95 protein-coding genes, 1 tRNA gene and 2 pseudogenes (1 of these 98 only partly in view) are annotated in these 100,811 nt (G+C 64.1%); 39 read left to right on the forward strand and 59 right to left on the reverse strand.

Going from position 1 to position 100,811, the window contains the following annotated elements:
* On the reverse strand, positions 1–131 hold the beginning of the coding sequence (locus ACR0R4_RS05945; RefSeq protein WP_433646436.1) for a TerC family protein. It extends 814 nt beyond the left edge of the window; 131 of the gene's 945 nt are visible here — the first part of the coding sequence; it begins with the start codon at positions 129–131; its stop codon lies beyond the left edge, outside the window.
* Between the two features lie 349 nt (positions 132–480).
* On the opposite strand from ACR0R4_RS05945, the gene ACR0R4_RS05950 reads away from it, so the two are divergent.
* The 4 genes from ACR0R4_RS05950 (at position 481) to ACR0R4_RS05965 (ending at position 3,908) form a co-directional block, all read left to right on the forward strand.
* Positions 481–1,917, forward strand: coding sequence for an MBL fold metallo-hydrolase (locus ACR0R4_RS05950; protein ID WP_433646437.1), 1,437 nt, complete (start codon positions 481–483; stop codon positions 1,915–1,917).
* A gap of 63 nt (positions 1,918–1,980) precedes the next feature.
* A complete protein-coding gene (locus ACR0R4_RS05955) occupies positions 1,981–2,772 on the forward strand; it encodes a sulfite exporter TauE/SafE family protein (protein WP_433646438.1) in 792 nt (263 codons plus the stop codon).
* Positions 2,773–2,836: 64 nt separating this feature from the next.
* A complete protein-coding gene (locus tag ACR0R4_RS05960; RefSeq protein ID WP_433646439.1) occupies positions 2,837–3,382 on the forward strand; it encodes a DUF4395 domain-containing protein in 546 nt (181 codons plus the stop codon).
* 160 nt (positions 3,383–3,542) lie between these two features.
* Positions 3,543–3,908, forward strand: coding sequence for a rhodanese-like domain-containing protein (locus tag ACR0R4_RS05965; protein ID WP_433646440.1), 366 nt, complete (start codon positions 3,543–3,545; stop codon positions 3,906–3,908).
* 100 nt (positions 3,909–4,008) lie between these two features.
* On the opposite strand, the gene ACR0R4_RS05970 is transcribed toward ACR0R4_RS05965, so the two are convergent.
* The 11 genes from ACR0R4_RS05970 to efp all read right to left on the reverse strand — a co-directional run bounded on the left by ACR0R4_RS05970 (position 4,009) and on the right by efp (position 15,989).
* The gene (locus ACR0R4_RS05970) at positions 4,009–4,968 is read right to left on the reverse strand and encodes a DMT family protein (RefSeq protein ID WP_433646522.1); all 960 of its coding nucleotides are present in this window, start codon (positions 4,966–4,968) and stop codon (positions 4,009–4,011) included.
* A 67-nt stretch (positions 4,969–5,035) separates the two neighbouring features.
* Entirely contained in the window at positions 5,036–5,950 is a 915-nt protein-coding gene (gene gmk, locus ACR0R4_RS05975; RefSeq protein ID WP_433646441.1) for a guanylate kinase, read from the reverse strand.
* A gap of 35 nt (positions 5,951–5,985) precedes the next feature.
* Positions 5,986–6,864, reverse strand: coding sequence for an orotidine-5'-phosphate decarboxylase (gene pyrF / locus ACR0R4_RS05980; RefSeq protein ID WP_433646442.1), 879 nt, complete (start codon positions 6,862–6,864; stop codon positions 5,986–5,988).
* Positions 6,861–10,157: a carbamoyl-phosphate synthase large subunit gene (carB, locus tag ACR0R4_RS05985; RefSeq protein ID WP_433646443.1), complete on the reverse strand. Its 3,297-nt coding sequence runs from the start codon at positions 10,155–10,157 to the stop codon at positions 6,861–6,863. Before carB ends, pyrF begins: the two co-directional genes overlap by 4 nt.
* Complete coding sequence (gene carA / locus ACR0R4_RS05990; protein WP_433646444.1) at positions 10,150–11,367, reverse strand: glutamine-hydrolyzing carbamoyl-phosphate synthase small subunit; 1,218 nt, start codon at positions 11,365–11,367, stop codon at positions 10,150–10,152. Before carA ends, carB begins: the two co-directional genes overlap by 8 nt.
* Positions 11,364–11,894 carry a PH-like domain-containing protein gene (locus tag ACR0R4_RS05995; RefSeq protein ID WP_433646445.1) on the reverse strand — a complete coding sequence of 177 codons (531 nt, stop codon included), beginning with the start codon at positions 11,892–11,894 and terminating at the stop codon, positions 11,364–11,366. Before ACR0R4_RS05995 ends, carA begins: the two co-directional genes overlap by 4 nt.
* Positions 11,891–13,306 (reverse strand): dihydroorotase, encoded by a 1,416-nt coding sequence (locus ACR0R4_RS06000; RefSeq protein ID WP_433646446.1) that lies wholly within the window; start codon positions 13,304–13,306, stop codon positions 11,891–11,893. The genes ACR0R4_RS05995 and ACR0R4_RS06000 overlap by 4 nt, the downstream gene beginning before the upstream one ends.
* Positions 13,303–14,262 (reverse strand): aspartate carbamoyltransferase catalytic subunit, encoded by a 960-nt coding sequence (locus tag ACR0R4_RS06005; protein WP_433646447.1) that lies wholly within the window; start codon positions 14,260–14,262, stop codon positions 13,303–13,305. The genes ACR0R4_RS06000 and ACR0R4_RS06005 overlap by 4 nt, the downstream gene beginning before the upstream one ends.
* A complete protein-coding gene (gene pyrR / locus ACR0R4_RS06010; protein ID WP_433646448.1) occupies positions 14,259–14,804 on the reverse strand; it encodes a bifunctional pyr operon transcriptional regulator/uracil phosphoribosyltransferase PyrR in 546 nt (181 codons plus the stop codon). Before pyrR ends, ACR0R4_RS06005 begins: the two co-directional genes overlap by 4 nt.
* A 199-nt stretch (positions 14,805–15,003) precedes the next feature.
* On the reverse strand, positions 15,004–15,417 hold the full coding sequence (gene nusB / locus ACR0R4_RS06015) for a transcription antitermination factor NusB (RefSeq protein ID WP_433646449.1): 414 nt from the start codon (positions 15,415–15,417) through the stop codon (positions 15,004–15,006).
* Positions 15,418–15,425: 8 nt separating this feature from the next.
* The gene (gene efp / locus ACR0R4_RS06020) at positions 15,426–15,989 is read right to left on the reverse strand and encodes an elongation factor P (protein WP_433646450.1); all 564 of its coding nucleotides are present in this window, start codon (positions 15,987–15,989) and stop codon (positions 15,426–15,428) included.
* An 80-nt stretch (positions 15,990–16,069) separates the two neighbouring features.
* On the opposite strand from efp, the gene ACR0R4_RS06025 reads away from it, so the two are divergent.
* Entirely contained in the window at positions 16,070–16,633 is a 564-nt protein-coding gene (locus ACR0R4_RS06025; RefSeq protein WP_433646523.1) for a thioesterase family protein, read from the forward strand.
* A 15-nt stretch (positions 16,634–16,648) separates the two neighbouring features.
* Here ACR0R4_RS06025 and ACR0R4_RS06030 read toward each other — a convergent pair whose 3' ends face one another.
* The 6 genes from ACR0R4_RS06030 to ACR0R4_RS06055 all read right to left on the reverse strand — a co-directional run bounded on the left by ACR0R4_RS06030 (position 16,649) and on the right by ACR0R4_RS06055 (position 23,487).
* The gene (locus tag ACR0R4_RS06030; protein WP_433646451.1) at positions 16,649–18,130 is read right to left on the reverse strand and encodes an RsmB/NOP family class I SAM-dependent RNA methyltransferase; all 1,482 of its coding nucleotides are present in this window, start codon (positions 18,128–18,130) and stop codon (positions 16,649–16,651) included.
* Positions 18,127–19,068: a methionyl-tRNA formyltransferase gene (gene fmt / locus ACR0R4_RS06035; protein ID WP_433646452.1), complete on the reverse strand. Its 942-nt coding sequence runs from the start codon at positions 19,066–19,068 to the stop codon at positions 18,127–18,129. Before fmt ends, ACR0R4_RS06030 begins: the two co-directional genes overlap by 4 nt.
* A gap of 20 nt (positions 19,069–19,088) precedes the next feature.
* Positions 19,089–21,083 (reverse strand): primosomal protein N' family DNA-binding protein, encoded by a 1,995-nt coding sequence (locus ACR0R4_RS06040; protein ID WP_433646453.1) that lies wholly within the window; start codon positions 21,081–21,083, stop codon positions 19,089–19,091.
* Between the two features lie 87 nt (positions 21,084–21,170).
* Positions 21,171–22,361, reverse strand: a complete 1,191-nt coding sequence (metK, locus tag ACR0R4_RS06045) for a methionine adenosyltransferase (RefSeq protein ID WP_433646454.1) — start codon at positions 22,359–22,361, stop codon at positions 21,171–21,173.
* A gap of 91 nt (positions 22,362–22,452) precedes the next feature.
* On the reverse strand, positions 22,453–22,767 hold the full coding sequence (rpoZ, locus tag ACR0R4_RS06050; RefSeq protein ID WP_433646455.1) for a DNA-directed RNA polymerase subunit omega: 315 nt from the start codon (positions 22,765–22,767) through the stop codon (positions 22,453–22,455).
* Positions 22,768–22,827: 60 nt separating this feature from the next.
* Positions 22,828–23,487, reverse strand: a complete 660-nt coding sequence (locus ACR0R4_RS06055) for a DUF8185 domain-containing protein (protein WP_433646457.1) — start codon at positions 23,485–23,487, stop codon at positions 22,828–22,830.
* A gap of 89 nt (positions 23,488–23,576) precedes the next feature.
* Here ACR0R4_RS06055 and ACR0R4_RS06060 point away from each other — a divergent pair, with 89 nt between their 5' ends.
* Positions 23,577–24,455: an acyl-CoA thioesterase gene (locus ACR0R4_RS06060; protein WP_433646458.1), complete on the forward strand. Its 879-nt coding sequence runs from the start codon at positions 23,577–23,579 to the stop codon at positions 24,453–24,455.
* Here the strand turns inward: ACR0R4_RS06060 and holA are convergent, their stop codons facing one another.
* The 5 genes from holA to ACR0R4_RS06085 form a co-directional block, all read right to left on the reverse strand.
* A complete protein-coding gene (holA, locus tag ACR0R4_RS06065) occupies positions 24,456–25,475 on the reverse strand; it encodes a DNA polymerase III subunit delta (protein WP_433646459.1) in 1,020 nt (339 codons plus the stop codon). It lies immediately after the preceding gene.
* A gap of 9 nt (positions 25,476–25,484) precedes the next feature.
* Positions 25,485–28,037, reverse strand: coding sequence for a ComEC/Rec2 family competence protein (locus ACR0R4_RS06070; protein ID WP_433646460.1), 2,553 nt, complete (start codon positions 28,035–28,037; stop codon positions 25,485–25,487).
* Positions 28,034–28,861: a ComEA family DNA-binding protein gene (locus ACR0R4_RS06075; protein WP_433646461.1), complete on the reverse strand. Its 828-nt coding sequence runs from the start codon at positions 28,859–28,861 to the stop codon at positions 28,034–28,036. The genes ACR0R4_RS06070 and ACR0R4_RS06075 overlap by 4 nt, the downstream gene beginning before the upstream one ends.
* A 131-nt stretch (positions 28,862–28,992) precedes the next feature.
* Entirely contained in the window at positions 28,993–31,500 is a 2,508-nt protein-coding gene (leuS, locus tag ACR0R4_RS06080; RefSeq protein WP_433646462.1) for a leucine--tRNA ligase, read from the reverse strand.
* Between the two features lie 70 nt (positions 31,501–31,570).
* On the reverse strand, positions 31,571–32,965 hold the full coding sequence (locus ACR0R4_RS06085) for an anthranilate synthase component I family protein (RefSeq protein WP_433646524.1): 1,395 nt from the start codon (positions 32,963–32,965) through the stop codon (positions 31,571–31,573).
* 49 nt (positions 32,966–33,014) lie between these two features.
* Here ACR0R4_RS06085 and ACR0R4_RS06090 point away from each other — a divergent pair, with 49 nt between their 5' ends.
* Positions 33,015–33,773 (forward strand): aminotransferase class IV, encoded by a 759-nt coding sequence (locus ACR0R4_RS06090; protein WP_433646463.1) that lies wholly within the window; start codon positions 33,015–33,017, stop codon positions 33,771–33,773.
* Between the two features lie 197 nt (positions 33,774–33,970).
* Here the strand turns inward: ACR0R4_RS06090 and cydC are convergent, their stop codons facing one another.
* Genes cydC through ACR0R4_RS06110 form a run of 4 tightly spaced genes read right to left on the reverse strand, consistent with a single transcriptional unit; the run spans position 33,971 to position 39,886 of the window.
* Entirely contained in the window at positions 33,971–35,698 is a 1,728-nt protein-coding gene (gene cydC, locus ACR0R4_RS06095; protein ID WP_433646464.1) for a thiol reductant ABC exporter subunit CydC, read from the reverse strand.
* Positions 35,695–37,323, reverse strand: a complete 1,629-nt coding sequence (cydD, locus tag ACR0R4_RS06100) for a thiol reductant ABC exporter subunit CydD (RefSeq protein ID WP_433646465.1) — start codon at positions 37,321–37,323, stop codon at positions 35,695–35,697. Before cydD ends, cydC begins: the two co-directional genes overlap by 4 nt.
* Positions 37,324–37,375: 52 nt before the next feature.
* Positions 37,376–38,416 (reverse strand): cytochrome d ubiquinol oxidase subunit II, encoded by a 1,041-nt coding sequence (gene cydB, locus ACR0R4_RS06105; RefSeq protein WP_433646466.1) that lies wholly within the window; start codon positions 38,414–38,416, stop codon positions 37,376–37,378.
* Between the two features lie 12 nt (positions 38,417–38,428).
* Positions 38,429–39,886 (reverse strand): cytochrome ubiquinol oxidase subunit I, encoded by a 1,458-nt coding sequence (locus ACR0R4_RS06110; protein ID WP_433646467.1) that lies wholly within the window; start codon positions 39,884–39,886, stop codon positions 38,429–38,431.
* A 220-nt stretch (positions 39,887–40,106) separates the two neighbouring features.
* Between ACR0R4_RS06110 and ACR0R4_RS06115 the strand changes: the two genes are divergently transcribed.
* Positions 40,107–41,153 (forward strand): App1 family protein phosphatidate phosphatase, encoded by a 1,047-nt coding sequence (locus tag ACR0R4_RS06115; protein WP_433646468.1) that lies wholly within the window; start codon positions 40,107–40,109, stop codon positions 41,151–41,153.
* Positions 41,150–42,235 carry an FUSC family protein gene (locus ACR0R4_RS06120; RefSeq protein WP_433646469.1) on the forward strand — a complete coding sequence of 362 codons (1,086 nt, stop codon included), beginning with the start codon at positions 41,150–41,152 and terminating at the stop codon, positions 42,233–42,235. The genes ACR0R4_RS06115 and ACR0R4_RS06120 overlap by 4 nt, the downstream gene beginning before the upstream one ends.
* An 80-nt stretch (positions 42,236–42,315) precedes the next feature.
* Here the strand turns inward: ACR0R4_RS06120 and ACR0R4_RS06125 are convergent, their stop codons facing one another.
* The 6 genes from ACR0R4_RS06125 to ACR0R4_RS06150 form a co-directional block, all read right to left on the reverse strand.
* The gene (locus ACR0R4_RS06125; protein WP_433646470.1) at positions 42,316–42,873 is read right to left on the reverse strand and encodes a YceI family protein; all 558 of its coding nucleotides are present in this window, start codon (positions 42,871–42,873) and stop codon (positions 42,316–42,318) included.
* A 121-nt stretch (positions 42,874–42,994) separates the two neighbouring features.
* On the reverse strand, positions 42,995–43,720 hold the full coding sequence (locus tag ACR0R4_RS06130; RefSeq protein ID WP_433646525.1) for a type 1 glutamine amidotransferase: 726 nt from the start codon (positions 43,718–43,720) through the stop codon (positions 42,995–42,997).
* A gap of 23 nt (positions 43,721–43,743) precedes the next feature.
* Complete coding sequence (locus tag ACR0R4_RS06135; protein WP_433646471.1) at positions 43,744–45,066, reverse strand: MurT ligase domain-containing protein; 1,323 nt, start codon at positions 45,064–45,066, stop codon at positions 43,744–43,746.
* Between the two features lie 17 nt (positions 45,067–45,083).
* Positions 45,084–46,112: an Fpg/Nei family DNA glycosylase gene (locus tag ACR0R4_RS06140; protein WP_433646472.1), complete on the reverse strand. Its 1,029-nt coding sequence runs from the start codon at positions 46,110–46,112 to the stop codon at positions 45,084–45,086.
* 21 nt (positions 46,113–46,133) lie between these two features.
* The gene (locus ACR0R4_RS06145) at positions 46,134–46,625 is read right to left on the reverse strand and encodes a ribose-5-phosphate isomerase (RefSeq protein ID WP_433646473.1); all 492 of its coding nucleotides are present in this window, start codon (positions 46,623–46,625) and stop codon (positions 46,134–46,136) included.
* Between the two features lie 30 nt (positions 46,626–46,655).
* Positions 46,656–47,267 (reverse strand): mycothiol-dependent nitroreductase Rv2466c family protein, encoded by a 612-nt coding sequence (locus ACR0R4_RS06150; RefSeq protein WP_433646474.1) that lies wholly within the window; start codon positions 47,265–47,267, stop codon positions 46,656–46,658.
* Between the two features lie 89 nt (positions 47,268–47,356).
* Here ACR0R4_RS06150 and pepN point away from each other — a divergent pair, with 89 nt between their 5' ends.
* The 3 genes from pepN to ACR0R4_RS06165 are packed head-to-tail and all read left to right on the forward strand — an operon-like array spanning position 47,357 to position 51,265.
* The gene (pepN, locus tag ACR0R4_RS06155; protein WP_433646475.1) at positions 47,357–49,930 is read left to right on the forward strand and encodes an aminopeptidase N; all 2,574 of its coding nucleotides are present in this window, start codon (positions 47,357–47,359) and stop codon (positions 49,928–49,930) included.
* Positions 49,923–50,816 (forward strand): mechanosensitive ion channel family protein, encoded by an 894-nt coding sequence (locus ACR0R4_RS06160; RefSeq protein ID WP_433646476.1) that lies wholly within the window; start codon positions 49,923–49,925, stop codon positions 50,814–50,816. Before pepN ends, ACR0R4_RS06160 begins: the two co-directional genes overlap by 8 nt.
* Positions 50,813–51,265 (forward strand): globin, encoded by a 453-nt coding sequence (locus tag ACR0R4_RS06165; RefSeq protein ID WP_433646477.1) that lies wholly within the window; start codon positions 50,813–50,815, stop codon positions 51,263–51,265. The genes ACR0R4_RS06160 and ACR0R4_RS06165 overlap by 4 nt, the downstream gene beginning before the upstream one ends.
* 19 nt (positions 51,266–51,284) lie before the next feature.
* Here the strand turns inward: ACR0R4_RS06165 and ACR0R4_RS06170 are convergent, their stop codons facing one another.
* From ACR0R4_RS06170 to ACR0R4_RS06180, 3 genes are read right to left on the reverse strand one after another with little or no spacing between them, the layout of a single operon-like run.
* A complete protein-coding gene (locus tag ACR0R4_RS06170) occupies positions 51,285–51,710 on the reverse strand; it encodes a hypothetical protein (protein ID WP_433646478.1) in 426 nt (141 codons plus the stop codon).
* 13 nt (positions 51,711–51,723) lie between these two features.
* Positions 51,724–52,881: a TFIIB-type zinc ribbon-containing protein gene (locus ACR0R4_RS06175; protein ID WP_433646479.1), complete on the reverse strand. Its 1,158-nt coding sequence runs from the start codon at positions 52,879–52,881 to the stop codon at positions 51,724–51,726.
* Between the two features lie 7 nt (positions 52,882–52,888).
* Positions 52,889–54,091, reverse strand: a complete 1,203-nt coding sequence (locus ACR0R4_RS06180) for an SHOCT domain-containing protein (protein ID WP_433646480.1) — start codon at positions 54,089–54,091, stop codon at positions 52,889–52,891.
* A 154-nt stretch (positions 54,092–54,245) separates the two neighbouring features.
* On the opposite strand from ACR0R4_RS06180, the gene ACR0R4_RS06185 reads away from it, so the two are divergent.
* The 3 genes from ACR0R4_RS06185 (at position 54,246) to ACR0R4_RS06195 (ending at position 56,884) form a co-directional block, all read left to right on the forward strand.
* Positions 54,246–54,318: transfer RNA gene (locus ACR0R4_RS06185), tRNA-Arg, on the forward strand.
* Positions 54,319–54,554: 236 nt separating this feature from the next.
* Positions 54,555–55,619, forward strand: a complete 1,065-nt coding sequence (locus tag ACR0R4_RS06190) for a zinc-dependent alcohol dehydrogenase family protein (protein WP_433646481.1) — start codon at positions 54,555–54,557, stop codon at positions 55,617–55,619.
* A gap of 53 nt (positions 55,620–55,672) precedes the next feature.
* Positions 55,673–56,884 carry an MFS transporter gene (locus ACR0R4_RS06195; RefSeq protein WP_433646482.1) on the forward strand — a complete coding sequence of 404 codons (1,212 nt, stop codon included), beginning with the start codon at positions 55,673–55,675 and terminating at the stop codon, positions 56,882–56,884.
* Here ACR0R4_RS06195 and def read toward each other — a convergent pair.
* Both def and ACR0R4_RS06205 read right to left on the reverse strand, forming a co-directional pair.
* Positions 56,881–57,444 carry a peptide deformylase gene (gene def, locus ACR0R4_RS06200; protein WP_433646483.1) on the reverse strand — a complete coding sequence of 188 codons (564 nt, stop codon included), beginning with the start codon at positions 57,442–57,444 and terminating at the stop codon, positions 56,881–56,883. The genes ACR0R4_RS06195 and def overlap by 4 nt on opposite strands.
* A 30-nt stretch (positions 57,445–57,474) precedes the next feature.
* The gene (locus tag ACR0R4_RS06205) at positions 57,475–58,044 is read right to left on the reverse strand and encodes a TetR/AcrR family transcriptional regulator (RefSeq protein WP_433646484.1); all 570 of its coding nucleotides are present in this window, start codon (positions 58,042–58,044) and stop codon (positions 57,475–57,477) included.
* Between the two features lie 58 nt (positions 58,045–58,102).
* On the opposite strand from ACR0R4_RS06205, the gene ACR0R4_RS06210 reads away from it, so the two are divergent.
* The 5 genes from ACR0R4_RS06210 to orn are packed head-to-tail and all read left to right on the forward strand — an operon-like array spanning position 58,103 to position 63,826.
* Complete coding sequence (locus tag ACR0R4_RS06210) at positions 58,103–59,755, forward strand: ABC transporter substrate-binding protein (protein ID WP_433646485.1); 1,653 nt, start codon at positions 58,103–58,105, stop codon at positions 59,753–59,755.
* 8 nt (positions 59,756–59,763) lie between these two features.
* Positions 59,764–60,729 carry an ABC transporter permease gene (locus ACR0R4_RS06215; RefSeq protein ID WP_433646487.1) on the forward strand — a complete coding sequence of 322 codons (966 nt, stop codon included), beginning with the start codon at positions 59,764–59,766 and terminating at the stop codon, positions 60,727–60,729.
* The gene (locus ACR0R4_RS06220) at positions 60,722–61,591 is read left to right on the forward strand and encodes an ABC transporter permease (RefSeq protein WP_433646488.1); all 870 of its coding nucleotides are present in this window, start codon (positions 60,722–60,724) and stop codon (positions 61,589–61,591) included. Before ACR0R4_RS06215 ends, ACR0R4_RS06220 begins: the two co-directional genes overlap by 8 nt.
* Complete coding sequence (locus ACR0R4_RS06225; protein ID WP_433646489.1) at positions 61,588–63,159, forward strand: ATP-binding cassette domain-containing protein; 1,572 nt, start codon at positions 61,588–61,590, stop codon at positions 63,157–63,159. The genes ACR0R4_RS06220 and ACR0R4_RS06225 overlap by 4 nt, the downstream gene beginning before the upstream one ends.
* Positions 63,160–63,190: 31 nt before the next feature.
* Positions 63,191–63,826, forward strand: coding sequence for an oligoribonuclease (gene orn / locus ACR0R4_RS06230; protein WP_433646490.1), 636 nt, complete (start codon positions 63,191–63,193; stop codon positions 63,824–63,826).
* A gap of 34 nt (positions 63,827–63,860) precedes the next feature.
* Here the strand turns inward: orn and ACR0R4_RS06235 are convergent, their stop codons facing one another.
* On the reverse strand, positions 63,861–64,283 hold the full coding sequence (locus ACR0R4_RS06235; protein WP_433646491.1) for a DUF1801 domain-containing protein: 423 nt from the start codon (positions 64,281–64,283) through the stop codon (positions 63,861–63,863).
* A 129-nt stretch (positions 64,284–64,412) separates the two neighbouring features.
* On the opposite strand from ACR0R4_RS06235, the gene ACR0R4_RS06240 reads away from it, so the two are divergent.
* The 4 genes from ACR0R4_RS06240 to ACR0R4_RS06255 all read left to right on the forward strand — a co-directional run bounded on the left by ACR0R4_RS06240 (position 64,413) and on the right by ACR0R4_RS06255 (position 68,558).
* On the forward strand, positions 64,413–65,207 hold the full coding sequence (locus ACR0R4_RS06240; RefSeq protein WP_433646492.1) for a Pr6Pr family membrane protein: 795 nt from the start codon (positions 64,413–64,415) through the stop codon (positions 65,205–65,207).
* 41 nt (positions 65,208–65,248) lie between these two features.
* Positions 65,249–65,875, forward strand: a complete 627-nt coding sequence (locus ACR0R4_RS06245; protein ID WP_433646493.1) for an LON peptidase substrate-binding domain-containing protein — start codon at positions 65,249–65,251, stop codon at positions 65,873–65,875.
* Between the two features lie 209 nt (positions 65,876–66,084).
* Positions 66,085–66,858 carry a cyclase family protein gene (locus ACR0R4_RS06250; protein WP_433646494.1) on the forward strand — a complete coding sequence of 258 codons (774 nt, stop codon included), beginning with the start codon at positions 66,085–66,087 and terminating at the stop codon, positions 66,856–66,858.
* 5 nt (positions 66,859–66,863) lie between these two features.
* Positions 66,864–68,558: a thiamine pyrophosphate-binding protein gene (locus ACR0R4_RS06255; protein ID WP_433646495.1), complete on the forward strand. Its 1,695-nt coding sequence runs from the start codon at positions 66,864–66,866 to the stop codon at positions 68,556–68,558.
* Positions 68,559–68,707: 149 nt separating this feature from the next.
* On the opposite strand, the gene ACR0R4_RS06260 is transcribed toward ACR0R4_RS06255, so the two are convergent.
* The gene (locus ACR0R4_RS06260) at positions 68,708–69,004 is read right to left on the reverse strand and encodes a metal-sensitive transcriptional regulator (RefSeq protein ID WP_433646496.1); all 297 of its coding nucleotides are present in this window, start codon (positions 69,002–69,004) and stop codon (positions 68,708–68,710) included.
* A 124-nt stretch (positions 69,005–69,128) separates the two neighbouring features.
* Between ACR0R4_RS06260 and ACR0R4_RS06265 the strand changes: the two genes are divergently transcribed.
* The 3 genes and pseudogenes from ACR0R4_RS06265 to ACR0R4_RS06275 all read left to right on the forward strand — a co-directional run bounded on the left by ACR0R4_RS06265 (position 69,129) and on the right by ACR0R4_RS06275 (position 71,051).
* Complete coding sequence (locus ACR0R4_RS06265; RefSeq protein WP_433646497.1) at positions 69,129–69,314, forward strand: DUF8730 family Cys-rich protein; 186 nt, start codon at positions 69,129–69,131, stop codon at positions 69,312–69,314.
* 36 nt (positions 69,315–69,350) lie between these two features.
* Positions 69,351–70,739, forward strand: a pseudogene (locus tag ACR0R4_RS06270) (MBL fold metallo-hydrolase); the annotation flags it as partial.
* A gap of 3 nt (positions 70,740–70,742) precedes the next feature.
* The gene (locus ACR0R4_RS06275; protein ID WP_433646526.1) at positions 70,743–71,051 is read left to right on the forward strand and encodes a rhodanese-like domain-containing protein; all 309 of its coding nucleotides are present in this window, start codon (positions 70,743–70,745) and stop codon (positions 71,049–71,051) included.
* Positions 71,052–71,155: 104 nt separating this feature from the next.
* Here ACR0R4_RS06275 and ACR0R4_RS06280 read toward each other — a convergent pair whose 3' ends face one another.
* The 3 genes from ACR0R4_RS06280 to ACR0R4_RS06290 are packed head-to-tail and all read right to left on the reverse strand — an operon-like array spanning position 71,156 to position 71,856.
* The gene (locus ACR0R4_RS06280; protein ID WP_433646498.1) at positions 71,156–71,284 is read right to left on the reverse strand and encodes a hypothetical protein; all 129 of its coding nucleotides are present in this window, start codon (positions 71,282–71,284) and stop codon (positions 71,156–71,158) included.
* 25 nt (positions 71,285–71,309) lie between these two features.
* Positions 71,310–71,720, reverse strand: a complete 411-nt coding sequence (locus ACR0R4_RS06285; protein ID WP_433646499.1) for a DUF5655 domain-containing protein — start codon at positions 71,718–71,720, stop codon at positions 71,310–71,312.
* Positions 71,653–71,856: an antitoxin VbhA family protein gene (locus tag ACR0R4_RS06290; protein WP_433646500.1), complete on the reverse strand. Its 204-nt coding sequence runs from the start codon at positions 71,854–71,856 to the stop codon at positions 71,653–71,655. The genes ACR0R4_RS06285 and ACR0R4_RS06290 overlap by 68 nt, the downstream gene beginning before the upstream one ends.
* Before the next feature lie 163 nt (positions 71,857–72,019).
* Here ACR0R4_RS06290 and ACR0R4_RS06295 point away from each other — a divergent pair, with 163 nt between their 5' ends.
* Together ACR0R4_RS06295 and ACR0R4_RS06300 are read left to right on the forward strand one after the other, a co-directional pair.
* Positions 72,020–72,718, forward strand: coding sequence for an SOS response-associated peptidase (locus ACR0R4_RS06295; protein ID WP_433646501.1), 699 nt, complete (start codon positions 72,020–72,022; stop codon positions 72,716–72,718).
* A gap of 173 nt (positions 72,719–72,891) precedes the next feature.
* A complete protein-coding gene (locus tag ACR0R4_RS06300; RefSeq protein ID WP_433646502.1) occupies positions 72,892–73,380 on the forward strand; it encodes a hypothetical protein in 489 nt (162 codons plus the stop codon).
* A 150-nt stretch (positions 73,381–73,530) separates the two neighbouring features.
* Here the strand turns inward: ACR0R4_RS06300 and ACR0R4_RS06305 are convergent, their stop codons facing one another.
* A complete protein-coding gene (locus ACR0R4_RS06305; protein WP_433646527.1) occupies positions 73,531–74,211 on the reverse strand; it encodes an ADP-ribosylglycohydrolase family protein in 681 nt (226 codons plus the stop codon).
* A gap of 189 nt (positions 74,212–74,400) precedes the next feature.
* Here ACR0R4_RS06305 and ACR0R4_RS06310 point away from each other — a divergent pair.
* Positions 74,401–75,123, forward strand: a pseudogene (locus ACR0R4_RS06310) (P-type ATPase actuator domain-containing protein); the annotation flags it as partial.
* 217 nt (positions 75,124–75,340) lie between these two features.
* Here ACR0R4_RS06310 and ACR0R4_RS06315 read toward each other — a convergent pair.
* The 9 genes from ACR0R4_RS06315 to ACR0R4_RS06355 all read right to left on the reverse strand — a co-directional run bounded on the left by ACR0R4_RS06315 (position 75,341) and on the right by ACR0R4_RS06355 (position 85,581).
* Positions 75,341–77,719, reverse strand: coding sequence for an MMPL family transporter (locus ACR0R4_RS06315; RefSeq protein ID WP_433646503.1), 2,379 nt, complete (start codon positions 77,717–77,719; stop codon positions 75,341–75,343).
* A gap of 65 nt (positions 77,720–77,784) precedes the next feature.
* Entirely contained in the window at positions 77,785–78,357 is a 573-nt protein-coding gene (locus ACR0R4_RS06320) for a TetR/AcrR family transcriptional regulator (RefSeq protein ID WP_130108807.1), read from the reverse strand.
* Between the two features lie 153 nt (positions 78,358–78,510).
* Complete coding sequence (locus ACR0R4_RS06325; RefSeq protein WP_433646505.1) at positions 78,511–80,418, reverse strand: heavy metal translocating P-type ATPase; 1,908 nt, start codon at positions 80,416–80,418, stop codon at positions 78,511–78,513.
* 10 nt (positions 80,419–80,428) lie between these two features.
* Positions 80,429–81,157 carry a Crp/Fnr family transcriptional regulator gene (locus ACR0R4_RS06330; protein ID WP_433646506.1) on the reverse strand — a complete coding sequence of 243 codons (729 nt, stop codon included), beginning with the start codon at positions 81,155–81,157 and terminating at the stop codon, positions 80,429–80,431.
* A 43-nt stretch (positions 81,158–81,200) separates the two neighbouring features.
* On the reverse strand, positions 81,201–81,806 hold the full coding sequence (locus tag ACR0R4_RS06335) for a class I SAM-dependent DNA methyltransferase (protein ID WP_433646507.1): 606 nt from the start codon (positions 81,804–81,806) through the stop codon (positions 81,201–81,203).
* A gap of 59 nt (positions 81,807–81,865) precedes the next feature.
* Positions 81,866–82,771, reverse strand: coding sequence for an NADP-dependent oxidoreductase (locus tag ACR0R4_RS06340; RefSeq protein ID WP_044492660.1), 906 nt, complete (start codon positions 82,769–82,771; stop codon positions 81,866–81,868).
* Positions 82,772–82,806: 35 nt separating this feature from the next.
* Entirely contained in the window at positions 82,807–83,238 is a 432-nt protein-coding gene (locus ACR0R4_RS06345; protein ID WP_017791817.1) for a cupin domain-containing protein, read from the reverse strand.
* A gap of 15 nt (positions 83,239–83,253) precedes the next feature.
* Positions 83,254–85,293, reverse strand: a complete 2,040-nt coding sequence (locus tag ACR0R4_RS06350; protein ID WP_188700521.1) for a heavy metal translocating P-type ATPase — start codon at positions 85,291–85,293, stop codon at positions 83,254–83,256.
* Positions 85,294–85,344: 51 nt separating this feature from the next.
* The gene (locus tag ACR0R4_RS06355; RefSeq protein ID WP_017791819.1) at positions 85,345–85,581 is read right to left on the reverse strand and encodes a heavy-metal-associated domain-containing protein; all 237 of its coding nucleotides are present in this window, start codon (positions 85,579–85,581) and stop codon (positions 85,345–85,347) included.
* Positions 85,582–86,018: 437 nt separating this feature from the next.
* Here ACR0R4_RS06355 and ACR0R4_RS06360 point away from each other — a divergent pair, with 437 nt between their 5' ends.
* Positions 86,019–87,017, forward strand: a complete 999-nt coding sequence (locus ACR0R4_RS06360; RefSeq protein WP_433646508.1) for a hypothetical protein — start codon at positions 86,019–86,021, stop codon at positions 87,015–87,017.
* Here ACR0R4_RS06360 and ACR0R4_RS06365 read toward each other — a convergent pair.
* On the reverse strand, positions 87,014–87,940 hold the full coding sequence (locus ACR0R4_RS06365) for a hypothetical protein (protein ID WP_433646509.1): 927 nt from the start codon (positions 87,938–87,940) through the stop codon (positions 87,014–87,016). The genes ACR0R4_RS06360 and ACR0R4_RS06365 overlap by 4 nt on opposite strands.
* Positions 87,941–87,957: 17 nt before the next feature.
* Positions 87,958–89,043, reverse strand: a complete 1,086-nt coding sequence (locus ACR0R4_RS06370) for a DUF262 domain-containing protein (protein WP_433646510.1) — start codon at positions 89,041–89,043, stop codon at positions 87,958–87,960.
* Between the two features lie 512 nt (positions 89,044–89,555).
* On the opposite strand from ACR0R4_RS06370, the gene ACR0R4_RS06375 reads away from it, so the two are divergent.
* Together ACR0R4_RS06375 and ACR0R4_RS06380 are read left to right on the forward strand one after the other, a co-directional pair.
* On the forward strand, positions 89,556–89,906 hold the full coding sequence (locus ACR0R4_RS06375) for a sulfate permease (protein ID WP_433646511.1): 351 nt from the start codon (positions 89,556–89,558) through the stop codon (positions 89,904–89,906).
* A gap of 60 nt (positions 89,907–89,966) precedes the next feature.
* Positions 89,967–90,959 (forward strand): DNA-processing protein DprA, encoded by a 993-nt coding sequence (locus tag ACR0R4_RS06380; protein WP_433646512.1) that lies wholly within the window; start codon positions 89,967–89,969, stop codon positions 90,957–90,959.
* Between the two features lie 53 nt (positions 90,960–91,012).
* Here ACR0R4_RS06380 and ACR0R4_RS06385 read toward each other — a convergent pair whose 3' ends face one another.
* Together ACR0R4_RS06385 and ACR0R4_RS06390 are read right to left on the reverse strand one after the other, a co-directional pair.
* Complete coding sequence (locus ACR0R4_RS06385) at positions 91,013–92,326, reverse strand: Y-family DNA polymerase (RefSeq protein WP_433646513.1); 1,314 nt, start codon at positions 92,324–92,326, stop codon at positions 91,013–91,015.
* 814 nt (positions 92,327–93,140) lie between these two features.
* The gene (locus ACR0R4_RS06390; protein WP_433646514.1) at positions 93,141–93,734 is read right to left on the reverse strand and encodes a hypothetical protein; all 594 of its coding nucleotides are present in this window, start codon (positions 93,732–93,734) and stop codon (positions 93,141–93,143) included.
* A gap of 468 nt (positions 93,735–94,202) precedes the next feature.
* Here ACR0R4_RS06390 and ACR0R4_RS06395 point away from each other — a divergent pair, with 468 nt between their 5' ends.
* Entirely contained in the window at positions 94,203–94,901 is a 699-nt protein-coding gene (locus ACR0R4_RS06395) for an SOS response-associated peptidase (RefSeq protein ID WP_433646515.1), read from the forward strand.
* Between the two features lie 352 nt (positions 94,902–95,253).
* Here ACR0R4_RS06395 and ACR0R4_RS06400 read toward each other — a convergent pair whose 3' ends face one another.
* A complete protein-coding gene (locus tag ACR0R4_RS06400) occupies positions 95,254–95,874 on the reverse strand; it encodes a hypothetical protein (RefSeq protein WP_433646516.1) in 621 nt (206 codons plus the stop codon).
* Positions 95,875–95,929: 55 nt separating this feature from the next.
* On the reverse strand, positions 95,930–96,061 hold the full coding sequence (locus ACR0R4_RS06405; protein WP_433646517.1) for a hypothetical protein: 132 nt from the start codon (positions 96,059–96,061) through the stop codon (positions 95,930–95,932).
* 131 nt (positions 96,062–96,192) lie between these two features.
* Between ACR0R4_RS06405 and ACR0R4_RS06410 the strand changes: the two genes are divergently transcribed.
* The 5 genes from ACR0R4_RS06410 to ACR0R4_RS06430 all read left to right on the forward strand — a co-directional run bounded on the left by ACR0R4_RS06410 (position 96,193) and on the right by ACR0R4_RS06430 (position 100,745).
* Positions 96,193–96,573, forward strand: coding sequence for a hypothetical protein (locus tag ACR0R4_RS06410; protein WP_433646518.1), 381 nt, complete (start codon positions 96,193–96,195; stop codon positions 96,571–96,573).
* Positions 96,574–96,713: 140 nt separating this feature from the next.
* Positions 96,714–97,742: a hypothetical protein gene (locus ACR0R4_RS06415; protein ID WP_433646519.1), complete on the forward strand. Its 1,029-nt coding sequence runs from the start codon at positions 96,714–96,716 to the stop codon at positions 97,740–97,742.
* Positions 97,743–97,789: 47 nt separating this feature from the next.
* Positions 97,790–98,782 (forward strand): tyrosine-type recombinase/integrase, encoded by a 993-nt coding sequence (locus ACR0R4_RS06420; protein ID WP_433646520.1) that lies wholly within the window; start codon positions 97,790–97,792, stop codon positions 98,780–98,782.
* Positions 98,779–99,738 carry a tyrosine-type recombinase/integrase gene (locus tag ACR0R4_RS06425; protein WP_433646243.1) on the forward strand — a complete coding sequence of 320 codons (960 nt, stop codon included), beginning with the start codon at positions 98,779–98,781 and terminating at the stop codon, positions 99,736–99,738. The genes ACR0R4_RS06420 and ACR0R4_RS06425 overlap by 4 nt, the downstream gene beginning before the upstream one ends.
* Positions 99,735–100,745: a tyrosine-type recombinase/integrase gene (locus tag ACR0R4_RS06430; RefSeq protein ID WP_433646244.1), complete on the forward strand. Its 1,011-nt coding sequence runs from the start codon at positions 99,735–99,737 to the stop codon at positions 100,743–100,745. The genes ACR0R4_RS06425 and ACR0R4_RS06430 overlap by 4 nt, the downstream gene beginning before the upstream one ends.
* Positions 100,746–100,811: the final 66 nt, after the last annotated feature.

The following is a 100,811-nucleotide window of genomic DNA, read 5'->3' on the forward strand; positions in this document are numbered from 1 at the left end:
CACACGAACGACCACGCAGCCGCCTCCCGCACGCGAATGATGTGTGCTCCGCGGTGCGCGACGAGATCAACCGCGAGCATGACCAAGATGGCTCCGATGACCGCGAACCAAGCCCATAGGGGCACAGACATCGACATATTTCTTACCTCCACTCAATAGTGAAGGTCTCGTCGACGATGCATCCTGCCATTCGCCCAACGCACCGGATCCCGCGCGGGAACGTATTGACGATGCGTTGCGAGGAGTACTCCCCTTCTGCAGTTAAGTGAAGCAGTACCACTGCGTTCGGGTCAACGGGTCAAGCCTGAAAGAACACTCTGAACTCTCGGGCTTGGCGGCTGCCCGTGCGATGTGTTGGGGCATCCCTGCGGAACGAAAAAACTGTGATCCACTTGACACGGGATATACCCCGGGGGGTATAGTTGAAGCATCGATACCCACCAGGGTATTTCCCCACGAACCGTGACGAGAGGACTCACTATGTTGCTGGAGCGCATCTACGACGAAGACCTGGCTCAGGCGAGCTACTTTATCGGCTGCCAAGCCAAGGGCGAGGCGATTGTGGTTGATCCACGTCGCGACATCGATGAGTATCTGGCAATCGCCGCGAAGAACGGCATGAAGATCGTCGCGGTCACCGAGACGCACATTCACGCCGACTATCTCTCGGGCACCCGCGAACTCGCCTCCCGCACCGGTGCCGCGACCTACGTCTCTGACGAGGGCGGCCCTGACTGGACCTACGGCCCTGCCTTCGACGATGCTGTGCGCATGAAAGATGGTCACGAGATCACGCTCGGCAACATCACCGTGAAGGGTGTACACACCCCCGGCCACACCCCCGAGCACTTCTCCTTCCTCGTCACCGACGGGGCGCAATCCCCCGAACCCGGGTTCATGCTGACCGGCGACTTCGTCTTCGTGGGCGACCTGGGTAGGCCCGATCTGCTCGACGAGGCGGCCGGTGGCATCGACACACGCTTCGGGGGCGCAAAAGACCTCTTCGCGAGCCTCCGCGATCGCTTCCTCACGCTCCCCGACTACGTTCAGGTGCTTCCGGCCCACGGCTCGGGCAGCGCGTGCGGCAAGGCCCTGGGCGCGATCGCCATGACGACTGTCGGCTACGAGCGCAATTTCTCGTGGTGGGCCCCGTACCTCCGCAATAACGACGAGCAGGGATTCATCGACGAGCTGCTGAGCGGCCAGCCCGACGCGCATGCCTACTTTGGCCGCATGAAGGTGCAGAACAAAGTCGGCCCGGCCCTCATCGGCGACGCGTCAGACCTCACTGAGTTCACCACCGAGCAGCTCACTCAGGAACTGGCTAACGACTCGGTCATCTTCGTTGATACCCGCGGCAACCGAGAGGTGCACGAGGGCACAGTGGCACGCTCGCTCAACATCCCCGGTGTCGCCAAGGCCGCAAGCTATGGGGCCTGGGTCTATAACCCTGAGGTAGAGACCCGCCCGCTCGTGCTCCTGGCCGAGGACGCCGACATGGCCGCCGACCTGCGCGATCACCTGGTGCGCGTGGGCATTGATTCCGTCGTGGGCTACGTGGCCTCGCTGGATGGGCTTGACCTGGTCACGCCGAAGCTGGTGCGCCCGGAGGATCTCGACGGGTTTGCCCACGTCATGCTTCTCGATGTGCGAAACAAGACCGAGTTTGCTGACGGTCACCTGCCCGGAGCCGAACAGCTGTCGGGGGGTCGTGTGCTCTGGCATCAGGACCGTCTCCCCCAGGACGGCACCATCGTGACGTACTGCCAGAGTGGCGTGCGCAACAGCGTTGCCGCCTCTGCGCTTCGCCGCGCCGGTTACGATGTGGCCGAGCTGGAGGGCAGCTACCTCGGCTGGCTCGCTGTCCCGGGGAACCAGCCGGTGACCAGCGCATCGCTGGCAGCAGTCGCAGCCTAACCCAGCCACACGGTGGGCGGGCACCGCCCGCCCACCGCTCAACACCTTGACACGGGAGACATCTTGGACACCGGGACACTCATCGCTCTGCTCCTCGCCGTGGTCGTCGGAGTGTCGCTCGGCCTCCTGGGCGGCGGCGGTTCGATCCTCACGGTTCCGATCCTCACCTATCTCGCGGGCATGCCGCCGCAGGAAGCGATCGCTGCCTCCCTGTTCATCGTCGGTGTCACGAGCGCCGTGAGCGTGTTTTCACACGCGCGTGCGGGTCGTGTGCGGTGGAAGATTGGGGTGATTTTCGGCGCAGCGGGCATGGCGGGAGCGTTCGCCGGCGGGATCCTCGGCGGATTCATTCCAGGCGTTGTCCTGATGATCCTGTTTGCCCTCATGATGGTGGCCACCGCCACCGCAATGATCCGCGGTCGAAAAAAGACCGCCGGCGCGAACGAGAGCGGTGGGGAAAAGGCGCTGCCGCTCGCTCGGGTTCTGCTCGACGGCTTCGTCGTCGGGCTTGCCACCGGGCTGGTCGGAGCCGGAGGCGGGTTCTTAATCGTTCCCGCCCTCAACCTGCTCGGTGGTCTCCCGATTGCGGTGGCGGTCGGCACCTCGCTGCTCGTCATCGCGATGAAGTCAACGGCAGGCCTCTCCGGCTACCTCTTCACAGTGCAACTCGACTGGCCGCTCGTGCTCTCGTTTACCGGCATCGCGATCGTGGGCTCACTGATTGGCGCGAAGCTCGCGGGCCGGATTCCGGAGCAGGCACTTCGTAAGGGATTCGGCTACTTCGTGCTGGTTGTCGGAGTGTTTGTGCTCGTCAAGGAGATTCCGCCGCTCATTACCGGCACTCCGCTGTTCTAGCTGTACTTCAGCATTTCCTGCGTCATTTCAGATATTGCCACACCACCCCAGAACCGGAGTCACTGTGCCAGAGATACAGTTCACAGCGTCAGCGCCTACGACGGAACAGCCGAGACTCGGACGCCGAGTTCCCGGTTACGACATTCCCGTGATCAACGAGCGTGCGGTGCGGGCCGCAGCGGGCCTCCTCTTCCTCGGCGGCGCCATCGCTTTCGGGTTCGCCGTCGCCACCGGGTCGCAGCAGCCACTTCAGCCCTTTGGTATGTTCTTCATGCTCGACATGCTGCTCCGAGTCACCGCCGGTGATCGTTGGTCGCCGACACTGGCCCTGGGTCGCCTCATCGTGTCACGGCAGAACCCGGAGTGGGTGGGCGCCCCCCAGAAGGCCTTCGCCTGGTGGCTGGGTTTCGGGCTCGCGTTCGTATCCTGCGTGGGCATGGGCTGGTTAGGGCTTCCGCTCTCGGCCACGCTCGCGCTGTGCAGCGTATGCCTGACCCTGCTGTTCGTCGAGACCGCGTTCGGCATCTGCGTGGGGTGCAAGCTGCAACAACTCTTCAGCAGAACCACACCTCAGTACTGCCCCGGCGGCACCTGTGAGACTCGCGGCTAGTTCCCACGCACAGCGGGGGCTGACTCCGTACCGAGGCTCCCAGGGACCCTGGAACCCTGGGCCCCTGGGCCCCTGGATCACAGGAACCCCGGTTCCCCGGTACTACATTTCATTTCGTCACGACACCCATCCCCCACCCAGTTTCCACCCAAGGAGAATCATGATCCGCACCATCGTCGCCGCAATCGGAAGCCTCGCCCTCATCGGCTCGCTCGCCGCGTGCTCCAGTAGCGCCTCTGAACCAGTCGAGATCGGCGCGAACACCGTCGTGCTCGATGTCCGTTCGCCCGACGAGACAGCCTCGGGCTACCTTGAGGGAGCACAGATGCTTGACTTCAACAGCGGGGAATTCGCTGCCAAATTGCCGACCCTCGACCCCGATGCCGAGTACCTGGTCTACTGCCGGTCGGGCAACCGCGCAGGTCAGGCCATCGCCATGATGGAGCAGAACGGCTTTGAGAATGTCACGAACCTCGGCTCGCTTGAGCAGGCCGCAAGTGCGACCGGGCTTCCGATCGTCCGCTAACACCGAGGTGAACGGGGTGACGCGGGGGGCATCGCCTCGTGTCACCTCTGCGGAGTGACGATCGCGCAGTGTTCGCGCGCTGTGAACCCTGCGCGATCGTCTACCCGGAGCGATTCTCGAGGGCCGAATGGCCAGACTGCGGGTGGAACTTCGCGAGCCCGAGTACGCCCACGAGCGCAACTGCCCCCGTGAAGACAAATACCGCGACCGCCCAAATCGGGGCTCCGGCTGCCTCGTTCAACACAATGATGCCAATGAGCACGGCAACTAGCGGATCAATCACGGTCAGCCCGGCGATCACGAGATCCGGTGGGCCAGAGGAATAGGCGTTCTGCACGAACACCATTCCCAGGAGCGCGCCCACGAGGAGCGCCGCCACACAGATCCAGGTCAGCCAGTCGAATTGATCCTGCTGCAGGCGGCCGATCACGGTCTTGGCGAATGTGGCAACGAATCCGTACAGCACGCCAGCGCCGACTATGTACACGAGCGCGACCGAGTGATGCCGCAGCAAGACAAACGCCACCAAGGCGACGGCGAGAACCACCGCGAAAATAATCAGGATGGTGACAAGCTTCTGACTGGTCACCGGACGATCTGATGCCGTGAACGCCGCGACGAACACGAACAGCATGATGCCGCCGACGCACATCGCAATGGATGCCTTGACCCGCTTGCCCAGCCGAACCCCGCTAAATCGGGTGTTGAGCACCGCGGTGATCACGAGCGCAAATACCCCGACGGGCTGCACCACAATCAGCGGGGCAAGCGAAAGCGATCCAATCTGAAACAGCACGGCGAGGCCAAGCAGCACGGTTCCCACGAGCCAAGACGGCCTCTGGATCAAGCTCAGCACGTGTCGGAAGGAAAGTCCGGAACCCGCGCTCAGGCCCACGATCCGCTCTACCTTGTTCAGGCCTCGTGACTGGTACTGTGCACCGAACGACAGGAGTGCCGCACCCACCAGGGCGAGCGGGATGCCCCAGAACTGGATCGGGTTCAGCGAAACGGCCTCGGCCAGTTCGTTGGTCAAGCCGCCCTCATCGAGCAACAGTGTCAGAGTCACTCCCACACGCTACCGCCCCTCACGCACGCTGGCGACTAGCCTCGGGGAGTGTCGGCTCCCCCTAGTCACGCTCGAGCATTAGGTTGATGAGGTGGAGGGCCGCGAGATCAACCTCGTCGTTCACAATCACTTCGTCAAATTCGCTCGCCGCAGCCAACTCGACCCTCGCGGTCTCGAGCCGCCGTTCGCGCTCCTCCGGGCCCTCGGTACCGCGGCCGACGAGCCGATGCACGAGTTCTTCCCAGCTGGGCGGCGCGAGAAACACGAGCCGCGCACCAGGCATGCTCGCACGAACCTGCCTCGCACCCTGAAGATCGATCTCAAGCAGCATCGGCTCACCCTGAATGGCTGCCTCCAGCACCGGTCCGCGCGGGGTGCCGTAGCGGTACCGGTTGTGCACCGTCGCCCACTCGAGAAGATCGCTCGCAGCCAGCATCCGGTCGAACTCTTCGTCGGTGATGAAGAAGTAGTGCACGCCATGGCGCTCGCCTGGCCTCGGCGGTCGTGTGGTGACAGATACCGAGTGACGCACCTCCGGATAGTGCTCACGCACGTACGCAGCAACAGTTCCCTTGCCCACTGCGGTCGGGCCAGCGAGCACCGTGAGCGGCGGACGGCCAGGGGTCTCGTCTAGCCCCGATCGCACGCGAACGAACTCCTCAAGCCGCTGCCGCTGCTGTCTGCCCAGCCCGCCGAGTCGCTTCCGCGGTGAAATTCCGAGCTCGTCGAGCGCCCGCAGTGTCTTCGTCTCCCCCACCGCAGGAAAGGTCTGTAGGTACTCGGAGACGCGGAGAGTCGCCTCTGGAAGTTCGGGATTCGCGGAGTCGTTCAGCGCCTTCAGCGGGGAAAGCTCGCCGCTGCGCAGGCGATGCTTGAGATCTGCCCGCGCCCGCCTCGCCGCCACCGCTGCCCGGTTCGCCGCAAGCCGATCGACCTCCGGCATCGCTGGCCGCTCCGCAGGTGTGTATTCACTCATCGTGTCTCCCTTGTGGATCGGTGGCCTCCGATCCCCTAGTCCGATTGTGCCAGTGCAGCGCCGATTGCCTCGGCCCGCGCACGGACCCGGGCGGCGAGGCCGGAAGCGCCGCCGCTCAGAATGCTGCGCGACTCGTTCGCGAGAAGCGCGCCGCCGAGTGCGCCGAAGATCTCTCCGGCGTCCTCGATCCGAGCACCCTGATGGCCGAAACCGGGTGCGAGCACCGGGAGCTTGGGGTTCGAGGCCCGCGCTTCCGCTTGCCGCTCCCCCGCATCGATCCCGAAATCTGCGAGGTTCAGGGTCGCGCCGAGCACCACGCCGATCGAACCGACGACGTCTTCTGTGTACACCTGACGGTTGAGTGCGTCAGCATCGGCGACCATTGCCGCGGCGACCGACTGACCGTCTGCACGCACCGCGCGCTGTACAACACGGGCTTCCAGGTTTGAGGTGGCCGCGAGCACAAACAGGCCCTTGCCGTGTTCGCGCACGTATCTCAGGGCGCCGTCGAGCGTACCGAACCCCTGGTAGGCGGTGACGGTCATTGCATCCGCCTCCAGCGGCGAGCCGGGGGCAAGCCAGGCATCAGCGTACGCAGCGAAGCTTGAGCCGATGTCACCGCGTTTGACGTCGGCTACCACGAGCAGCCCGGCAGCCCTGGCATCATCGAGCACCCGTTCGAGGGCCACGAACCCGGCGCTGCCAAATCGCTCAAAGAACGCGACTTGTGGCTTCACACAGGCGGCAACACCGACCGAAGCCGCGACCACCTCGCGGCCCATGCGCTCGGCACCAGCCGCGTCGTCAGCGAGTCCCCAGTCGTCGAGCAGTGGCGCGTGCGGGTCAATTCCGGCGCACAGGTGTCGGCTCGCCGCAAACTCCGCGGCCAGCCGACTCCCGAACGATGAGATCACTGCGCGGCTGCCGATCGAGCGGCATCACGATCGATTTGGTACTCCTGCAGCGACTTCACGTCGAAGGTGCCCACCTGAGCGGAGATGGCACCCACCGCGGCCGAGACCTCAGAGATCGTGGTGAAGATCGGCTTGTCTGCAGCCACTGCGGCCGCACGAATCTCATACCCGTCGGCGCGCGCGGAGCTGCCCGACGGCGTGTTCACGATCATGTCGATCTCGCCGCGATTGATGAGATCCACAATTGTTACGCCCGACTCGTGTTGGGAGTGCTTCAGCACGGTCTCGCTTGTGATGCCGTTACGCGCGAGCACCACCTGCGTGCCCTGAGTCGCGACGAGACGGTAGCCCAGCTCTTGCAGACGGAGTGCGGGAAGCACCACGGCGCGCTTGTCGCGATCCGCGACCGAGATGAACACCGTGCCCGAGGTCGGAAGCGGGCTGCCGGCGGCCGCCTGGCTCTTCGCAAAGGCGCGCGGGAAATCGCGATCCATGCCCATGACCTCGCCCGTGGAACGCATCTCGGGCCCGAGCAGCGAGTCGACGACAAGCCCCTCGTGGGTGCGGAAGCGCTTGAAAGGAAGCACCGCTTCCTTGACCGCGATCGGCGCGTCGATCGGCGCACGTGAGCCATCACGCTCGGGCAGCAGGCCCGCATCGATGAGTTGCTGAATGGTCTCGCCTGCCATCACGCGTGAGGCCGCCTTCGCCAACGGGATCCCCAACGCCTTTGACACGAACGGAACGGTACGCGAGGCCCGAGGGTTTGCCTCGAGCACGTACAGAACTCCCTGTCCGATAGCGAACTGCACGTTCAGCAGGCCACGCACGCCCAGCCCCTCGGCGATCCCGAGCGTCGCGTCGCGCACCTTCGAAATCTGATCGTGTCCGAGGGTGATTGGTGGCAGGGTGCAGCTGGAATCTCCGGAGTGCACGCCGGCCTCCTCGATGTGTTCCATCACACCGCCGACATAGAGTTGCTCGCCGTCGTAAATCGCGTCGACGTCGATCTCGATGGCATCATCGAGGAAGCGATCAACCAGAAGTGGGTGACCGGGTCCGACGAGGGCGTGGCCCTCGATCCGCGCGAAGTATCCACGAAGCGACTCGCTGTCGTAGACGATCTCCATGCCACGGCCGCCGAGCACGAACGAGGGGCGCACGAGCACCGGGTAGCCAATTTCCTCGGCGATGCGGATTGCGCCCTCCTCGTCGGTCGCAGTGCCGTTGCGCGGTGCGAGTAGGCCGGCACGATCGAGAATCTCCGAGAACGCGCCGCGTTCCTCGGCGAGGTCGATCGCCTCGGGCGTGGTGCCGAGGATCGGAATGCCGGCATCCTTCAGGGGCTGCGCGAGCCCGAGAGCCGTCTGCCCGCCGAGCTGCACGACGACACCGACGAGTTCGCCACTCGCTTGCTCGGCATGGATGATCTCGAGCACGTCTTCGAGCGTGAGCGGCTCGAAATAGAGTCGATCTGAGGTGTCGTAGTCGGTCGACACGGTCTCGGGGTTGCAGTTGACCATGATGGTCTCGTACCCGGCCTCGGACAGCGCGAACGAGGCGTGAACGCACGAGTAATCAAACTCAATGCCCTGCCCGATGCGGTTCGGGCCCGAGCCGAGGATCACGATCTTCTTCCGATCCGACGGCGCGACCTCGGTCTCGAAGTCGTAGGAGGAGTAGTGGTACGGCGTGAGGGCAGGGAACTCGCCAGCACAGGTATCGACCGTCTTGAAGACCGGGCGCAGACCGAGTCCGTGGCGGTGGCCCCGCACCTCTGACTCCGAGATTCCGCGGATCGCGGCAATCTGCGCATCGGAGAAGCCGTGCTCCTTCGCTTCGCGCAGCACCTCAACGGTGAGCTGCGGTGCGGTACGCAGCTGCTCGGCGACCTCGTTGATGAGCACGATCTGGTCAAGGAACCATGGGTCGATCGCGGTAGAAGCAAACACCTGCTCGATGGTCGCGCCAAGACGCAACGCCTGCTGCACATCGACGATGCGGCCATCGGTGGGCCGCTTCATCGTCTCGAGCAGATCCTCGACCGATCGCGGCTGCTCGTCCCAGTGGAAGGAGCTGCCGCGCTTCTCGAGCGAGCGCAGGGACTTCTGCAGGGCAGTGGTGAAGTTGCGCCCAATCGCCATCGCCTCGCCCACCGACTTCATGGTGGTCGTGAGGGTGTCGTCGGCAGCGGGGAACTTCTCGAACGCGAAACGAGGAGCCTTCACCACGACATAGTCGATGCTCGGCTCGAAGCTCGCGGGCGTCACCTGCGTGATGTCGTTCTGGATCTCGTCGAGGCGGTACCCCAGTGCCAGCTTCGCGGCGATCTTCGCAATCGGGAAGCCGGTGGCCTTGGAGGCAAGCGCCGACGAACGCGACACCCGCGGGTTCATTTCGATGACGATGATGCGACCGGTCGCGGGGTCCACCGCGTATTGGATGTTACAACCGCCCGTGTCGACGCCCACCCGGCGAATGATGTCGATGCCGATGTCGCGCAGCTTCTGGTACTCGCGATCGGTGAGGGTCAGTGCGGGTGCCACGGTGATCGAGTCACCCGTGTGCACGCCGACCGGATCCACATTTTCGATCGAACACACGACCACCGTATTGTCGGCCTGGTCGCGCATGAGCTCGAGCTCGTATTCCTTCCACCCGAGAATCGATTCCTCGAGCAGCACCTCGGTCGTGGGGCTGTAGTGCAGGCCATCGCCAGCAATGCGGACCAGGTCTTCCTCGGTGTAGGCAAAGCCCGATCCCAGGCCACCCATCGTGAACGACGGGCGCACCACGAGCGGGTACCCAAGGTCTTTCGCGAACTCCTTAGCCTCGTCGAGCGTGTGCGCGATGTACGACTTCGCGACCTCCGCGCCCGATTCGATGACCAGATCCTTGAAAATCTGGCGATCCTCACCGCGCTTGATCGCCTCGACCTTCGCTCCGATGAGTTCGACGCCGTACTTCTCGAGAATGCCCTGTTCGTGCAGCGCGATGGCGGCGTTCAGCGCGGTCTGGCCACCGAGCGTCGGGAGGATCGCGTCGGGCTTCTCCTTCTGAATGATGCTCTCGATCACCTCGGGGGTGATGGGCTCGACGTAGGTCGCATCGGCGAAATCGGGGTCGGTCATGATGGTCGCCGGGTTCGAGTTCACCAGGATGACGCGCACGCCCTCCTCGCGGAGCACGCGGCACGCCTGGGTGCCCGAGTAGTCGAACTCGCAGGCCTGGCCGATCACGATCGGACCCGAGCCGATGACGAGTACGGAGTTGATGTCTGAACGCTTAGGCATGTGCGGGGGCTCCCTGGGTCGAGGTGCCGGTCGCGCGCTCCAGAACGAGCTCGCGGAATCGGTTGAAGAGGTAGAAGGCATCGTGCGGGCCGGCGGCGGCCTCGGGGTGGTATTGCACCGAGAAGGCGGGGATGTCGAGGCACTCGAGCCCCTCGACCACCTGATCGTTCAGGCTGATGTGGCTGACCCGCACCCGGCCGAAGCCGGCGGGCGAATCGCTCTCAGCATCGACCGGCGCATCGACCGCGAACCCGTGGTTCTGGGCGGTAATTTCCACTTTTCCGGTGGCACGATCGAGCACGGGCTGGTTGATTCCGCGGTGCCCGAACGGCAGCTTGTAGGTGTCGTAGCCGAGCGCCCGACCGAGGAGCTGATTGCCGAAACAGATGCCAAAGTATGGGATCCCGTCGCGCAGCAGTTCGCGCAAAAGTTCGACCTGGCGATCGCTCGCGGCCGGGTCTCCCGGGCCGTTGGAGTAGAAGATGGCATCGGGAGCAATCGCCCGGATCTCCTCAAGCGTGGTTGACGCGGGCACCACGGCCACATCAAAGCCGTGCTCGGAAAGGTACGTGACGGTCGCTCGTTTCACGCCGAGGTCGAGCACCACGATGGTGCCGACGCGTTCGACGGCCGTGTCAGCTGCCAGGTCGTAGCGCTTCGGGGTGGTGACCTGCTCCGACAGGTTCTTGCCCGCCATACTCGGTTGTTCGCGAACACGCGTGAGTTGCTCATCGGCCGAGAGCGCGTGCGCCTCCCCCGAGAACACCCCAGCCCGCATGGCACCCGCCGAGCGGATGTGACGGGTGATAGCCCGGGTGTCGACACCGGAGATCCCGACCACACCATCGTTCACGAGTTCTTCGTCGAGCGACCGCTGTGCACGGAAGTTCGACACGCGTCGGGCGGGATCGCGCACGATGAACCCGGATACCCAGATCTTGCGCGACTCCATGTCGGTGTCATTCACCCCGGTGTTGCCAATGTGGGGTGCGGTCATCAGCACAATCTGCCCCGCGTATGACGGGTCGGTGAGGGTTTCCTGGTACCCGGTCATACCGGTGGAGAACACGGCCTCACCGAGCGTCTGTCCGGTCGCACCGTATGCGCGACCCTCAAAGCGTGTGCCATCCTCCAGCACGAGAACGGCGGGCCCATCGGGAATGGCGCTCGCCGGCGGCGCTGTGATCGCGGGATTCGCGGTGGTGGTCATCGAGCATCCTCCTGAGTGATGTGAGTGAAGTCTGTGTGAGGTTCGCCGCTCGAGAGTGCGTCGATCGCCTCGGTGAATTGGCGCTGTTCGGCAGCGTGGTCGAAACGAAAGCTGGATTCAAGTTCACGACCGTCTGCCTCCCAGCGGAGCAGGGCAAGTCCTCCTCGTTCGACGGCCTTGCCGACGCGAACACCAGCGGATCCGCTCCCGCGCAGCTGAGAGAGTGGAATGTGCACCGGGATCTCACCGGTGACCTCGATCGTGACGCCACCCTCGAAGACCGATACCTCGGCCCGGCCGCGATAGCGCAGGCCGGGTGCCGACACCCGCACGAGGGGCTCACCCGCTGGCGTGGTCGAAACGTAGGTCACCAGGGTGAAGACCGCGAGACGGGCGCCGCCGGGTGCCACCTGGGCGCCCACGACCCCCGCGTCACGCTTCGCGCGCGCGCGCCATCCCCACCACATGAGGGCGAATGCGAGAACAACGATGAGGGCGAAAATCAGAGCAAACAGCGGGCGATTCATCGCGTGCCTCCGTCTACGGATGCAGGCACCGCACCCTGCACGGCGTTCGCGGCACGTGCCGCAGCGGCGACGACCTCGACGTCGACGACAACGCCCGAGTCGAGCGTGAGGTACCCGCGGCGCACCGTGGTGTGCACGAGGCCCGGCAGCTCCATGCCGAGATATGGCGAGTTCATGCTGCGTCCCTGGAGTCGCTGGGTATCAAAGACGCTGGTGCCGCTCGGATCGACGAGCACCAGGTCGGCCGGCTGATCCACTGACAGCGATGACGGATGGCCCAGGAGCCCACCGATCTGTGCCGGTGTCTGCGACAGCAGGCCTTCAACCTCGGCGAAGCTTGCATAGCCGCCCTGTACGAGGGTCTGCAGTGCGATCGGAAAGGCCGACTCGAGCCCCACCATGCCAAACGCGGCAGCATCCCACTCGCATTCCTTCGCCTCGGTCGGGTGCGGAGCGTGATCGGTCGCCACAATATCGATCACGCCGTCGGCAACCGCTTGACGCAGTGCCTGCACGTCAGCGTCGCGACGCAGCGGTGGGTTGACCTTGTAGCGCGGGTCAAAGCTGCGTACCAGTTCTTCGGTGAGCAGCAGGTGGTGAGGCGTCACCTCGGCCGTGACCTGCACGCCGCGGGCCTTCGCCCAACGCACCACCTCAACGGATCCCGCTGTCGAGAGGTGGCAAATATGCAGCCGTGAGCCGATGTGCTCGGCGAGCAAAACGTCGCGGGCGATGATCGACTCTTCCGCGACCGCGGGCCAGCCCTTCAGCCCGAGTTCGCTCGAGAGTGCGCCCTCATTCATCTGGGCAGCCTCGGTGAGTCGCGGATCCTGCGCATGCTGGGCGATCACGCCATCAAACGTCTTCACGTATTCGAGCGCACGGCGCATCAGCAGTGAATCGTGCACGCACTTGCCGTCGTCAGAGAACACACGCACCGCGGCGCGCGACTGCGCCATCGCACCGATCTCGCTGAGTCGCTCCCCCGCCAGGTCTTCAGTGACCGCGCCGATCGGGCGCACGGTCGCGTAGCCGGCGGCATCGCCCAGCGCCTGCACCTGCTCAACCACACCGGCGGTGTCGGCAACCGGCAGCGTGTTGGCCATCGCGAAGACGCTCGTGAAGCCGCCAGCCGCGGCCGCCCGGGTGCCGGTCAACACCGTCTCGCTCTGTTCGAAACCGGGCTCACGCAGATGCGTATGGAGGTCGACGAAGCCGGTAAAGGCGACGAGGCCCGCAGCGTCGATGACACGCTCGCCCTCACGTGCCTGTAACCCGGCACCGCGCTCGACAATGCGCCCGTCGGCGATGCGCAGATCCACCGCATCAGCGGCCGAAATATCGGCGCCGCGTTCGGTGAGGTCGGCAGCGAGCCGCGCCCCTCGGATCAGAAGGCCTGGATTCTGGGTCATGCGTGCTCCGTTCGCTCGCCGGAAAGTAGAAGATACAGGGCCGCCATGCGCACCGAGACACCGTTCGCGACCTGCTCAAGCACTGTCGAACGGTCGCTATCGGCCGCGGCCGAGGAGATCTCGAGGCCCCGATTCATCGGTCCCGGATGCATCACCAACGCACGCTCAGGCAATTGCGCAAGCCGCGCGTCGTCGAGGCCCCAGTTTCGAGCGTACTCGCGCTCGTTGGGAAAAAATGCAGCGTGCATTCGCTCACTCTGAATACGCAGCATCATGATCACATCGGGCCGGTCTTCGCGGATCGCCTCGTCGAGCGAGTGCCGGACCGTTACCGGCCAATCTCGAGCGCCGTAGGGCTGCAGCGTCTCGGGCGCGACGAACGTGACGTTCGCGCGCAGTGTGTTGAGGAGCCACAGGTTGCTGCGCGCCACCCGCGAGTGCGCGAGGTCGCCGACGATCACCACCGACATGCCGTCGAGATCGCGGCCACGACTGGCTGCCTCGCCGAACAGGCGCCTGCGCATGGTGAAAGCATCGAGAAGCGCCTGCGTGGGGTGTTCGTGCGTGCCGTCGCCAGCATTCAAGACGCCCGCCTCGATCCACCCGCTGCGGGCGAGTCTCTCGGGTGCCCCGCTCGCTGGGTGGCGGATCACGACACCGTCTGCGCCGATGGCCTGAAGGGTCTGTGCGGTGTCTTTCAACGACTCGCCCTTGCTCACCGATGAGCCCTTGGCGCTGAAATTGATCACGTCGGCGCTCAGTCGCTTTGCTGCCGCCTCGAATGAGATGCGCGTGCGCGTGCTGTCTTCATAGAACAGGTTCACCACCGTCTTGCCGCGAAGGGTGGGAAGCTTCCGCACCTCGCGCTGCTGAGTGGCAGCCATATCCTCGGCCGTGTCAAGAATTCGCAGCGCGTCTTCCCGCGCGAGTGTGCGCGTGTCGAGGAGATGCCTCATCGTTCTTCACGCTCACCCTCGGCAGAGATAGTGACCTCGTCTGCATCATCTTGTTCGACAAGTCGCACCGAGATGCGCTCGTTCTTTGCGCTCGGAAGGTTCTTTCCAATGTAATCGGCGCGAATCGGCAGTTCCCGATGACCCCGATCAATCAACGCGGCAAGACGCACCGCCCTGGGCCGACCGTGATCGTTCAGCGCGTCAAGCGCCGCGCGAACGGTGCGGCCGGAAAAGAGCACGTCGTCAACCAGCACCACGGTTGCACCATCGATGCCATCCGGCGGCATGACCGTCGGTTGGGGCACGCGCGTGGGATGTTTCGCAAGGTCGTCGCGATACATCGTGACATCAAGGGTGAAGGCAGGCACCTCGGTGCCCTCAATCCGAGAAATATTCTCGGCGATGCGACGGGCGAGAATCGCCCCGCGGGTGGGGATACCGACAATGACCAGACCACCGGAACCTTTGTTCGCCTCAATGATCTCGTGGGAGATCCGGATCAACGCCCGAGAGATCTCCGAGGCCTGCAGCAGAGTGCGCACGATGAAGTGACTCCTTCCCCGCCTCACTGGACGGCATTAAAGGATTTCTATATGACTCCAGGTTAGCAGGTCACGCCTGCGACTCGGTCGAGACCGTGGATTCTGCGGTGCAGTCAGCCGCGAAGGCATCTGACTCACGCACGGCCGACGCTCAATTCGTTGCGCTCCGATGTTCTGGGGGCCGGAGCATCTCTGAAGATTACCCTCGGTGCTGGGCGATGCGACCAAGCACGCCGTTCACAAAACGGCCGGAATCTTCGGTGGAGTATTCCTTTGCCAGTTCGACGGCCTCATCGATCGCCACGGCAGTGGGCACCTCGTCGTTATGGAGAATCTCCCACGACGAGAGTCGGAGCAGCGCACGATCTACGTGCGGCATTCGATCGATGGTCCAGCCCTGCGCGTAGCTCGCGATGAGCTCATCGATCTCCTCGCGGTGGTCTTCCACCCCGTCGACGATCTCGCGTGCATACAGCCACGATTCCATGCGATCGGGTTCGCTCGCGGCCCGCTTCGCCTCAGCGGCCACGATCTGCGACAGGGATTCCCCGCGCACGTCCGCCTGGAACAGCATGTCGAGGGCGCGCTTGCGAGCCTTTGTTCGTGCACTCACGCCGGCGACTAGTCGTTCACGCGGCCAAGGTAGTCACCCGTGCGGGTGTCCACCTTCACCCGGGTGCCTACCTCAAGAAACAGCGGCACCTGAATTTCGGCGCCGGTCTCGACGGTTGCGGGCTTGGTGCCGCCGGTCGAGCGGTCGCCCTGCAGTCCGGGCTCAGTGTAGGTGATCTCGAGCACGACGGAAGCTGGAAGCTCGATGTACAGCGGCTCGCCCTCGTGCAGCGCGATCTGCACCTGCTGGCTCTCCAGCATGAAATTCTTCGCGTCACCGACGACGGCACCAGAGACGGTCACCTGGTCGTAGTCCTGCTGATCCATGAAGACGAAATCGGTGCCATCTTGGTAGAGGTACTGGAAGTCGCGGCGATCCACCATTGCGGTCTCGATCTTGGCACCCGCGTTGTAGGTCTTGTCAATGATCTTGCCCGACACCACGTTCTTCTGCTTGGTGCGCACGAACGCGCCGCCCTTGCCCGGCTTGACGTGCTGGAACTCGATGACGCTCCACAGGTTGCCGCCTTCTTTGATGACGGTACCGTTCTTGATGTCGTTCGAGGTTGCCATGTGCTCGCTTTCGCATTGGGTGCAGAGTAACCCAAGCAGTCTACACGTCGAGATCGCGGCGAGGATGTATGGTGCATGACATGCACATGCTCCCCCGCACCCTCCTGCACTATTTCTTTCACGGGCGTCGGTCACCTCGAATCCCGGTCGATGGGGTGTCGGTCTCGTCCTTTCGCGTCTGGCCCACCGACCTCGACATTCTGCGTCACATGAACAACGGTAAATACCTCTCGATTATGGACATCGGGCGGTTCACGCTGATGCAGGCCGCCGGGCTCGTCGATATGTTTCGGCAAGAGGGCTGGTACCCGGTGGTGGTCGGACAAACCATCTCGTATCGAAAATCTCTGAACCCGTGGATGAAGTTCGAGGTGGAGTCACGCATTCTCGGTTTCGACGATCAGGCGGTGTATATCGAGCAGCGATTCGTGCGCCCCGACGGACAGGGCGTGCCCGAGGTCTACTCCCGGGCGATCGTGCGGGGACGGATCCTGAAACGGTCGGGCGGGGTCGTTCCGGTGGCAGAGCTCATCGAGAAGACGGGTGCAGGATCCGCCGAATTCACTGTTCCCGAAGACGTGCTCGCATGGGGCCAGTCGACTCGGCTCCCGTCGACACGGGCCCACGCGCCGAGCATCTGGTAACCGCCCAGCTGGTGACTACGCCGGTCGCTCGACCAGCGCGATGAACATCGCGTCGGTGCCGTGTCGGTGTGGCCACAGCTGCGCACTGAGCGATTCCCCCGCCAAGTCAAGTGGATCACGCGCCGCCGCGTTCACCGCGGCCCGTGCGTCTATTTCTCGCACCTCGGGGTGTCGCTTCAGTGCCGAGTCAAGGGCGACCCGGGTCTCTGCCAGGTGCGGGGAGCAGGTGACGTAGGCCAGCAGACCGCCGGGTGCCAGGTGCTCGATGGCCGCATCGAGGAGCTGCCCCTGCAAAGTGGTGAGACCAGGCAGATCGCTCGGCTGCTTCCGCCAGCGCGCCTCGGGCCTCCGTCGCAGGGCACCCAGCCCCGAACAGGGGGCATCGACCAGGATACGATCGAACAGATCGGAACCGTCGGCCGTGTGGAAAGCAGCATCGTCGCGCCCGTCGTGAGACACCACCTGAACCGTGTCGGTCGACGCTTCGATCGAGCGGCGCACGAGCTCCGCGCGGTGCTCGGACACCTCGTTCGCCCGCACCGTCGCACCGACCAGCTGAGCCTCGGCGCCGAGAACGGCGGTCTTTCCTCCGGGCCCCGCGCACAGATCGAGCCAGAGTTCGCCGGGTGTCGCCTCCCGCGCGCGCGACAGCGCGAGTGCGGCGAGTTGGGAACCCTGATCTTGCACGCGCGCATACCCAGCGGGCAGATCGAGCGCGGCGATCGCGTGCATCGGGTCGCCCCCGTCGAGTTCCAGACCCAGGGGCGACGGCCCGGCAGCGTTGACCCCGTATTCACCGCCGAGCGCCTCAGCGGTATCGTCATCGATGCCGGAGCCAGGGAGCATAGCCAGACTCACCCGGGGCGGCTGGTTATCGGCCTCCAGCAGCTCTTCGAGCTCTTGTTCCCGACCCTCGGCACGCAGCGCGTCGCGAAACGCGCGGAGCACCCAGGCCGGGTGTGACGTGCGGGTAGCGAGTGCGTCGTCAGCATTCTTCGCGGATTCAGTGATGCGCGCCTCCCACTCTTCGGGGGTCGCGCGGCCCACGCTGCGGAGCACACCGTTCACAAAGCCGGCGGCGCTCACGTTGCCCACGCGCCGCTGCAGTTCGACGCTCTCGTTCACCGCGGCGTGCGCGGCGGTACGCATGCTCAGTAGCTGATGCACCCCGAGACGCAGCACGTTGCGTGTTCGCGCATCAACCTGGTCAATGGCACGCCCCGAGGCAAGCTCGATGATGCGGTCATATCGACCCTGTCCGCGCAGGGTGCCGGCGACGAGCTCGGTGGCGAGTCCCGCATCTCGCGGATCAAGCCTCGCCTCACGGATCCGGGCCGGAAGTGCCAGATTCGCGTAGGAGTCCCGCTCTTCCACGTCGCGGAGCACGTCGTAGGCAACCAGTCGCGCGGCTGAGATGTTCGCGCGTTGTGGACGGGTGTCGCGGCGCGGCCGCTGCCCTCCCGAACGCTCCGGCAGCCTGTTGCGAGATTCGCTCATGAGAGCACCGCCTCTCCGCCGCGGCCACGTAACCAGTCGGCACCCGTCATCGCAGGCTTCCCGGCGGGTTGCACACGGGCGAGTTCGAGGGTGCCCCCTGGGAGCGTGAGCACCGCCACGCCGGAAACCAGCCGAACCGTTGCAGGAGCGATCTCGGAAGCTGGATGGGCATCGGGCGGGGCAGCCTCGGAGTCGACGGGCAGCAGTTCGATCACCTTCAGGGTCGCTCCGTCGAAACTCACGTACGCTCCCGGTTCGGGAGTCATGCCTGCCCAGTGAGCGAGCACCTGCGCCGCGGGCAGAGTGAGATCAAGCGCGCCGTCTTCGCGGCGGAGTTTCTGCGCGTATGTCGCCTCGCCCGTTTGTGGTTCGCCGGCGGCCTCGTCGCTCTGCAGCAGGTCGATCGCTTCGAGCAGCGCTCGGGTTCCAAAATCTGCAAGTTCGGTCAGCGCCTGCCCCGCGGAGGTGCCGGGCGGGAATTCCCGTGAGTCACGCGTCAGAATATCGCCCGCGTCAAGTGCCTCGACGAGCCGAAAGACGCTCACCCCGAGCCGTTGCTCGCCAGCCTGCAGGGCGCGCTGCACGGGCGCTGCACCGCGCCAGCGTGGAAGCTCACTGAAGTGCAGGTTGATCCACCCGAGAACGGGCAGCGAGAGGAGCGGCTCGCGGACAAGCCCGCCGTAGGCGACGATCACCCCCAGGTCTGGAGTGAGTGCGCGCACCCAGGCGGTCGCCTCGTCGGAAAGCGTGTTGGCCCGAAATACCGGGATGCCGAGTTCTTTGGCAGCCACCGCCACCGGCGACGGGGTGAGGACGCGCTTGCGCCCGAGGGGCGCGTCTTCGCGGGTGAGCACACCGACGATCTCGTGCCCCGACGCGACGAGCGCTCTGAGGCTCGGAACGGCAAACTCAGGGGTACCGGCAAACACAATGCGCATGCGTCTATTCTCGCAGCCGCTCACGAGTCGAATACGCCACGGTCGTCGAAGCGGATCCGCAGCGCCTCGGGACGCGCCCGCCCGGGGCGGCGACCGGCCACCCGAGACGACGCGCCCGCTGCATCTGCCACGAGCGCGCCGCGCAGGCGCTTTGCCACCTCGGCCCCGTGACCGTAGTCGAAGCGCACGATGGCGCGCACCAACCCGTCGCCCGCGGGGGTGGGCCCGAGCACGTCGACACCACCCAGCTCGCCCAGTGCCTTGAGGGCCCGATCCACCTCGTTCGGCCCCCCCGTCACGCTCGCGACGCGCACCGCGGGCGGGTAGCGCAGCGCTCTCCGATCGCGCAGCTCGGACCGAAGCCAATCCTCCGTGCGGCCGGTCACCAAGGCCCGCACGACCGGGCCTCCCCCCGAGGCGACCACGCACCGGGCGTCGGGTGCGGCCAGAGCCGCCGCGTTCAGCCACCAGCGCAGACAGTCTTCACCGGCACGAAGCGACTCGATCCCAAGCAGTCGTTCGACATCGAGCAGCACCACCGCGCGGTATCCCCCCGCCGCGATCGGCTCGGCACCCCGGGTGGCCACCACGATCGCGGGCCTGGAATCCACGCGCTCGTGCGGGTGGTCGCCGTCACTGAGGATGACGCGCACACCCTCGAACTGGCGTTCGAACTGTTCGGCGGTGCGCGCCGAACCCGCGCCACGCATCTCGAAGCGCGAACCTGTGCAGCTCCGGCAGCGCCAGCCGACGGCCTGCTCGCCGCACCACCGGCACGCCCCGCGGCTTGAGCCGTCGCGAAACCCGATGGGCCCGGCGCACTTCAGGCAGCGGGCGAGGTCGCCGCAGTCGGCGCACACCGCAATGGGCGCGTACCCGGGGGTGGCGACCTGCACGAGCACCGGCCCCAGTTTCAGCCCCTCCCGCAACTCTTTTGCGGCAAACTCGGGCACCCTGCCGGGAAAGTTCTCGGGGGATCTCAGTTGATCGGCGGCGACCACGCGGGTGCGCAGGGGGGGCAGGTTTTCGGCCTGAAGATAACCGATCTCGACGAGCCGCTGCACTTCGGCGCTGCGGGAATGACTCGCGAAATACAACCCCGCCCCGCTCTGCTCGGCGCGCAGAAGCGCCGCGTCGCGGGCATGCACGTACGGCGTCAGGTGCTCGGCGAGAACCGGGTCTCCGTCGTCCCATATCAGCAGCGCGCCGAGCTGATAGGCGGGGGCATACACCGCCGACCGGTTGCCGAGGATGATTCGCGGCACCGGATCGAGCGCTCGGAGAAACCCGGCGTATCTCTCGCTGCCCGACTGCCTGGAGTCGACGCGCACGACACCTCGATGCCCGAACGACTCCAGGGCGTCACGCACCTGATCCACGTCTCGATAGTCAGGAGCCACGACGATCGCGCTGCGCCCACTCGCGTGCACGGCAAGGGCGGCCCTCGCCACGGTGACCGCCCAACCACCGACCCATTCGCCCGTGCCCAGGCGCGCGGGTCCGTGCGAGGGTGTCACGGCAACCCGTCCGCCCTCGCCCAGGAGCTGGGCCAGCTCTTCCTCCTCCGGGTGAGGATCAAACGGCAGACTGTCGTTCCCCGGATCTGGCGCGGTACCCGCAAGGTGTTGCTTCTCTGCCCGCACCATGCGCGGGGGAATCGCGAGCCGAATGATGTCGCCGGCGCTGCCCCCGGCCCGATCCGCCACCGCTCGCGCGAGCCGATACAGCTCGGGCGTGAGCACGGGAACCGGGCCCACGATCTCGGCGATCGGCTGCAGTTCACCGCCGAACTCGCTGTGTTCGGCGAACGCGACAATGTAGCCGTGGCTGCGCCGGCTCTGCGAGCGGAAGGGCACACGCACACGCTGCCCCACGCGCAGGTGAGCCACCAACTCCTCGGGCACCGCGTAGTCGAACAGGTGGTCGAGCTGCGGCAGGGCGGAGTCGAGGAGCACGAACGCCACCCGACGTTCGAGGGGCGCCTCGGCCTCGAAGGTCACCGCATGCTCGGTCACGCTCGATTCCCGCTCACGTCGATGGCCCGGTCACGGCCGGCACCGGACAACGTCGACACCTCGGCTCTGATCGACGACCCGCGCGGGCTAGAGCCCGGCTGCCGCGCGCAACTCGGCGACACGCGGAGTCTTTTCCCACGTGAACTCAGGCAGGTCGCGCCCAAAGTGCCCGTATGCGCTGGTCTGCGCGTAGATGGGGCGCAGGAGGTCAAGATCGCGAATAATCGCCAGAGGCCGCAGGTCAAAGACCTCGCGCACGGCGCGTTCGATGCGATCCAGGGGCACCGCCTCGGTGCCGAAGGTCTCGACGTACAGCCCGACCGGATGCGCACGGCCGATGGCGTACGCCACCTGCAGTTCGGCGCGCCGGGCGAGCCCTGCCGCGACCACGTGCTTTGCCACCCAGCGCATCGCGTAGGCCGCCGAGCGGTCCACCTTCGAGGGGTCTTTCCCGCTGAATGCCCCGCCGCCGTGCCGGCTCGCGCCACCATAGGTATCGATGATGATCTTGCGGCCGGTCAGACCGGCATCTCCCATGGGCCCGCCAATGACGAAGGGGCCGGCGGGGTTGATGAACAACTGCGCCTCATCGCTTGCCAATTCCACACGCCCCAATACCGGGCGAATCACCTCTCGCTCGATGTCAGCGCGCAGGTCGGCCTGACTGATCTCGACCGAGTGCTGCGTCGAGAGCACGACCGCTTCGATGGTGGCCGGCCCGTCTCCGTCGTACCCGATCGTCACCTGGGTCTTGCCGTCAGGCCGAAGATACGGGAGCACGCCGGTCTTGCGCACCTCGGTAAGGCGCTCCGCGAGGCGGTGCGACAACCAGCTCGGCAGGGGGTGCAATTCGGGTGTTTCGTCGGTGGCGTAGCCGAACATGATGCCCTGGTCGCCCGCGCCCTGCAGGCTCAGCGGATCCACCTCTTCGCCCTCGCGCACCTCGAGCGAGGCATCAACACCGCTCGCGATGTCTGGCGACTGCTGCCCGATGGAGATCGACACCCCGCACGAGTTCGCGTCAAACCCCATGTCGCTGCTGGTGTACCCCACTTCGCGAATCGCCGCGCGCACAATCTGCGGAATCTCGACGTAGCCGGAGGTGGTCACCTCGCCGGCGACGTGCACGAGCCCCGTCGTGACGAGTGTCTCGACCGCGACGCGAGCGTCTGGATCTTGCTCAAGCATGGCATCAAGAATCGAGTCGGAAATGCGGTCGCAGATTTTGTCTGGATGACCCTCGGTGACCGATTCGGAAGTGAACTGGCGAAGTGACACGGGTTGCCTTTCGAACGAGCGAGAAAACGACAATGGCGCCGGATCTGAGATAAACCCAGCCTATCCGGCGCCACTGACAAGGATGCGGGTGTTACTCCGCGCTCGCAGCCTCAGCTTCATCGAGCGCCGCGGCGAGCGTCAACTCTGCCGACTCGGGCTTCTTCGGGGTCATGACCAGCTTGCCCTCGACGATCTCGTGCAGAGCCGTCGACAGCGGCTTGTCGTCAACCGACGCGTCGACGAGTGGGCCGACGTTGTCGAACAGATTTCCGTCGTGCAGATCGGTGTAGTAATCGTTGATCTGACGGGCGCGCTTCGAGGCGAAAACCACCAGGGCGTACTTCGAATCCACCTTCTCGAGCAGGTCGTCGATGGGGGGATCGATAATGCCGTTCACCTGTGCCATTGGCGTTTCTCCTTCGCTTGAACCTCATCATCCTACCCCACCCGCACGTGCGGCCACCTGTTAACCAAGGAAGTTGCGCACCAGCACGTGACCGCGCGAGGTACTCAGCCGCGTCCAGGTCAGGGTGCGGGCGACGGTCGCCGTCGCCTCGCCGGGCAGAAACCCCAGCACCTCGGCCGCGAAGGCCGCCGACGCGGGAACCCCCGGCGCGATCTCGACCCCCCACACCGAGCGTCGCACCTGACGCACGAGCGGATCGCCAGCATCGGCCGGGAGCGCCTCGGCCACCCTGGCGATGCCCTGCTGTGCGACCGTGATGAGCGAAGGCCCGTCAATCACCCCATCGGGCTTCCATCCGCTCGTGGGCGGCAGAATTCCCGCCCACGCCGCGGCGACCGTCATCTCCGGCAGTTCAAGGCGGAGTCCGACCAGCCCCATCCGTGCCATGCGATCGAGCAACGCCCTCCCCGACACCGTGATGTCGATTTCGACGGCGTTTCCCTCGTCACGCTTGGGCCGGAGCGCGAAGGCCCGCATACCGAGCACCACCGGCACCGAGTCCAGTAGCCCGACCGGTGCCTGAACACATCCGTAGACCGCCAGGGCATTGCCCCGCGTGTGTATCCGCACTTCCGGCTCACCCGCGCGCTGCAGTCGCTCAAGAAAGACCCGAAGGTCGTCTCTGGTCTGATGGTCGGCGAGCTCAAGCTGCGTGGTCACCCCACCACACTAGCGGCGGGCGATCCACCCATAGACTGAAGTGGATCGGCCGCTTCGCGGCCCCACCCGCTCGACGTTCAGGAGGCGCAATGACCGGCGTACCAGACCTCACCGCGATGCTTTCCGTGCTCGACAGCGGCGCGCGCACCCACGAAGATATCTTTACGGGGCCGGCCCTCCCCACCCCGCATGGTCGCTCGTTCGGCGGCCAGGTCTTGGGTCAGGCGCTGGCAGCAGCGGGCGAAACTGCGCCCGACGGGCGCGGGCTGCACTCCATGCACGGCTATTTCCTGCGGCCGGGGGTGGCAGACGAGCGCATGACCTTCGAGGTCGCCAGGCTCTACGACGGTCGGTCGTTTTCGACACGACGTGTGCAGGCCTACCAAGACGGCACGGTGCTCATGTCGCTGATCGCGTCGTTTCAAGAGGAGGCCGAGGGGCTGGAACACCAGGAGCCTTATGATCTTTCGGGGCTGCCGGCACCTGACGACCTTCCGAGCGTGTGGGAGCGTTTCGGGCACCTCGCGAACGAGGGCCGGGCGTCGTGGATCCTGAATCGACCGTTTGATTTTCGGTACATCGATCCCGACATCACGTTTGAGGTCGAACATCGCACCCACACGCAGCGGGTCTGGATGCGCAGCCGCGACCAACTCGGCGACTCGCAGCTGTTGCACTCGGCAGCGCTTGCCTTCGCGAGTGACTACATGCTGGTAGAGCCGGTTGCGCGTCAGCACGGGCTCCCCTGGGCAACTCCGGGGCTGCGCATGGCAAGCCTCGACCACGCCATGTGGTTTCACCGGCCGTTCCGCGTCGACGAGTGGTTGCTCTACGTGCTTGAGTCGCCAACGTCGCAGGGTGGTCGGGGCCTCACGCATGGACGCTTCTACGACCGCGCCGGCGTGCTGGTCGCCAGCGTGTCGCAGGAGAGCATGATCCGATTCCCCGGGATGGGGAACGAGAGCTAGCTACCGCTCTCGCCCTTTCCGCGCCACGAACAGCACATAGCGCTCGAGCGCATAGTTCGGGTCGCGGGTGCCACCCTTCAGCAGCCACTCAGTCTCGGCGGCAAGATCGATGCACCGTGCGAGATCGCTCTCGCGCCAGCCACGCGTTTCTTTCAGCGCGCGCTCGACCTGCCAGGGTGCCATGCCGAGATCTTTGGCGAGCTGACCACTGCTGCCGACCGCGCCGTAGACGCGCGCCATCCCGCGCACCTTCATATTGAGTGCCGCGAGCATCGGAATGGGATCGGTGCCGGTCGACAGCGCGTGCCGCAACAGCACCAGGGCATCCGCCGCGCGGCCAGCTGTCGCCGCGTCGGCAACCTTGAAGGCGCCGGCCTCGACGCGACCCTCGGTCACGCGCTCGATATCGCTCTCGTTCAGCCGCAGACCCACGTCGGTGACCAGCTGCTCGATGGCCCCGGCGAGCTCGCCGAGCGACCCACCGTAGGCGGCGACCAGCGCCCGCACGGCTCCCGGGCTCACCTGCGCGCCGAGTCGGCGAAACTCGCCCTGCGCGAACCCGAGGCGTTCGGCATCCTTCTTCAGCTCCGCGCAGACCACCTCGGTGGCGCCTGCGGCCTGCCCCGGGGCCCCGCGCACAGCATCGAGGAGAGACTTCCCGCGCTGCCCGCCGGCGTGCCGGAGCACGAGGGTGGCCCCGTCGGCTGGCTCGGACAGGTACCGCTTCGCGTCTTCGATGAACGCATCGCTCGCCTTCTCGACCCCCTCCACGCGAATGATTCGTGGGTCGGCAAAGAGCGAGGGGCTGGCAACGGTGAAGAGCTCACCGCTGCCGTAGCTGGTCGCGTCGATATCGTGCACCTCGAGGGCTGGGTCTACACGGTGCAGGGCCTCGCGGATCGCCCGGCTTGCGCGGTCGGCGAGAAACTGCTCGGGCCCACTGATCAGTACGACGGGCGAGGGTCTCGCCTCGTCGAACGTCAGCTGCACAATCTTCGTCTTACCGCCTGCTGCTGCCACGCATCCAGCTTAGGGGTGGGGCCCGACATCGGGTGTCGCCTGGCGCTCCACCCAGGGTCGAGGTGAACCGCCATCTGGCGAGAGCGCAATCGATCCGGAGGTGTCGGTGCGGAGCGTGCGCGTGCCCGAGCGCGCCAACGCGGCGAGTGTCTCTCCCGAGGGATGTCCGTAGCCATTGCCCGCACCGACGGAAACCAGTGCCCAGTCCGCGCCCACGCGAGCGGGCAAGCCCTGGTCTTGGTCTCGCGAACCGTGGTGAGACACCTTGATGACATCTGCCTGGAGGTGGTCGTAGCGCGACAGGAGCTCCTGCTGCTCTGCGAGGCCAGTATCGCCGAGGAGCAGCAGCCGCGCGTCGCCTGCATCGACCATGAGTACGACGCTCGCCGAATTCGTATCTGCAGGAGTAACCTCCGCCCGCGGAGCCAACACCTCCCACCTCAGGCCAGCAGGCACAGGTTCTAACCCAGCCACTGGATCACGAATCTGGTCAGCTGCCGCATCGGCCTCGCCCGCGCGACCTCCCGCGGCGAGCCCCGCCACGCCGATGGTGGTGGGCACCCGCGCAACGCGCAGCTGTCGCACCACCTCTCGCTCCTCACCTCCCTGCTCGAGCGACGCCGGGGAGATGAGCGCCGCGTCGATCCGGGCGATGATCGCGGGGAGCGCCCCGACGTGATCGCGATCGTCGTGGCTGAGCACGAGCAGGGCGATGCGATCCACACCGAAGCGATCGAGGCAGGCCGCGAGCTTTTCTTCATCGTCGCCCGTATCGACGAGCATCACCTCGTCAGGCATCGCCGGATCGCGCACCAGCACAGCATCGCCCTGCCCGACATCGCAGGCTACGATCGCCCAATCTGCCGGAGTGGCTAGGCGATCACCCACCGGGGTGATCACGGTGACCGCGACGAAGACGCCCAGCGAGGCGGACGCGACCACCCAGATGGTGATGCGCAATGAGTGTGCCGGTGGCTCGATTCTCGCCCAGGGCCTGCGTCGCGGGGCCCGCACTCCGCCCGGCAGCCCCAGATGCCCCCGATGTAGAGCCCAGGCTGCGAGCAGGCCGAGTTGGCACCCGGCTAAGAGCAGTGCCCCGGCCCAGCCCTCGGGCCAAAACCAGCGCGCGAGAGGCAGTTCTGAGGCGACCTCCGCGGTCGCGGCCACCCAACGGGCAGGAACACTCGCGCAGAGGAGGGCCGCGTGTGCGAGCGGTGGGCTGAGCGGCAGGAGCAGCATCGCCACGAGGCCGAGACCGGTACCAAGCGGCGCGGCGGGCGCGGCAAGCACGTTGGCGAGCACCCCCACCGCGGGAATTCCGGATTGTAGGAGAAGCAGGAACGGCCCGCACGCGACTTGCGCGGCCAGCGCCACACCGATCGGAAGGGCAAGCAGCTGCGGTAGCCGCACGCGCCTGCGCAGCCAGAACGCGATCGGTGTCGCCAGCAGCAGGATTCCTCCGGTTGCCACGACAGACAGGGCAAAACCTGCCTGGAGCGTCTGCCACGGGTCGATGAGGAGGAGCACCGCGATCGCCGCTCCGAGCGCAGGCAGCGACGAGGCACGCTTCCCGCCGAATCCCGACACCAGCAGGACCGTGGCCATGACTGCGGCACGCTGCACGCTGGAGTCGGGACCCACGATCGTGACAAAGCCGGCTAGCGCCCCCGCAGCTGCAGCGATGCGCACCCGACGCCCGGCACCCATACGCGCGAGCAGCCACATGATGGCCCCCGTGACGAGGGCGCAGTTCGCCCCGGACACCGCGGTGAGGTGTGTGAGTGAGCTCTCAAGCATTGCCGCGTCAAGATCGTCGGAAACGAGCGAGGTGTCTCCGACGGCGAAACCGGGCACGAGTTCAGCCCCGTCTATTTGTGCCGCCGCTGTGCTCAGCCCGATTCTGAGGCCAGCAGCAACCTCCCCGCTTCTCAGCGCCCAGCGCTCTTGGGGTCCTGCACCGGCCGCTGAGGCCATCGCGAACTCGGTCACTCGCATCGTGTAGGCGGCCGTGTCTCCATTCGATGTTCGAGTCAGCACGCCGGTGACGCTGATCCGGGTTCCCGGGGCCCAGTTCGCCTCCGGTGTTCCGTCGAGAAACAAGAGGAGGGGCACGCTTCCCCTGGCACCCGGCGCTTGAGCACGCACCCAGCTTCGCTGCGCGCCGAATTCCTCCGCTGTACTCTCGGGGAAGCTCACGAGATCCACCTCGAGCGTGATGCGCTCGGAGGCCGCCGCCGCCTGCACGAATGCCGGGTCGTGCCTCCCATGCTCTACCGCGGCGACCCGCCCGCCCAGCAGCACCAGTAGCGCGCAGCCGATCGCCAAAATGAGCCATGTGGATCGCCATCGACCGCCGAACCAAAGCGCCAGAATCAGGAGGGCAGTGCCGGCCGTCGCCACCAGACACATCACCCAGATGGCCACACCGGGGGTGGCGATCATCCAAGCACACACCCCCCAACTCGCAAGCGCCGGCGCGAGCAGCCGCCATCGCCCGGGAGGCGACCCGTCGACGCTTGAGGAATCGCCAGTAGCGATGGTGCGAAGATCGGGGCTCGTCACACGGTCACACGATCTCGAAACCCCTCGAGCGTCTTCACGCCGATACCGGATACTTCGAGAAGTTGTTCGACGGTTCCAAACTGACCGTTCGTGGATCGCCAATCGAGAATGCGCTGCGCGAGGGCTGGCCCGACCCCCGGCAGGGATTCGAGTGCCGCCAAGTCTGCGCTGTTGAGGTTGATGACCGAACCGATCGCGGTGCCGCCCGCTGGTGGAGTGGATCCGCTTGGCCCAGTTGCGGTTACGGACGCGTTCGGCACAATAATCTGCTCACCGTCTTGCACGACTCGCGCCAGGTTCACCCCGGAAAGCACCGCGTCGGGGGTGGCCCCGCCGGCGAGCTCGATGGCGGCCTCCACCCGAGATCCGACAGGAAGCTCCACCACGCCGGGCGCATGCACCTCCCCCACCACGTGCACAAAGATCGGGACACCGGCAGTGAGACCGCCGAGTGACCCCGGACCGTTCGCGGTCGGCGAGTTCGATGACTCAAGGCTCGAGGCCGCGTCCCCCGGCCCCGCAGGCTCGCCAGTGGCCTCCGCAGTCGCAGGGTTGGCCTCGGCAACGTCTTCAGCAACCGGAAGATTCGGGCGCACGAAGACCGAGACGATGGCCACGACGACCGCGAGCGAAAACACCGCGGCGCCGAGCAGCACCGGTACCGACACCGCGCGAAAGATGCGCTCGCGCAACGTCGGGGGTGGGCGCCAATCGATGGGCTCGGGTGGGTCACTCGGGCCCTGGGCGTCGAGGCCGGGGAGACTGAGACCCCATCTCGGGCGGCCCGGCGGAGGCTCGGGTTGCGGGAGGTGATGGACAGCCATGCCCACACGCTAAACGTGGGCTGGCCCCTCCAGCGCCTGGTCACCACGAGCTCTGGAGAACTTCAGGATTTCACACCGATTCACCGAGGTGTGAGCGAGAAGTCACACCCGCGGGGTACCCGCGAGCGCGGCTACCCCGCGGGCTTGGTCGCGATGCTCACGATCTTCGGCACGCGCACGACGACGTTGACGATCTGCCGATCGCCGATCGCTCGCAGCACCGATTCGGAGGCACGTGCCGCGGCTTCCGCATCCGCCTCGCTCACCGATGCGGGCAGCGTGAGCCGATCGCGCACCTTGCCGTCGACCTGCACCACGAGAGTGATCTCGTCCTCGACGAGCAGTGCCGGGTCGGCATTCGGCCACACCTGCAGGGCGACCGTCGGCTGATGCCCGAGCAGCGCCCACATGTCTTCTGCCGCATATGGGGCAAAGAGGGAGAGGATGATCGAGACGGCCTCGGCGGACTCGCGCACGGCCGGGTCGGCGGCGCCAGCCCCCGAGTCGATCGCCTTGCGCGTGACGTTGACCTGATCCATCAGGCGAGCGACCAGCACGTTGAACTTGTAGTGTTCCACGAGCCCGGGCGCGTCCGCCAGCAATCGGTGCGTGTGGCGCCGAAGGGCCAGGTCGCCGGTCGAGACGTCGACACCCAGCTCGGATGTCACGTCGTTGGCGACGCGCCACGCACGAGCGAGGAACTTCGCCGACCCCTGCACCGACACGTCGGCCCAGTCGATGTCGTCTTCCGGCGGGCCGGCGAACGCGAGGGTCACCCGCAGCGCGTCGGCTCCGTGCGCGCTGAGTTCGGAGGCGAACTCGACGAGGTTGCCCTTCGACTTTGACATCTTGGCACCGTCTTGCAGCACCATGCCCTGGTTGAGCAGCGAGGTGAAGGGCTCCTCAAAATCGAGGTACCCCAGATCGAACAGCACCTTGGTGATAAACCGCGAATAGAGCAGATGCAGGATCGCGTGCTCGACACCGCCCGCGTACTGGTCGATCGGGCCCCAGCGCTTCGCCTCGGCCGGGTCAAACGCCTGGGTATTGTCTTGCGCCGAGAGGAACCGGAGGTAGTACCAGGAGCTGTCCACGAACGTGTCCATCGTGTCGGGATCGCGGGTCCAGGTCTCGCCCGTGTCCGGATCCACCACGGTGCCCCACTCGGTTGCCGCACCGAGCGGCGAGCTTCCCTTGGGCTTGAGATCGAGGCCCTCGCTCGAGGGCAGCCGCACCGGCAGCTCGCTCTCGGAAACGGGGCGCATCTCGCCATCAGCCCCGTGCAGGATCGGGATGGGGGTGCCCCAGTAGCGTTGCCGCGAGATCAGCCAGTCGCGCAGTCGGTAGGTCTTCGCGGCACGCCCGGTGCCACGGCGTTCGAGAAGCTCGATCGCTCGCTGAATGGCCTCGGTCTTCGCGAGCCCGTCGAGCTCACCCGAGTTGACGAGGGTGCCGTTGCCCGCGGTCGCGACCCCGCTCTGCGCGGGATCGGGAAGCGACTCTCCGTCTTCGCCACGAACGTCGACGACCACCCGCACCGGCAGGTCGAACCGCAGGGCAAAGTCGAGGTCGCGCTGGTCGTGCGCTGGCACAGCCATGATCGCGCCGTGACCGTAATCGGCCAGGACGTAATCGGATGCCCAGACCGGAATGCGCTCACCCGTGAGTGGGTTCGTCGCGAAGTGGTCGAGGAAGACGCCGGTCTTCTCGCGATCGGCGTTCTGTCGATCGATCTCGGTCTGCTTCTGCGCCTCGGTGAGATATGCCTGAAACTGCATGCGCACCTCGGGGGATGCGCTCGCGGCGAGCTCGGCCGCGAGATCGGAGTCAGGGGCGACGACCATGAAGGTGGCACCGTACAGGGTGTCGGGGCGCGTCGTGAAGACGGGAACCTTCGCCTCGCGGCCCTCGATCTCGAACTCGACCTCCGCACCGATGGAGCGGCCGATCCAGTTGCGCTGCATGTTGAGCACCTTGGTTGGCCACTGGCCCTCAAGCGCATCGAGGTCGTCGAGGAGGCGATCCGCGTAGTCGGTGATGCGGAAGTACCACTGCGTGAGCTTCTTCTTGACGACCTGCGCACCCGATCGCTCGGACGTGCCGTCTGCGAGCACCTGCTCGTTTGCGAGCACCGTCTGGTCTACCGGGTCCCAGTTGACCCAGCTCGCCTTGCGGTACGCGAGCCCCTTTTCGTAGAGCTTCAGGAAGAGCCACTGATTCCACTTGTAGTACTCGGGGTCGCTGGTATGCAGCACCCGGCTCCAGTCGAACGACGGCGCGTAGACGCGAAACGAGGCCTTTTGCTGCGCGATGTTCGCGTAGGTCCACTCGCGCGGATCGACGCCACGCTTGATTGCCGCGTTCTCGGCGGGCAGCCCAAACGAATCCCAGCCGATGGGGTGCAGCACATCGTAGCCGCGCCCCCGCCAGTAGCGCGCCATCACGTCGCCGAAGCAGAACGCCTCGGCGTGACCCATGTGCAGGTCGCCGGACGGGTACGGGAACATGTCGAGCACGTACTTCTTCGGGCGGTCGCTCTCGCCGGCGCTCACCACGAAGGGTTGCATTTCTTCCCACACGGGAAGCCAACGATCCTGGATCGCTTGGAAGTCGTAACCCTCGACTGGCTGCTCGCTCACACACACCTCTGGTTTAGCTCGAAAGAGTGCCTACGATGCGTAGGCAGACATCACTCAAGAATACCGGTGTTTACCGGGCGAGCTTTTCCAGCAGCGGGGCGGCCTTCAGGCGCCGCTCGCGTTCTTCGCTCGCGGGATCGGAATCCGCGGTGATCCCGCCCCCCGCGCCCACGAACGCGGTGACCGAACTCGTACCGAGTCCCCGCAGCTCGATGCTGCGGATCGTCATCGCGAGTTCCGCCTCGCCCCCGGCGATCCACCCGAAGCACCCCGAGTACAGACCCCGCGGCTCGCCTTCGATTTCCGCGAGGAGTTCCACGGCGCGGCGCTTGGGTGCCCCCGTCATCGATCCCCCGGGGAAGCAAGCCGCGATCGCGTCGATCGCGTCAAGCCCCGAACGCAGCCTGCCCGACACAGTGCTCACCAACTGATGCACGTGTGGGTGCGTCTCGACGCGCAAGAAACCGCTGGTGGCCACCGTGTTCGGGTCGCAGATTCGGCTGAGGTCGTTCCGCATGAGATCGACGATCATGAGGTTTTCCGCGCGTTCCTTGGGGTCGGCGGCGAGCTCCGTCGCGAGCGCCGCGTCAGCACGCGCATTCGCGCCCCGGGGCCTCGTGCCCTTGATCGGGTGGGTCGTCACTCTCCCCGCAGACACCGCGAGGAAGCGCTCCGGACTCGCGCTCACGAGCGCGCGCTCCCCCGCGACGATGACCCCGCCGCGCGAACTCGCCCCGCTCAGGCGTAGCTTCAGATAGAGCGACAGTGGATCCTGCCTGCCGTGGACAGTGGCTCGATCGGTGAGGCACAGCACATAGGCGTCGCCGTCGACGATCGCAGCCCGGCACGCCGCGACCTGGTCTCGATACTCGTGCTCGGTTCGCCGCCAGGTCTGTGCTCGGGCTTCCGTGGTCGCAGCAGAACCCGGTGACTCAGTGTGGATCGCGGAACCGGCCGGGCCCGGGAAACTATCGGGCGCATCGGTGTGAGCGGTATCCATCTGTTTTGCCCCAAGCGACGCTCCGTGGCGGTCCAGCCACGACTCCAGTGCGGCCTCGCTCTCACCCGAGAGCTCGGCACGCCCAGTACCGTGATCCAGGATCAGCACCGTGGAGACGGCGAGCGCGAAGCCCGGAACCACATCATCGGGCTGCGGAGTGAGGCCCAGCAGCGCCACCCCGAACTCGTAGCTCAGTGCGGTCACCCATCCGAGGAACTCCGGTGATCGCTCGCCCCGGCCCACTGTCTGCTCGCCGCGCAACATGCGGAGAAACTCGTGCTCTCTTCCTCGCTCCGCACGGCGCACGTCGCTTGCCGAGCCCAGATAGCTTCTGCCAGCGGCCTCGCCGGGTACCTGGGCCTCGCCATCGAGCCAAAACCAGGCGCCGTCGCGGGCGAGGCTGCGCGCAACCAGCGCCACCTCTCTCGGCCACGGCACCTGCCGAGATGTCGCACCTCGCTGCATCACCCCTCCAGCGTAGTGTTGTTCCCGCACCCAACCCGCGGAGGAAATGATGACGGATCAGGATCGATCGGGCCAGTTACTGGCCGCCGATTCATTCCGCGTGCGCGGAATCGGCGCGCGCGCGGAGGTACGCGGCTGGGGTCTGCACGCGGAACGCTTCACACGCACCGCGGCCGACTGCCTGAGCGACTCCACCGAACGCGCCTGGCTCACGGAATCCCTGCCGGGCTTTCTTGCGCAGGCACGCGCCGACATTGCCGCGTTTGGCGAGGGCTTCCCCCGGCTCGAACTCTGGCGACTGCCCAACGGTGTGCTCACCCTCAATACTGCCGTGCGCCCCCTGCCACGACTCACGACCCACCTGAGTTATCGCACCGCGCGCGGCTTCACGCTCACTCACCCGAGGCGAAAAGGTCCGAACATCGAGCGCCTGATGGATCTGAACAAGGAGCTTGGTGCCGAGGCGTTGTTGCTCGATGCGCACGGCAATGTTTGCGAGGGCGCCACCACGAGCATCCTGTGGTGGGAGGGCGACACCCTGTGCCGCGTGGCGGATCAGGAGCGTGTGTGGTCAGTCACCGAGCGACTCGTGACCGAGATCGCGCTGGGCACGGGCACGGAGGTCGCATCACGCGACCTCCCGGCCACCGAGCTTCGCCTGCACGAGGTTTGGGCGGTGAACGCGCTGCACGGTGTTCGGCCAGTGCTCGTGGTCGACGACGTGCCGCTGCCTCAGCCGAACGCGGAGCGGCTTCTGGCCTACCGCCGTGCCCTCGATCTGCGCTGGTCCCCAATCACTGCGGCGTAGGACGCATCAGCTCTCCGCCGTGATGCCTGCGTCACGCAAGCGAACCGCCTGCGTTACGCCAGCGACCCGCTACCGAGGAGTCGCAATTCCACCAGCAGTCTCTCCGGGGTCGTGGAATTGCGACCTCTCGATGGGATCCTCCACCAGCAAGTGCTGCGCGTGACCCAGGGCACTGCGCCCAGGCACCCAGGCAAACCCTACGCAAGAGAGAGCCGAGTGGCCCGAATCTCGGGCGGCACCTCGGTGTGGGTGATGAGAATCACTGCTCGATTGTCTGGCACCGCGCCCAGTAGGTCAAGCAGCAGCCGATCGGCACGCTCGCGGTCGACGCCCGCGGTCGGCTCATCGAGGATCACCACGGGGAAGTCGGCGAGGATCGCGCGGGCCAGGGCGATGCGCTGGGCCTGCCCCCCCGAGACGAGTGCACCTCGCTCGCCCACCGGGGCTCCGAGCCCCCCGCGCTCACTCGCCCATTCGGCGAGGCCGACCTGCGCCAGGGCACCCATGAGTTCCTCGTCGGTCGCCGTATCTTTCGCGAAGAGGAGATTTTGCCGCAGATCGGCATCAAACAGGTGCGGGGATTGCTCACACAGGCCCACAACTCCTCGGATCTCGGCTCCCCGCAGGCGTCTCGCCTCGAGACCCGCCACCCGGTAACTCCCTCGGTACTCGAGCAGGCGCACGAGCGCGAGCGCGAGTGAGCTCTTGCCGGCTCCGCTCGGGCCGGTGACGATCAAGGTCTCACCGGCGCGCAGGTCAAAGGAGACATCACGCACCGCCGGGCTGACTGCCCCGGGATGACCCACCTCAAGGTCGCGAACTTCAAGCAGGGGGCGCGTCACCACCGCGACTGTCGCCTGGCTAGCACCAGTCGAGGGGGCGGAAGGTGCCGACAGCGCTGCGGGGAGAGCTTCCCCTAACAGCGACAGCGGATCTGGCGGATCGATTGGCAACTCAGCCGGCAGGGCCGCTTCGGTAAGCTGCGCCACTCGTGCCGCGCTCGAAGCAACGGTGCGCCGTGCGACGAGCGCCTGGGGCACCTGGGCGAAGACCTCAAAGACCGCCGCCGGAACAATCACCGCGGCGGCGAACAGCGGCGCAGAGAGGCCCTCGCCCAGGCTCGGGGCGAGCGCGAGCAGGATCATCAGAGTGGCGGCGCCCGAGGCAAGCGCCAGCAACGCGCCGGTGACCCCCGCCGCACGGGAGCGACCGAGCTGGATCCGAGCCAGCCGGCGCTCCGTACTCGCGATCCGCTCACGCTGCGTCGACAGCGCACCGTAGGCCACAAGTTCGGACGCCGATTCGAACCGCTCAAGCAGGGCGTCGGTGAGCGCTGCCCGTGCCTCCGAGAGCTCCCGATCACTCGCACCGGCGATGCGGCGAGCGAGCCACGCGGCGAGCACGCCGGAGACGAGGAGCGACACAGCGAGAACGAGCGAGGCGGGTGGCGTTACCAGTGCGAGCACGGCGAGGCTGAGTGTCAGGATGATGCCACTGACGATGAGCGGCTGCCTGACGCGGAGCGGGTGATCCTGCAGCTGATCCACATCATCGACGAACGCGGCGAGCACCTCGCCGCGACGGTGTGACTCGATGGCACCGGGCACGCGAGGAATCAGCGCCCCGAAGGTGTCACTGCGCAGCTCAGAAAGTTGGGCCAGTGCGGCATCGTGGCTCGCGAGACGCTCCGCGTAGCGAAACGCCGCGCGGCCGATGGCGAAGGCGCGTACCCCCACAATGGCGAACGTGAGGAAGAGGATCGGCGGCTGCTCCCCCGCCCGAACGATCAGCCACATGCTCAGCGCGAGCAGGCCCACGACGCTCGCATCGGCGAGCGCGCCGAACACGATTCCCGCGATCGACCGACGCCAGGGTGGTGTCGCCAGGCGCAGCACCCGGGCGACGTTGGCTGGCTCTGTGATCATGCCGGTACCCCCACGCGAACCACCCGATCCGCGGCCTCGATGAGTGCCGGGCGATGGCTCACGACGAGCACGGCCCGACCGGCACGCGCCTCAGCCTGCAGCGCCGCACACACGAGCGTCTCGCTGGCCGCGTCGAGCGCCGAGCTTGGCTCGTCCAGCACGATCGCCCCGGCGTCGGTCGTCCACGCGCGGTACAGAGCGCGCGCGATGGCTACGCGCTGCGCCTGCCCCCATGAAAGCCCGGCGCCCTTCGCACCCAGGACCTGTGACGGGTCGATGTCGCCGAGGCCCACCGTTTCGAGCGCTCGCGTGACGAGGGGCGGATCCGCTTTCTGCGCGCCGAGGGCCACGTTCTCGGCGACCGTGCCCTGCAGGAGGCCCGGTCGTTGCCCCGACCATGCCACCGTGTTGGGTCGAGTGATCGTGCCGACCGCGGGAGACACGAAGCCCAAGAGCGCCGACACGAGCGTCGACTTGCCCGCTCCGGATGGCCCGGCGAGCGCCACCATTTCCCCCGGGTCGACCGAAAAGCTCACCGGGCCAGCCACCTCACGCTCGTCGCGGCGAACGGAGACCGAGTCGAAGCGGATGCCCTGGGCCGCGCCGGGCATTGGTACTGCTTCCGCCGGTGCTTCGATGATGTCGAACACCGCCTGGGCCGCCGCGAGGCCCTCGGTTGACGAGTGAAAGGCGGCGCCGACCTGCCGAATCGGGATGAACACCTCGGGCAAGAGCAGGAGCACGAAGAGCCCCAGCGCGAGCGGGAATTCGCCCGTCACGAGCCGCGTGCCGACCGTCACCGCCACCAGTGCGATCGAGAAGGTGCCCGCGAGATCGAGCACGAACCCCGACAGGAAGGTCACCCGCAGCACCTGCATCGTGCGGGTGCGGTACTCCCCCGTTTCGCGGGCGATCCGCTCAAATTGCCGCTGCTCGCGCCGGAAGATCTTCAGCGTCGAGAGACCCTCGACGACATCAAGGAAAGAACGTGACAGGTGCTCGAGCTGCTGCCATTGCCGCTCCTGCACCGCGCGCGTCGCCAGGCCGATGAGGATCATGAAGAGCGGGATCACGGGGAACACGATCAGGACCGTGACACCGCTCAGGGGGTCTGCGAGCAGCACCGCGAGCACGAGAAACGGGGTCGCGCACGCGGTGAGAATCAGCTGCGGGAGATACGCGGAGAAGTATCCATCGAGCGCGTCGAGGCCGCGCCCCAGCGCGGTTGCCGGGCCCACATCGGCCCTGCTGCCAAGCCACTCAGGCGAGCGCCGATCGATCGCATCGAGGGCGGCTGCGCGCAGCTGCGACTTGGCGCGCACGGCCCCGCGCGCGGCCACGACCTCCATGCCCCACGTGGCGAGTGACCGCGCGACGAGTGCGACCGCCGCTCCCGCCAGGAGTAGGGGAAGCGACTCGGGCCCGAGCGCGCCCTCTGCCACGCGGCCGGAGGCCCCGCCCGCGCCGCCGAGAACCGGGAGCACGAGCGTGGCGATGGCGTTCGCGAGCAACCAGCACCAGGCAATCACCGCGGCGGTGCGCACCACACCGAGGAGCCCCCCGATACCGAGAACTGTGCGCGCAGCTCGTGCGTAGCGCAGCAGTCTCGGGTCGAGGGGCTTCACGGTGTAACTGTATCGATGTGGAAGGTGCGCGCTGGCTGAGAGCCCGGGGCGCTCAGTGCGCGCCGACGAGCTCGTCGCTGGGAATGTGGGTGCGCGAGATCCGCTTCCGGAATACCCAGTACGTCCACGCCTGATAGGCGAGCACCAACGGGAGCGTGAACACGGCCACCCAGGTCATGAGTTCGAGCGTCATCTGCGAACTCGCGGCGCCCTCAATGGTCATCGAGTACGCGGGGTCGGTGCTCGAGATCATGACGTACGGGAACAGCGCCATGAAGATGGCCAGCAGCGCGAACGCGATCGTGAGGGTATTGAACGTAAACGCCCAGCCCTCGCGCGCCCGCAGATTGAGGAGGATTCCGGCAACCAGCGAGACCGCGGCGAGCCCCGCGAGCACGATCACAAGCAGCGCGTTCTCGTCTCCCAGATGCTGCACGACGGTCCACGCGACGAACGCCGCAGCCACCACGAGCGTGACCAGCCCGACCTTGGTGGCAAGCGACCGCGCGCGCACCCGAATGTCGCCCTCGGTCTTCAGCGCGATGAAAACCAGCCCGTGCGTAAAGCACAGGAGCAGCAGAGTGAGGCCGCCGAGGAGCCCGTAGGGGTTCAGCAACGTGAGCAGCGTCCCCGTGAAGATCCACCCACCGCCCTCGAGCGGCTCGATCGGCACGCCCTGAATAAGGTTGGCGAAGGCGGTACCCCAGAGCAGCGGCGGCAGGAGCGAGCCCCAGAAGATGAACTGGTCGAACCAGCGAGTCCACTGTGTGCCCTTGCCCTGGTGCCGGAATTCGAACGACACCCCCCGCAGAATGAGGGCAACGAGGATGAGGAGCAGCGCGAGGTAGAAGCCGGAGAACATCGTCGCGTACCACTCGGGAAACGCCGCGAAGAGGCAGGCGCCCGCGACGATCAGCCAGGTCTCGTTGAGATCCCACACCGGGCCGATCGTGTTGATGATGACGCGGCGATCGACGTTGTCTTTCCCGAGAAATGGCAGCGCCATGCCGACGCCGAAATCGAAGCCGTCGAGAATGAAGTAGCCGACGAGGAGGACCCCGACGATCAAAAACCAGACTGTGGTGAGTTCCATGTTTTCAGCCTCCTAGTAGACCGTCGCGAGCTGCGTGTGGTCGACGTCGCCGCCGCCCTCGCCAGCTCTGTCGGTCGTGTCGATTTCGGGCGGGCCTGCTTGCGCGGCCTTCACGATGAGCTTGAATTCCACGACCGCGAGCGCGCCATACACGACGGTAAACACGATGAGCGAGACGAGCACCGCCCACCCGGGCACCCCGGGCGACACCGCCGACTCGGTCGTCATCACCCCGAACACGATCCACGGCTGGCGACCCATTTCGGTGAAGATCCACCCCACGAGCGAGGCCAGCATCGGAATGGGCGCGGTCCACACGGCCACCCTCCACGCCCACTGGGGCACGCTGCGGTTCTTGCGCGTGATCCACAGCCCCACCACCGAGACGAGGGTGGCGAGGGCCCCGAGGCCGATCATCCAGCGGAACGCCCAGTACGTCACCCAAATGATCGGGGTGAACGAACCATCGCTCGGGCAGGTGAGGGCGGTCCCGGCGGCGCCACAGTACAGCTCGGTGTACTCGGCCTGCAGGTTATTGATGCCCTCGACCGTGCCGTTGAACGTGTTGGTCGAGAGAAACGAGAGAAGGTACGGGATCCGCACCGAGAAGATCTCGTGCAGTCCGTCCGGGGTGCCGAGGCTGAAGATCGAGAACGAGGCATCGGCCCCGGTCGCGTTCTCGTACAGGGCCTCCGCAGCGGCCATCTTCATCGGCTGCGTCTCGGTCATGACGAGACCCAGCGAGTGGCCGGAGAGCGAGACACCGGCGAAACCAACGATGTTGGCCCACATGCCGAAGCGCAGGCTGGTGCGCATCTCGTCGACGAACTGGTTACGCGAGAGGTGCCAGGCGGCGACCGCGACCATCACGGTGGCCGCGAACATGAGCGAGGCGAAGAGCGTGTGTGGGAACTGGGTGAGTGCGACCGGGTTCATGAGCACCGCACCGATGTCGGTGAGCTCGGCCCGTCCGCGTTCCTCGTTCAGCTGGTAGCCCACCGGGTTCTGCATGAAGGCGTTCGCGGCGAGAATGAAGTAGGCGGAGGCGGCGGAGCCGATCCACACGAACCAGATCGTGAGGAGGTGAATCTTCTTCGGCAGCCTGTCCCATCCGAAGATCCACAACCCGATGAAGGTGGCTTCGAAGAAGAACGCGATGAGACCCTCCATCGCGAGCGGGGCACCGAAGATGTCTCCCACGAAGCGGGAGTAGTTCGACCAGTTCATGCCGAACTGGAACTCCTGCACGATGCCGGTGACCACACCCATCGCGAAGTTGATCAGAAAGATCTTGCCGTAGAGCTTGGTGAGGCGAAGGTATTTCACCTTCCCCGTGCGCACCCATGCGGTCTGCAAGATGGCCACGAGCAGTGCCAGGCCGATGGTGAGTGGAACAAACAGGAAGTGATACAGCGTCGTGAGCCCGAACTGCCAGCGAGCGAGCGTCAACGCATCCAAGAATTCGTTCACGAGTTCTCCAGAATGCCGAGCGCGCCCACTGCGGGTCGCACTCCCGTAGTGAGTTCCGTCAAAGGATGGTGATGCCTCCCGGACCTACCGGCCAATGGCCAGTCAACCTCAACTCTAGCGATTCTGTGAATCTCCTGCGAATTCATCTTGATGTCGAGCGATAAATCTCTCGACATGAAGCGAAACTTGGGTGGCAGGCTGCCCCACCTAGACTGGTGGGGTGACGGAACTCAGGCGACCCGACAGCAGACCCAGATTTGCGGCAAGGGTCGACGACTGGATCCACCGGCGACGCGAGAAACGAGCGCTCGCGAGCGGCAAGACCCCGGGAATCATTCCGTACATCAGCTACGGCTCGACGACCTGGGTGCGCGTCATCGGGCGGGTACTCTACCTCGCTCCCGAACCGAAGAAGACCGGCCGTGGGTCGCGGGTGGCCGAGGTGCAGCGGGTGCGCGGATGGCGCAGCTTCGCGAGCCTGCACGTGCCGTTCACACCGGTGCAGGTGCACATCGACGGCAAGCCGGTTGCCGAGATCGTGTCCGATCGCGGGGGTGTGCTCGATTCGATCGTGCAGGTCACGCTGTCGCCCGGCTGGCACACCATCAGCCTGCGCACCGAGCATGGTGAGCCTGCCAATGCTCCCGTCTACATCGTGGATCCCCAGGCGCGTTTTGGAATCATCAGCGATGTGGATGACACGATCCTCAACACAGCCCTCCCCAAGCCCTTTGTCGCGGCGTGGAACAGTTTCGTGCTTGACGAACAAGCTCGCACCTCGACTCCCGGTATGCCGGTGCTCTACGACCACCTCATCGCCCAGCATCCCGGCTCCCCCGTGCTCTACCTCTCGACCGGAGCCTGGAACGTGGCTCCCGCACTCAGCCGCTTCCTTGAGCGCAACCTCTACCCCATGGGGCCGCTCCTCTTGACCGACTGGGGCCCCACCCACGACCGGTGGTTTCGCAGCGGAAAAGAGCACAAGCAGCGCGAGCTCATCCGGTTGGCCAGCGACTTCCCAGAGATTAAATGGGTGCTCTTTGGCGATGACGGTCAGCACGACGAGTCGCTCTACCACGAGTTCTCCTCGGCACACCCGGATCACGTTGCCGCGGTGGCGATCCGCCAGCTTTCGACCGGCCAAGCCGTGCTCGCCGGCGGTCGCTCGAAGGCGCGCCTGCACCGAAGCGTGAGTGGAGTTCCCTGGGTGTACGGCCCCGACGGCGCGACCCTGCGCGAGGAGCTGATTCGACTGGGCCTGTTGTGACCGCACCCATCACCAGGCCGTGGCGGCGGTTCGAGCGGCGAATGACCGGTCGATTCACCGTGTCGCGCCGGGCGCCGCTGCTGCAGGTGGGCAAGGCCGCGGCCGCGGCGATCCTCACCTGGTTCGTGTGCCTCTGGGTGTTTCCCGAGCAGCTACCCATTTTCGGCGCAATCGCCGCGCTGCTTTCGGTGCAAGAGAGTGTGGATCAATCGCTCACGCGAGGCATCGAGCGCGTCGTCGGCGTGTTGCTCGGGGTGAGCGTCGCTTTGGGCGCAGGTGCGCTCTTCGGGCCGCAGACGTGGCTGTTCCTCGCCGCGATCATCGTGTCGATGGCGCTCGGGTGGCTCTTGCGCATGACGAATTCCTCGACGAATCAGATCGCCATTTCTGCGCTCCTCATGATCGCGCTCGGCGGTCTGTCGCTCGGGTACGGGTTCGAACGGCTCGTCGAGACCGCGATCGGGGCGGGGATCGGCATCACCATCAACGCCCTCGTGGTGGCCCCGGTGCGCACGACCCCCGTGCACGTCGCGATCGGCGACCTCACCCGGCACGCCGCGCAGGCGCTTAGGCGCCTCTCCGAGGCGTTGGAAGAACCCCGCGAGCGCGAGTGGATCGACCGCATGATGCGAGATGCTCGGCGCTTACAGGGCGAGCGCGATGACGTGCACCAGCTTCTCCGAAGCGCCCGGGAAAGCCTCCGGCTGAACCCCCGCGGGCCGAGATACCGGGCCATTCTCGGCGAGGACGACGAGATGTTCGACCGGCTTCAGCCAATAGTGACGCAGGTCGTGGGGATGACCCGCGCACTCTCAGACAACTACGGGAAGGCACTCGTCGACGTGCCACAGGTGCGCGGCCTAGCGGTGGAGCTGCGCCGCGCCGCGCACGACCTGGAGCGGCTCGTTCGGCCGGGCATCGAGCAGCAGGTGGGCACGGAGCCGCAAGTGGGGACGGAACCGCCAGCGCTCACCGCGCCCTATGTCATCGCGCAGCCCCACCCGGTGTACTGGCAGTTGATTGGTTCACTCATGGAGGATCTGCGGCGCGTGCGTGGGCGCATCACCGGCGATATCGACTAGCTTCTCTCGTTCGGATCATCGAACCGGGAACATGAAAGCGGGGAAAGGCAACTGCCCTTCCCCGCTTTCAGTGCGCCTGACTACTGCTGAAGCACAGCCTGCACGTCAAGGGTGATGGTGACATCGCTGCCGAGCAGGAGCCCGCCGGTCTCCAGCGGAGCGTTCCACTGAATGCCGAAGTCTTCGCGCTTGACCTTCGTCGTGGCGGTGAAGCCGGCCTTGTAGTTGCCGTACCCATCCTGACCGAAGCCGCCGAATTCAAAGTCAAAGGTGACCGGCTTGGTCACGCCGCGGAGGGTAAGGTCGCCGTCGACGAGGAAGTTGCCACCCTCTTCGCGGATCCCGGTGCTCGCGAAGGTGAACTGGGGGAACTCTTCTGCGGCGAAGAAGTCGCCCGTACGCAGGTGGCCATCGCGATCCGCCTGGTTGGTGTTGATCGAGGCGACCTCCACGGTGGCCTCAACCTTCGAGTCGAGGGGGTTTTCGGCGGTCACAAACGTGCCCGCGAACTGCTCGAACTTGCCCTTGACCTTGCTGATTGCGAGATGACGAACCGAGAAGCCGACCTCAGTGTGCGTGGGGTCGATGACCCAGGTGCCGACGCGGTAGCCAGGGATCTGATCTGCGGTTATGGTCATGGGGTGTCCTCCAGGTCTCAAGATATTGAATTATTGACGTTTCAACTAAAAAGAGAGTAACAAGAAGCGCACGACCAGGTCAAGTATTCACTTGAATATTTATTTCGAGTTCGTCGCTCGTCTACCTGGGGCGTCGTTTTGCGGCTTCCCGGGCCTGCTGGGCGGTGGAGTCATCAATCATTTGCGGTTCGAAACCGCCATACCGCGCTCGTGCAGCTGTGGCGATGAGGAAGTCCGAGATCGCGGGGTTCTTGGGCAACAGCGAGCCGTGCAGGTAGCTGCCGATGACGTTGTGTGAGCGCGCGCCCTCGACCCCGTCGCGGGGGTTATTCCCGGCCCCGCGCGTCACGCGGCCGAGCGGACGCGATCCTGGCCCGAGCACCGTGTCGCCACTGTGATTCTCGTAGCCGATGACCTCACCGAACTCGTCACTTTCGACCACAATGTTGCCGATCATCCGGGTATCACCGCCGCGCGTCTCAACGTCAAGCACCCCGATGCCCGTCAGCTCCTCGCCGGTGTGAGTGACGAACCGGTGACCGAAGAGCTGGTACAGCCCGCAGATCATGAGCATGGGCACGCCGTCCGACGCCAAGTGGCGCAGCTCCTCCCCCTTCGACACGAGGTCGAGCGCGACCCGGCCCTGGCCGGAATCCTGGCCGCCACCGCCCACCACGATGTCGACTTGCGACGGCAAGGGATCGCCGGGGTTCACGTCAACCACGAGGGGAAAGAATCCGTGCGCACGGGCGCGCCGGGTGAGCGCGAGAACGTTGCCGCGATCCCCGTAAATATTCATATCGCGCGGGTACAGCGACACAATGACGAGCTCTCGCTCACCGGGCATTTCGGCCGCCCTCTCGTCAAGCGTCACCAGATCTCCTCCACCTTCGTCAGGGTAGCGAGCTCCTTCCGGAGCGCGAGCATGGCGGTGTACGTGCAGTAGATGCGCCGAGGCTGGCCCATGGTGCGCCGCCGAAACCCGGCGAGCGCTCGCTGCGGATCCTCCTCCACCTGCCCGACGTTCACATCGTCGTGTTCAAGCCGGAGCGCCATATCCCAAGCACGTGTGCCGGAGACTGTGTCGACCCCGGTCTCCGCCAGCGTGCCAAAGTCGACATCCCACAGCCACGACATGTCACGGCCATCCGCATACTGGTCGTTAATGGCGATCATCGAGGCGACTCCCGCAGCGGGAAACGAGGCCAGTGCGAGCCGAAATCCCGCGGGATTCTTCACGAGCACCAGCTCGAGGGTGTGGCCGTCGAGTTCCAGCTGCTCCCCACGGCCAAAGGCCGGGCGAACGTTTGCGAGCGAGGCGAGCAGTTCTCCCGTGCTCGCGTGTACCTCCAGCGCGTCAGACTGCTGCTTGACTCCCCCGGCCAGCACGAGCCGCACCGTGGCGAGGGCCGCCGCCGCGTTAAACGTGTTGTAGAGCCCCTCAAGCTTCAACCCGGTGTGATGATCCACACCGTCGATGCGGAAGGTCGCCTCGTGATCGCCCACCCGGGTGAGTGTGACATCCGCGTCGGACCTTGCGGCCTCGTCGACGCGCACGGGGGCCGCCGTGCCGCGATGAAAGTCGTCGTCGCTCGGGAACATCGCCCTGAGGTCGCTGGAAAGCCCGAACGAGCGCACCTCGAGTCGATCAGCCTGACTCGCTCCCGTCTGCTCGAGCAACGGATCTTCGCGGTTAACCACCAACCCGTCGGTCGTGGCTTCGGCAATGCGCTGCAGCAACTTGGCGGTCGCATCGATCTCGCCGAATCGGTCGAGTTGATCGCGCAGCACGTTGAGCAGCAGCGTGAAGCGCGGTTTCACCCGGGCAATGAAGTGGATCGCGTGCGCCTCGTCGAGCTCGAGCACGGCGATGTCAGCGTCGAGCCGACCCGCGAGGGAGCACTCCTGCACCGCCGCGGCGATCACCCCGCGCGAGAAGTTTGAGCCGGTCTTGTTGGTGAAGACGCGAAGCCCCTGCGATTCGAGGATCTCGACGATCATCTTGGTGGTCGTCGTCTTCCCGTTCGTGCCGCTCACTGCCACCACCCCGTAGGGCAAACGACCGAGCACACGAGCGAGGAAGCCCGGGTCGAACTTTTCGATCACGAGACCGGGGAGCGCCGATCCACCGCCGCGCAGACGCGCGACCTGTCGCACCGACTTGCCGATCACAGCCGAAAGCACATCACGCATGAGACCAGCGTAGTGAACTAGTGCGCACGCTGGCAGCCTGCACACCAGTAGAGCTTGCGGTTCGCCATGTCTTCGAGGGTGATCGATGCCCCGCATCGCTTGCACGGGGTTCCCTCCAGCTTGTACACCCAGTGCCGCTCGTCGCGATCGTGCAGCGCGCGCTGGTAGGCCTCGCCCTCGAGCCCGTCGATGGTGATCATTTGACCGACCGTGATGCCGATCTCGAGCAGGTGCGCCCAGTCGTCCCACAGCTCGCCGAGCACGCGCTCGCTCAGCGATGACGCAGGGGTATGTGGGTCCAGCTCGGCTCGGAAGAGAAGCTCCGCGCGGTACACATTCCCGATGCCCGCGATCACCGACTGATCCATGAGCACAAGGCCGATCGGGGTGCGCCGCTTGCGGGCCCGCGCGATAAACCGGGCGCGCTCGGCGGCGGTGTTCGCGTTCGCGGGGTCGGGGCCGAGGCGGTCGAGCACCGCGGCGACGCCTTCGGGCGGCAGAACTTCGCATGCCGTGGGGCCCCGCAGATCGGCGCAGACCCGTTCATTCAGCAGTCGCACGCGCACCTGCCCCACCGGTTCAGGCGGAAACGACTCCGCCGCTCGGCCCGCGCGATCGTGCTCGGCCATGCGCACGCGGGTGCGGCGCGGTGCCCCAATCGAGGTCACCGAGTCCTCACCCTCGGCATCGACCGGCACGCTGGCAGCGGCTCCAGGCTGGCCCGGCGCGGATCCGGCCATGCCCGTCTGGCCAAGCTTCGTGCGCCCGGACGGACGGGCGTGCAGTTGGATGCGCGGATCCACCGCCACCTCGCCCGCGAAATCCCAGGCGCCGTAGATCCCGAGGTGCACGCGCAACCAGTCGCGCTCCTCAAACTCGAGAAACATCTGCTTACCCACCGCGCGCGCGTCGGTCATTTCGCGACCGCTCAGGAGCGCCGCTCCCAGCGAGAACCGACCCTGCGGGCTCGACACCTCGGGGGCAGTGCCGACGAAGTTCACGCCGAACTGCCGCGCGATGCGGTGGACGGAGTGTCCCTCAGGCACACCGACCTCCCTGAGCGCACATTACAGTGAATCCACCTGCTTGCCCGCGATCGCTCCCGTGCGCTCGTACTCTGCGAGCTGGGCGATGCGGCGCACGTGACGCTCGTCACCCGAGAATGGCGTCGAGACAAAGGTTTCGATGAAGCGGATCGCGTCCTCGACCGGGTGCTGACGAGCGCCGATCGAGATCACGTTCGCATTGTTGTGCTCACGAGCGAGGGCCGCGGTGGACTCATTCCACACCAGTGCCGCGCGGATCCCGGCGACCTTGTTCGCCGCCATCTGCTCACCGTTGCCCGAGCCGCCAAAGACCACGCCGAGCGCCTCGACGCCCGCGCGTTCGTCTCGCGCGACGCCCAGGGCCGCGTTGATGCAAAACGAGGGATAGTCGTCGAGCGCGTCATAGTGTGTCGGCCCGTGATCGATGACCTCGTGGCCAAGCCCGCGCAGGTGATCTTGCAGGTGCTGGCTGAATTCAAGCCCAGCGTGGTCGGTGGCAATGTGGATGCGCATGCGTGCTGCCCTCTCGTGCGGTCGTACTGATCAGTTGAACTGCGGGCCGACCTCGCGGCCACGCTTCAGCTCGAAAAACCCGGGAATGCTTGCCGCAGCGCGCACGCCGTCCCAGAGCGTCAGCGCATCCTCGCCGTGCGGCGCCGGGCTGATCACGGGGCCGAAAAACGCGATGCCGTCGATCGCGATGATCGGGATGCCCACGCCGGGGCCCACCAGCTCAATGCCCCGCCTCGTGCTCGCAACCAGCTCCGCTTCGTGCTCGCCAGAATCAGCAGCGACCGAAAGCTCTGCTGGCAGACCAGCCTCGGCGAGCGACTCAGCGATCACCGCATCCACGTCCGTGCGTTCCGCCGGATGCAAGCGGTTCCCAAGCGCCGTGTACAGGTCGGCGATGGCCCGCCCCCCGTGAGAGGCGCGCGCCGCGGTAAGCACCTGGCCCATGCGGTGCCCCTGACGCTGTCCCTCGGCATGATCACCCGCATCGCTTCCTTCGTTCAACACCGCGAGGCTGAACGGGTTCCACTCCACCTCGAATCCGCGAAGTTCGGCGACTTCGCTGACCCAGCGACTCGTGATCCAGGTCCACGGGCAAATCGGATCGAACCAGAATTGGACTGCGGGAGTGGCGCGTTCGGTCATACCTCAAGTGTAGTCAGCTTGCGGGAATAGGCTGGGTGGTGACGGTGTCCGCGCAGCGGACTGATCCACCAGAAAATGCGAGGAGCATCGTGCCCGGAGAAAACCTCACCCGCGCTGAAGCGATCGAACGCGCAAGCGTCGTGACCACCCACAGCTATGAGATCGACCTCGACCTCACCACCGGCGCTGAACACTTCCGTGTGGTCACCACGGTGAAGTTCTCGGCGACACCCGGGGCGAGCACGTTCATCGACCTCATCGCGGCGAAGGTTCTCAGCATCACGCTGAACGGCGAGGAGCTCGATCCCGAGTCGAGCTACGCCGAATCGCGGATCGCGCTTCCCGCCCTCGCTGCCGAAAACACCCTGCGCATCGAGAGCGACCAGCGCTATATGAACACGGGCGAGGGTCTGCATCGCTTCGTCGATCCCGCCGATGGCGAGGTCTACCTGTACTCCCAGTTTGAGGTGCCCGATTCCCGGCGCATGTTTGCCGTGTTCGAGCAGCCCGACCTGAAGGCGACGTTCACCTTCCGTGTCACCGCGCCCGCCCGGTGGCAGGTCATCAGCAACCAGCCGACACCAAACCAGACGCCAGCCGGGGAGCGCGACGGCGAAGCGATCGCAACGTGGGCGTTCGAGCCCACCCCGGTCATGTCGAGCTACATCACCGCGCTCATCGCGGGGCCCTACCGTGTGGTGCGATCCGAATTGACGAGCCGCGACGGCCGCATCATCCCGCTCGGCGTCTTCTGCCGAGAGTCACTGAGCGAGTTTCTCGATGCCGACTACCTCTTCGAGAAGACCCGCGAGGGGTTCGCGTTCTTCGAAGAGCAGTTCGACTACCCCTACCCGTTCGACAAGTACGACCAGATCTTCGCGCCCGAGTACAACATGGGCGCGATGGAGAATGCCGGCGCGGTGACGTTCACCGAAGCGTACGTGTTTCGCAGCAAGGTCACTGACGCGATGCGGGAGCGTCGGGTCGTGACGATCCTGCACGAGCTCGCCCATATGTGGTTCGGCGATCTCGTAACGATGCGCTGGTGGAATGACCTGTGGCTGAACGAATCGTTCGCGGAATACATGTCGACCCTCGGTGTCGCTGAGGCGACCGAGTGGACGGACTGCTGGACGACCTTCGCGGCGAGCGAGAAGTCGTGGGCGTACCGGCAAGATCAGCTCCCCTCGACCCACCCGATCGTCGCCGAAATTCGCGATCTCGAAGATGTGCTCGTCAATTTTGACGGGATCACCTACGCGAAGGGCGCATCGGTGCTCAAGCAGATGGTCGCGTGGGTGGGTCGCGAGCCTTTCATGCGAGGCGTTCACGACTACTTCGTGAAGCACCATCACGCAAACACCGAGTTGCCTGACTTGCTCACCGAGCTGGAGGCGCAGAGCGGCAGAGACCTGGGCAACTGGTCGACACTGTGGCTCGAGACAGCTGGGGTCAACACCCTGCGTCCGGTGTGCGAGGTCGACGAGTCCGGAGCGTACTTGTCGTTCGCCATCGAGCAAACCGCCATCGAGCAATACCCCACCCTGCGGCCGCACCGAATTGCGATTGGGTTGTACTCGCGCGGCGTTGACGGTGCGCTCACGCGAGTGCACCGCATCGAAACGGATGTCGATGGTGCGCTCACCCAGGTGCCCGAGCTCATTGGCATCACCAGGCCAGACTTGCTGCTGCTCAACGATGATGATCTGACCTACGCGAAGATCCGTCTGGATGAGTCCTCGCTCGCGACCGCCTTGAACGGCATCGGGAACATTACCGATTCCCTCGCTCGGGCCCTCGTCTGGGGAACGCTCTGGGACGCGACTCGCGACGGCGAATTCGCGGCATCGCGCTTTGTCGATGTCGTGCTGCGTCACATCTCTGCGGAGACGCAGTCCACCACGCTCCGCACGCTCATCGGCCAACTGCTGCTGGCGGCCGCGAGCTATGTGGCTCCGGAGCGACGCGCGGCGACGCTCGAGCGCGTCGCCGACGCGATGTGGCAGCTCGCAGTAGATGCCGAGCCGGGCTCGGATCGGCAGTTCCAATTTGTGCGCGCCTTCGCGCAGCTGGCATCCACCAGCGAGCAGCTTGACACCGTGCTTGCGCTGCTCGATGAACGCGCGCCGCTGGATGGCCTCGATATCGACACCGACCTGGGGTGGGAGTTGCTCATCTCCCTCGCGGCCGGTGGGCGTGCGACATCTGAGGAAATCGAAACCGCGCTCGCCGAGGACCGCACCGCGACCGGGCAGCAGTCGGCCGCACACGCCCGCGCGGCCCTCCCGACGGCTGAGGCCAAGACTGCGGCCTGGGATTCGGTCTTCCAAGCTGCCGATTTGCCGAACGCGATTGTGCGGGCAACCGGACTCGGGCTGCTGCGCACCCACGACCTGTCCCTGCTCGTGCCGTTCATCGACCGGTACTTTGATTCGTTGCTCGAGATCTGGCATTCGCGCAGCTACGCGATCGCTGAGGAAATCATCGAGGGCTTCTACCCGTCGCCGCTCGCGTCCGATCCGCTCCGGGCGGCAAGCCAGCTCTGGCTTGAGCAGCATCCTGAGGCTCCCGCAGCCCTGCGCAGGCTTGTGACTGAGCATGTGGCCGGGGTGGATCGAGCCCTGGCAGCGCAGGCCGCCGATGCGAGGCTCGCCGATGGCTGAGTTTTGGGCCGCGGTCAGCGGATTCTTCATCACCTACCGGGTGCCATTCACCGTGGCACTCATCGTCGTGGGGGCGCTCATCGCGAATTGGGTGCTGCGACGCGTGCTTGATCGCAGCGTCAGCCACGTCGTGCGCGGTGTGAAGCGTTCGCAAGACGTCGAATCCACCCAAGAGCTGCAGGCCACCCCGCACATGAACGCGCGGGCCGTGCAGCGCACCCGCACCCTCGGCACGGTCGGTCGTCACGTCATCTCCTGGACGATCGTCGTCGCCGCCGCGATTGCGATTCTCTCGCAGCTCGGCGTGAACCTCACGGCGATGCTTGCATCGGCAGGTATTGTCGCGGCCGGTCTCGCCTTCGGCGCCCAGAACATCGTCAAAGACATCCTGAACGGGATTTTCATGGTCTTTGAGGATCAACTCGGCGTGGGTGACTGGGTGACCATCGATCAAATCAGCGGCACCGTGGAGGATGTGGGCATCCGTGTCACCAAGGTGCGGGCGATCGACGGCACCCTGTGGTTTGTGCGCAACGGCGAGATCTTGACGCTCGGCAACGCGTCTCAGGGGTGGGGCCGCGCCATCATCGACATCGCGGTTGCCGCCGACACCGACCTCGCGCTTGCCGAACAGGCGGCCCTTGAGTGCGGCAAGGAGCTCCTCTCCTCGCCGCAGTATGCGCGACGGGTTACCGGCCTTCCCGAGATGCTGGGGCTCGAGAGCGTGTTCGGAGACCGCGCGACCCTGCGCTTCATGGTGCGCACGAGGCCCGAAGCACAGTGGGCGGTGCAGCGCGAGCTTCGCTCGCTCATCAAGAAGCGCTACGCCGAACTCGGCATCGAGCTGGCGAGTGAGCTCCCGCGATTCCCCGGAGGTTCCGTATGACCGACCCAGAACCAACGACTCCCCCGCCAGCCCCGCGGTTGACACTGCGCTCGGGGGCCGACGGGCCGGCCCTCACGGACACCCTATGGGCCCAGGTAGGCGGCACCGAGACCTTTGATCGACTGGTGCGCGCCTTCTACCGTGGCGTGCGCGAGGACGAACTCCTAGCGCCGATGTACCCCAACGAAGATTGGGAGGGTGCGATCTGGCGGCTGCGCACGTTCCTCGAACAGTACTGGGGTGGGCCCACCACCTATTCGGAGCATCGAGGCCACCCCCGGCTCCGGATGCGACACGCGCCCTTCCCCGTGACCCCTGAAGCGAGGGAACACTGGCTGGCGCACATGTACGCAGCGCTCGACGAGGTGGCGCTACCGCCAATGCACGACGCGGCGTTCCGGGACTATGTGGATCGCGCCGCTCTGGCGATGGTGAACCGCTTCGAGTGATGCGCGGTATGTCCGTGCCCTACTGCTGCGGCGGGGCCTCGGATTGTGGCGGCGACTCGGGTTGCGGTGGGATCCCGGGAAGGGTGGGTTTCGTCGGTGCCGGAAGCTCTGTGACTGTCGTACCCGAGCCCAGCCGTTTCAGCGGTGAATTCGAGTTTTGGCCGGGGATGCGAGAGTTTTCGACACCCTTGACTTCGCCTGTCTTCTGATCGTAGGTGCGCAAATCAAGCACCTCGGCGGCCGTTTCCCGCTCAAATGCGTGTCGCTTGTCGGTGTTGCGATACCGCAGAAACACCCACATGAAAAAGCCGAGGCCGCCGGCGGGCCCGATGAGCCAGAGCCACGCGCCACCCTCCTCAGAACTGGCACCGTAGTCTTCCAGTCGGGCGATGGTGTCGAAGATTCCGCTGGTATTGAGCGCGATCCACGCGTCCACAAACTGCACGATTGCGCCTCCCCTATCCCATAAAGAAATCTAGGAAGCCGCCGACCGCGGTTCCGACGATACCGATGATCACTGCAGCCGGAATGAGCCGCCCGTAGCGGATCGGCACGCTCCCCATGGTTTCACCCGTGCGACCGTTGACCGCGACGAAGTGGGTGAGTCGACCATCGAAATAGCTGTAGAGCCAGACGGGCACCGAGACCGCCACCCAACGCGTGCCCTTGACATCCAAGTGCTCCGTTTCCCAGCGCACCCCCCGGTTGTACTGCCCTGTGCTGTCGTTTGCGCGCTGCCGACCGATCGACAACAGGCGATCGTGTGCTTCGCGGCCGAGCGACGACACGTCGAGGTCGCGCTTCTCGGCCGTGAAGCCCCGCAGGTAGTTCGCGTTGTACGCCACCGCGGCTTTCACGTCGAACGGCTGAATCGAGTTGATGATGTTATTGGTGTTGCGCGACCAGTCGATGTCGGCGCGCTGAGCTGACGATTCGATCATCACATCGTCGATGTGCACATCGAACGATCGCGCCACCTGATACACGTCAGCGTCATACAGCGTCACCTCGTCGTCACCGCGTTTCCGGGTGTACCGCCGGGTCTGGATCTCCCCGAAGCCGGTGAGATCCACGTGGGTATTCGCGTCGAGCAGCATGTACGGCATATAAACCCCGACAACCTCGGTTGGGGCAAACTCGCGCACGAACTTCGGGTGGGCAAAGAAGCGACGTGATTTCACGAACGCATCGATGCGAGCAATGGCATCCTCGCGGGTGATACTGAAGGGCAACAGACCATCCGGCACCGCACCGTTGGGCAGTTGCGTGTTCACCGACAGCGTCTGCCGACACCAGTGGCACCGCGACTGCAGCGCCTCCTGGGTGTTTACCACCACTTCCGCACCGCAGGCCTGGCACTTCAGCGTGAGCACATCTTGAGCAGATTCCTGCAACGCGGCCGCGCCGGAGGCGACGGTCGTGCCCCGAAGATCTCCGATGGCCGAGTCCAGGCCGAACTGCTGCTCGATCCCGGCTTCCGCCCACTCGTGTCGACAGAAGTGGCAAACCAGCATGCCAGTCGCGGGGCGCAGCGAGATCTCGGTAGACCCGCATTTCGGGCATTTGTCGAGCCCGTCCGCTTTTCCCGAGGCGGTGTCGATGTGGTTGTCTACCATGTCGCGTCTACAGCCCCAGCAGCGCCTTCTTCGCTGCCTCGAAGTCTTCCGCAGTGATGAGGCCCTGATCGAGCATCTGCTTGAACTGGGCGAGCTTTGCCACGGGATCCTCTGCTGCGGCCGGTGCTGGTGCCGGTGCGGCAGGTGCCGGCGCTGCCGGAGCCGGGGCTGCCGGCTGCTGTTGCTGCTGCTGGAAGTTCAGGGCCTGGCCGGTCATGCCAACCCCCAGGCCCATCATCGCCATGCCACCCGAACCCTCGGTAGAGCCCGCAGCCTCGAAGCCACGCGCGACCGACTGCTGCAGGAAGGAGGCGCCGCGATTCCCGGAGAGCGCATCGGCCTTCTTCACATCGCTGAGGAGCTTCTGCGTGTCTGCGTCGTACTCGATCGACTGGATCGCGGTGCTCACAATTGCGAGGCCACGCTGCGATGCCCACTGGTAGCCCGATTCGACCGCGGCGGAGAGCGATTGGGCGAACCCCAGCGCATCGCTTTGAATGCGCGCCATACGGTTGCCCTTGCTCGGATCATTCGTATAGATCGAGAACGCGGGTGCGAGTGACGAAACGACCTCATTGAAAAGCTGTGCCGCGGCGTCGTTGTCGAGATCGCTGAAGTCAAACACCCGGGCATCTGCGCTCAGATAGGTGAGCGGCACGAACTGCTTCACAAACAGCACCGGGTCGATGATCTTCAGTGTGTAGGTGCCGCGCGTGATCGCGCCCACCTGGGTGCCAAGAAAGGCGTCGTCCCAGTAAATCTCGCTCTGCGTTCCGAAGCGGTTGTTCGGGATCTCCTTCAGGTTGACGTAGAAGGCCAGGTGCTGAGCCCCGGGCTGTCCGCCAAATTTGAACCGCTCCCACGACTGCAACACAGTCGAGGCGAGCAGGCCACCGCCGGTGAAGATTGATTTCGCTTGAGGATCGGTCGTCGTGAACGTGTACCCACCGGCCTCCGCCACGAGACCGGTCAATTCACCGTTGAGGAAGGTGAGGAGACCGTATCCCTCCGGAACCACAATCAGCGAACCGTCGCTGATGATGTTCTCCGAGCCCTTGGTGTTGGAGCCGCGACCCGCGTTCGTGCCTTTCGGTACCGCCGGAAAGATTGCGGCGGTGGGTGCAAGCCCTGCCGGTGGTTGCAGGAAGTCGATCCACTGATCGGCAAACATGCCGCCGATCGCACCCGAAAACGCCTTGATGAAACCCATGGTCTCCCCTTTGCTCGGTCGCGCGCCTCCTGGTGGGTGCGAACGTCTGCCCCAATCCTATGAGTCTCCGTGCGCCCGGGGAAGAGCAGACTCGCTGACCCGCCGTTCCAGAAGCGACGGGATTCACGCGTTGCTGCGATACGCTATTTCGGTCGCCTCCGTAGCTCAGGGGATAGAGCAGGAGCCTTCTAATCTCTTGGTCGCAGGTTCGAATCCTGCCGGGGGCACTGATTCAAGCGCAGAGCACCGCTCTGCGCATTCAGGGCCCCGTGCCGCCCACGGCGGCAGCCCACGGAGCGAAGCGAGGGGTGGGGCACTCACAAAGAAAATATCGCGTTCGACCGAGTGACCCCAATCGCCACAGCGATTGCCCACGGAGCGAAGCGAGGGGCGGGGCACCTAGAATCCAGTCAGGGCAGTGCACCTGTCACGTTCTTCCCCACTCAGCGAAAAGGATCTTCCCATGCGCCAAGTCTTCCTCCACGGTGAACGAGATATTCGCGTCGAAGATGTGGTTGATCCTGCGCTCGATAACCGCCCCGAGGCCGCCGGCCGCGATGCGATCGTGAGAGTCGTGGCTGCCTGCGTGTGCGGTTCCGACTTGTGGGGGTACCGCGGAGTGAAGCCGACACCCAAGCCGCGGCCGATTGGTCATGAGTTCGTCGGGATTGTCGAGGAGGTCGGCTCTGCCGTTTCGCAGGTGCGAGTTGGAGACTTCGTCATCGCCCCGTTCTACGTCTGCGATGGCACCTGCCTGAACTGCATCAATGGGTTCTCTAGCCACTGCCTGAACGGCGGATTCTGGGGCTCCAAGGTCCGCGACTTTGGTTACGCGAATGCCGCGCAGAGCGAGCGCGTGCGGGTTCCGCTCGCCGATGGCACCCTCGTCGTGGTTCCCGGGCAGCCCACCGAAAACATGATTCCGGCTCTGCTGAGCCTGTCTGATGTCATGGGAACGGGGCATCACGCGGCGGTTTCCGCCGGGGTGAAGCCTGGATCCACTGTCGCGGTCATCGGTGACGGAGCGGTCGGGCTCTGCGCGATCATCGCCGCGAAGCGCCTGGGGGCAACGCGGATCGTCGCGATGTCGCGGCACGCCGACCGGCAGGCACTCGCGAGGGAATTCGGAGCCACAGATGTGGTGCCAGAGCGCGGCGATGAGGGCATCGCCCTTCTGAAAAACATGTTCGGCGGAATCGGACCAGACTGCGTGCTTGAGTGCGTCGGCACCCAGGAATCGATGGACACGGCGCTCCGCTCGGCCAGGCCCGGCGGCCAGGTCGGCTTCGTCGGCGTGCCAGCTGGCGGTGCAGAGCTACCGATCGACACCCTGTTTGGCAGCAACGTCGGCGTGCGAGGTGGCATCGCCCCGGTGCGCAACTATATCGAGGAGCTCCTTCCTGAGGTGCTCGACGGATCGATCCAACCCGGACGTGTGTTCGACCTTGAGCTGCCACTGGCGGAGGCCGCCGAGGCGTACCGCGCCATGGACGAGCGCCGCGCCATCAAGGTATTGCTGCACCCGTAGCCCGGAGCCCGGGGAGACAACCGGGGCCCACCCCCGACAGTAGAATTGAGTCGATGTCTCCTCGCCCCGCGCGCCCCCCGCGCGCCAAGCTGCCCTTCGAGGTGTGGGCGCTCGTGGCGGGCGGGTTCACGGTTGCGCTCGGCTACGGCGTCGTCGCCCCGGCGATTCCGCAGTACGCCCTCGAGTTTGGTGTGTCGAACCTGGCGGCGAGCGCGATCGTCAGCGCATTTGCGCTCATGCGGCTGGTGTCGGCACCGCTCGCCGGGTGGCTCGTCTCCCGCTTCGGCGAGCGACGCACCTACACGGTCGGGCTGCTCATTGTGGCGGTCTCAACCGGCGCCTGCGCCCTGGCGATGACCTACCCCCAACTTCTGCTGCTGCGCGGAGCTGGGGGCATCGGGTCGGCCATGTTCACGGTTGCGGCGACGGCTTTGCTGGTGAAGGTGAGCCCGCCCGATGCACGCGGTCGTGTGGCCAGCCTGAACGCGGCAGGATTTTTGAGCGGCATGTTGCTCGGGCCGGTGTTTGGGGCGCTCGTGGCGGGGTTCGGTCTGCGCGCACCCTTCATCTTCTACTTCCTCACTTTGGTGCTCGCCGCAATCGTGGTCTGGTCGGCGCTTCGCCGCTCGGCCCTCGCCTCTCCCGGTGGTGGTGATGGTGCTTCCCGCGAATCGATGGGGCTCCGTGAGGCCTGGAAAATCTCGCAGTACCGCGTGCTCCTCAGTTCGGTGCTGATCTTCGGATGGACCTCATTCGGAGTGCGCATCTCGATCGTGCCCCTCTTTGTGGCACTCTCATTCCAGGGCGCACCCAGCGACGCGGCATGGGTGCTTGCCGCCTACGCTGCGGGCAACGCACTCCTCATTTTTCCCGCGGGGCGGTGGACCGACACCGTGGGGCGCAAGCCCATGCTCGTGACGGGGTTGGCGGTCCTCGCCATCTCCTACCTCGTGTTCCCGGCGTCCCCCGCGTTGTGGGCCGCCCTCGCCTGCATGTTCGTGGCGGGAATGGGCTCGGCACTGGTGAACCCCGGTCAGCAGGCGGCGCTCGCCGACATCCTGGGGCAGCGTTCCGGTGGCAAGGTCGTGGCGGCCTACTCGATGATGGCCGATCTCGGAGGTGTGCTCGGTCCACTCGCGGTGGGTGCGATTGTGGATTTCGCGGGGTTCGGCTGGGGGTTCGGCGTCACGGCCGCCCTCCTCGCCGCGGTGACACTGGCGTGGGTCGCGGTTCCCGATACTCAGCAGCGGCGACCGCGGGATTAATCCTCCGGGTGATCCACTCCGGGCATCCAACTCAGCCCAGGCTTCCCCCAGCCGTTCTTCCGCTCGGCCTTCTGCGCCGCACGGTTTTCGGGGTGCACGAGCCGATCCACGTAGAGCAGACCGTCGAGATGATCGAATTCGTGCTGCATGATGCGGGCGAACCAGCCGCTGACCTCGAGCTCGTAGGGCGCGCCATCGATGTCGAGCGCGCGAAGCAGCGCGCGCTCCGAGCGGCGCAGGGCAAACCGTTCACCGGGGAAGGACAGGCATCCCTCCACCTCATCCTCATCCGGGAGGCCCGGCTCGGGTGGCGAGATCCACAGTTCAGGATTGATGGCGACACCACGCGAGGGGCCCTCGTCTTGGTCGTCATAGATCCACACGAAGACGCGCTTGCCGATGCCCACCTGCGGGGCGGCGAGTCCCACTCCGGGTGCCGCGACCGTCGTGTCAAACATGTCGGCGACGAGGGTGCGCAGTTCGTCATCGAACTGGGTGACGGGAGCCGCCGGTCGGTGCAACACGGGTTCACCGCAGATCACAATGGGAAGAACAGCCATGCCGACAAGCCTACGGGTCGCGCAGACCGCTTATGCGCCAACCGACAGGATGCGCTCGAGCTGCGCGCGAAAGCTGCCGCGACTCACTCCGGCGTCGATCCACCCGCGAAGCGCCGTGATGAGCAGTGCCGTGGTGATCGCAGCGTTGGCGCTTCGTTCGACCGAGTCAGATTCCGGCGCGCTTCGCTGCAGGTAGGAGTCGAGCATTCGGTTGAGTGCCAGCACACGCCCGGCCCCTCCGGCGATCAGGTCGTCTGCCGATTCGAGCAGCCGGAAGTTCTGCAGCGCCCAGGGAATGTTGGCGCTACTGATGGATTCCGCGTAACTCAGCAGGGCCGCTCGCAGCGGCACAGAATCCCCCGCGCTGAGCTGACCCTCCAGGTGCTTGCCGAGGCTGGCGAGCAGAACGTCGGTATCGAGCCAGTAGAGCTCTGACTTCGACGAAAAGAAGTTGAAGAAGGTTGCCCGGCTAAAGCCCGCGGTTCGCGCGATCTGCTCGACGCTGGTGCCGCGGTACCCCTGCACCTGGAACAGCTCGAACGCCGCCTCCTGCAGCAGTTCCGCAGAGGCCTTTCTGGGTCGACCCCGTGACTGAGACATGCGAATTACTCCTGGCCGCATTTAATAGATCGCGTCTAATAATATAGGCTTAGCTGTTGTGAAACATACATCAGCGCACACACCGAGAAAAACCGTCTGGGCGACCGGCCTCACCGCGGTCGCCCTCGTGTTGCCGCTCGCGGCCTGTTCCGCGGGCGGAAGCACGCCGGAACCAGGCGAGGCCCGCACCAACCTCGTCTACGCGACCGGAGACGGAGAACCGAGCTGCCTCGACCCCCACGTCGGCGGCAATTTCCCGCAGGCCCTGCTCGCCACGCAGGTGCTCGAATCGCTCGTGGCGCTCGACGCCGAGGGCACCATCGTGCCGTGGCTGGCGAGCTCATGGACGGTCAGCGACGACGGACTGACCTGGGAGTTCACGCTGCGTGACGGTGCGACCTTCAGCGACGGCACCCCCGTCGACGCTGCCGCGGTGCAGGCCAACATCGAGCACCTGCAAGACCCCGACACGGGATCCTCCACCGGCTATCTCGCCGTGCGCCAGGTGGCGGCCGTCGAGGTCGTCGCTGCCGATGTGGTGCGCTTCACACTCACCCGACCCGACGCGGCGCTGCTCGAGTCGCTCGCGCAGCCGTGGGTGGCGATGCAATCGCCCGCCGGCATCGCTCGTGGCATGGACGAAAACTGCCTCGCACCGATCGGGTCGGGGCCCTTCGTCATCGACGACTGGGTGAAACAGGATCGCATCGAACTCGTGCGCAATCCCGAGAACACCACCTCCCCCGACGGGATCGACGCACCCGACGCAGCGGCCGCCGAGACGCTGACGTGGCGCTTCATCCCGGATGCGACGGCGCGGTTCGCGGCCCTCGAGGCTGGTCAGGTTGACATCATCGACAACCCCCTGCCCGAGCAGATAACCGTCGCGGAGAACTCGGAAGACCTCGCGCACCTCGATGCGCCCCGCCCGGGCGCCAGCAACCGGATCGAGCTAAACACGAGCACGGTTCCGTTCAACGATCAGCGCGTGCGTGAGGCGTTCATCGCCTCTGCCAACGTCGACGCGGGCCTCGAGACGCTGTTCGAGGGGTGGGCACCGCGATCCACCAGTGCGCTCTCGAGCCGCGAGCGGCTCGCACTGCAGAGCCCGGAAGCCTACGTCTTCGACCCCGAGCTCGCGAACACCCTGCTCGACGAGGCAGGCTGGACCGAACGAGACGACGACGGAATTCGGACGAAGGACGGGCAACGACTCACGGCCCGCTTCCCGGTGACCGGCGCACAGTCGACGCAGGCCGAGCAGGCGCTCTTCGAACAGATCCAGGCGGGCGCCCGCGAGGTGGGTTTCGACATTCAGATCACGCTGCTCGACCTCTCAAGCTGGTACGGCGCGCTCGGTGCCTACGAGTACGAGATGGTAAGTGCGCCATACACAAAGATCGGCCCCGACGTACTGCGTTTCCTGTATCACAGCGATGCCACCGTACCCGCGCCGAGCGGCTATTTCGCCAACAACGCGCAGGTGAAAGACCCCGAGCTCGACGCGCTGCTCGACACCATCGGCACCTCGATGGACGTGGAGGAGCGGGAAGCGACCGCGCGCGCTGCGCAGGAGTGGATCGCGAACGCATCGATCATTCTGCCGATCTACGATCAGCAGAACCACTTCCTGTACCGCGCCGATCTGACCGAGTTCCGGGCGCTGCCGACGGTCAATACCCCGTGGCTCGGTACCGTCATCGCCGGATGACCTGAGCGATGACCGGCGAGGGATGGTGGTGGCGGGCAACGGCACGCGTGGGCGGCGCGGTCGCCGTGCTCGTGACCGTCGCCACCCTCGCCTTCGTCGCCCTGCAGTTCATCCCGGGCGACCCCGCGGAGGCCGCTCTCGGCGGCCCGGGCAGCCAGGCGAGCGCCGCGGCACTCGAGGCGGCCCGAGCCGAATTTGGCCTCGACCGCCCGATCCTCACCCAGTACGTCGACTTCATGTGGAGACTGCTGCGCGGTGATCTGGGGGTGTCTTACGCGCAGCGGATCCCCGTTTCCGAGGTGCTCGGGGGCGCAATCGGGCCGACTCTGCTACTCACCCTCACCGCGCTGCTGCTCGCCTGGGCGCTCGCCCTGGTGAGCGTGGTGATCGCGAGCGGGCACTCGCGCCGCGCCCGCTCGGTTGCGTCGGCCCTCGACCTCACCGCAGCCGCGATGCCAAATTTCTGGCTGGCGAGCCTGCTGGTGCTCGTCTTCGCGAGCGTGCTCGGATGGTTTCCTCCCGTCAGCACCGGCGGGTTCTCGGGTATCGTGTTGCCCGCACTGGCCCTGGCGATTCCCACCGCCGGATTCCTTGCCCAGGTGTGCCGAGCCGGGGTGGATGCCGCCCGCTCCGCGCCCTTCATCGAGAGCGCCCGCGCGCGTGGCGAGACCGAGCTCGGCATCAGGGTGCGTCACGTGGTGCGCCACGGCCTGGTGCCGGGCCTGAATCTCACGGCCTGGGCTCTCGGCTCGCTGCTCGGGGGTGCGGCGGTTATTGAAGTGATTTTCGCTAGGCCCGGGCTCGGCCGCACCCTGGTGACCGCAGTGCTCGGCCGCGACGTGCCGGTGGTGCTCGGTGTGGTGCTGTTCTCTGCGTGCGCCTACGTGGTGGTCGCGCTCATCACCGATCTTGTCATCTCTCGCGTGGATCCGCGCACCGAGTCTCGGCTCGCGCAGGCGGTGGCGCGTGCGTAGGGGGGTGGCACTGCGCGATGGGTTCCGGCGCAGCACATTCGCGCGGCGCAGCGGGTTGAGTGCCGGCGAGTGGATCGCCCTCGCCGCGCTCGGGGTACTCGTGGTGTGGGCGCTTGTGCCCGGCATTCTGGCACCCTTCCCCCCGCTCGCGGTGAACCCGGCAGATGCCTTCGCCCCGCCCTCGCTCGCCCACCCCTTTGGCACCGACGATTCGGGCCGGGATGTGCTCAGCCGCGTCATCTTCGGCGCGCGCGACTCGCTCGTCATCGGGACCGCGGCCACCCTGCTCGGTCTCGGAGCCGGCATCGCGCTCGGAGCCCTCGCGGGAGGCAGCCGCGGGAGGGTGCTCGCCCCACTGAGGTTCGTCGCCGACCGCGTCATCGAGGCGCTGTTCGCGTTCCCCGGCCTGCTACTCGCGCTGCTGCTCATCACCGTCTGGGGTCCGGGCACCGCGTCGATCGTGGTCGCGGTCGCCATTTCGACCGCGCCCGGCTACGCGCGGATGGTGCGCGGCGGAGTTCGTCAGGCGCTGGGATCCGGCCCGGTCGAGGCCGCCCGACTCCAGGGCGACCGCGGGGCTCGCGTCTGGGCGACCCTCGTGCTTCCCGAGGCGATGCGCCCCGTCTTGGTCCTCGCCACCCTGGGGGTGGGGCACGCGGTCGTGCTCGCCGCGGCGCTCGGCTTTCTCGGGCTCGGGTCGCCGCCCCCGGCCCCCGAGTGGGGCGCGATGCTCAACTCCGGTCGGCCCTACCTCACCAAGGCCTGGTGGATCACGTTCTTCCCCGGCGCGATGATCCTCGCGGTCGGCATCGCGACGACTGTGATCGGTCGCGCCCTCGAGCGTGAGCGGCGGTTTGCATGAGCGCGGTACTCGCGCGGGTCGAGTCGCTCACGATTCGCTTTCCCGGGCACCGGGCCCCCGCGGTCGACGAGGTGAGTCTGGTGGTACACGCTGGCGAGTGCGTGGCGCTCGTGGGCGAGAGCGGATCGGGCAAGTCCCTCACTGCACGCGCGCTGCTCGGCCTGCTCCCCCGCACCGCGATCGCCACGCACACTTCGCTCGAAATTGTCGCCCCGGGCGGCACCCTCGGGGCCGCGCCTCAGCCCGGCCACCGGCGATGGGATGCCATTCGCGGCGCACACGGTTCGCTGATACCGCAAGACGCGCTCGGTGCGCTCGATCCGCTGCGCCGCGTGGAGCACGAGGTGGGCGACGCGCTTCGCCTGCATCGCCTCGCTGCTGGCGCGGAGCGCCGGCACCGCGTGCTCGCGGCTCTGGGCGACGCGGGCATGCCGGAACCCGCTCGTCACCTGCGGCTGCGCTCTGACGAGCTGAGCGGTGGGCTCCGCCAGCGCGCGCTCGTCGCCGCGGCGCTCATCGCAGACCCGGAATTCATCGTCGCGGACGAGCCCACCACGGCCCTTGATGCCGGTCACCGCGGCAACGTGCTCGCCCGGTTGCGGCAGCGGGTCGACCAGGGGTGCGGGGTGCTCCTCATCACGCACGACCTTGCGAGCGTGCGCGGCGTCGCCGACCGGGTGCTGGTGATGCGTCACGGGCGCATCATCGAGGCGGGCGACCCGGCCCGTGTGCTGACCCACCCGGCGCACCCGTTCACCCGGGAGTTGCTCGAGTCCTCTCCCGCGGGCAAGCCTCGCGGGATGCGGCTGACCGGCGCGTCCGTTACGCCCGACGATTCCCAGAAACTTCCCGCCTCCACGCCTGTCGCACCGATCGCTGTGCCCCGGGGCACATGCGCCCCACGGCTCGAGCTTGCCGACATCTCGGTGTCGTTTGGCACGCACCGGGTCTTGCGGGGCGTATCGCTCGAACTCGGGGCAGGAGAAACCGTCGGGCTTGTTGGCGAGAGCGGATCGGGCAAGACCACGCTTCTGCGCGTCGCGCTCGGGCTGCAGCGCCCCGATGCGGGCACCGTGCGCATCGACAGTGTGGATCGCCAGGCGCTCTCTGCCGCCGCGCGCCTGCAGCTGCGGAGACGGCTAGCGTTCGTTCCGCAAGACCCGCTGGATTCCTTCCCGCGGGGCGCGACCGGGGGCCAGATCCTCGCCGATGCTCTGCGCGCCGCTGGCATCCCACGCGCGTCGAGAGCCGCGCAATCGGCGGCGCTCGCTACCGAGGTGGGCCTCGAGACTGACCTCCTGCGTCGGCCCACGCAGAGCCTGTCCGGCGGGCAGCGTCAGCGGCTCTCGATCGCGCGCGCCCTCGCGCGGGATCCCGAAGTCCTCCTCCTCGACGAGCCGGTCTCCGCCCTCGATGTCACCGTGCAGGCCCGGGTCCTCGATCTGCTCGACGACGTGCAAGCGCGGCGCGGAACCTCGTTCCTGTTCGTTTCGCACGATGTCGACGTGATCCACCACATGAGCGACCGGGTGCTGCGGCTGGAGAAGGGGGAAATCGCCCGCGGCTAGACTAGATCAGCCCACTCACGAAGGAGCCCACGTGTCACACACCCCCGCCGAACAGATCGTTTGGATCGACTGCGAGATGACGGGGCTCGACGTGGATCTCGACGGACTCTGCGAGATTGCGGTCATCGTCACCAATTTCGAGCTCGAGCCGCTGCACCCCGGCTTCGAACTCGTCATCAACCCCGGGCCCGAGGCGCTGGAGAACATGGGAGACTTCGTGCGAAATATGCACGAGAAGTCGGGTCTGCTGCCCCGCATCGAAGCGGGCGTGACGGTGGCCGAGGCCGAAAAGCTGGTCACCGATTACGTGTCTGCGCACGTCACCCCGGGCCGACGCCCCATCGTTGCCGGCAACACGATCGGCATGGATCGCCGCTTCATTTCGAAGTACATGCCAACCTTTGACGAGCGACTGCACTACCGCAGCATTGACGTCTCGACCATCAAGGAACTGTCGCGTCAGTGGTACCCGGCGGCGTTTTTCGCGACACCCGAGAAGCGGGGCGGCCACCGCGCGCTCGCCGATATCGCGGAGTCGATCCAGGAACTCGCCTACTTTCGGCAGGCCGTGCTCATCTCGGGCCCGGGCCCCAAGAAGCCCGAGGCCGAGCAGATCGCGGCCGCGGCGCGCGAAAAGTACGCAGCGCTGGTCGACGGGGCATCCTGATCCGCTGTTTACATAAACGCAATCGCGGCGAGCATCACTCGGATGAGTCGTCGGTGCGCGAGTATGCAATGGTAATGAGCCGACGCAGCACCTCAAGGTCGATGTCTTCGAGTTTGTTGACGTAGACGCAGCCCGCGCCCTCCGTGTACTTTCCGAGTTGGGGCAGAAGCTTTGCTCCTGCCGGAAGATCCTTGAGCCCGTAGATCGAAAGCTTCGCCTTACGCGGCGAAAACCCGGTCTTCGGCCACTCACCTTGGGTGCGTGGATTCGCGGGCGACACGTAATGGTAGCTGCCATACCCAACAATGGACGGGCCCCACATCACGGGCTCCTCCCCCGTAACCTCGTGAAAGATCTCTGCGAGCGTTAGCCCGTCGGCGCGCCGCCTAGCAGGTTCCGCAGCCTCCAAGAACTCCTGCACGTTCGCGTCGGTCGCCTGCGTCTTAATCTCAGCCATGTATGTATTCTGGCGGATCAGGACCGCCCTAGCGAGGTCAGTTCTGAGGCGGATGTAACCAGGCGGGCAACACATCACCCGACAGCGTGTCCAGGATCCAGGGGCACGGCTCTCTGCTATTTTTCGCTCATGACCTCGCCTTCGCTCTTGCAGCCGAACCCCCGCCTCCGCACATTCTGGGGAATTGTTCGACTCGCCACCGCAGCAGCGCTCTTCGCGGCAATCGTGATGCAGATTATCGCGACCACAGAGTACGCGCTCGGGGCGGGGCAACACCTCCCGACGGCGCTCGCAAATCACCTGAGCTACTTCACTGTGCTGTCGACGGCCGCCGGCGCAATCGTGCTCGCCATCGGTGGTGTCTGGCTGGTATCGAAGGGGCGCACAGGAACCGTCGAACCCCGATGGATGTCGGTGCTGTTTCTGTGCATCGGTGCCGCCGTAGTCATTACCGGGATTGTTTTCAACCTCCTGCTGCGCAACGATGGTGTGCCCGATCCTGACACCCTCACCTGGGCGAGCGATATCAAGCACGTGGTCGCACCAATCGTGTTCGCGCTCGATCTGATCTTGCACATCGGGCGCGCACCATTCAAGTGGAGCGATGCCGCACTCGCGCTCATTTACCCCGTGCTCTGGGCCGTGTACACGCTTGTGCGCGGTGAGCTCATCACCGACCCCGTGACCGGCAACCCGTGGTGGTACCCCTACGGCTTTCTCGACCCGCACCGAGTGGCCGGCGGATACGCTGGTGTCGCCGCATACGTCGTCGGCATCGCCCTCGCGCTTGCCCTTCTCGCCGCGGGGTCAGTGTGGATCTCGCGGCGCAGAGGCGCAGGGTCCCCCGCCACCGGCACCGAACATTCCGCCGAAGTTGGAGCGCACCTCCCGGGCCAAGACACCCGTCAGCGCGCCACTCCCTAAGCGCACGCTGCCCACCCAGAACTCACCCAAAGGAGTATCGCATGGCGGTCGTGCTTCCCCAGTTCCCTGTTGGTTCAGTACTCATGCCAAACATGCCGGTTGAACTGCGTGTGTTCGAACCCCGCTACCTCAACCTCATGGGTGAGTTGATGACGGCAGAAAAGCCTATGTTCGGCATCCCGTTTTTTGGGCAAAACGTCGAACCCGGTGAGGCTCCAGAAGTGCTCACGGTGGGGACCGTTGCCCAAATAGACGACTTCGGCATGACCGACGACTTCATGGGCATCACCGGGACCGGGACCCGACGCTACGTCGTCACGAAGTGGCTGGAACCCGAACCATATCCACGAGCAGAGGTTGAATTCCTGCCAGACTTTGCGTGGGAAGAGCGCCTCGACAGTCACAGGTTGAAGCTCGAACTCGAGGTGCGAGGTCTCCTCTCTCGGGCAAGCACCTACGGTGAATTGCTCTGGGGGGTCGACACCGAAGTGTCTGAGGAGCCGGTCGCCAGCGTCTGGCAGCTTGCCGGTATGCTGCCCGTGCAATCTTCGGAGCTGCACACTCTGCTCGCGTCTGAGACCCTCGAAGATCTCATTGAACGGACGCTCGCGGTCTGCGCCGGCGGGAACCACTTTCTCGACGAACTCGAACGCGGAGACGCCTCATGACCGAACAGTTGCCTTAACGAGTGCTTCGCGACTTTGGTGACTGTGAGGTGCGACGCTACCCAGAGCACATGATCGTACAGGTGACTGGCCGGGGAGACTTCACGTCATGAATCCACAATCGCCTGCTTGATACCCGCGAGCGATACCCTGGTTGGGTTCGCTAACGCCACACGCGTACCGCAAGGTGTGCGCCTCATCGAGGAGGACCATTGCCCGTGCTTTCCGACCTACTTACCGCCCTCACCTCCGGATCGTTGCGTGTCATCGATCTCACGAACCAGTTACAGGCTTCCACCCCGACCCTGCGCCTGCCAGCACCGTTCGCGAACCTCATCAACTTCTCGCTTGAAACCGTCAGCGAGTACAACGAGCCAGGGCCGTTCTGGAAGCATGCAAACATTCACACCGGCGAGCACATTGGCACGCACCTCGACGCACCGATCCACTGGATTAGCGGGCGTGACGGCCACGACGTATCAGAGATTCCTCCCGCTCGGCTCTTTGGCCCGGCTGCGGTGCTCGACTTCTCGGCCGAGTCCGCTGCCGACAACGATTTCCTGCTCGAGATCCACCATGTGCAGGCGTGGGAAGCACAACACGGCACCTTCGCACCGGGCACCTGGCTGCTGCTGCGCACGGGCTGGGACGCATACGCCGACTCACAGGAGGCGTTTCTCAATGCCGACGACAGCGGATCACACACCCCCGGCATCTCCGCCGAGTGCGCCAGGTGGCTCGCCACGCGGTCTGAAATCTCTGGCGTTGGCGTGGAGACAGTCGGCATCGATGCAGGGCGGGCGGGCGAATTTGATCCGCCTTTCCCGGTGCACTATCACCTGCTGGGTGCCGACAAGTACGGCGTGACCTCACTGCAGAACCTGGCTCAGCTGCCCCCGCGGGGAGCAGCGATCATCGTCGCACCGCTGCCAATCGTGGGTGGCACCGGCAGCCCTGCGCGCGTGTACGCCCTCGTCGAAGCGTGACCAGGGTGCTTTCCCACACCGTTGCCGATCTCGTCGCGCGAGCGCTCTCGAGCCTCGGCGCTCGGCGCTGCTTCGGGGTCGTCGGGTCCGGCAACTTCGCCGTCACGAACGCTCTGCAGGCCGCGGGGGTGACCTTTACCGCTGCCCGGCACGAGGGCGGCGCCGCCACGATGGCCGATGCTTACGCGCGCATGTCTGGTGAGGTGGCCCTGGTGTCGGTGCACCAGGGGTGCGGGCTCACGAATGCAGCCACCGGCATCGGCGAGGCTGCGAAAAGTCGCACCCCGATGATCGTGCTCGCAGCCGAGGCTTCGGCCGCATCGGTGCTGTCAAACTTCGCGATGGACCAGCCTGGTTTCACACGATCGGTGCTGGCCGACTCGCATCGCGTGCATTCCGCGGAAAGCGCGCTCGCCGATGTGGTGCGAGCGTTCCGAACGGCCCGTGACGAACGCCGCACCATCGTGCTGCAACTGCCGCTCGATGTGCAGGCGCAGCCCGCTCCAGCAGATGCGTGGCACGCGCTCGACACCCTCGCACCACCGTCGGCTCCACTCCTGCCACGCGCCAATGACGCGGCACTCACCCAGCTTGTGGCGATGCTCGCGGCTTCTGCGCGGCCGGTGATCGTCGCGGGGCGCGGCGCTCGCGATGCCGGGCCCGCGCTGCGCGCGCTCGCCGCAGCCAGCGGGGCGTTGCTCGCCACCTCGGCTGTGGCGAAGGGCCTGTTCGCGGGCGACGAGTTCGACCTCGGCATCTCGGGCGGGTTTTCCTCGCCGCTGACTGCCGAATTGATCTCGCAGGCCGATCTGATCGTCAGTTTCGGTTGCGCCCTCAACATGTGGACCATGCGCCACGGGCGCCTCATCGGTACCGACACCCGGGTGGTGCAGGTGGATCTTGACCCCGCCGCCCTGGGCGCACACCGACCCATCGATCTGGGGGTGCTCGGTGACAGCGCCGCGACCGCAGCGGCGGCGTGTGCGGCGCTGATCAGTTTGGGGCACTCCCCCGCTCCGCGCTACCGCACCCCCGAGGTCGCGGCGCGGATCGCCGCAGCGGCGCGGTGGAGCCACGTGCCGCTCGATCCACCGGATCTCAGCGATGCGAGCACCATTGACCCCCGCGTGCTGACCCGTGAACTTGATGCGCTGTTGCCGAGCGAACGCATCGTGTCGTTAGACTCGGGCAACTTCATGGGCTATCCGTCCGCCTACCTCGACGTGCCCGACGAGCGCGGGTTCTGCTTCACGCAGGCGTTTCAAGCCATCGGCCTCGGGCTCGCCACCGCGATCGGGGCGGCGCTCGCGCAGCCGGAACGACTGCCGGTGCTAGGGGCCGGTGACGGTGGCTTCTTGATGGGCATTGCGGAGCTCGAGACCGCGGTGCGACTGGGGCTCCCGCTGCTCGTCGTGGTGTACAACGATGACGCGTACGGCGCAGAGGTGCATCACTTCGGCGCTGGCAACGACCCCGCGACGCAGCGGCCGCCGCTTGACACCGTCACCTTCCCCCGGGTGGATATCGCCAGCATCGCCCGCGGTTTCGGTGCGGACGGCGTGACGGTGCAGCGCGTCGCGGATCTCGCCGCCGTGCGCGACTGGCTCGACTCGGGGCCGCAGCGCCCGCTCGTGCTCGACGCGCGGATCGCGTCCGATGGCGGCGCCTGGTGGCTGGCGGAGGCGTTCCGGGGTCACTAGGCCCCGCGCTCGGGTTGAGCATGGGCGGCCCTGTGGCTCGCCTTGCAGAAAGAGCCACAGGCGAACGCCCTGAACCGGGCGACCGCGGCGAAAAAATGGGGCGAGATTCACACCGGATCAAGAGGCAGCGCAGAGACAGACCGCGCTGCTTAGGCCAGCGTGAGGAACAGCTTTTCGAGTTCTTCCGGATCATTTCCGCCTGACGATTCCGGATGGTTCAGGCACTCGGTAAGCGCGCTGGAAATCAGCAAGAAACCCGCCCTATCGAGCGCCTTCGAGACGGCCGCAAGCTGCTGCACAGTGTCGCGACACGGAGCTTCCTGATCCACCGAAGCAATGACCGCAGCAAGTTGTCCGTGTGCGCGACGCAGCCGATTAATGATCTTCCGATTCGCCACGTTCCGAGTCTCGGCCGAGGCATCAATGCGGGGCTTCGCATCCGACATTTCCGAACTTCCTTTGCTCAGGGACTTGACAACAAGAATACCCCCTAGGGTATATTGAATCTATCGAAATAGATACCCCCCGATGTATTCGAAACTCGGACGCGGGGCCAGCGAAGGAGATCACATGTGTAGAGCCGTCACCTGCAAGACCTGCGGAAAGACCACCTGGGCGGGGTGCGGTCAGCACGTCGCGATGGTGAAGAAGTCTGTGCCGGCATCGCAGTGGTGCAACGGGAAACACACCCAAGCGCAAATCGATGCAGCCAATGCTGAGCGTGGCGGGTTCTTCTCGCGGCTCTTCGGCCGCTAACCCACTCACCCACACCCACGCACGAAGGAACTGATCATGCTGCTTGAGCGCATCTATGACGAAGACCTCGCACAGGCGAGCTACTTCATCGGTTGCCAGGCGAAGGGCGAGGCTATTGTTGTCGACCCCCGCCGCGACCTCGACGTGTATCTTGACCTTGCCACGAAGAACGGCATGAAGATCGTGGCCGTCACCGAAACCCACATCCACGCCGACTACCTCTCGGGCACGCGCGAGCTCGCCGCGAAGGTCGGTGCGCAGATGTATGTCTCTGATGAGGGCGGGCCCGACTGGACCTACTCCGACGCGTTCGACAGCGCTGTGCGCATGCGGCACGGGCATCAGATCCACCTCGGCAATATCACGGTCGAGGCGGTACACACCCCCGGCCACACGCCCGAGCACATGTCATTTCTCATCACCGACGGCGCACAATCGCCAGAGCCGGGCTTCATGCTGACCGGTGATTTCGTCTTTGTCGGTGATCTCGGCCGCCCAGACCTCCTCGACGAAGCCGCGGGGTTCGTCGATACCCGTTTCGCGGGTGCAAAGGATCTCTTCGCGAGCTTGCGCGATCGCTTCCTCACGCTGCCCGACTACGTGCAGGTCCTCCCCGCGCACGGTTCGGGATCCGCGTGCGGCAAAGCCCTCGGGGCAATCGCCGCGTCGACGGTCGGATACGAGCGCAACTTCTCGTGGTGGGGCAAGTATCTGAAGAACAATGATGAGCAAGGCTTCGTCGATGAGCTCCTGAACGGACAGCCCGACGCGCACGCCTACTTCGGGCGCATGAAGCTGCAAAACAAGGTCGGCCCTGCGGTGATCGGTGACGTGCCCGAGCTCGTCGAGTACAGCACCGAAGACCTGCGGAAGGCACTCGCAGACGACAGCGTGATCCTCGTCGACACCCGCCACAACACGGAGGTTCACGAGGGAACGGTCGATAGATCGCTGAATATCCCCGGCGTGGAGAAGGCCGCAAGCTACGGGGCGTGGGTCGTGAACCCGGATGTGGAACACAGGCCCCTCGTGCTCCTCGCGGAGTCGCGCGAGGAGGCCGAGGCGTTGCGCGATCACCTCGTGCGCGTCGGCATCGACTCCGCGCGCGGGTTCATCACCACACTCGACGGTCTCGACCTGGTCACCCCGAAGCTGATACAGCCGGAAGAGCTCGACAGTTTCGAAAGTGTCATGCTTCTCGATGTGCGCAACAAGACCGAATACGCAGAGGGTCACGTGCCCGGCGCGGTGCTGCTGTCGGGTGGCCGGGTGATGTGGCATCTGGATCAACTGCCCGACCCCGAAGCCGGCGCAATCGTGACCTATTGCCAGAGCGGTGTGCGAAACAGCGTCGCGGCGAGTGCGCTGCGACGCGCCGGGTACGAGATCGTCGAACTCGACGGCAGCTACGCCGCCTGGGCAGCACGAGTGTCAGGGCCGAGCACCGCAAGCAAGACTGCGGTCAGTGGAGACACGATCGTCCTCGACGTGCGGACGGCGGAAGAATTCGCCGCAGGTCACCTCGACGGAGCACAGCAGCTCGATTTCAACGGCGGAGAGGTCGCGGCTGCGATCCCGACCCTCGACCCGAACGTCGAGTACCTCCTCTACTGCCGTTCGGGCAACCGCTCCGGCCAGGCGGTTACCCTCATGGAGCAAGCTGGCTTCACCAACCTCACGAATCTCGGATCGCTCGAAGAAGCGGCCCAGGCTACACAGATTGCGGTGGTGAAATAGGCCGCGAGGCTGCTGAGATCGACTCGGCCGCGCAGCCCGGCCGATGTCTTCAACGTTGACGCTGAGAGGGTCAGCCAGTTCCCGGGCTGACCCTCTCAGCATGCCTAGTCGTGCATGCGCGCGAGCAGGAATATCTCCATCGAGAGCTTGATGAACCGCCCGGGCTGAATGAACGGGTCCCCGCTCAGCGAGTTCTCAATGCTCTTCGCAATCCAGGGTGTAGTCGTGGACATCGACGCGCGTTCGAGACTGCTGCGGTCAGCTCGCGCTCGCGTATGCCTCCGTAAGCCATCCGAGAACTTGGTCGTCCAACTCGCTGGCCTCATGAAGCTCAATATGGTGCATCCACACATGTGTCGACGGGTGGGCGACTTCCTTGAAGCGAGCGGACGTCACTTCGCGCGGCAACGCGATGGAGAGCACGGCCGGGATGTCACTGTCGACGTACTGCCCTGGACGCCAGACGTACGCGAAACCTCTTCGACGCCGAAAAGCGACTTGACTCTTTGTCACTGTCATCGACGCTTCACCGACCGTGGAAACGGCCTCCTGGGCCGCACGACAGATGGCAAGACCTTCGGGGAACCCCGCGAAGAGATCTTCAGGGCTTCGTGACGATTCCGTAGCGGGCACGAATTCTATCCTCAAAATCGGCAAGATCGATCTCACCGGCTACATACTTACCAGCATCAGCCTTCGTGGCTTCAGTCGTGTGCAAGCCTTCCATTTCACCGCTATGGATGGCTTCGGCAACCTGGAGCTCACGCTCGTCGCGCAGAGCATCTGCAGTCGTCCTCAATGACATCGGCTTGCTCCTTTCACGGCCGGAGCCCCGAGTTTACCGGTTCCATTCCCAGTCACGCCTTTGAAACCCAGTCAACGTAACGCCGGCCCGCGCGTAGCGCACCCCCGACAGCGATCAGAAGTGATCCCCCGGGGCTTCCGCTCCCCCTGTTACGCTGCAGACTATGTGCGGTCGAGTCATCGTTGATTACGAGGAAATGATCCCCGCGGCAACAGACACCGAGCTCGCCGCGTGGATCACCGGGGCGCCCGCGGGCGCCGCATCCTCATGGAACGTGAAACCCACCCAACAGATCCCCGTCGCGTACACCGACCACAAGACCGGCGAGAAGAAGTTCGAGACGGCGTACTGGTCGCTCGTGCCCGTGTGGTCGAAGGAGCTGAAGACGAAGTTCCCCACTTTCAACGCCCGCTCCGAGACCGCCGCAGAGAAGCCGTCGTTTAAGGCGGCAGTGAAGAACCGTCGCTGCGCGATCCCGGTCTCAGGCTTCTACGAGTGGACCGGCCCGAAAAACGCACGCGTTCCGCACGCCATCTTCGGCCCAGAAAAACTCCTGACCCTCGCAGGGCTGATGTCGTGGTGGCACGAGCCCGGCGCCGACGATGATCACGGGTGGCACCTCACCGCCACGATCCTGACCCGCGACTCGGCCGGGGTCATGCAGCCGCTGCACGACCGTATGCCAGTGTTCCTTGCCGACGAGTTCGTGAACGAGTGGATCGACCCAGACACCACCGGCGACCACGCCCTCGTACAAGCCGTGTCGGCGGCCGCTGTGCCGCTCGCAAATGATCTGTTTGAATACCCGGTCGCACCGCTGCGAGGCGACGGGCCCCCGCTGATCGAGGGCCTCTCCGAGTAAGACCCACCGCCCGCCTCGGGAATCGGTGCGTCCCTGCACGGCCAGCGCCCCGCACGATAAGTCACTCGACCACCAGGGCATCTAGCCGAGCACTATGCGTCGGCTATGGCTAGGCTTGAGAGATGTCATCTCGGCTCCTGTCATTCGTCAGACTCGCACAACAAAGGATCAAAATGCAGCACATTCCGCTCCCCCGTGCAACCGTCGGGTTGCTCGTTGCATGCGTCGCCATCGCAGGACTTTCGGGATGCATGACAACCACCGCCGATGGTCGCGTCGGCGGTGGCCTCTCGTTAGACGACAGAGCAAGCGGTGGGTACGTTACCCCGATTGATGTCGTCACCGGTCGTTACGAAGTGACTGTCCAGGACTACATCTGGGGTGCGCCCCCGGCAGACGGAGTTTTCGACATTACGAAGACGAGCCTCACCACACTCACGATTCTCACGAGCGATGATGAGCTCTGGAACTGCGATTACGACGAGGAGCTAGCCTCTGCAACCTGCACCGCAGCTGCTGACACGGAGAAAGAGATGCCGATGCAGGTCGATTGGTCAACGCAAGATGACAAGAGACACCAGATTTCTGGATCAGCCACGGTAACACTCGAGGGCGAAACGTATGAGGCAATGACGTTCGAGGGTACCCGCATCGTCGAATAGCGCACGGAAGATCCCGGCAGCCTTTTCACCTTCGAGATCCTGAAGCATTCCGAGGCCCCGATGCGTGCAGTTTCGTTACCTCCGCAGCCGAGGAGCCGTGCGAATCCTCATGCGGTCAACGCGAATGTCTGGGAGGTTCGAGCCATGCGCTCACCAACCGGGATACCGTGTGGTCCAGCGTGTGTACGGGCCGTATTCGCCGTGCAGTTCATGCCCGCGAGTGAACTCGTATACAAAGTCATCTGCAAGTTCGAGGATGGTGCCCCGACCTTCAACCTCAAACACCAGCTGCGGCGGCAACGATTCTTCTCCATGCAGCGCACCAATGATGTTGCCACAGAGCGCACCCGTCGAATCAGAATCACCTGAGTGGGTGACCGCGAGCGAGAGCGCCTTGAGTATGTTCTCTGGCTCGGGGCGCTGCAGCGCTGCGTAGACAGCGATGCCTAACGCCTCATCAGCTACCCACCCGCCACCCAACGACTCCAACACCGCAACGCTGGGTGGTTCAGCCGCCAAATCGATCGCCTGCTGAAGCACTCGCGTAGTCTCTTCATGGTGTTCGCGACAGTGTAGATGTCGCATCATTGTGTCTACCGCCTCGTCAAGTTCTTGCCCCAGAAATATCGCACCAATAAGCGCGGCGAGTGCACCCGAAGCGAGCTGGGCAGTCGGATGACCGTGCGTAAAGGATGCCGCTTGCGCCGCGCTATCGAACTGCCTCCCGAGGGCGTCGTCAGAGCTCGGTGGCAACAGCCCGAATGGTGCACTGCGCATGACCCCGCCGCAGCCTTTCGAATCATTCTCAGCCTGGCCACCGTATTGCGAGATCTACCGTTCGCCGCATCGCGCATCCATTAACGCTGATATGCAGGTGTTGCCAGGGGCGCGCCTGACATAGAGCCACTTCTGGTTGATCAACCAGCCATCTTTTGACCCATCGGGCTCGCGCATGAGCTGCGTGTCGGGGAAGTACACCTAGCACACCGGGCCCGGTCGCCCAGCCGAGAGGAGACACCCATGACGAAGCCACACTCGGGCCACGGGCACGACCACGGGCCTCACAGTGGCCATGAGCACCACGAGCGCACTGGGCACGAGGATCACGGTGGTCACGCTGGCCATATGGGCCACTGCGGTCACGGCGGCCACGGCGATCATGTGGCCCAGTTTCGGCGCCTGTTCTGGGTGAATCTCGTGCTCGCGGTGCCAGTCGTCGCGTTCTCGCCAATGTTTGCCATGATCCTCGGCTATTCAGTACCAGGCTGGGCCACCTGGATCGCACCTGTTATCGGCACCGTGATGTATGTCTGGGGCGGCTCCCCATTCTTGACGGGCACGGTGAGCGAAATCAAGGCCCGCAAACCGGGCATGATGCTGCTGATCGCCCTGGGCATCACCGTGGCCTTCCTCGCATCGTGGGGCGCACCACTCGGGCTGTTGCATCACGAGCTCGAATTCTGGTGGGAACTCGCGCTGCTGGTGGTCATTATGCTGCTCGGGCACTGGATCGAGATGCGTTCGCTCGCCCAGACCACTTCTGCGCTCGACTCCCTCGCTGCGCTTTTGCCCGACGAAGCCGAGCGGGTCGAGGGTGAAACGGCCGTCACGGTGAGCCCGGCGGAGTTGCGCGTTGATGATCTCGTGATCGTGCGCCCGGGCGGCAGCGTGCCGGCCGACGGCATGATTGTTGACGGAAGTGCGGCCATGGATGAATCGATACTCGCTAAACAACAGCGCACTGCCAGCACGGACAATGATGAACTTCACGTAGTCGAAAGCGATCGGCTCAATCGCTTCATGCATGGTCTGGGTCCTGGCAATTATCGGTGAGAACTGCCCGACGTATGGTGAAGTTTCGGTGTCTTCTTGGGCTAGTGCTTCCTTCGCGGTGTTGGCAGCGTAGAAAAATCGCCTGGTGGGCTGGATGCTCACGGCATGTCAGCCGTGCGAGGGTGTGTTATCCATTTGATTGTTCGGCCCTGTGCGTTCGGGTGAGACCTCGCTGTGTGCGAAGGTAGTCCGTGAGGCGGTCACCTTCGATATCCAGGTTCGGGAGGATCTTGTCGAGCCATTTCGGTGTCCACCATGCTGCGCGTCCGAGTGTTGCCATGAGGGCTGGGACGAGTGTCATGCGGATCAAGAACGCATCAATCAATATTCCGACAGCCAGCGCTAACCCAAATTGTTTCACCATGCTGTCTTCGCTGAAGATGAACCCGGCAAACACTGAGACCATAATCGCGGCGGCAGCAACCACGACACGACTGGACTGTTCGAACCCGCGGATGACGGCTTGGGCTCCCTGGTGCCCGTGCACGTGGGCTTCACGCATAGAACTGACAAGGAACATCTCGTAGTCCATGGCAAGGCCATACAAGATGCCAGTGACCATGATGGGAAGGAAACTGAGGATCGGGCCAGCCGTGTCGATGCCGACGAGGTCTTTCAGCCATCCCCACTGGAAGATCGCGGTCATGATCCCGAACGTCGCGCCAATGGTCAGCAAGAACCCCACGGTTGCTTTAATCGGGATCAGGATCGAACGGAAGACCACGAGCAGCACCAGCAACGAGAGGATGACGATGATGGTGATGTAGAGCGGGAGCACGCTCGCGAGTTTCTCGGAAATATCGAGATTGATCGCAGTGAGACCTGTGACACCAATGGTTGTTCCGGCGATTCCGGTGAGATCACCGGAATCTGCGCGCAACGTGTGCACGAGCGTGGTTGTTGACTCAGCATCGGCTCCTTCAGTAGGGATGACGGTGAAGAGTGCGAGCGTGTCGTCGGGAGAAAGCCCCATGGGCCTAACTGTCTCGACAGACTCACCGCGTTCGAGTGATTCGGCAATGGCAGGGAGTTCGGTGGCGTCGAAGTGTTCTCCGTCTGGTGCATGAATGACGGTGATGAGCGGTGCGTTGTAGCCCTCACCGAAACCCCGGGTGACGGCGTCGGATGCCTGCCGCTCGGTCGTATCGAGATTTGCGGTGGATCCATTGGGCATGCCGAGAGACATCTGAGTCATAGGGATGGCGGCGACCCCCAGGAGTGCGACAACGCCGATGATGACGGCCCACCGCCCCTTCACCACGCCGGAGGCGAATGTGTGGGCGAAACCGTGACGTTGTACGTAACTGCGCTGCTGCTGTCTCTGCCGTGCCCGCGGGCTGAGAATTCGTTCACCGACGATTCCCAACAGGGACGGGAGCAGGGTGAGCGCGATGAGTACCGCCAGAAGCACAGTTGCCGCAGCCACGAGTGCCATGGTGGTGAGAAAAGATATCCCGATCAGCGTCAACCCGCCGAGAGCGATGACCACGATGAGACCTGCGAAAGCTACCGCACTTCCAGCGGTCCCTAATGCTCGACCGGCTGCCTCCGTTGCAGAATGCCCTTCGCGGAGAATGAGGTGCCGTTGCCGGTTGACGATGAAGAGGGCGTAGTCGAGGCCGACGGCGAGCCCGATCATGAGCGCAAGCACCGGTGTCGCACTGGTGAGTTCAACGGTGTTCGACAGGGCGAATGCGCCACCCAGACCGACCGCGACACCGAGCACCCCGGTAACAAGTGGCAGGCCTGCAGCCCGGAGTGAACCCAGGGTGAGGAAGAGCACAAGACCTGCCACCAACAACCCCAACGCTTCATGCCCGCCCAGAGGAGGTTCGTGAGGTTTCAGAGACTCGGTCGGCAGAGCCATGATTCCGACTTCTTCGGCGTGTTGTGTCGCAGTAGTGACCACGTCGTCGATCACACCTGCAGGAAGGTCTTCGACTTGCAGAGAGAACTGGATCTGCATGAGCGCCACAGTTCCGTCGTCAGAGATGAGCACACCGGGGGCGAGCATTCCCTGCTGCCGGAGAGCCTGCTGCATCATCATTTCTTGCTCAGCTGGGGAGACCTGTTGCCCGGCATGACCTTGCATCTGCTCGGGTGGTTGTGGCGCATCACCAGGCGCTATCGGACCGGTGGCGTCCTCAGGTTTCGGCATGACTGCTGCGAGATTCTCTGTGCTGCGCTCCACCACGAACTCGTTGGCGGAGATCGCCGTGAGTGACGAGCGGATCGCTTCTGCGCTCGCCCCCTCGTCGACTCGCTCACCAGACGGGCTCGTGAACACGATCGTGCCCTGCCCGCCAGCGATGTCAGGAAACTCAGAACGAAGCTCTTCGATGACGGCTTGACTCTCTGTCCCATCGATCGTGATCGCAGAACTGATCTTCACCCCGCCCGTGATCGCCAACGTGATGACGCTCCCGAGAATGAGGAACCAGGTGATCAGAAACACCCACGGGCGCCGGTAGGAGAAGCGCCCCAAACGGTACAGGAATATTGACATCGAAAAGCCTTTCTGGCAGGGGAAAGCAGCGCGAGCAGCAACAGATCACGCTCAAGATGAAAAAATCAGAGACCGGACTTGAGTCTCGAGAAGACCTTCTCGACGAACTCGCCGGGCGAACTCGGCGGCGACACTGCCCCATCGATGAGAGAACTCAGTGCCCCATACGCGGCACCGACAATAATGTGTGACGTGAGTTTCGAGACCGAATTCCCTGCGCGCTCTCCGACAACGTGTTGTGCGGTGCGGCGAATCTGAGCGTGCACGCTCTCCAGGTACGGTCGCAGTGCCGGATCCGCCTCCGCAAGGTCTCGAAGCTGGAAGAGAAGGTCCAACAGGCCCCCGGAGAGCTGATGAATCGCAAGGCCCTTCACCCAGTCCAACAACGCAGTGTCGGCGGGCAGCTCGGGCATCGAGGAAATTCCCTGGTGCAGCTGCTCGAGCGCGAGCGCCGTAACCGCTTCCTCCTTATTCGAGAAGTAGTTCGCAAAGGTTCGACGTGACACACCGGCCCGCCCCACGACATCATCAATCGTGTAGCCCTCAAGCCCGTGCTCACGTGTCAGCTCGAATGCTGCGCGCGCGAGCGCATGCGAGGTCTGTTGGCGCTTCCAATCGCGGTGGCTAGGTTCTGTCATGATCACACCTTAACCACACAATTGCCCAATGGGCAAATATGCCCGTTGGGCAACTATCGCCATCCTGTAAGTGTGAATGAAACTACCGAGGTGATGGTCAGGCAGCTGGAACGCGCTCGCGTCGGGCATTTCGTGTCACTGAAATCGCCGACGCTATCGTCTGACGCGGTCTCGCTTCGTTCCCGTGTGCGCGCGGAGTGCTCGGAGCGCGGACACGATGGCGACGAGATCGACGATCTCTTGCAGGAGGGCCCCCACAACTGCGGGCAGGTAACCGAATGCGGCGACGAGCATCAAACCCACTGAGATGATGATGCCCATCCAGATCGACTGCAGCGCGATCTGCACGGTGCGCCGCGAAACATAGGCAACATCTGCCACGCGTGCGATGTCGTTCGAGGTGATCACTGCTGCGGCCGACTCGCTCGCGACCGTCGCCCCTCGTCCCGCCATCGCGATACCCACGTCGGCTGCCGCCAGCACGGGGGCATCATTAATCCCATCACCGACCATAAGTACCGGCCGCGGCCGCATGCCCTGCACGATCTCGACCTTGGTCTGGGGAGTGGTCTCAGCATGAACCGTGTCGATGCCGATCGCGTGTGCGACCGATTTAGCGGTGGGTGTGACATCACCGGTCACCATCGCGATCTCGGCCACACCCGCTCGGCGCAGACGGGACACGGTGCCCGCAGCCTGCTCACGAATCGGGTCCGACAAAATGATGACACCGGCCAGTTCCTCACCAACCGACACGTACACGGCCGTCTCGCCAGCCGCGAGTACGGGGCGATCGATCGGCCCGGTCGCCTCCTCGATGAACGTAGGTTTGCCCACTCGCACCACGGTGCCCTCCGCGAGAATGGCGAGCACACCGTTCGTTGCTACCTCGTCAGCGTTCGTGACTGCTGGCAGCTCGAGTTGTTGTGCTCTTGCGGCTGCGACGATCGGGTCGGCGAACACATGCACGGAGTACTGCTCAGCGGCTGCTGCGAGGCGAAGCGTTTCGGTCGCGGTGCGGGAGGACGGGTGAATGTCGACGACGTCGGCTTTGCCTTGGGTCAGGGTGCCTGTTTTATCGAACGCGGCCGAGCGAACCCGGGCAAGCACCTCTAACACGCCACCGTCTTTGATGATGACGTTCAGCTTTGCGGCTGAACTCATCCCACCCATAAACGCGACCGGGGTGGCGATGAGCAGCGGGCATGGCGTCGCCACGACGAGCACCTCGGCGAACCGCACCGGATCGCCGCTAAAAAACCAGGCAAACCCGGCGATCAGCAGCGAAACAATGGTGAACGGCATCGCATATCGGTCAGCGAGTCTGACCATCGGCGCCCGGGAGTCCACGGCCTCCTCCACCAGTCGCACGATCGAGGCATAGTTCGAATCGACTGCCAACTTCTGCGCGCGCATCGTGAAGCTCGTGGTGCTGTTCACCGTGCCAGAAAGCAGCGGGTCGCCCGCATGGTAGCTCGCCGGGATCGGCTCACCAGTCACTGACGATTCATCAATCGTCGCGTGATCAGATATCAGTACCCCGTCGACGGGGAGGATCTCTGATGACCGCACCAGCAGTTCGTCACCGACTGCGACCTCATCGACCGGGATACGTTCGACCTCGCCCGTACTGGGGTGAATTCTCCCCGCGAATGCTGGGGCTCGGTTCAACAGTTGGTCGAGTTCTCGGCTCGCGCGGCGAGCGGCGAGGTCTTCGAGTGCTTCCCCTCCGGTGAGCATCAACGCGATGATGAGCCCCGCGACATATTCCTGTACTGCGAGTGTCGCGATCATGGCGATGACCGCAAGAATGTCGAGCCCCCAATGCCCGCGCATCAGATCCTTGAACATGTCGATCGCGGTGATCACGATCACGATGCCGAGCACGAGATACGCGGTGACCGCGAGAGCCGTTATCAAGCCGGTCGCCCAGAGCACCACTCCGGTAGTGAGCCCGACGAGCACGAACATCATGAGCTTGCGGTTGCGGAGAAACTCTATGGTCGGTGAAATTGCACGTGTCGATTCTCGGGTGTGCGGGGTGAGGGTCTGGGCTGGCACTGCTACGGCCTCATTCGTTCTTGGTGAGAGTGGAGAGTGCGCTGAGCGCGGTCACATCAGTGATCGTGATTCGCCCCTGCTCCTGTTGCGTAATCACACGGGAGTCGGTGAGTTTGCGAAGTTGCCGACTGAGGGACTCTGGTGTCGTGGACAGGAGCGAAGCGATGTCCTTCTTTGCGAGCGGCAGCGTCACGTCGATGGCTCCTCGCGGCCCTGGCGTCGCAGGGAGCGAGAGCAGGTAATCGGCGAGACGAGAGCTCACGTTTCCTGAGATGACAGAAGCCAGTCGCGCCTCAGTATCATCCAAGCGCTGACTCACTCCTTGCAGCATGCGCAGCCCGATGCTCGGATGCTTCTCGACGAGACGCCCGAGATCGGCATGACGGAACACGCACAGTTCGGTATACACGAGCGCTTCTGCTGCGTGATCGGGTCTCGTGCCGGTGAGAAACGCGGATTCTCCGATGAAGTCGCCCGGCCCGAGGACCCGGATCACCTGCTCGTGCCCAGCCGCACTTGTGCGAGCGATCTTCACCTGACCGGTGTGCACCACCATCAACTGCGACATATCCGAGCCTGCTGTATACGCCTGCTCGACAGCGTCTAATCGGACGGTACGTGCAAATCCCGCAACTTCCACTTGCTGCGCATGTGTGAGCCCTTGAAACAGCGGTACACGGGCCACGCAGAGATCATTTGCTGGATCAGCATCCACATCGGTTGAAACAGCCAACGGCATCCTTCCCTTCTAGTATGGCGACTCGTGGCACAACACCCGCGCTTCAGCTGAAGCCAGGGGTGGCGCGTGCAGTGATGTACGCGTGTGGCGTCCGCGGGTTCGAGCGCTGCCCGATCACCTCGAACCCGGCGTGGGTGAGGGCTTCGACCATTTTGTTCATCGGCCACCGGTATGCGGCGGCGATCGGATGGTCGAATGCCTCCCGCCGCGGCCCCGCGAAAAAGGACATCAGCAGCGATCCGCCGTCACCCAGCCGAGTGCGCAGTATTACGAGCGCGTGTAGAAGCTCTTCTGAGCTCATGTGAATGGTCGAATACCAGGCGATGATCCCGCCCCAGCGGGTCTCGCAACGGGCGAGATCTTCGATGGAATCGTGATGGAACACAACCGCGGGATGTCTGGCTCGGGCAATCGTGATGAGGCGATCCGATGGCTCGAGCCCTTCCACCGTGTGTCCGAGGCGTGCGAGGTGACCGGTCCAACGCCCGGTACCCGCGCCGACATCGAGAATGGGGCCATCGACTGCCGCTGCCCACGGCTCGATGACCGCACGATCAGGGTCATCCGGTGAGATCTCGGCACCGAGAATGCCCTCGATATCAACATCAGGCGACCCGTATGCATCGGCTACCCGGTTTATTGAGGCCACAGGATCAGACGTCCGTGCTGCTGTGAATACGGCGTCCGTCGGTGCCTCAGGCCGCTGGGTCATGGTTCGATGATCACTTTGCCGGCAGTGTGCCCGGCCTCCACCATGGCGACGGCTTCCGCAGCCCGATCGAGACTGTACCGGTCCGTCACCTGCGGGTCGACGAGACCGTACTGGGCGACGCCGGTGACCTTCTCGAGCCCTTCACGCGTGCGCACCACCGCTACGCCACCGAGTTGCTGCACGGTGGTCGGGTCTGCGGTACTGATGATGACGCTCGGGTCTTTGGCGACGACCGCGAGATCACGAAGCGCCTGCCCACCGACCAGGTCGATGAGCACATCAACACCCTCCGGCGCGATGGCACGCACCCGGTCAGCCGCACCCTCTCCGGAGGCAACGAACGTCGCACCGGTCGACTCCACCAGTTCCTGCTTCGCAGCACTGGCCACACCGATGACCGTGAACTTGTGCACATTGCCGATCTGCGCCGCCATCAGCCCGACCCCACCTCCGGCGCCAAGAATCAGCATCGTCTGACCAGGTTCCAGCTCGATCTGATGCGTCACGTCATACGCAGTAGCCCCTGCGACAGGCAGTGCTGCAGCGTCAGCAAAGGAAAGCTCTTCGGGCTTCTGGACGGTTTGTGCCGCATCCAACACCGTGTGCTTCGCGAACGTTCCCTGTCCTTTGGCCGCGAGGCCGAGCACCATGTCACCGACAGCGAAGTTCTCGACCTCTGCGCCTACGGCGGTGACGACACCGGAGGCCTCTCGGCCCATCGGTGCGGGAAGCGGCCAGTGGGAGCCCATCTGCCCCGCACGGATCTTCCAGTCAGCAGGGTTCACCCCGGCCGCTTTCACTTCGATCGCGAGCTCTCCAGGCCCAGGCGCCGGAGCGGGGCGTTCAACGAGTTCCTGCGTCTCGGGGCCGCCATAGGCGGCGAAGACCAGCGCTTTCGACATTATTGACTTCTCCTCATTCTCCAGGTGAGTGACACTTACGTGGTTGCCTGTGGCGGAGCGTCTTCACCCGAAGCCTCTGCCGCATCAGCGAGTTCCTTCGTGGCATACTCCGCGTCAATTGCGTGCTCCGGAGGTGAATAGACGGTGTAGAGCACCAAAGGCTCATCGCCAGTGTTGCGGAAGTTGTGGCGAGTACCGGCCGGGACAGCGCACAGGTCGCCAGCATCAACGGTGTGCGTCTCGCCGTCAAGGTCGGCCTCTCCGCTGCCCGACACAAAACTCAGCAACTGGTCGGTGGTGTCATGCACCTCGTCGCCGATCTCCCCGCCCACCGGAATCGTCATCGCAACGAGTTGGGAATGCTTTCCCGTCCAGAGCACCTGACGAAAATTCGTGTTTGCTTTCGCGACCTCGTCGATGATGAAGTGCGTCGCCTTCTCGCCGACGCTGAACTGGTTCTCACTCATGTGTGTGGTCCTTTCTCAAGATGGAAGTTCGGATGAACTCTGGGCCGTGGCTGGTTCGACCGGGCGGCCTGTTTCATGTGCGGCTCGGGCGCGTTCACTCCTCGACAACGCAGTGGCTCCTTGGGTGTTGCGCAGCAGGCGCATCGCGTTGAGGATTACGATGAGCACCGATCCCTCGTGCACGAGCATGCCGATAGCCATCGTGACACCCCCTGCGAAGACCCCGACGAGCAGCACGACAACGGTGATGAGCGCGATCCAGATGTTCTGGCGCATGACGTTCACGGTGCGTTTGGCGAGGCCGATTGCTTCGGGCAGTTTCAAGAGGTTGTCGCCCATCAGGGCAATGTCTGCCGTCTCCACGGCCACCGCGGAGCCCGCTGCACCCATGGCAACACCAATGTCGGCGGTCGCGAGGGCCGGGGCGTCGTTCACGCCGTCGCCCACCATCGCGACCGTGTGCCCCTCGCGCTGCAACCGCGCGACAGCGTCGAGCTTGTCCTCGGGTAGCAACGAAGCATGGATCTCATCGATACCGACCGCCTCACCGATGGCTTCGGCGACAAGGCGCGTATCTCCGGTGAGCATCACCACCTTCTGCACCCCGCTAGCGTGCAAGCGCCTGATCATCTCGGGGGCATCCTCGCGGATCGTATCTGCGACACCGATTACGCCAAGCACGCTCTCATCGACCGCGACAATCATGGGGGTCTTGCCTGCCGCTGCCAGTTTGTTCGCAGCCACAGCCGCCCCCGCGTCGTTCACGATCCCGTACTGTTCGAGCAGCGGCACGTTACCGATGAGTACCCGCTTGCCGTGAGCGTCGGCCACGATCCCCTTGCCCACGACCGGTGTGACCGATCCAGGAAGGCCCTCGGGGGCCACTCCTTCTTCTCGTGCGGTGTCGAGGATCGGGCGGGCAAGTGGGTGCTCGGACCCTGCTTCTGCGGCGGCTGCCCAGCGAAGCACCTCGCGCCGATCCGCTTCAGGATTGAGCACAACGATGTCGGTGAGTACCGGGCGGCCCTCGGTGAGAGTCCCCGTCTTATCGACTGCGACGGCCGAGATCTTGGCCGAGGTTTCGAGGTACTCGCCGCCCTTGATGAGAATCCCGTTGCGGGCCGAGCGGCCGATTCCCGCTACGATCGCCACGGGAATCGAGATGACGAGCGCGCCCGGGCAACCGATCACGAGCAACGTGAGGCCGAGCACTACGTCACCAGAGATGAGGCCCGCCGCAAGCGCGAGTACCATCACCGCGGGCGTGTACCACTTCGAGAATCGGTCGATGAATGCCTGCGTTTTCGCTTTCGCATCCTGCGCTTCTTCGACACGGTGAATGATGCGCGCGAGCGTCGTGTCGGCTCCGATGCCGGTCGCCATGACCTGTAGGAATCCGCCCCGCGAGATCGTGCCCGCAAACACGTGATCTGACTTCGTCTTTTCGACAGGGATCGACTCACCCGTGATCGATGCCTCGTCGATCGCTCCGGTGCCTGACACGACCTGCCCGTCGACGGGAACTTTCGCTCCGTTCTTTACGAGCACGATCTCACCCATGCGCACCTGATGTGCGGCGATCTCGACCTGCTCACCGTCGCGCATCACGACTGCAACGTCGGGGGCCACCGCGACCAACTCAGCGAGCGCTGCACGGGTCTTGTTCATCGTGCCGGCTTCGAGTGCGTGACCGATCGCGAAGAGGAACGTCACGGCGGCAGCTTCCCAGAAGTTGCCGATGAGCGTCGCGCCGATCGCTGCAATCGATACGAGCAGGTCGATACTGATGAACTTTACGAGCAGTGCCCGGACGGCCTTCACGACGATTCCGTACCCCGCGACAATTGCTGCGGCGAGCATGAACGCGTTCGCAAGGGTAAACACATGACCAGAACCGTGGGCGTGTTCGCCAGCGTCGATCCACCATTGCGGACCGACCGTGACGTTCCAGCTGCCGCCGAAGAGCTTTTCGACGCCGAACGACACGAGAATGAGGAGGCCCGAGACAACGGGAATGAACCAGTTGCCATACCGCCACTTACGGAACGCGTTCACGAATGTGCTGCCTTTCGAATTGGTGAACTTAGTGCGTTAGGAGCCGTTTGGCTAGAACGCGGAGGCCTTCGACTTATAGCCGGCCTTATCGACAGCAGCAATGAGATCGTCGACGGAACTTCTTGTCTCATCGTGGTCGATCTCAACGCGACCCGAGGCGAAGTGCACCGTCACGTTCTCGACGCCATCGAGCTTGCCGACCTGCTTCTCGATCTTGGTCACGCACGACGGGCACGAGAAACCCTCGGCGCGCAGCAGAGTGTGGGTGGTGTCAGTAGCGTTCGCCATGATGAGTCCTTTCGCTTCACCCCGAAACGGGGATCGACCAGGAGGTTCCTGGCCTTCACGACCCAGACTATTGTGTTGACAAAGCCTCAGCCTTGACCTAGATCAAGTCGTGCTCGGAGCTCCTCTCTGTGGCTCACCAGCTACTTGGGTGCCGTGAGTCGCTTCTTGGTTGATCTGCTGGGCGCCATGAAGGTCTACAAGACCGAACTGATCCGTCAGCAAGGCCCTGGCGGACGGTCGAGCAGGTCGAGCTTGCGACCCTCGAATACGTGTGGTGGTGGAAGCATGAGCGGCTCCACGGGGAACTCGATATGCGTACTCCGATCGAGGTCGAACAGGCGTACTACGCTGAAACTGAGACGCTTCTGTCACCGACCGGCTGACAGGGAAACCGGTCGGAACAAGAACCAGGCCAATTCATCGAGAAGTACTACGAGATGATTGAAGTGTCACCAGGCATGCGGCAAGACCTCGCAGGGAAGATTCACGCCGACTTCGTCGCGCTCATGGCGAACGAGACGAAAGAACTCTCGCGACTCACGAGCGAGCGTGACCGGCTTGATAACGAGCGGATGAAACTCCTGCAAGCCCACTATGCGGGTGCGGTGCCAATTGATTTGTTGAAGCAAGAGCAGGATCGCATCGCGAATCAGATCGGTGACATTCAGCACCGGCTTGAAGCGCACCACGATGAGTATGCGTCAGCTCGCGCGAACCTTGACGACTCACTCGGGTTACTCGCCAACATCGTCAGCATCTACCAGCGTGCTGATGACGCGAACAGACGACTCTGCAACCAGGCGTTCTTCCACCGGATCTTCATCGAGGAAGAGGGTGATGTTCGAGTCGAGTACGAAACACCCTTCGGCGCGCTCTGCGACACGGAGGAGCAGATGAACGCTCTGAACTGGGCGGCTAAAGCGAAAAAGAAGGGAGAGGTTCAACCCGGACAAAGAGTGGTTACTCTTGTCGAGGGTTTGAACCTCTCCCATTTGGGGTCCCTGCATAGACAGTTCTCAAACCCTGCCCCCATGCTGAAATCGTTGATTTCTCGCTGGAAACGAGGGGTCTACCGGGTATCGCAGCGGGTAGATAGCACCCCAATTCAGGACGTTCGAGGGCCCTGCGTCAGGAGGATTGGGAAACCTCAAACCTTTCTCACCCCCTCTGAAGTAGACCGTCTCGTCGACGATTACCTCGCCGGTCTCAGCGTCGGATACCTTGCACAGAAGTATGGTGTGCACCGGGCGACAGTCTCGAAGCACCTCGTCCGAAACAACGTCCATCGCCGCCAGTACGGCCTCACGATCGAAGAAGCCGCCGAGGCAGTAAGGCTTCATCGTGGCGGCATCTCGATAAGCAGGATTGCCCGCACGCTCGGAGCCAACCGGAAGGTCATCACCAAGATTCTCAATAGCGAGATGAAAAAAGTCTAGTCACAACTCGGGTATCTCCAGTCCACAATTGCACCAGTTCTATCCTTCACCACGAGTAGGTCCGAATCACCACACCGACGCATCGCAGCGGTTAGAACTTCGTCCTTGGTCTTTCCAACCGCGACGGCCCGAGCCTGACCCGGCTTCAACTCTGCGAAGTCCTTCTCGCGTTGTTGGACCGTTCGAATCGAAATCCTATTCGGCGAGGTCCAGTGAATATCGTCAAGGTAGTCGCGCGAGCCCGACCGCAAAGCGACTGATGCCCGCGATGCAAGAGAATCAAAGCAAATGGCAAGCTTCAGAGCAACAGCGACGTTTGCGCCGATAACCATCGCGCTTACATCGTGCTTCGAGTCATGCGCGGAGGAGTGTCTCTCGGAGGCAAGGTCCTTCAATTGCTGACGAAGGTCAATGTCCTTGTTGAATTGGTCTTTAGTCTGAAATCCGAGTGTGCCAGACAATGTACGCATAGATCCATATGGATCCTTCACATGAAATGTTCGAAGTGCACTAGTTAGGTCCTCATGTCCCATGTTGCTCCCCACCCACCCCCATGCGAGCGGCGAGAAGGTGACCTGCCCATCCAACGAAGAGAGACTTCCGCCTATTGACTTGCTCAGATCGATGAGGGCATCAAGCTCCATGCGAGTGGCCCTGGTCCCTGCAACTTTGAGCACATTACGGGTGGACTGCTCTTTGAGCTTCTCGGGTAAATCTCGAAACCCTAAATGTCCACTGTTTATTCTTTCCACGAGCTCAAATATTCTTTGCTCCACAAAGTTCTCAAGAATATTGAAAGTCGATACGGCAAGGCCCCTGCGCAACAGTGCACCTACATTTCCGGGCTTCAGTACTGCCTGTTCTGCAATCGCTTCTCGAATTGCGGAATAGCCGACAAGAAATGCCCGCCGGGATTGTGACAAACCTGCGTCTCCTATACCTAAACCCGCTTGAGCGCTTGAATGACCTGCTCGACTCGGTACCGCAATCTGGCAGGGGTGTTCGTGCCCTGTCGAGTAGCCTCATCAAACTCCGGATTTTGGAACAGCGAACCCAATTGACTTCGTGTTTCCTGCGCGTTGACCTTAATGATCTCGATCTGCTTATCAGGCAGTTCGGCAAGCGCGATCATAACAGCGTCAAAAAGTCCAGCAAGTGACTGGTCTCGCCCTGGCCATTTGAACGCATCACGGGACCAAATTGCTTCGGAAGTCTCAATAGCAACTACGAATCGTTGCCGAAACTGCTCAAGTCGATTCGGATCCGCAAATCTTTCTTTTTGCATGAAGGAGTCAAGCGCAGCCCGAATATCCCCGGAGAAACTTCTCCATCCCTCGGAGAATGCCAAGAAACGTACAACGTACTCTGCATCAAGCATCTTCCGATAGGAAGGTGTCGATGGATACGCCTTGAACTGGGCTCGCAAGAATTCATTCTCTGCCAAGGAGTAGACCAAGTCGTTCAGAGGGCCGCCATATGCGACATTTCGAATCTCCTGGGCGTTCAACACTTCTCCACCGGTGTTTAGTCGGAGAAAAACTTCATGTTTCAGGTCATCTGCCGACTGCCGCAATAGAGTAGTAACCCTCATGCTCTTCATCTCGACTGCACGTTGCAGTCCCTCCGGTAAGTCTGAGAATTTCAGCCCGTTCAACGCAGGCATTCGTTCTAGTTTCCGAAGCTGAAGTGTGTCAGATAAGAAAGCACCAACGCTTGTCAGCCGTTGCTTGCCGTCAATGACCGAGTATGAGCCGATTCTGGACTCATCCTCTGCGAGGTAAATTGGCGGAATCGGAATGTTCAAGAAGAACGATTCTATGAGTCGAGATTGCTTGTCAGCATTCCACCTGTCTCGTCGTTGGAACTTCGGTGAGACATCAATAGCACCGGTCTGTACAAGCCTGGCTAGCGATGCTAGTCCTTGATCAGCTACCTCGATAACGGCACTCCTCTGCGCCGCGAGATACTGTTGTTCTAAAGACTCTGCTGTGAGCAACTGTTGTTCTGAAGACCGCACTGTACTCATGTTTAAGAATCTAGTCCAATGTTGCGCCCTGGTTCTGTCGAGTGCTCTGAGATTTCCAGAGCACCTCAGTCTGATGTGCCGTGGCTCTAACGGAGTCTTGGAGACCTCGCGATCTTGCGCTCAATGAGCGACTCGCCGATAGTGCGCCTGTGCCATCAATTTTTCTTATCCGATGCCTGCCGGGGCAGGTCAAATTGTTATGTGTGCCTCAAATCGATGAGACCACCAACATGCCCTCCACAAACTCTCGTGGTCGTGTCTAAGCGCCTCGAATTCACGCAACGCGAACTTCATCGGTGATTCTGGGCTCGGAGGTGGGCCGCACCACCGTGATCTCTTGAACGCTACGTGAATTCAGAATCGCATGGCGCTTTTCCCTGCCCCTGCGTACCCTGTTCGTAGGCGGCCTCTACCTGCTACGCCAGCACCCGAAGTGTTGGCACTACAAACAGCCTAAGCTGGACAGTCATTTTCTTCTTCCTGTCGCCCGAGCCGGGAAGAGGACTGTCATCATGTTTCGCCTGATCTGGATCATAAGTATCTACGTCCGCAGCTTCATGCGGCGTTTCATGCCGACGAACAATGCACTTGATGCGTTCCGCACCCGGCGCGGCCTCAAGTGGGGTGTTCCCGCGATGCTGTTGGCGATCCCCTACTGCTTCGCCGCCGCGTACCTGACTGCGCTCATAGATGACGGTGCACCGAACTGGCTCTACCTCGTCGCGCTCGTGTGCATCTGGAACGCCCTGAAATTCGCAGTCAACGGCCCCTTGAGTGTCGGGCTGCTCGTACGGGTCCGGATTGCTGAAGCCCGCGCACGGCGTCACACCCTGCAGCGAGCAGATCGACTCACCGCCGCTTAACCTCCGCCGGTGACCCGTGTGCACCTTCACAGTACGCTTTGACTGCGAAGGAACCTGATCTTGGCTACGCTCACCGACCTTGCACGCGACGAACGCTCTGCCCGCATTCTTCTTTCGCTCATCGGCGCGCCGAACGATGCGGCGACCGGGGGGCTACTCACAAGGATCGGCGCTGTCGAGCTAATTGCTCTCGCCGAAAGCAGCACCGACATTCCGGGCATGGATCAGGTCGCGGCCGCGGTTTGGCGTGACCATTTCCGCGCCTATGGAAGCCTCGATCGGCTCACCGTCCTCTTGGCCGAAAGTGAACGGTTCCGGGTACTCACGTCGGGCGATGCGGAGTGGCATGACACGCTCAATAACCTTGGCGAACGCGCACCCTACGTGCTCTGGGCGAAAGGCAACACCGCACTACTCACCAGAGACTCGAGTAAACGAGTCACCATCACCGGGTCGCGCGCAGCGACAGCCTACGGTGTGCACGTCACCGAAGAGATAGCGGATCAGCTCGTCCGTGCGGATCGCGTCATCGTCGCCGGCGGCGCCTACAGTGTTGAGGCCTCCGCACACAGAGCCCCGCTTGCGATGAACGGTTCCACGATCGCGGTGCTCGCCGCAGGGCTCGATCGCCCATACCCGGCAGGCCACACGGATCTCATTGATCGCATCGCACGGCAGGGCCTGGTGATTTCCGAGGTGCCGCCTGGCCACGCCCCGACGAGGCAACGGTTCATTGACCGGTCAAGGATCCTGGCCGCGATGTCCGGTGCATCGGTGGTCGTCGAGGCCGGTGCACGCTCGGGCACACTGCCCACCGTGCGGGAGGCACTGACTCTTGGCCGCGCAGTTGGCGCCGTGCCTGGCCCGGTGACGAGCGCAGCCAGCACCGGCACGAATCGGTTACTCCAGGAAGGACAAGCCCAAGTGATCACCAGTGGTGCCGATGTGGTTCGGTTGCTCGACGGCTTGCGTGATCCAATTCACCCGGCAACAGGCCTCAACACACCGCGACAATCGCAAGCCCGCCCCGCCGCGGCATCCCGCACGCTCTGAGACAGGCAGCAGCACATCAACTCACGCATCGGCGCCGCATCCTGCCACTCGGGCTAGGCACGCACGTCAACGATCTCGTCCCAGTGCGTTGTGGCTCGTCGCGACAGCAGCTCGCGTTTCATCTCCCAACCCGCGGGCTGCTTGAGACCCCCAAACCCGACCCCGATCGCTTCCCCGCCGAGACGCCGGGTGATCAGGTCGAGCGTCTTCCCCACCTCGCGGCCCTCGAACTCGGGCTGAAACAGTGCGAGTGGCTGGATCCGCTCAACCGGGCTCAACCCCGTCAACGTGACACCGGCCCGCGCGTAGCGCACCCCCGACAGGTATTCCGGAAACAGCTGCGGAAGCACCCTGTCGGCGGCCTTCGTGAACGTGATCGGGTCATCGGAGGGTGTCGATAGCGGCACCGCAACATGCGCCGAATGCCTGGGCGTACCGGTGTCTGCCCACCCGGTCGCGACCCACACGCTGACCTGCGAGGCGACTTGCCGTTGCGCGCGAAGCCGCGCCGAGACGCGCTGCGCGTAGATCGAGAGCACCTGCTTCATCTCTTCCCTGGTGGTGATCTTGTGCGAGAACGAACGCGAGTAAATCAGCTGATCCTTGTACGCGCGCGCCTCTTCTTCGAGCGGGATGCACGAGATCCCGCGCAACTCCATGACGGTGCGCTGCAGCACCACCGAGAATTTCTTGCGGATCAGCTTCGGGTCAGCGTCCCGCAGATCCCGCACCGTGTGGATCCCCATGGCGGCAAGCTTCTTCCCGGTGCGCCCGGCAACACCCCACAGCTCGGTGGTAGGAAGCGACTCCATGATGCGGTCGAGCTGCCCAGCAGTGTAGACGCCCAGGTGGCAGACCCCTTCGAACTCTGCGTTCTTCTTCGCACCGATCGAGGCGAGCTTCGCGAGCGTCTTCGTGGGCCCGATCGCGACCCGCACTGGGATCCCCGTGTGCTTGAAAACTGTGTGGCGGATCGACCGACCCACCTCGATCAGCTCGCCCACTGACCCTGTGAGCCCGACGAAAGATTCATCGATGGAGTACACCTCTTGCCAGGCGGCATGCCTGCCGATGAGTTCCATCACCCGGGCACTCAGCGACCCGTACAGTTCGTAGTTAGAGGAGCGCGCCACGACCCCGTGCAGCTCGCACCAACTCTTGATCTGGAAGTACGGCTTCCCCATGATGCCGGGGTCGAGCCGTTTCGCCTCGGGCGACGCCGCCACCACACACCCGTCATTGTTCGAGAGCACAACAATGGGTCTCCCCCGCAGCTTCGGCTCGAACACCCGCTCGCACGACGCATAGAAGGAAACGCAGTCGATCAGGGCGATCTGGGTGTGCGTATCCCCTGGGTTTCCGAACATAGGTTCGATGTTACGGGCGGCCACTGACCTGCTCTGACTCTGTGCGCGTCGTGGTGCCGCACAGACTGTTCAGGGGTGGTGATGTAACACCCCTGGCGTGTATTGCTGCTGCCGCGAGTAGGCCGGCCGCCGGGACGATATTGATGCCTAGCCCTGGCTGAAACAGCGTCGCGATAATTAGACAAGATGCAGCACCACCGCATAGCAACGGCGCGAAACGGCTAGGAAGAAGGAGACTGAACACCGCGGCCGCGCAGCCGGCGCTGCTGACAATTGCTGCTGACCCCACTGCGATCTGCCAGTATTCTGGGCCACCTATAGGTGCGAATCGATCACCAACGAGTTCGTTCGCCCCATACCAAGTCCACCAAAGAATCCATACTGTCGCCGCGCACGCAAGAACCACCAGAAAGTGGTGTGCTACGCGGGGACGTCTTACGAGGCCCGCGACGAGAGAACCAACTAAAGTAGCGACAATCCACATTCCTCCAAATGTCACAGCCACGCCCAAGTATCCGATGCCGTCGCTACACATCCAGGTGCCAGCTCCCTCGGACCCGGGAGGACCCATCTCGCACTGGATATGGAGTTGGTCTCGGACTAACGAGATTGCGGAACCGCCGACAAGTACGGCTAAGAATCCGCTCGCGAGCACCGTGCACGTCGCAAGGTAACGCTCCCGCCTGCCCACTCGGCCGCGGTCTGACTTGACCTGGTCCATCACATCACGCTCATCGCCGCCATATTAACAACGGGCCTCAACAAGACCAGCCTGTGATGATCGCCAGTACACAGCTTGGAACTCAACTTCAAGTCATGGCCTGATCGGCGGCGGATTGAAGGCGTCGCACGGCATCTCGACCAGTTCTCCGGTGGCGGTGAACCTCCCGCACTCAGGTATTCCGTTTTCCGATTCCTCGTTGCCTACCGGCATCGTTGTGAAGATACCGGCCCATGCCAGCGCTGACAGGGTCACGAAGACTGCGAGCAGGACCCCAAAGATCGGCCAAATGATGCGCGCTCCAGTGCGTGTGGAGAACCAGATCGCGAGCAGGTATCCAACGCACCCCATGAGCGAGATCGGGAGTCCGAAGAACGCTGCGAAGACGATGAGGCCGTAATCCGGGGCCCCGGCAAGTGACCCGGTTCCCGTCCACAGCAAGAACGCAAGGCCACCGCTGATCCCGCCGAACAGCAATGCCTGGGTGAAGGGGGAGAATCGTCGCAACCAAGCGCTGAGCCCGAGTGCGAGGAGCCCCAGCAGGGCCGGCATGATGATGGCGAAGATGACGCCCAACGGAACCTCGATCAGGCTTACTCGTTCGCGCTTGGTGAGAGCGTCTAACGTCAGCGCGAGCACCCCTGTGAGCCCCAGAAGCGAACATGCGACAGTCGCGCGCCAGGCCATGCCCCAACGGGAGAGTCTGACCCAGGATGCATCTCCGACGAGCCCTGGTTTAGTGCGTGGGTGAAGCATCGCTGCCATACACCTCACCCTATCTGGCAGCGAAAACTGCCCATTCAAAGAATCAAGAAGACGTCAACCGGCACCCTTACCCTGCGCCCATGTGCTGAAGAGTCACTGTTGATATCTCGTAGAACAATGATCCATGACCGCCTTTCGCAACGTCTTTGGAACTCAGGTGCAGACCGAACACTGTCCAGTCGCACACAAAGCACGACGATGGGTCTCCCCCGCAGCTTCGGCCCGAACACCCGCTCGCACGACGCATAGAAGGAGACGCAGTCGATCAGCGCGATCTGGCGCTGTGGTTTCTCGCTCGTCGCGGGCACACGCCCGATGGTATGCGGCACCACCAACAGCGATCAGAAGCAGTCCCCCGTGGATTCCACTCCCCCTGTTACGCTGCAGACTATGTGCGGTCGAGTCATCGTTGATTACGAGGAAATGATCCCCGCGGCAACAGACACCGAGCTCGCCGCGTGGATCACCGGGGCGCCCGCGGGCGCCGCATCCTCATGGAACGTGAAACCCACCCAACAGATCCCCGTCGCGTACACCGACCACAAGACCGGCGAGAAGAAGTTCGAGACGGCGTACTGGTCGCTCGTGCCCGTGTGGTCGAATGAGCTGAAGACGAAGTTCCCCACTTTCAACGCCCGCTCCGAGACCGCCGCAGAGAAGCCGTCGTTTAAGGCGGCAGTGAAGAACCGTCGCTGCGCGATCCCGGTCTCAGGCTTCTACGAGTGGACCGGCCCGAAAAACGCACGCGTTCCGCACGCCATCTTCGGCCCAGAAAAACTCCTGACCCTCGCAGGGCTGATGTCGTGGTGGCACGAGCCCGGCGCCGACGATGATCACGGGTGGCACCTCACCGCCACGATCCTGACCCGCGACTCGGCCGGGGTCATGCAGCCGCTGCACGACCGTATGCCAGTGTTCCTTGCCGACGAGTTCGTGAACGAGTGGATCGACCCGAACATCTCCGGCGACCACGCCCTCGTACAAGCCGTCTCGGCAGCCGCGGCGCCAATCGCTGAAGACCTCTTCGAATACCCGGTCGCACCGCTGCGCGGCGACGGGCCCGAACTGATCGAGGCAGTCACAACTTAAGAACTTCGCAGCTGATCCAGCAGACTCCAGTCAGACTCGGCTGGCGCGGTGCATCACCTCCTGAAACGCGGATTCACGCAGTACAGAGCGAGATGGTGAATCACCCACGGCTACTGCTCAACGGTCTGTGACACGACCACGTCGAGCATGGCGATCAGAGGCCTGGTTATCGGCCACAAAGCGTGGATGCATCACCGTGTGAGTATTCGAAGCTTCGAGCACCGTCACCCACTCGCTTCTTCCCAGCGGCTACATTGCCATGGCAGCGTTCGCGGCAATGCGAACTACACAAGCTCATGCGTAAAGGCAAGACCACAAAGCCGAGAAACCACTCCCACGAGCGATATATACATCATCCTTCGACATTAGGGTACTTGAAATCCAAAGTAGCGAAGGGGTCAATCCCTGTAACAATTCTTGAATAGAACCTATTCGCCTGAGATCTTAGAATGTCTTCGTGCTTTGAAACATACTCAGCCTTGTGCTCATCGCTTAGGATTTGGTTTGTTATCTCACTCTGATCAATTTCCTTAGCGGTACCACTCAAAACACCTCCGGTCATAATGAGTTCGTCGATAAACACATCGTCGTGCCCAATCATTGTGAACTCAGGAATTGTGATGATGAAGTGATTCTCGCCATGCTGCTCAATCTGCACTTCTCCCCCGTCGATGCCCAAGTGCGCCATGAACTCATACGGGAGAAATGCTTTAACCTCACTCCCCGGAATCACCCAGTCACCTATCTGACCGTGCGAGTCAATCTTTTCAACGCCTTGAATCCCTAGGCTCAGGAGCACAACCTGCTCCTGACGGTTTACTGAGTGAATGACCTGACTACTCCGACTCTCAGTGATTGTTTCCACTGTGGCATCGGGGAACAACTTGCCGACGCCCTTCCAGCCGAGAAACACCCCGCCGACAAGCGCGGCAACAACAACTGTCACCAACAGCACAACACGCAATGTCTTCATAATCGACAGCCTAGCCGTCGGCTAGGACACTTCGGCCCCGCCAGATCGAAGCGAGTCAAACGGCACGCGAAGTCTTGCCCGCAACCACATACTCGTGTGGCGCGCCTTCGGCGTACGTTGTGGCGTATTGCCAGTCCGGTTCGGGCTCAAGATTGAGCCACCACTTCAAGTCACTGTTCAAGATCACGATTATCCCCTTGTCTCACATGGCCCTCGAAGTCCATGCAAATCGAGTATCAGGGTGACCACTGACATTCAGCACTCGCCTGGCGGTGGATAGCAAGAATTTCGCCAAACAACATCCACCCTTTTGGGGGGATGATTCACCCCTACGAGCATGTGGGAGCAAACCCCAAGATCAGGTACGAAAACGAAAAAGGTGAGGCCCAAACCTTCTCAAGATTGGAGAATCTTGTCGAGGGTTTGAACCTCACCACTGTGGGGTCCCTGCGTGATCTCTTCACAAACCTTTCCCCTGGGCTTAATGCCCTGATCAAGCGGTGGAAACGGGGTGTCTATCGCACCTCTCATAGGGTCTCCGAGCCCCCGATTCGCGACCTTCGGGGGCCGGTCGTGGGGACGATTGCAACTGTTCAAACCTTTCTGACGCCCGCTCAGGTAGATCAGATCGTCGATGACTACCTCGCCGGCGCGACCGTCACCGACCTCGCCGTCAAGTACGAGGTGCACCGTGTTTAGCCGATGCTTCGGATAGCGCGTGTGTAACGGTCGGAAAGCGGGCATGTAAGCATCGGGTAGCGCTCCGCGGTACCCCCGGTTGATGATGTTCCCACCTTTGGCAGCGAACGACTGCCGTGGGGTGAAAGGGAACGATTCCAATGACGGATTATCGACAATTGATGCGTCTGCTCTTGCAGCAGCGCCCGTATCGTGAAATCGCGGCCAGGCTGTCCTGCTCGCAACGCACGATCGCGAAAGCGAGGCACGTGCTCGAGCAGGAGCACCTGGATCATGTGTCACAGGTCGAGGCGCTCACCGCGGAAGATCTCGACCGGCTCTTCAGTGATGGCAGGAAGAGCGTGACGGGCGAGTTCGTGGCGATCAATATCGAACAGATCGTCTCGGCCAGGCTGGGCCGGAAGAAGCCTCCGTTGAAGGTGTTGTGGGCGAGATACCTCCAGACTGATGCTCCCGCAGGGGTCCGCCATTACGGGTATGAACGGTTCTGCCAGCTCGTCGCTGAGCATGTGCGAGTGAATGATCTCACCGCCCCGATCCAGCACGTCCCGGGCCACACGATGCAGGTCGATTGGGCTGGCACCCGAATGCACTTCACCGACCCGATCACCAGAGCAGTCACGAAGGTGTCGGTGTTCGTCGCGACGCTGCCCTACTCGGGGCTGGTCTACGCGCAGGGCTGTCTCGATGAGAAGCTCCCGGCATGGCTTGACGCTCACCGGCTGGCGTTTGAGTTCTTCGGTGGTGTCCCGTTGATCGTGGTCCCGGATTATGTTCCGAGGGACATAATCGGGATTCTGTGCCCCGTTCGGTTATGCGCCCAGGGCGTGGGGTGGTGTGGTGGTTTCTGGGGGTGCGCGCCCGAGGACACCAATTCGGGGGAACATAATGCGGATGGTCGGGCGAGGGTGTTTCCTTTCACTCAATCGAGTGAAAGGAAATTGTTATGTTCGAGGAGTATTTCGTCAAGCCAGCTACGACCGATCGGTTTCGGGGGTCTTGGATCGGTGCTGAGATCGAATCGTATCTGGAATGGCTGGTCAGGGAGGGCTATGCCGATAAGACGATCTGGCGGCGGGTGCCGATCGGGTACGCGTTCGGGGAGTTCGCTTGGGTCCAAGGCGCGAGGACCGTTGCCGATCTACCCGAGCACGTTGAGGCGTTCGTAGCAGACAGAGTTGCATCTCATTTAGCGCGGTTCGGGTCGGACAGATCAATGGTCAAGGAAGTCCGTGGTCCGGTCGAGCAGATGCTGTCGGTTGTGCTGCCTGGTTTCGAGGGTTCGGGCCGGAGGCATCAACGGGTGCCGTTCGTTGACGTGCTGCCCGGGTTCTTCGACTACCTCAGTAGTGAGCGGGGCCTCCGAGCGTCGTCACTGTTTCAGTACCGGCATCACTTGTCCCGATTCGAGGCGCACCTGTCCCGGATCGGGGTTACCAGCCTGGGTGAGTTGTCGCCGACGCTGCTGAGCGCGTACATGGTGGAGCGCTCGGCTACTGGTTTGTCAAAGAGCACAGTTCGCAGCACTGCGGGAGTGCTACGGGTGTTCCTGCGATACGCGCACCGCGAGGGTGTCATCGGTACTGATTTGAGTGGGACGGTCGGGTGGCCCCAGTTCTACCGGCTTTCCAATATTCCCCGCTCGGTCTCGTGGGAAGGGGTGAACCGCACCCTTGCTGCGGTTGACCGGCGCAGCCCTGTCGGTCGGCGAGATTACGCAATTTTGCTGTTGCTAGCCACTTACGGGCTGCGCGGCCGGGAGATCGTCGCGCTGACCTTGGATGACTTTGACTGGAAGCGGGAGCGGTTGGCTATCCCCGAGCGCAAGGCTGGCCATTCCACCGCGTTCCCGCTGTCTCCCATCGTCGGTGACGCGGTCGTTGACTACCTGCAACATGGCCGCCCGGATACCAGTGACCGGCACGTATTCTTCCGGGCTGCCGCGCCACAACGGCCGATCAGTTCGGCGGCGGTGTCTGCGCTTGCGAGCCGCTACCTGCGTGCAGCAGGGGTGAGTGTGCCGCGCCCTGGGTCGCATACCTTTCGCCACTCGGCGGTGCAACGGCTGGTGGATGCGGACATGGATCTGAAGACGATCGGGGACTTCATCGGGCACCGCTCCGCCCGCTCCACCGAGGTCTACGCGAAAGTCGCCATCGAGGCGTTGCGTGAGGTTGCTCTTGGTGACGGTGAGGAGGTGCTGTCATGAATGATGATGCTGCCGTCACGGCTGTGGTCTCTGATTTCCTCGCATACAAACGTGCCCTCGGCCGCAAATATGAGACCGAGGAAGCGGCTCTCCGTCTGCTGGTCAGATTCGCTGATGAGCACGGTGTCACAGATCTAGACGGCTTGACCGGGCCGTTGCTGGAAGAGTTTCTCGGATCTCGCCCCCGACACCGGGCTCGGAGCTTCAACCACCTTGTGCTCGTCGTGACCGGCTTCCTCAACTGGGCAGTGGCACAGGGCCGGCTACCTGCCTGTCCACTACAACGAATCCGGCGACCAGAGACCGCTGAACGACTGCCGTTCATCTTCGAGACCAGCCAGGTCCGATTGATCCTGGCCGCCGCTGGCGCATTGGATGACAACCCGCGGGCCCGAAACCGCGCGATGATCCACCGCACGGTCTTCGCGTTATGTTACGGGCTGGGGCTGCGCGCCGGTGAGGCCTGCAACCTACAAGTTGGTGATGTTGATACCGACCGTCAACTCATCACCGTTCGAGGCGGGAAGTTCGGCAAAAGCCGCCTGGTTCCCCACGGCCCCCGCATCGGCGAGCTGTTGACCAGTCGCCTGAACCACTGTTCAACTGTCCCTACCGATCCGCTGTTCAGCTTCGATGGACGGCGCAGCATTCACCCCTGCACATCCAGCAGCGTCTTCCACCAGATCATCACCGAACTGGATTTCACCGTCCCTGACGGAGTCTCAGCTCCGCGGTTGCATTCGCTGCGTCACTCGTTCGCGGTCGGATGCCTGCTGCGCTGGTACCGGGAGGGCATCGATCCCAGCGACCGATTATTCCGGCTGTCCACGTTCATGGGACATGTCAGCCCGGAATCAACCGCCGTCTACCTGCGCATGACCCCGGAACTACTCACCGAGGGCGCCGACCGGTTCGAAACGTATGCGCAATCGGTTTGGATGGAGGCAACCCCATGAACGCCAACCAGCCGATTGGGCCACTGATCCAGTCGTTCTTCATCGACCATCTCGTCACTGTCAAAGGGTTACGGCCCACCTCGGTGAGTAGCTATCGGGACACCGTTCGGCTGCTCCTCGGGTTCGTCGCTAAAGACAATAACAGCCGAATCACCAGGCTCACCGTTGGTGACATGACCTTCGAACGAGTCGTGAGATTCCTCCGGTACCTGGAAGACGAGCGCGGCAACCACGTCCGCACCCGGAATCAGCGCCTGGCCGCAGTTCACACCCTGTTCGACTACATTGCTACCCGAGAACCAGAGATGCTCGGCGAATGCCAACGAGTCACCGCGATCCCAATGAAACGGTCGGCTCCCGCCGAAACCCGCTACCTTGAACGCGACGAAACCGAGACCCTCCTCCGAGGCCTGCCCCGCCACGGCACGCTCGCCCTGCGAGACCGGACCTTGATCTTGTTCCTCTACAACACCGGAGCCCGCGCGCAAGAGGCCGCGGACGTTCGCGTCGGCGACCTCGGCCTTGACACGCCAGCACGGGTTCGCCTTCACGGCAAGGGTGACAAATGGCGCACCTGCCCACTCTGGCAGCAAACGTCACGGCTACTCACACAACTCCTCGAGGTTGAGGGCCGCCTTCGGGCACCTGACGCGCATGTGTTCGTGTCTACGACCGGAACCTCACTCACCCGCTCGGGAATCTACAAGATCGTTCGCCGGCATGCGGGCCACCTTGACGACCCACGCACCGGGCGCAGGGTCAGCCCGCACATCTTTCGCCACACCGCCGCTGTTCACCTCCTCGAAGCGGGCGTCGAAGTTAACGTGATCCGCGGCTGGCTCGGACATGCTGATTTATCCACCACGAACCGATACGCCGAGATCAACACGAACACGAAACTCCAAGCCCTCCGCCATACCGAGCCTTCAACTATTTCGGAGGGACCCCGCCCGCGCGCAGTCTGGCGCGACGACACGGCACTGCTCGACTGGCTCAGATCGCTGTGATGGTTATGTTCCCCCGAATTGGTGTCCTCGGGCGCGCACCCCCAGAAACCACCACACCACCCCACG

Source organism: Leucobacter fengyongliangi (assembly GCF_050971685.1).
Classification (GTDB): Bacteria; Actinomycetota; Actinomycetes; order Actinomycetales; family Microbacteriaceae; genus Leucobacter.

Coding starts and splice junctions, on each gene's coding strand:
- ACR0R4_RS05950 (WP_433646437.1), top strand. CDS start 481: ATGTTGCTGGAGCGCATCTACGACGAAGACCTGGCTCAGGCGAGCTAC.
- ACR0R4_RS05965 (WP_433646440.1), top strand. CDS start 3,543: ATGATCCGCACCATCGTCGCCGCAATCGGAAGCCTCGCCCTCATCGGC.
- gmk (WP_433646441.1), bottom strand. CDS start 5,950: ATGAGTGAATACACACCTGCGGAGCGGCCAGCGATGCCGGAGGTCGAT.
- carB (WP_433646443.1), bottom strand. CDS start 10,157: ATGCCTAAGCGTTCAGACATCAACTCCGTACTCGTCATCGGCTCGGGT.
- carA (WP_433646444.1), bottom strand. CDS start 11,367: ATGACCACCACCGCGAATCCCGCGATCACAGCGCCGCCGGCGAGCGCC.
- ACR0R4_RS05995 (WP_433646445.1), bottom strand. CDS start 11,894: ATGAATCGCCCGCTGTTTGCTCTGATTTTCGCCCTCATCGTTGTTCTC.
- ACR0R4_RS06000 (WP_433646446.1), bottom strand. CDS start 13,306: ATGACCCAGAATCCAGGCCTTCTGATCCGAGGGGCGCGGCTCGCTGCC.
- ACR0R4_RS06005 (WP_433646447.1), bottom strand. CDS start 14,262: ATGAGGCATCTCCTCGACACGCGCACACTCGCGCGGGAAGACGCGCTG.
- efp (WP_433646450.1), bottom strand. CDS start 15,989: ATGGCAACCTCGAACGACATCAAGAACGGTACCGTCATCAAAGAAGGC.
- ACR0R4_RS06025 (WP_433646523.1), top strand. CDS start 16,070: ATGCACATGCTCCCCCGCACCCTCCTGCACTATTTCTTTCACGGGCGT.
- ACR0R4_RS06030 (WP_433646451.1), bottom strand. CDS start 18,130: ATGAGCGAATCTCGCAACAGGCTGCCGGAGCGTTCGGGAGGGCAGCGG.
- fmt (WP_433646452.1), bottom strand. CDS start 19,068: ATGCGCATTGTGTTTGCCGGTACCCCTGAGTTTGCCGTTCCGAGCCTC.
- rpoZ (WP_433646455.1), bottom strand. CDS start 22,767: ATGGCACAGGTGAACGGCATTATCGATCCCCCCATCGACGACCTGCTC.
- ACR0R4_RS06060 (WP_433646458.1), top strand. CDS start 23,577: ATGACCGGCGTACCAGACCTCACCGCGATGCTTTCCGTGCTCGACAGC.
- ACR0R4_RS06075 (WP_433646461.1), bottom strand. CDS start 28,861: ATGGCTGTCCATCACCTCCCGCAACCCGAGCCTCCGCCGGGCCGCCCG.
- ACR0R4_RS06085 (WP_433646524.1), bottom strand. CDS start 32,965: ATGCAGCGAGGTGCGACATCTCGGCAGGTGCCGTGGCCGAGAGAGGTG.
- ACR0R4_RS06090 (WP_433646463.1), top strand. CDS start 33,015: ATGACGGATCAGGATCGATCGGGCCAGTTACTGGCCGCCGATTCATTC.
- cydC (WP_433646464.1), bottom strand. CDS start 35,698: ATGATCACAGAGCCAGCCAACGTCGCCCGGGTGCTGCGCCTGGCGACA.
- cydB (WP_433646466.1), bottom strand. CDS start 38,416: ATGGAACTCACCACAGTCTGGTTTTTGATCGTCGGGGTCCTCCTCGTC.
- ACR0R4_RS06125 (WP_433646470.1), bottom strand. CDS start 42,873: ATGACCATAACCGCAGATCAGATCCCTGGCTACCGCGTCGGCACCTGG.
- ACR0R4_RS06130 (WP_433646525.1), bottom strand. CDS start 43,720: ATGCCCGGTGAGCGAGAGCTCGTCATTGTGTCGCTGTACCCGCGCGAT.
- ACR0R4_RS06135 (WP_433646471.1), bottom strand. CDS start 45,066: ATGCGTGATGTGCTTTCGGCTGTGATCGGCAAGTCGGTGCGACAGGTC.
- ACR0R4_RS06145 (WP_433646473.1), bottom strand. CDS start 46,625: ATGCGCATCCACATTGCCACCGACCACGCTGGGCTTGAATTCAGCCAG.
- ACR0R4_RS06150 (WP_433646474.1), bottom strand. CDS start 47,267: ATGACCGAACGCGCCACTCCCGCAGTCCAATTCTGGTTCGATCCGATT.
- ACR0R4_RS06160 (WP_433646476.1), top strand. CDS start 49,923: ATGGCTGAGTTTTGGGCCGCGGTCAGCGGATTCTTCATCACCTACCGG.
- ACR0R4_RS06165 (WP_433646477.1), top strand. CDS start 50,813: ATGACCGACCCAGAACCAACGACTCCCCCGCCAGCCCCGCGGTTGACA.
- ACR0R4_RS06175 (WP_433646479.1), bottom strand. CDS start 52,881: ATGGTAGACAACCACATCGACACCGCCTCGGGAAAAGCGGACGGGCTC.
- ACR0R4_RS06180 (WP_433646480.1), bottom strand. CDS start 54,091: ATGGGTTTCATCAAGGCGTTTTCGGGTGCGATCGGCGGCATGTTTGCC.
- ACR0R4_RS06190 (WP_433646481.1), top strand. CDS start 54,555: ATGCGCCAAGTCTTCCTCCACGGTGAACGAGATATTCGCGTCGAAGAT.
- ACR0R4_RS06195 (WP_433646482.1), top strand. CDS start 55,673: ATGTCTCCTCGCCCCGCGCGCCCCCCGCGCGCCAAGCTGCCCTTCGAG.
- def (WP_433646483.1), bottom strand. CDS start 57,444: ATGGCTGTTCTTCCCATTGTGATCTGCGGTGAACCCGTGTTGCACCGA.
- ACR0R4_RS06205 (WP_433646484.1), bottom strand. CDS start 58,044: ATGTCTCAGTCACGGGGTCGACCCAGAAAGGCCTCTGCGGAACTGCTG.
- ACR0R4_RS06215 (WP_433646487.1), top strand. CDS start 59,764: ATGACCGGCGAGGGATGGTGGTGGCGGGCAACGGCACGCGTGGGCGGC.
- ACR0R4_RS06225 (WP_433646489.1), top strand. CDS start 61,588: ATGAGCGCGGTACTCGCGCGGGTCGAGTCGCTCACGATTCGCTTTCCC.
- ACR0R4_RS06235 (WP_433646491.1), bottom strand. CDS start 64,283: ATGGCTGAGATTAAGACGCAGGCGACCGACGCGAACGTGCAGGAGTTC.
- ACR0R4_RS06240 (WP_433646492.1), top strand. CDS start 64,413: ATGACCTCGCCTTCGCTCTTGCAGCCGAACCCCCGCCTCCGCACATTC.
- ACR0R4_RS06245 (WP_433646493.1), top strand. CDS start 65,249: ATGGCGGTCGTGCTTCCCCAGTTCCCTGTTGGTTCAGTACTCATGCCA.
- ACR0R4_RS06260 (WP_433646496.1), bottom strand. CDS start 69,004: ATGTCGGATGCGAAGCCCCGCATTGATGCCTCGGCCGAGACTCGGAAC.
- ACR0R4_RS06265 (WP_433646497.1), top strand. CDS start 69,129: ATGTGTAGAGCCGTCACCTGCAAGACCTGCGGAAAGACCACCTGGGCG.
- ACR0R4_RS06280 (WP_433646498.1), bottom strand. CDS start 71,284: ATGTCCACGACTACACCCTGGATTGCGAAGAGCATTGAGAACTCGCTG.
- ACR0R4_RS06290 (WP_433646500.1), bottom strand. CDS start 71,856: ATGTCATTGAGGACGACTGCAGATGCTCTGCGCGACGAGCGTGAGCTC.
- ACR0R4_RS06295 (WP_433646501.1), top strand. CDS start 72,020: ATGTGCGGTCGAGTCATCGTTGATTACGAGGAAATGATCCCCGCGGCA.
- ACR0R4_RS06300 (WP_433646502.1), top strand. CDS start 72,892: ATGCAGCACATTCCGCTCCCCCGTGCAACCGTCGGGTTGCTCGTTGCA.
- ACR0R4_RS06315 (WP_433646503.1), bottom strand. CDS start 77,719: ATGTCAATATTCCTGTACCGTTTGGGGCGCTTCTCCTACCGGCGCCCG.
- ACR0R4_RS06320 (WP_130108807.1), bottom strand. CDS start 78,357: ATGACAGAACCTAGCCACCGCGATTGGAAGCGCCAACAGACCTCGCAT.
- ACR0R4_RS06330 (WP_433646506.1), bottom strand. CDS start 81,157: ATGCCGTTGGCTGTTTCAACCGATGTGGATGCTGATCCAGCAAATGAT.
- ACR0R4_RS06340 (WP_044492660.1), bottom strand. CDS start 82,771: ATGTCGAAAGCGCTGGTCTTCGCCGCCTATGGCGGCCCCGAGACGCAG.
- ACR0R4_RS06345 (WP_017791817.1), bottom strand. CDS start 83,238: ATGAGTGAGAACCAGTTCAGCGTCGGCGAGAAGGCGACGCACTTCATC.
- ACR0R4_RS06355 (WP_017791819.1), bottom strand. CDS start 85,581: ATGGCGAACGCTACTGACACCACCCACACTCTGCTGCGCGCCGAGGGT.
- ACR0R4_RS06360 (WP_433646508.1), top strand. CDS start 86,019: ATGATTGAAGTGTCACCAGGCATGCGGCAAGACCTCGCAGGGAAGATT.
- ACR0R4_RS06370 (WP_433646510.1), bottom strand. CDS start 89,043: ATGAGTACAGTGCGGTCTTCAGAACAACAGTTGCTCACAGCAGAGTCT.
- ACR0R4_RS06375 (WP_433646511.1), top strand. CDS start 89,556: ATGTTTCGCCTGATCTGGATCATAAGTATCTACGTCCGCAGCTTCATG.
- ACR0R4_RS06385 (WP_433646513.1), bottom strand. CDS start 92,326: ATGTTCGGAAACCCAGGGGATACGCACACCCAGATCGCCCTGATCGAC.
- ACR0R4_RS06390 (WP_433646514.1), bottom strand. CDS start 93,734: ATGGCCTGGCGCGCGACTGTCGCATGTTCGCTTCTGGGGCTCACAGGG.
- ACR0R4_RS06395 (WP_433646515.1), top strand. CDS start 94,203: ATGTGCGGTCGAGTCATCGTTGATTACGAGGAAATGATCCCCGCGGCA.
- ACR0R4_RS06400 (WP_433646516.1), bottom strand. CDS start 95,874: ATGAAGACATTGCGTGTTGTGCTGTTGGTGACAGTTGTTGTTGCCGCG.
- ACR0R4_RS06410 (WP_433646518.1), top strand. CDS start 96,193: ATGATTCACCCCTACGAGCATGTGGGAGCAAACCCCAAGATCAGGTAC.
- ACR0R4_RS06415 (WP_433646519.1), top strand. CDS start 96,714: ATGACGGATTATCGACAATTGATGCGTCTGCTCTTGCAGCAGCGCCCG.
- ACR0R4_RS06420 (WP_433646520.1), top strand. CDS start 97,790: ATGGTCAAGGAAGTCCGTGGTCCGGTCGAGCAGATGCTGTCGGTTGTG.
- ACR0R4_RS06425 (WP_433646243.1), top strand. CDS start 98,779: ATGAATGATGATGCTGCCGTCACGGCTGTGGTCTCTGATTTCCTCGCA.
- ACR0R4_RS06430 (WP_433646244.1), top strand. CDS start 99,735: ATGAACGCCAACCAGCCGATTGGGCCACTGATCCAGTCGTTCTTCATC.